This window comes from Streptomyces sp. NBC_01508 (genome assembly GCF_045040315.1).
In the GTDB taxonomy this organism is placed as follows: Bacteria; Actinomycetota; Actinomycetes; order Streptomycetales; family Streptomycetaceae; genus Streptomyces.
This window is the reverse complement of record NZ_CP109419.1, coordinates 112,646-227,988: the sequence shown is the minus strand read 5'-3', so window position 1 is coordinate 227,988 and position 115,343 is coordinate 112,646. Positions and strand designations below refer to the sequence as shown.

Here is a 115,343-nt window from a genome sequence, read left to right as displayed (position 1 = left end):
CGACATCGCTCCCACCGTCCTCGTGGGCAAGGAACTCGGCGACTGGCAGAGCCAGTTCTCCTTCCTCGCCGACGACGTGTTCGGAAAGGACGACGTCTACGACCGGCACCTGGCCGCCTACGACAAGCGGATCGCCGAGGTGAAGGAGGCGATCGAGCCGCCGCCCGGCCCCGTGTCCTTCCTCGCCCTCACCGGCGACGGCACCGCCTACGGCCTGGTGGAGAGCGTGGGCCTGCCCACCGAGTTGAAGAAGGTCGGCATCGAGCCGGCGCCGGTCTTCGCCGAGGGTGGTTTCAAGGCGTACGGGGGAGGCGGCGACATGTTCGAGCTGTCGACCGAGAAGGTGGGCCAGACGATCACCCAGCCGTCCGTGTTCGTCATGGGCTTCAACGCCGACACGACCGACGTCACCACGCTGAAGAAGAACCCCGTCTACGGCGCACTGCCCGCCTTCAAGACGAATCACGCCTACGACCTGCCGCACTGGGTGCTGCGCGGCGACTACGACGAGTCGATGGCCCTGCTCGACAACATCGAGAAGCGGTTCTCCTGATGGGCTCCCAGCGCGCGTACACGACGCACCCCCTGGTTCTGCGCCGGGTCACCGTGCGCCGTGTGTACGAGGTGACTCCCAGGATGCGGCGAGTGGTCCTCGGTGGCGATGGTCTCGCCGCGTTCACCCGTGACGGAACCGTCCATCCCGCCTTCGCCGCACCCGGGTTCGACGACCACATCAAGCTGATCCTGGCCGCGGACGGGAACATCCAGGCGGCGCTCCCCGCCCAGTTGCCGCACGGCATCGAGTGGACACCGGCCGAACACCGGCTGACCCGCGACTACACACCCCGGCGGGTGGACCTTCAGCGGGGGGAGCTCCACCTCGACTTCGTGGTGCACGGCGAAGGGCCCGCGGAGACCTGGTCCGCGTCGGCGCGGGAGGGCGACGAGCTGTGGTTCGTCGGGCCCAAGTCGTCGCTGCGGCTGCCGGAACAACTGGACTGGATCCTTCTCGTCGGGGACGAGACAGCACTGCCCGCGATCGGCCGCTTCCTCGACGAACGCCCACTCGACGCCACGGCGCATGTCCTGGTGACCGTTCCGGACGACTCGGCGCGCCAGGAACTGGCGCTGCGCGACGGCGACACGATTACCTGGGTGGTCGCGGAGCCGGGTGAGGCGGCTGCACTGGACGCCGCCGTCCGCGCGCTGCCGGTGCCGGCGGGTGAGGGATACGCCTGGGCGGCGGCGGAGAGCCGGGCGCTGCTCCCCGTACGCCGGTATCTCCAGCGTGAACGAAAGCTCCCGAAGGACCGCCTGAACATCACCGGCTACTGGCACCGTGAAGAGGCCACCGCCCCGGAAACGGAGGGCACCGCCGATGTCGGCGCAGTCGCGCGGAACCCCGCCGGCAGCCGGATCCCGTCGCCGCTGCCGTGGCTGGCGGCACGGGCCGCGTTGCAGCTCGGCGTTGTCGACACGGTGGCCGACACACCGGGAATTCCGGCCGGCGCACTCGCGACACGCCTGGGCGTGCCCGGACCGGGGATCGACGTACTGCTTCCGCTGCTCGCCGCGTACGACGTGGTCGTCAGCGCCGGCGACGGGACGGGGCTGCGCCTCGGCCCGGCGGGCGAGGAACTTCTCGACGATCACGAGCGTGAGGAGTACACCGGCCACGAGGCCGAACTGCTGCTCGCCCTGGCCCACTTCGCTCCCGCGCTCCGCGACGGTATGTCCCCCTGGCGGCTCGCTTCGGGCACCACCCTGCACCACACGGTGACCCACGACGCGGAACGCTACGGTGAACTGGTCGAGGAGTGCGAGCAGTTGGTCTTCCTGCTGCACGGTCTGACGGCCGACCGCCTCTGGGAGGACGTCGGGAGCTGTCTGCTGACCGGGCCGGGCAGCGCCTCGGTGGTCGCCGCTCTCGACGACGCGGGACGGCGCCCGCGACTGCGGATCGCGGAGGACGCCACACCGGTCACGGTTCTGCGCGGACATGTGCCGGCACCGGAACGTATCGACTGGACACCCGGCCCCGTCGATGTCGCCGTCGCCGCGAAGGCCCTCGCCCACCGCACCGATCAGGAGGCCACACTGCTCCTCACCCGGCTCGCCGGCTGGACCCGGACAGCGGTCCTCGTCGAGGCGTCCCGCCCTGACGGCCTGAGCCCGTACGCGGCCGAGTCGGCCCTGCACGCGTACGGCGCGACCGGCAGCCCGCTACGCGACGCCGCCGCCATCGCGGCCATCGCGAAGCGGTCGGGCTGGGACGTCGACCGGACCATCGCGCTCGGCTGGGGCGCGGAGGCCACCGTCCTGCGCCGGACCTGACGCACGCACCACCGGACCGGGTGTCGCGGGGCAGGTGGGACTTCTCCAACATGGCCTGGACCATGACGACGACGGGGAGGAAGAGGCCAGGTGCCGGGCGGGGATGCACCCTGCCCACCCGTGCTGGTTCTCCAGGCTTCAGCCTCAGGGCTTCTTGGCCGGCTCACATCGCCACTTGCGGTGTGCCGTCAGCAGGCACGCGCGCTGGTCGTGCTTGGCATCGCGCGGCACCACGCGCAGGGTGATCAGGTCGCGGACGTCGCGGCCCAGCCGTCGTGGTGCCCGTATTTCGCGCGGATGTCCTCGTCGGGATCCCCACGGAAGAACCCATGGAAATGCAGGTGTTTCGACTTCTGTTGGAGCCCCGGATTCGTGTTGACGCAAGCCGCGCCGTGCTCGTCCTTGATCTGCCACGCGACCTGCCGGACCACCGCCATGACGTGGGAGTAAGGGGGCTTTTCGACGCACGGCTCAGATGTGTGAGATCCAGGGCACCTGACCGGCATCCGCCCTGGTCAGGTGCCCCTTCTCGGCGCCTAGAAGAAGCCGAGCTTCTTCGGTGAGTACGACACGAGGAGATTCTTCGTCTGCTGGTAGTGGTCCAGCATCATGCGGTGGTTCTCGCGGCCGATGCCCGACTGCTTGTAGCCGCCGAAGGCGGCGTGCGCCGGGTAGGCGTGGTAGCAGTTCGTCCATACCCGGCCCGCCTGGATCGCGCGGCCCGCGCGGTACGCGGTGTTCATGTCGCGGGTCCAGACTCCCGCGCCGAGGCCGTACAGCGTGTCGTTCGCCGTCTTGATCGCGTCGTCGAAGTCGCTGAAGGACGTCACCGCGAGCACCGGGCCGAAGATCTCCTCCTGGAAGACCCGCATCCGGTTGTCGCCCTCGAAGATCGTGGGCTGGACGTAGTAACCCCCGGCCAGCTCGCCCTCGTACTCGATCCGCTGACCACCCGTCAGGATCTTCGCGCCCTCCTGCCGGCCGATGTCCAGATACGAAAGGATCTTCTGGAGCTGGTCGTTGGACGCCTGGGCGCCGATCATCGTGTCCGTGTCCAGCGGGTGACCCGGCACGATCGCCTCCGTACGGGCGATGCCCGCCTCCAGGAAGTCGCTGTAGTGCCCGCGCTGGATCAGCGCGCGTGACGGACACGTGCACACCTCGCCCTGGTTGAGGGCGAACATCGTGAAGCCCTCAAGTGCCTTGTCGCGGAAGTCGTCGTCCGAGGACGAGACGTCGTCGAAGAAGATGTTCGGGCTCTTGCCGCCCAGTTCCAGCGTGACGGGCTTGATGTTCTCGGAGGCGTACTGCATGATCAGCCGCCCCGTGGTGGTCTCGCCCGTGAACGCGACCTTCGCCACCCGCGCGCTGGAGGCGAGCGGTTTGCCGGCCTCGACGCCGAACCCGTTGACGATGTTGACGACACCCGGCGGCAGCAGATCGGCGACCAGGCTCATCCAGTAGTGGATCGACGCCGGGGTCTGTTCGGCCGGCTTGATGACGACCGCGTTGCCCGCCGCCAGCGCGGGCGCCAGCTTCCAAGTCGCCATCAGGATGGGGAAGTTCCACGGGATGATCTGCGCGACCACGCCGAGCGGTTCGTGGAAGTGGTACGCGACGGTGTCGTCGTCGAGCTCGCTCAGCGAGCCCTCCTGGGCCCGCAGCGCGCCCGCGAAGTAGCGGAAGTGGTCGATGGCGAGCGGGATGTCGGCGGCGAGTGTCTCGCGTACCGGCTTGCCGTTCTCCCAGCTCTCGGCGACGGCCAGCTCCTCCAGCCGCGCCTCCATGCGGTCGGCGATCTTGTTGAGGACGTCCGCCCGTGTCGCGGCCGACGTCCTGCCCCAGGCCGGAGCGGCGCCGTGGGCCGCGTCCAGCGCGCGTTCCACGTCGGCGGCGGTGCCTCGGGCGATCTCGGTGAAGGGGCGGCCGTTGACCGGGCTCGGGTTCTCGAAGTACTTGCCTTGGGCCGGCGGGACGTACTCGCCGCCGATCCAGTGGTCGTAACGGGACTCGTACGAGACGATCGCGCCGTCGGTGCCCGGCGCTGCGTATCGGGTCATCTCTGTGGCCTCCCGGTGCGGGTGCCGCCCGCCTTCGGACGGCGCTCACCGCGAGGCTAGGAGCGCGGACGTTGCGACCAGGTTGCGCGCCGGCGCCGGCCCAGGTTCAGCTCGCCCGGATCATGTCCGCGCACTTCTCGCCGATCATCATCGTCGTGATGCACGGATTGACGGCGGGCAGGAACGGCATCACGGACGCGTCCGCCACCCGCAGCCCCGTCACGCCCTTCACCCGCAACCACGGGTCGAGCGGCGAGTCGGCGTCGTCCACCGGCCCCATCCGCACCGTGCCCGCCGGGTGGTAGACGGTGTTGTGCGTCTCACGGATGTACTCCAGCAGCTCCTCGTCGGACCGCGCGTCCGGCCCCGGCGCCAGCTCCCGCCCACGCCACTGCTCCATCGGCTCCCGCGCGGCGATCTCCCGGGCGAGCCGCAGCCCGTACGTCATCACCCGGATGTCGTGCTCGTGGGTGAAGTAGCGCGGATCGACCTTCGGCTTGTCCCTGAAGTCGCGCGAACGCAGCCGGACCGTGCCGAGCGACCGGGCGCGGGTGACGTTCGGCGTCAGACAGAAGGCGTTGTCGGTGGTCGGGTAGCCGCGCCGGTAGGTGTTCAGGTCGAAGGGCACCGAGCCGTAGTGGAACATCAGGTCCGGCCGGTCCAGACCCGGTTCGGTGCCGGCGAAGATCCCGATCTCCCACCACTGTGTGGACCGGGTGACCATGGGTTGCTTCGCCTCCCACATGATCACGCCCTCCGGGTGGTCCTGCAGGTGGGAGCCGACGCCGGGGGAGTCGACCCGTACGTCGACACCGCTCTCCCGCAGATGGCCGGCCGGGCCGACGCCGGACAGCATGAGCAGCTTCGGCGAGTCGATCGACCCGCAGCTGACCACGACCTCGCGGCGCGCGGAGACGGTGCCGCTGTGCACGGTGTCCGGCTCCAGATACTCAACTCCCGTACAGCGAAGCCGATCGGCGGTGTCGTCGAACAGCAGCCGCTTCGCCTGGAGCCCGGTGCGCACCTCAAGATTGCGCCGCTTGCCGAGAATCGGATGCAGATACGACACCGAGGCGGACGAACGGGTGCCGTCCGGAAGGGAGTTGATCTGGAACCAGTGCGCTCCCCGCAGTACCGTCCGCCCGGTGTTGAACGGTGTGGTGGGGATCCCGGCCGCCGCGCACGCCTCCAACAGGGCGCTCCCGCAAGGGTCGTTCGGTGGGATCGTCATGATGTTCACCGGCCCCGAGCGGCCGTGGTGGTCGCCGGGCGCGTCGTTGGTCTCCAGTCGCCGGTAGAGCGGGAAGCAGTCGGCCGCGCTCCAGCCGGTGCAGCCGAGGGCGCCCCACTCGTCCAGATCCTCCGCCGGCGCCCAGAAGGCGATGCACGAGTTGTGCGAGGAGCAGCCGCCGAGAACCTTGGCACGGGCGTGCCGCATGAAGTCGTTGCCGTTCTCCTGCGGTTCGACCGGGTAGTCCCAGTCGTAACCGGACTCCAGCAGCGCCATCCACCGGTCGAGCTTGAGGATGTTCTCGTCGCCCACGTCCGAGGGGCCGGCTTCCAGTACGCAGACGGTGACGTCGGGGTCCTCGGTCAGGCGCGCGGCCACGACCGCGCCGGCGGTACCGCCGCCGACGACGACGTAGTCGAACTCGGCCGCGGGGCGTGCTGTGGACATCGCTTCTCCAGGTGCAGGGGGTGCGGGGGTGTGCGGGTGTGCGGGCGGTGCGGGCGGTGCGGGCGGTGCGGGCGGTGTACGGCGGTGGCTACTCGGCGGAGGTGTGGGGCGGTGGCTGAGCGGGTGACGTCGGATCGGCCACCTGAACCTGGTGTTCGGCGAGCACCCCCGTCTTGTGCCGCTGGACGAACCAGTAGTAGGCGAAGCCGCCGAACGCGACGATGCCGATGAACAGGAACGCGCCCCAGCGCAGATACCAGTGCTGCGGGCCGGTCGCGTTGTACACCTCGGCGCGCGGCCAGGCGAGGTTGAGCGACATCGCGGCGCCCCAGAGCACGGCGAGGATGTTGACGGGCAGCCCGAACCGGCCCAGCGTGAAGCTGCCCTGCGCCGGATGCCACTGACCGCGCAGCCGCTTGATCAGCATGGGCGCGGTGACCAGCAGATACGCCAGATAGATCATGATGATCGCGATGCTCGTGATCACTGAGAAGATCTGCGGCTGGTTGATGTTGATGACCAGGATGACGACCCCCACGACACCGATCAGCACGGCGGGCACGACCGGGGTGTGGAAACGCGGACTGACCCGGGCGAGCACCGAGCCCGCGGGCAGGTTGTTGTCCCGTGCCATCGCGAACATCAGCCGGATGCCCGCCGCCTGAACCGCCAGCACGCAGACGGTGATCGCGATGACCACGCACCACAGGAACACCTCGCCGATGGTCGACCCCAGCGTGTCCAGCAGGACGAACTGCAAGCCGTCCGTTCGCAGCCGTTTGTCGGCCAGGTCCGGCACCGCCAGCAGCGCGAACAGCAGGATCAGTCCGCCGATCAGGAAGGACGCGACGAGCGCGCGCAGGATCGCGCGTGGCGCGTTGCGGCGCGGGTTGTGCGACTCCTCGCCGAGCGACGACGCCGTGTCGAAGCCGTACATGACGTACGCGGAGGCCAGCGACGCGGTGAGGAACGCGCCGAAGTACCCGAGCGTCTGGCCGGTGCCATGGCCCTGGGTGTCGGTCAGTACGGTGCTGGGGCCGCGGGTGATGTGGGCCGCCAGGAAGATGATCAGCGCGACGGCGGCGATCAGCTCGATGAAGACACCGGCGGAGTTGATCCGCGCCATGAGCTTGACGCCGAAGGCGTTGACGGTGGTCGAGAAGAGGATGAGCACCGAGCCGAGGAGTACGGCGTTGGCCGCGGCGTCGTACTTGCCGCCGCCGTCACCGATGAACTGGAACCGGCTGTCGATCTGCGGCAGCGTGATCTGGTACGCCAGCGCCACGGCCGACAGCGTCACCATGGTGGCCGTCATCATCATCCAGCCGCCGAGCCAGCCGATGTGCGGACCGCCCATGTTCTTGGCCCAGTTGTAGATGGAGCCGGCGACCGGGTAGCGGGCGGCGAGCTCGCAGAAGCACAGGGCGACCATCAGCTGGCCGACGAAGACCATCGGCCAGGACCACCAGTAGGCCGGGCCGCCGAAGCTGACGCCGAAGTAGAAGAGCTGGAAGGTGCCGGTGAGGATCGAGATGTAGCTGATCCCGGCGGCGAAGGTGTGGAAGTTGCCGAGGGTCCGCTTGAGTTCGGGCCGGTAGCCGAGTGCGCCGAGCGCGTCGTCGTCGTCCTGGAGCTGGGTCCGCGAGAGTTCACCCGGTGGGTCGGACGGCGTATCCGGCGTGCCTGACCTACCTGGCTCGCTCACTCGAACCACCCCTGAGGACTCGGCGAGAGATTGCGCCACACGTGCTTGGCCTCCTGGTACTCACCCAGCCCGGCCGGCCCCAGCTCCCGCCCGAAGCCGGACTGCTTCATCCCGCCCCACTCGGCCTGCGGCACATACGGATGGAAGTCGTTGATCCACACGGTGCCCGCCCGCATCCGCGACGCCACCCGCTGCCCGCGCCCGGTGTCCTGCGACCAGACCGCCCCCGTCAGGCCGTACACGGTGTCGTTGGCGAGCGCGACCGCCTCGTCCTCGTCCCTGAACCGCTCGACGGTCAGAACGGGGCCGAACGATTCGTCACGCACCACCGACATCCCGGGGGAGCAGTCGTCCAGCACGGTCGGCGGGTAGAAGAAGCCGTTGCGCAGCTCGGGGTCGGTGGGGCGGTTGCCGCCGCAGCGCAGTACGGCGCCTTCGGCGAGACCCGCCGCCACATACGCCTCGACCTTGTCGCGGTGCGCCGCCGAGATCAGCGGCCCGGTGCGGGCGTGCTCGTCGAACGGGCCGCCCATCGGGATCGCCTTGGCCCGGCGTACCAGCTCGTCCACGAACGAGTCGTGCAGCTCGTCCTGGACCAGCAGCCGCGCGCCGGCCGAGCAGACCTGCCCGGAGTGCAGGAACACCGCCGTCAGCGCGTAGTCGACGGCGCTCTCGAAGTCGGCGTCCGCGAAGACGATGTTGGGATTCTTGCCGCCCAGCTCCAGGGCGACCTTCTTCACGGTCGGTGCGGCCGCCGCCATGACGCGGCGCCCCGTGACGAGACCGCCGGTGAAGGACACCATGTCGACGCGCGGATCCTCGCTGAGCGGCGCGCCCGCCGTGGGACCGGCGCCGAGGACGAGATTCGCCACGCCGTCGGGCAGCCCGGCCTCGGTCAGCAGCCGCATCAGCATGATCGCGGTGTGCGGGGTCAGTTCACTCGGCTTCAGTACGAAGGTGTTGCCGGCGCCGAGCGCGGGGGCCACCTTCCAGGCGGTCTGGAGCAGCGGATAGTTCCACGGGGTGATCAGCGCGCAGACGCCGACCGGTTCGTGCACGACGCGGCTGTCCACTCCGGGGTCGCCGGTGTGGACGACGCGGTCGGTGCCGCCCGAGGCGGTCAGATTGCCGAAGTAGCGGAAGCAGTTCGCGATGTCGTCCATGTCGTACTCGCTCTCGACGAGCCGCTTCCCCGTGTCCAGGGACTCGGCCCGCGCGAACGCGGCCTTGTCGCGCTCCAGCAGTTCGGCGACGCGCAGCAGCAGCCGGCCGCGTTCGGCGGCCGGCGTGCCGGGCCAGGGGCCGCGGTCGAACGCGGCACGGGCCGCCTCGATCGCGGCGGCGGCGTCCTTGGGACCCGCCTCGTCCACGCTCGCGACGAGTGTGCCGTCCGCCGGGCAGCGGATCTCGCGGACCTGACCGCCCGCGGCGGTCGTCCACTTGCCACCGATGAACAGCTCCGGCATGGCGGACTCCTCGGTTTCGGGTGAGTGGGCACCGCGCGAGTCGGCTGTGGTGCTCCATCAACAGAGAGTAGGGAGCCGGGGCCGGGTCCGCCTTCCGGGAGGGCTCAGCGGGGGTCCGTCCGGTGTCTGGTTTGTCCTTGAGCGGCGGCCGGGCTCATCCGTCGGCCGGACCCGTTCGCCGGACCGCCTCATTGGCTGGACCGACTCACTCCCTGCCAGGCGTCCAGCTCGTGCACGCGGGCGAGAGCGGAGGGACGCTGCCGCGTGGGCAGCGCGTCGGCCAGGGTGCGCCACACCGCGAGGTCGTCCTCCCCCCCAGGGGCTGTACGCCCAGTCGGCCAGCAGCCCCGGATCCCCGCGGGCGATCAGGGCCGCCCTGAGCTGATCGGCGAGTCTGCGCCGCAGCCGTACGACAGCGGGGGACAGGGAGGCGGGCAGCAGCGGGCCCGCGTACGCGCTCATGGCACCGGTGACCGCTCCGGAGGCCAGCCTCCGGGTGACGGTGCCGAAGTCCGTGTCGACGGCGGCCGTCAGCCGGTACGGGCGCGAACGCAGCAGATCGGGGCCGAGCAGCCCGCGCAGCCGGAACAGTTCCGCGCGCAGGGTGACGGGCGTGACGGACTCGTCCTCGTACAGCTCCAGCAGCAGTTCGTCGCCGCAGATGCCCTCCGGGCGGTTCGCGAGGACCGTCAGGATCTCGCTGTGGCGGCGGCTGAGCCGCGTCTTGCGGCCGTCCACGACGAGCAGCGCCTCGTCCCGTCCCAGAGCCGACAGCTGTACGGATCCGGGGGCCGGCGGTGGGGCCAGCAGAGCGAGCTGCGACTCGGCGGCCCTGGCGACGGCGCCCACGAACGCCAGGCTGTGCGGATGGGCCAGCCGGTCACCGCCGGTGATGTCCACGGCGCCGAGCAGCCGCCCGGTGCGCGGATCGTGGATGGGAGCGGCGGCGCAGGTCCAGGGGTGCACGGGCCGCAGGAAGTGCTCGGAGGCGAAAACCTGGACGGGCCGGTCGACGGCGATGGCCGTGCCCGGAGCGTTCGTTCCCGCCACGGCCTCGGCCCAGCGGGCGCCCGGCACGAAGTTCATCCCGCAGGCCTGTGCGCGGGTCGCGGCGTGCCCTTCGACCCACAGGAGCCGTCCGTGGGCGTCGCACACCGCGATCAGATGTTCGCCGTCCGACGCGTAAGCCCCCATCAGTTCGCGGCAGAGCGGCATCACGTGTGCCAGCGGGTGCGCGTCCCGGTAGGCGCCGAGATCGTCGTCGGACAGCTCGACGCTGGCCGTCCCTTCGGGACGGACGTGCGCGCGGGCCGAACGCTGCCACGAATCGGCCACCACGGGGCGTACGGGACGGTCCACCCGGCCGGCGGTCGCGAACGACTCGTACGCGCGGCGCAGCGCTCCGCGCCGCTCCGCCGGATCCGCTCCTTCTGCCAGGGCCACCCATGCGTCCGTCAACTCGGCCTCCCGGGGCCACTACTGCACCGGCCTCCTCCATGTTCGCCCCACGTACGCCACCGGGCAAGGCTCCCGCCCGGCTGCTCTCAGCCCGCGGGTGCGCGAGGCGCGGACCCATTTGCAGCCTCGCCGGCGTTTGAGGCGCGGGGTCCGGGGCGGAGCCCCGAAAAGCAGCCCGCCCGGCGTTTGAGGGCGCGGCCGAAGGCCGTACGGGGTCTGGGGCGCGCCCCGGTTGTGGGAAGGGGCGGGTGGGGGAACAGGCCCGCGCAGCACCTTGCCCCCACCTTTTCAAGAGCCACCACGGTCACCCACGCGGCCCCACGCTCCGGGCGGCCCGTCACCTCCGCCGTCAGCCCTCCGCCCCAACACCCGCCAGCGCCGACGCCGGATCGGCGGCCGGCGCCCCGGCCGGCGCCCAGCCGGCCCGCACCTTGCGATACGGCCACCAGCGGCCGTCACGGCCGTAGCGCAGCTGTGCGTCCGCTCCCACGACCGTCCACCGGCCGCCCGCACCCGCGCGCAGTCGCGGGCGTTCGCTGTCCTCCCAGGCCCCGGCCAGCTCCGCCGTCGCGCGTGCCAGCGCCTCGGGCTCCGGCTGCCACTCCTCCTCCAGTACGGCGAGAGCCGCCGCGCCGCCGTAGCGCCAGGCGTCGACCGCCAGGCCGAGTTCGGCTCGCCGGCGGCCCGTGCCCCCGGCGAGCCGCACCGCGATCAGCGGATCGCCCGACGAGGCCGCCAGCCGGACGGCGTCCTGACCGGGTGTCAACTCGGCTTCGAGCGGCTGTCGTTCGTGCCCGGAGGACAGCGCGTCGATCAGCAGCCGCAGCGCGCGCCTCGCCGCGTCGGCCGCCAGGAACTCCAGGGCGTCCGCGTCGATCCCCGGTGGTGGCTCCGCCTCCGTGTCGAGCGACGGCGGCAGGCCGGGCTCCTCCGGGACCGGTGGGGGAGGGGGCAGCGGCGGGAGGATGTCCCGCGCCGCGAACGCCTCGTCCGCGCGTATGCCCGCCGGCTCATCGGCAGACCCTCCGTCCGCGCCCGTGCCCTCACGCGTGCCCTCGGCCGGGTTCTGGCGCGTCCGCGCGGCGCGCGCCGAGCGCACGTGCAACTCGTCGAGGAGTTGCCGCTCGCCGCGACCCCGCATCAGTAGGAGGACGAAGGGATCCTCGTCCAACAGCCGCGCCACCTGGTAGCACAGCGCCGCCGTGTGCGGACACAGGTCCCAGGCGTCGCAGGCACACTCGGGCTCCAGATCGCCGATGCCCGGCAGCAGTTCGACCCCGGCGCCCGCCGCGTCCTCCACCAGATGCGGCGGCATGTCCCGGTCCAGCAGCGCGGCGATGTGCCCCGCCCGCTCGACCGCCATGTCCAGGAACCGGTCCCACTCCTCCGTACTGAGCTGCTGCAACAGCACGTCGCCGCGCTGTGCGGTGCCGTCGCTGTCCCGTACGACGGCCGTGATCCTCCCGGGCCGCACGGACACCGCGCCGACCGCGCCGTCGCGGGCCTGCTTGCGCCCCTTCTTGAGCTGTTGCGCGTCGAGCGCCGTGTCCTCAAGGGCCTTCAGCCACGCCTGTCCCCACCAGGTCCGCGCGAAGCTACGTCCCGGCGCAGGCGGGAGGGCGGCGAAGGTGCGCTCGTCCCCGTCCGTACCGTTGCCACCGCTTTCCCTGCCGCCGCTCTCCCTGCCACCGCCACCGCTGTCGACTCCGGTCATCGCGCACTCCCTCGCAGCTCGACCAGATCGGCCAGCTCGTCGTCGGTCAGTTCCGTCAGGGCAGCTTCGCCCCCGGCGCCGAGGACGGAGTCCGCCAGCCGCTGCTTGCGCGCCAGCATGTCGGCGATCCGGTCCTCGATCGTGCCCTCGGTGATCATCCGGTGGACCTGCACCGGCCGGTTCTGGCCGATGCGGTACGCGCGGTCCGTCGCCTGCGCCTCGACGGCCGGGTTCCACCAGCGGTCGAAGTGCACGACATGCTCGGCGCGGGTCAGATTGAGGCCCGTGCCCGCCGCCTTCAACGACAGCAGGAAGACGGGGACTTCGCCCTCCTGGAACCGCCGCACCATGACGTCGCGCTGCCGCACCGGTGTGCCGCCGTGCAGGAACTGCGTCGGGACACCGCGTGCGGCCAGATGCTGTTCGAGGAGCCGCGCCATCTGTACGTACTGCGTGAAGACGAGCACGCTCGCCCCCTCGGAGAGGATCGTGTCGAGCAGTTCGTCCAGCAGCTCCACCTTCCCCGAACGCCCCGCGACCCGAGGCGATTCGGCCTCCTTCAGGAACTGCGCCGGGTGGTTGCAGATCTGCTTGAGCGACGTCAGCAGCTTCATGACGAGACTGCGGCGCTCCATGCCGTCGGCCTGCGAGATGGCCGCGAGGGTTTCGCGCACCACGGCCTCGTAGAGGCCCGCCTGCTCGGTGGTGAGCGACACCGCCCGGTCGGTCTCCGTCTTCGGCGGCAGCTCGGGCGCGATGCCGGGATCCGATTTGCGGCGGCGCAGCAGGAACGGTCGTACGAGTGCGGACAGCCGCTCCGCCGCACCCGGGTCACCGCCCTCGACCGCCTGCGCGTAGCGCGTACGGAAGGTGGCGAGCCGGCCGAGCAGGCCCGGCGTCGTCCAGTCGAGGATCGCCCACAGCTCGGAGAGGTTGTTCTCCACCGGAGTGCCGGACAGGGCGACGCGCGCCTTGGCGCCGATGGTGCGCAGTTGGCCGGCGGTCGACGAGTACGGATTCTTCACGTGCTGCGCCTCGTCGGCGACGACCATGCCCCACTCGGCGCCGGCCAGTCTTGGTGCGTCCAGGCGCATCGTGCCGTACGTCGTGAGGACGAACTCGCCGTCCGCGAGGGCGTCCAGGCCGCGCGACGCGCCGTGGAAGCGGCGCACGGGAGTGCCGGGTGCGAACCGCTCGATCTCGCGCTGCCAGTTGCCCATCAGCGAGGTCGGGCAGACCACCAGGGTGGGGCCCGCCGCCGATTCGTCGGTCTGGCGGTGCAGATGGAGGGCGATGACCGTGATGGTCTTGCCGAGCCCCATGTCGTCGGCGAGACAGCCGCCGAGGCCGAGCGAGGTCATCCGGTGCAGCCAGTTGAGGCCCCGCAGCTGGTAGTCGCGCAGCGTCGCCGTGAGCGCCGCCGGCTGGCCGATCTCCTGGTCGGCCCTCTCCGTGCCCCCCGTGCCCCCCGTGCCCCCCGTGCCCTCCGGGTCGGCGAGGCGGTCGCGCAGCGCCGCGAGCCAGCCCGACGCCTGCACCTCGACCCGGCGGCCGTCCACCTCGGTGGATCCCGTGAGTACGGCTCCGAGCGCGTCGACCGGGGTGAGCTTGCGGTCCTGGCTCGCCCGGGCGCGCCTGGCCTCTTCGGGGTCGATGAGGACCCACTGGTCGCGCAGCCGTACGACGGGTCGGGTCGCCTCGGCGAGCCGGTCCAGTTCGGCGCGGGTCAGTTCCTGGCCGCCCAGCGCGAAGCGCCAGTTGAAGGCGAGCAGCGCGTCGGCGGACAGGAAGGACGGCAGGTCCGAACCACCCCTGTCCGAGGGCCCGCTCCCGCGCGTGTCGTCCTCGTCGTCGCGGGCTCCGCCCGGCGTGTCGTCGTGCCGGGTGTCGGGCGGGCCGATGACGGCGCGCGCCGTCAGTTTGCGCGCCAGCGCCTTCGGCCAGTGCACCTGGACACCGGTGGCGGCGAGCGCGCGGGAGGCTTCCCCGAGCAGTTCGGTGACCTCCTCGTCGGCGAGCTCGATGGCGTCGGGCACCGTGGCGGACAGGAGCGGTGTCAGCGGCGGCCAGGCGCGTGCGGCGCGCCTCAGGGCCAGCAGGGTGTCCATCCGGGCACGGGGGCCGAACGCCTCGCCCGAGGCGTCCGCGGCACCCGTACCGGCCCACACCGCGGCGGCGTCGGCGACGACCGTCGGATCGCTGACGCTGTGCATCTGCAGGACGGCGCGGAACGCGGCGGCGGATCCGAACGCGCCACTGTCGGGGGAGCCGCCGCCCGTGGTCTCGGCTTCCGCGGGCTCGCCTTCCGCCACGGCGGCCAGGCCGGGCAGTTCGATCCGGAGCGACAGCCGTACGCCCGCGTCGTGCCCGGCCGCCACGTCGGCGGCCCAGCCGCGCAGTTCGGGCAGCAGGCGCGGCTCCGGCGCGGCGAAGGCGGGTGATCCCGCCGCGATCGGCGCGGCGGGTGTGCGTACGAGACCGTCGGCGACCGCGTCGAGGAACTGCCGCAGCAGCCGTTCCGGTTCGGCGAGCAGGAGCGGGCCCGTCGTCTGGGCGTCGAGCGGTACGGCGTGTGCGGCGGGCGGCATCGAGGCGGCGAGCGCGCGGACGCGCTCCAGGTCGTCGGCGGCGACGGGCCCGGCCCGCCAGGCGTCATGGCCGGCCGTCGAGAGTCCGGGCAACAGCCTGCCGCGAGCGGCGAGTTGCAGGGCGAGCAGCGCGGCCGCGCCCCAGAACGCCGCCGCGGGCGAGGCGTGCGCCGACGCCCTCGCGCGGGTCAGCACGGGCAGCGCGTCCCGTACGGGCAGCAGCAGGGCCGGGACGGTACGCAGCCGCACGTCGTCGCCGACGAGGGTCAGGTCATCGACGGCACCCACGGAGTCCGTCGGGGCGGCGCCGTCCGGCTGCCAGAAGGCGATCAGACCGGCACGGGCCGGGTCTGCGGGCAGGAAGAGCGCGTGGCAGCGCGCGAGTTCGGCGATCTGGGTGGGCGTAGCCGCAGGGGGCCTGTGTACGGCGATGACACGTTCCTCAAGTTTGACTAGTGAAGGTGGGGCGGCCGAGGGTACCTCGCCCGGGACGCCCGTGGGCGGCGCCGGACGGTGACAAGAATCATGGGCCATGGAGGGGGTGGAGGCAGCACCACCTACGCGGTCGGGAATAACCCCCGGCACCTCGGGGTGTTGGCCGCATGGCCCTGAAGGGCCAACTCCGCGTACGTTTCATCCGGTCGGCGTGATCAAGCTCCAACAGCGCCACTCGAACGGCCTCACCGACCTGCCATTTCCCACCTAAACGATCTACACGATCGTCGGCCTACAGACCGGAGACCGACATGCCCCAGGCCCCCGCAGCAGTCGCGGAGACCACCAACCCCGGCCCCGCCGCCCGCACGGGCGGCAGCGACTTCGCGCCCCTTCTGCGGACGGTCAGGGAGCAGGGCCTCCTCGAACGGCGGACCGCCTGGTACGCCCGCGGTATCGCCGTCAATCTGCTCGGGCTGGCGGCGGTCGTGACCGGCATGGTGCTGATCGGAGCGTCCTGGTGGGCGCTGCTCCTGGCGCCGCCGCTGGCGCTCCTGTCGGCCCGGATGTCGTTCGTCGCGCACGACGCGGGACACGCCCAGATAAGCGCCACCCGCGGCCGGAACCGTCTCATCCAGCTCTTCCACGCCAATCTTCTGCTCGGAATGAGCCAGGACTGGTGGAACGACAAACACAACCGGCACCACGCCAACCCCAACCACCTGGAGAAGGACCCGGACGTCGGCGCCGACATCCTCGTCTTCGCGCAGCACCAGACAGAGGGCCGCAAGGGACTGCGCCGCTGGCTCACCCGCAACCAGGCCGCGATGTTCTTCCCGCTGACGACCCTGGAGGGCATCGCCCTCAAGGTCTACGGATTCCAGTGCGTCTTCTCCGGCAAGAGCAGCCGCCAGACCCCGCGTGAGCGCTTTCTCGAAGGCTCACTGCTCGTCGTCCACGTCGTCGCCTACCTCGCCCTGCTCTTCACGACCCTCAGCGTCGGCCAGGCCGTCGTCTTCCTGCTGATCCACCAGATGATGTACGGCCTCCACCTGGGCATGGCGTTCGCGCCGAACCACAAGGGCATGAAGATCCCCAGCGAGGAGGAGTTCGCGAGCTGGGGACATCTGCGCCGGCAGACCCTCACCTCCCGCAACATACGGGGCGGCTTCTTCACCGACTGGTTCCTCGGCGGCCTGAACTACCAGATCGAACACCACCTCTTCCCGAGCATGCCGCGTCCCCACCTGAAGCTCGCCCAGCCGCTGGTCCGCGCGCACTGCCGCGAGATGGACGTCGCCTACGCGGAGACGGGCCTGGTCGACTCGTACCGGCAGGCACTCGGACATCTGCACGAGGTCGGCGCGCCGCTGCGCGCGGCGGCCTGACCCGCACGACGGAACGCCGCTGACCGCAGCGCCGCGCACGCGGGCGCGGCATAGTGGAACTGGAGGACGCTCGCGGGCGTTCAATCAGCAGTGAGCGGCCTCGGCCGCGAAGGAGGCGTCGAAAATGTCGACTAGGGCAAAGATCGCTGTCGGGGGAGTGGCCGTCGGTCTTCTCCTGATTCCATTCATCGGATTCTGGATGTCGCTGCTGGTGGTGCTCGGCGTGCCCGCGGTGGCCTATCTGATGCTCGACCCGTCGCAGCGCCGTCGGCTCAAGCGCATCACCCGCAAGGAGATCGGCCGCTGACCACGCGCTGACCTGCGGAAAGGCCCCCGTACGGGTCCGGAACCACGACATGGCTCCGGACCCGTACGGGGGCTCGCGCGTGCGCGCACCGTCGCGTCGGTCAGGACGGGCGGACGGCGATCTTGTCGAGCGCTTCGAGGAGTCTGGGCAGCTCGGGCCCGCGGCCCACCGGCAGCACTTCGTTCGGCTCGTCGTCCAGCAGGATGTAGGCGATGTCGTCCGTCCTGGCGACGAGGGACCAGCCGGGGCCGTCGGCCCGCAGCATCCGCGCGCCGCCGGGCGCGAAGCCGGAGCGGACCCGGCCCGGCGCGGGCGGTGACTCCAGGTAGCCGTGCAGCTCCTTCAGTACGCGACGCACCCCGTCGTGGAGGACTTCCGGACCTCCGGAGCCCTTCTCCCTGTCCGCGGCGGCCTTGTCGTCGGCGCCGCCGTCCATGTCCGCGTGCGCGTCCGGGGCTGACTCCGTGCCCGCGTCCGCCCGCCGCTGCTCGTCCTCGGAGTCGAACTGTTCGCGCCACGCCTCCCACTGAAGCGCGATCTCGTCCGCGCCGAGGCGCCGCTGGGCCGGCCCCCAGGCCGTCGTGTCGGGCGGTGTGAGCGTCGGTCTCGATGCGTCGTCGTCCGCGCCCGGCTCCGGATCGGGATCGTGCGGCGCGGGGACCCCCGGTGCCGCGACCGCGAGGGCCAGCGGCCAGCCGGGAATCGCCGCGACCACCGTACGTTCGCCGGGGGACAGGTCGTACTCCATGCCGCAGTCCCAGGCGGCGATGGCGACGGCGACCAGCGACACATCGTCGACAGCCACCGTCCAGCGCGCGCCCGTGCCGTCCTGGCCGAGCACCAGCCCGTATCCGCGGTCGTACGGCTCCAGTTCGAGAGCCGCGCACGCCTCGGGGAAATCGTCGCCGAGCACGCTGGGGAACTGCGCCGGTGTCAGCAGTACGGCCGACAGCACGAACAGGGCGTCCTCGTCGGCGGATTCGTCCGTACCTGTCACGGCACCTCCCCATCCGATCGGTTGTCGGCGCACCTTAGCCAGTCGGCCGCCCGGCCGTCGAGAGGTCGGCAGCCGCCCACACGGCTCCGTACCCCGCCGTCAGGCGGCGGGCAGCCCGAGGAGGCTGCGAGCCACCGTCTGGGGCGACTCGTCCCGCTCGCGCGCCAGTGCGATCACGGCCCGGCACGCCAGCTCGCTGACCCCGAAGGACAGCGCTTCGGGGGAGACCCAGCCGGACGCCTCGTCCATCCGGTCCTGGTCGTCGTCGGCGGTCGCCGACACATAGGTGGCCGCCGCCTCGAACAGGTTGTGCTGCCGTGACCAGCTCCGGGGCGACGCGGCCGGCTCGGTGACCGGTGGGGCGTTCCGGTTCGATACGAACAACCGGCGCAGCTTGTCGAACATGGTCCGTCCACCTTCCGCACATCCCTCGGCCCCCGCCTCCTACGGACGTTCGATACCCGCTGACGCGACGGCGCACTCGGCACACGCCGGCCCCCGGTGATTCGGTGACTCAGCCCTCACGGACGGCGAGCGCGAGGAAACGGTCGTCCTCGTCCACGTACGAGTCCAGCCGCCAGCCCGCCCCCGCCAGCAGCGGACGCAACATCCCCTCGGCGCGGAGATCGTCCGGTGTGATCCGCCGGCCCTGCCGGGCGGCCAGCGCGGCCCGTCCGATGGGGTGGAAGAGCGCCAGCCGCCCACCGGGCCGTACCACCCTGGCCAGCTCCCGCAGATTCGTGGCGGGCTCCGGCAGATGCGCGATCAGTCCGGCGGCGAAGACCGCGTCGAGGCAGCGCGGGCGCAACGGCAGCCGCGCCACATCGGCGAGCACCAGGGCGCCGGCCGCGTCGCGACCGCTCCGCACGGCCGCCGCGAGCATCTCGGGGGTCAGATCGGCACCCAGCACCGTGCCCCGGGGCCCCACGGCGTCCCGGAGGGCGGTCAGCGCGCGCCCGGTGCCGCAGCCCGCGTCCAGGACGCTGTCGCCGGGGCGCAGCCCCATCCCCGCCGCCGCGGCCGCATAGGCCGGGCCGTCGTCGGGGAAGCGCGCGTCCCAGTCCGCTGCCCGGACGCCGAAGAATTCCTGCACATGCGTGTGGTCGTGGGCCATGGGGACATGATCCCCCGCCCCGTTCCGTACGCGCCGGCCCGTGGCATACGCACGCCACACGCACGCCATGCCGGGGTCACCCGCGGCCTCGGCGCCCGCGTTGCGGGTCCGCCCGTACCACGCGAGTGTCGGAGAGCCGAGTCAGAGCCTCAGGAGGACTGCCCCATGCCCATCGCCACGGTCGATCCCGCCACCGGCGAGACCCTGCAGACGTTCGACGCCCTGGGGTCCGACGAGATCGAGCTGCGACTGGCCGTGGCCGCCGCGGCCTTCGACCGGTACCGCACCACGGACTTCGACCACCGGGCCACCTTGTTGAATCGCGCCGCCGACCTCCTTGAGGAGGACCGCGACGAGATCGCCCGCACCATGACCACCGAGATGGGCAAGCCGATCGGCGCCGCACGCGCGGAGGCGGCGAAGTGTGCCAAGTCGATGCGCTGGTACGCGCGGCACGCGCGGGAACTGCTTGCCGACGAGCACCCGTCGGCCGCCGACGTCCAGGACTCGGGCGCCGCACGCGCCTATGTCCGCTACCGCCCGCTGGGCGTCGTGCTGGCGGTCATGCCGTGGAACTTTCCGCTCTGGCAGGTCGTACGGTTCGCGGCCCCCGCCCTCATGGCGGGCAACGTCGGGCTGCTCAAGCACGCGTCGAACGTCCCGCGGACCGCCCTGTATCTGGGCGACCTCTTCAGGAGGGCGGGCTTCCCCGAGGGCTGCTTCCAGACGCTGCTCGTGGGGTCCGGTGCGATCGAGGGCATCCTGCGCGACCCCCGGCTGGCCGCGGCGACCCTCACCGGCAGCGAGCCGGCCGGGCGCTCCGTCGCGGCGATCGCCGGTGACGAGGTGAAGCGGACCGTACTCGAACTCGGCGGCAGCGACCCCTACATCGTGATGCCGTCCGCGGACATCGACCGCGCCGCGCGGACCGCGGTGACCGCCCGTGTGCAGAACAACGGCCAGTCCTGCATCGCGGCCAAACGCTTTATCGTGCACGCGGACGTCTACGACGCGTTCGGTGAACGCTTCGTCGCCGGGATGCGGAAGTTGACCGTCGGCGATCCGATGGACGAGTCCACCGATGTCGGCCCGCTCGCCAGTGAACAGGGCCGCGCGGATCTGGAGGAGTTGGTCGACGACGCGGTCAACCGTGGCGCCACGGCCCGCTGCGGCGGGCGCCGCCCCGAAGGGCTGGACCGAGGCTGGTACTACGAACCCACCGTCCTTACGGATGTCTCCCCCGACATGCGCATCCACCACGAGGAGGCGTTCGGCCCGGTCGCCACCGTGTACCGCGTGGCAGATCTCGACGAGGCGGTGAGCGTCGCCAATGACACTCCGTTCGGTCTCAGCTCCAACGTGTGGACGCGGGACGAGGAGGAAGTGCGGCGCTTCGTGCGGGACCTCCAGGCCGGCGGCGTCTTCTTCAACGGCATGACCGCGTCCCACCCCGCGCTCCCCTTCGGCGGCGTCAAACGCTCCGGCTACGGACGGGAGTTGTCGGACCACGGGATCCGCGAATTCTGCAACATCACGACCGTCTGGCACGGCGCCGAACCGGACGGCAACGGCTGAGCGGGCGGGCCGTGCCCCCTCTTTGAGCGGGCGGGCCGTGCCCCCTTGAGGCGCGCCCGGCATCCGTCCGCCTAACGCCCCCTGTTTGCCAAGGGTGTTCAGGGGCACACACCGGTCGTGCTTCGGACAGGAGGCACGTCCGTGGAGCGGCGTACCGCTCCGGGCGCGCCCGGCGGCCGGCTGTGTGCTTCCCCGGTGACGACGGCCACTTCGAGCGAGGAGCTGAAGAGCATCATGACCCCTCGGGTCATGGCCTACCGGGTGAGGCACGAGGACTTCCCTGACAGCTCAGAGGACTTCGAGCGGGCCGTGAAACGCATGCGGCAGGTCTGATCACTGCTCAACCACCCTCCCTCGCAGAAGCGGCAGCAGAGGCGGGGACCGATGGGAAGTGCCTCAGAAAAAAGCTGTCGCTTGTCGAAGGGGCCACGGGAGTCCGTATCGTGCAGACCATCTCCCCTCTGGAACTTACATGTGCCGGGCGAATACCCTTGCGGCAGTCCCTTCCGGTAATCGACCGGTACGACCGCGCAAGCCCTGCCCAAGAGGGTGTCTCACGTGGTAGTTCGCTGATGCGGCATGATGCTGGACTGTGGGTGCTGATCTGTCGCGTCGGCTTGTGCCGGACGAACTGTGGGAGCTGACCGCTCCGTTGTCGCCGAAGTTCACGTCCCGTCCGCACGGCGGTGGTACTGCTCCGGTGGACGAGCGGGTGGTGTTCACGGCCATGGTGTACGTGCTGACGAGCGGGTGCGCGTGGCGGTATCCGCCGGACTCGTTCGGTGTCTCGCCGGCCACCGCGCACCGCCGGTTCACCGTGTGGACCGAGACCGGGCTGTGGTGTCGACCGCACCGGGCGGTGCTGGACGAACTCGGCGCCAGGGGTGAGCTGGACTGGTCGTCCGCGATCGTCGATGCCGCGTCGGCACGCGCGAAAGGGGGCTCGCTGACCGGGCCGAATCCGGTCGACAGCGGCAAGAAGGACAGCAAACCGCACGTGCTGTCCGAGGCCCACGGCATGCCGCCGGCCGTCGCGGTGTCCGGCGGCGCGAACGTACCCGACAGCCAGGCGTTCAAGCCGCTGATTCCCGGCATCCCCGCCGTTTGCTCCCGGCGCGGACCACGACGGAGGAAGCCGGTGAAGGTCCGCGCGGACAAGGCGTACTGCTCCGCGCCGCGGAGCCTCCGCTGGCTCCGCAGCCGGAACCTCGTCGCGCGGATCGCCCGTCCGGCATCGAGGCCGGCGAGAGCCTCGGCCCGCACCGCTGGAAGACCGAGCGGTCGACCGCCTGGCTCTTCGGCTACCGCCGCCTCACCGTCCGGTACGAACGAAAGGCAGCCACTTCCTCGCCTTCCTCGGCCTCGCCGCAGCCCTGACCTGCGACAAGAGACTCGCGAAACTCGCCACATGAGACATCCTCAAAACCGCTCAGAGAGCAGAAGGTCTGACGACATGACCGGAGCACCGCTGATCCAAACGCGCGACTTGTGTAAAGCCTACCGATCGGCAGTGGAAACGGTGTGGGCCGCGCGGGAGGTGAACTTCGCCGCCGGCGCGGGCGAGTTCGTCTGCGTGTATGGGGCGAGCGGCTCCGGGAAGTCGACCCTGCTGAACCTGCTGGCCGGCCTGGATGTCGCCGATACCGGTGACATCCAGGTCGCCGGTGTCGACGTCGGTGCGGCGGATGAGGCCCAGCGCGCTCGGCTGCGGTTGGATGCCGTCGGAGTGGTCTTCCAGCACCACCAGTTGGTGGAGGAGTTCACCGCCGCCGAGAACGTCGCGTTGCCGCTGGAGGCGCGCGGGGACACGTCCTCTGCTGCCCGCGCAGAGGCTGTCGCCCAATTGGCCCGCGTGGGCCTGGCCGGGCTGGAGGACCGACTTCCAGGTCAGCTGTCCGGCGGCCAGCGGCAACGGGTGGGTATTGCCCGCGCGCTGGCCGGTGACCGCGCCGTGCTACTGGCGGACGAGCCGACAGGAGCGCTGGATTCGGCCGCTACGAGGGAGATGTTCACACTGCTGCGGAAGTTGTGCGACGAGGGGGTGCTGGCAGTGGTCTGCTCCCATGATCCCCGCTGCCGGGAGTTCGCCGACTCGGTCTATGAGGTCGTCGACGGCCGCCTGGAACACCGCTGATGGCGCGACAGCCGAAGCAGGCCGACAAGGGCACATCGGTCCTGCCGCAACCACGGCTCGCGGCACGGCTGGCATGGCGGCTGGGCCGGCGCCAGGGCCAATGGATTGGTGCCTCTTCAACGGTGTTCGTGGCGGGTCTGTTCACGATGGCCATGTTCATCGCGATGTCGACGTTGTCGCTCTCAGGTGCTCAGGAGGCCGATCGCGACTTGGGCCGTTTCGACGCTCTCGCGAGCGCTGAGATGACGCTTCCCCCCGGCAGTAGGACGCCGGCCCCGACCATGGCCGGGGCGGCGCAGCAGGCCGGTGCGAACGAGTCCGCCGCCTTCCTCACCGCGCTCGACGTGCAGCTCGCCGTCACCCCGGCACGGAACGTGGCCCTGCTGGAGGGACAGTGGAAGCCCAACCCGTACCCAGATGTGTACGAGTTGACGGCTGGGCGCTGGCCGCAACAGCCGGGCGAGATCGTTGTGACCGACCCCGGGGACGTCAAAGCCGCGGCCGGCCAGACGCTCACCGTGCTCGGTGACGTTCGGCTGCGCGTGGTGGGCGTCGCGGACAACCACTACGCGAACACCTCGACTCTGCTCGCCGCGCCAGGCACGTGGAGCAGTCTGGACCCGAAAGTCGCTGAGGGCTACCCCTCCCTGGCCGCACAGCCGTACCTGCTGTGGACCGGGGGTCCAGAACAAGCCGTCATGGATGCGGTGGCAAAGACGCTCACGTCGTACAGCGATGGCTCCAGCTCACAGGAGGCCAAGGGCGGACCGGAACTTCTGCCTGGCCCGCCGACCCTGCGGGCACAGCTGGAGACCAAAGCAGCCGATTACTGGATCGAGAAGTCCCCCGCCGGATATGCCATCCCCGCCGTTCTGGTCCCCATGGGCGCCGTGCTGCTGATGTTCGGGCTCGTCGACCGACGCCTGCGGCGCACTACGGAGACCATGGTCTCCTTGGGGCTGCGACCCGCCACCACGGTAGCGGCCGTGAGCTTCGCCTGCGTGGCATGGTGCCTGGCGGCAGCTACCGTCGGTGCCGCCGCCGGAGTTGCCACCGGCTGGGCCCTACGACCTCTCCTGGCGTACCTGCAAGACCGGCCGGTGGGAGATGTCGAAGGAATGACAGACGCTGCTACGCAGCTCCTGGCTCTGGTCGCGGCAACCGGAGTGCTGACCGGCGCGGGGTTGCTCCTGGCCCGCCGGACCCGCAGTGAGCAGCCTCACCCCACCACCACGTCACCGGCACACCAGCCGCGGGCGAAGAATCTCCGCAAGAAGAGTGCCGCGACGGTTGTCCGCGGTGTCCGCGGTGTCCGCCGGCTGGCCGCGCTGGGCGTCTGGTGCGTCTGCGTGGTCTATACGGCGACACGCCTCGACTCCCCGTCCGAAGGCATGTTCCTGACCGCCCTGATCACGGCCGCGGTGGTGCTGACGTTGCCGGAGCTCTTCGGACTCGCGACCCATCTCCTCACGGAGCGTGACGCCCGCCGCAGGCTGGCCCGCCGTCAACTGCAGGCCGACCGACGGCGGGCACAGGCCGCCCTCGCCGTCCTTACCGTGATCATCGGCGCCAGCTTGGGCATGCTCGCCCTTCTCGACACCCTGATCCGCAGCAGCGAGAACACCGTGCAACCGGAGGTCCTGCCCGGCCAGGTACTACTGGCGCACCGGGCCGGCACCGCCTTCGCACCACCCGAGCGGATGCTCACCGTGCTCAAGGAGAGCAAAGTCCTCCAAGGCATACCCCAGGTGGAACTCCACCGCCTCTCGAAGGAGTCCGTGGACGAAACCGGCCCCGTCCCCAGCACAACTCGCCAAGGCAACGGCGGCGGCATCCTAGCCGTCGACTCACCCGACGACGTCCCCGTCCTGACCGGCCGCCCCCTTACCGCCGACCAGCGTGCGCTGCTCAACCGCGGCGGCCTCCTGGTCTGGGCGGACCGCGACAACGCCCCGCCCCCCGAAGGCCAGCCGACCCGACTTGTGGTGGCTGAGGACGACCGCGTCCTCAGTAAAACCCCTCCCCTGCCCTCCAAGCCACTTGAACTGGCACGCACGGGCTGGCGCGCCGGCACGGACGGGATCCTTCTCGTCGACACCGCCCGCCGCCTTGACCTCCCCATCGCCGTGCGGGGCCCGATCATGGTCGCCGACGCCGACGACGGCCGGGACGTGCGCGTGCGACAGATTCTCCAGGACCACGCGATCGACGCCCGCGCCGCCTACATCCATGTCGAGCCAGAACCACCGGTCCCGGACACAGCGCTCTACGTCTCCGCCGCGGCCCTGGCCCTGCTTGCGCTCACCACCGTCCTCACCGCGCTCCGCGGCCAGACCCGAGCACTGAAGACCTACATCGACAGCCTCATCGCGCTCGGCATCCCGCCATCCTGGGGCCGCCACATCATCCTCTGGCAGTACGCCCTGCTTCTGGGAACCGCCACTCTCCTCGGGCTCTTCATCGCCATCGTTCCGACCGTGGCTCTGGCCACCCGGGTCCCCGGCTTCCAGCTCAGCATTCCGTGGGGGCAGATGAGCCTGCTCCTCGCCACTCTCGCCCTGGCCTCCGCACTTGCCGCAACCCGATCGACGCTCGCTCTACGCCGGTAGGGGCAGCGTCGTCCATCATGGATCGTTCTCAGGGAGAGTGAAGCGACCACCGGCCCGGCGGACCCATGCGGTCACAGCAGCAGCCGGTGCCGCGCCGACGCGGGCCCGGGGCAGCTCGTCCCCCGCGGAACCGTCGTCCTGGTGCGGTGGCGCACCAGGACGATCCGCGCGAGCAGCCACTGCATAGCCACGCGATCGTGGGGGACAGGTCAGCCGTGATGCGGAGCCAGGGGGTGGCGGCACAGTGTCTGCTCGAACGCCAAGTTGGCCTGGGCCCGGATGACCATGGCGTTGTCGCAGAAGGCCAGGTACGGGGTGACGGCTCAGCCCGTGTCGTAGCGGAGCGGTCCGCCGAACAGCTCGCGTTCGCTGTCCGACACCAGGTTCTCGGCGGGCTTGGGACGCTTCAGTAATCTCATGCGGCGCCACCTCCGGCGTCAACTTGGCGCATCGGGAGCCTGATCGGGGACCTGGGGGCGATCGACGGTCTCTCGAACGCGCGGTGAACGTCCAAGGGCGGGGTGACGGGCTGCTTGATTCCTCCGGGGTGCGACGTCGACGGTCCGGCGTTGGATGAATGCCGCTGATCAAGCGGCCGTAACGGGGAGCATGGTGCGAATTCTCAAGGGGAGAGTCCGAGTTGACGGCTCGGATGGGCGGACGTCCGGGAAAGTGGCCGTAATCCTGTGTTCGCTTCACTCCCGCGTGGCAGGTGGCCCGAACGGGGGGTTGCGTTGCGGTGGTGAATTGACGGATGTGGTGGCTCGGCGCCAGAGGCCGCGTAGACGGAGCTGTCTGTCGCCGACAGCGGGTCAGCGCGTTGCGAAGGCATACGGCTGGGACTGGTGGAGATCGTTCCGGCTGACGGGAACGGCCGGTTCCGTGTGACGTCCCAGGGGCCTTGGACCGCTTGCCCGTGAGCAGCCGGTGCGCGAGGCTGACGAGCGACGGGGAGATACGGGGCACAGGGCGCGGTACCTGTCTGAACGGGGAGAGTGGTCACCAATGGCGCTGGAAGACGGACTTGACTGGCTTCTGGAAGATCTGACCGGTCGGGTCGAGCCCATACGTCACGCGCTCGTGCTGTCCAACGACGGGCTGGTGACCGGTGCGAGCTCCGGACTGGCGCGTGAGGACGCCGAGCATCTGGCGGCGGTCTCGTCCGGTCTGCACAGCCTCGCGCGGGGATCCGGTCGGCACTTCAACGCGGGCAAGGCGCGGCAGACCATGATCGAGTTCGATGACGCGCTGCTGTTCGTCACCGCCGCCGGGGACGGCAGTTGTCTGTGCGTGCTGAGTGACGCGGATGCCGACGCCGGTCAGATCGCCTACGAGATGACACTGATGGTGAACCGCGTCGGCGAGCATCTCGGTACCGCGGTGCGGCATTCGGGACACACGACGGTCACGGACGCCTGAGGGTCTCAGGGAAGTTATCCACAGGCCGAGCGGGATTTCTGACACGGAGATACGGTCGTCACCGAGAGTAGTAGTTCACTCACGGGGGAGACCGTCGATGTCCGTCATGGAAGTCTCGGGAACGCTAGCGGCCGGCCGGGCGGCCCAGGAACTACGCCTGAAGCGAGGTGAGTTCGAGCTGGCCACACAGATGGGGCATGTCCGCACCGTCGGTGGGTCCGTGAGCGGCCGCCGTAGGGTCGCGCGTGGGGAGGTCGAGCGGCTGCGCGGAGCGGCGGGCTTCCCCGACGCGCTGCGCGAGCGGGTGCGGACGGTGGGGACGGCCGAAGGGGCGGAGCTGATGGACATCAGCCCCGGCCGCTTCACCCGGCTCGCGCGTGCGGGGTATCTGGTGCCGGTGCGCTTCTATCTCAATCGCTATCGGGCGGTCGTCTGGCTCTATCTCGCCGAGGAGCTGCGGGCGTTCGCGAGCGGTGAACCGGGCCTGCTGGCGGGCCGGTTGCCGCGGCCGCGGGGGCGCTCGGAGCCACGGACACCGACCGGCCGCGCTGATTCCGGCTCCGGTTCCGGTCCCGACATGGGTGTGGCGACCGGTGCCGAGGCGGTCGGGGCAGCCGAGTCGAAGGTGGGGGCGGGGGAGGACTGCCGTCCGCGTAACTGGCGTGGCCGCCGTATCGGGCTTCTGCTGCACGAGAGCGACGACCGGTGGGAGCGTGCGGCGATCGTCGGTTCCGTACTGGACCCGGTCCAACTGGCCGAGCTGGTACCGGATCCGTACGAGCGTGCGTGTCTGAACCGGCTGCGGCCGGACCTGGCGCCGGGCAGTCCGGGATCGGAGGCGGGGCGCGAGGCCGTCCGGCGGTTGCTGACCGCCGACCATCCGGACGAGATCAACTGGCACCGGTCCAGCCTGGCCGCGCTGCTGGCCGACGCCCGGCGGGACCGACAGGCCCCACGCCCGAGCGGCACGGCTCACACGATGGTGCCGACGGCGGTGTCGGCACCCGAGCTGGTGCGCACACCGGGACCGGTGCGGGCGGCGTCGGCGGGGACACCTCAATCGGTACGGACATCTGAACCGGTCCCGCACGGTGGCGGGCGCGGGCATCCGCTGTTGACCCGGCTGAGGATCAGGAGAAGCCGTGGCCGGGAGGCCGCCGTGCCGCCCGGCGGCAGTGCCGGGCGATGAGGTCGCGCCCGGCCCGCCCGCCCGACCGGCCCGACCGGCCCGACCTGGTCAGGATGTGCCCTCGCCGGTGACCATGGTGAGTTCGGGGGAGAAGCTGCCCCACTCCCCGTCCGGGAGCTTCGCGCGGATCTTCACCTTGTACGTGACGCCGGGCTTCTTGCCCGCGAAGACGCTCTCGGTGGTCTTGCCCACGGGTGGCTTGTTGCCCCAGACCAGCGTGGTGGTCAGTTTCTCGTTGAGATGGATCTCGTACGAGGGCACCTCACCGTCGATCTTCGGGGGCAGCCACGACAGATCAAGGTAGTACGCACCGTCCTTGGCGCTCTTGTGCCGTGCGGCCTTGAAGCTGACCGGTGCCGTGTCGGGGTCGTCGCCGGGCCCCTTCGGGGTGCTGAGCTTCACCGGGTCGCTGGCCGGTGAGGTGTTGTCGGCGGCGTCGCGGGCCTGGAGGGTGAACGAGTAGGCGGTGCCGGGTCGCAGGCCCGTGACCTTGGCCGTGGTCTCGCCGCCGCTCACGCTGTGGATCTTCGAGCCGCCCTGGAGGATGTCGTAGGAGGTGATGCCCTGGCCCATGTCCGGTGCGCTCCAGGTGAGTTCGGCTCCCCGCGAGCCGTCGTGCCTGCCGCGCAACTTCGCGGGCTTCGCGGGAGCTTCCTTGTCCTCGGCGACCACCGCGGGCGTGGTGACCGGCTTCTTCGCGCTGTGCGGCGAGAGGTTCCCGGCCGCGTCCTTGGCCCGCACGGAGAACGAGTAGGCGGTGGACGGCTTCAGGCCCGTGACGTCGATCATCCGCTGTTCGGCGGGAACGTCCTTGACTTTGGCCTTCCCCCGGTACACCACATAGCCGCTGACCGCGACATTGTCCTTGGCCTCGTCCCACATGACATGTGCGGACAGCGCGCTGCCGGCCTGAACGCTGAGGCCGGTCGGTGCCGATGGAGCCTGTGAGTCCTTGCCGTCACCACCGCCGCAGGCGACGAGGATGAGAGCGGTAGCGGTAACGAGCGCGACCTGGGTGGGGGTCCGTCGCACGATCGTCTCCTCCGTCGGAAGCAAGGGGCAATGGTCTAGACATATATGACACAGTGTCGGGTTCACTTCAAGAGGGGGCGCCCGTCGGAATCCGAATTCAACGGAAGCCGAAGCCGACACTCCGCCGGGGGGATCTCTCCACCAGGAGCGGCGGACGCACCGACTCGGTCGTCATGCGATTTCTGATTGATGACAGGATGGGTCGCTGTGCAGACCAACACACTTGTCGTCCGTCGCGCGGCGCCCGCCGACGCGTCCGACATCTCCGGACTGTGGCTGAGATCGTTCGCGGCCGCCCTCCCGAGCGTCACCCGCCCCCACAGCGAGGAGCAGGTACACACCTGGATCCGTGACATCGTCCTGCCCACCCAGGAGACCTGGGTGGCGACCGTCGAGGAGACGGTCGTCGGCATGATGGTGATCGAGGGCGCGGACGTCGACCAGCTTTATCTCGACCCCGATCACCGGGGCTGCGGCATCGGTGCCCGCCTGCTCGACCTGGCGAAGCGGCGCAGGCCGGCCGGACTGTCCCTGTGGACGTTCCAGGTCAATGGGCCGGCGCGGCGTTTCTACGAGCGTCACGGCTTCGTCCCGGTGGAGAAGACGGACGGCCGGGGCAACGAGGAGAACGAGCCGGACGTCCGCTACAGCTGGCACCCCGAGCCGGGCGGCGGCGGTATCCCCGGTCCCTCCAAGGAGCCGGACCCGACGGCCCGCTGACAGCAGGCGCTACGGCTGCGCCCGCATGCCGAACAGGAACCGCGTCACGCGGGTGCGGCGCACCAGGATGTCGTAGGCCGCCACAGTGAGCACGAGTGAAGTCACCACGATCACGGTGTACTTGACCAGGATGGGCGCGTTCAGACCCACCACGCCGTAGGCGACCGCGACGACGATCGGCTGATGCAGGATGCAGAGCGGCAGCACGGCGGTGGCGAGGTGGCCGTACATCCGCCGACGTCTGCCGACCGACGTCCCCGGCGCACCTGGCGTCCCCGGCGTACCCGGCGTGTGCTGGGGGGCCCGGAGCCGCCGAGGACGCGGGGCGGCGTTCGCGGCGGCGGTCGAGAAGGCCGAGGATCGCGACCAGCCAGCACCACCCGGCGAGCCCGAACAGCGAGCGGGCCAGGATGAACAGCACCAGCCCGGCCACGGCGGCCGGCACCGTGTCACGCCGCGTCGCGATTCTGAACCGTTCGTCGGAGGCGAGCGCGTAGCCGCAGACGAAGAAGAGCAGATACGCCCAACGGCTCCAGCCGGCGAACGCCTCATCCATCCCCGGCAGCGCGCAGATCGCCGCGAACGGCACGGCCGCCGGCAGCGCCGCACCCCGACGTCGCACCGCTGACGCGAGCCCGCCACGGCCCCGACGCCTGCCGGCGTCGGGCAGTCGGCCGGCCAGCGGCGCCAGCAGAAGGGAGAAGGTCAACAGCAGCACCACGAACCACAGATGGCCCGTCTCGGAAATGCTCGCCCCGCACCACGAAGGGAAACTCGCCCCATTCCAGCCGTACATCGAGGAATCGGGGCAGGAAGCGCGGATACGACTCGTGGTAGCCGGGATCGGCGGCCCGCAGCCGCAGCGCGCAGCCACCGCGGCACGGGAATGATCGTGAGCGTCGCGAACACCAGGGGTACGCCGAGACGCAGCAGCCGCTCGACAGCGAACCCGGCCGCGCCCCGCTTGCGCACCGAGTGCCAGGAGCCCAGGCCGGAGATGAGGAGGAGAACGGGCATCGCCCAGACCACACCGAGACCGGCGAGGATCATCGTCGCGTCGACCGTCTCAGGATTCTTGACGTAGAAGTCGTCCCTGGTGTCGAACACCAACGCCGCGTGGAAGAACACCAATCCGACGACCACCAGGGCCCGGATGGCGTCCAGTTCGGTTCTTCGCCCCGGACGCGCGGCCGGTCCCGGTTCGCTCCGCTCCGCCCCGCTGTCATCGGTCCTCCGCCGCGTCCGCCCAGGTCGCCGTACGGCAGCGACCGGCAGTGGCCAGTCTCGTGGGTGCGGCACTCCGGCGCCACCCTTCGGAGAATCGGGCGACCGCCGCCATGCCTTCGCCGACCAGGGGCGAGATCGCGTCACATCCGTGGCGTGGCCGGGTCCGCACCGCCCACCGCCGGGGGCGGTTGTGTGACGCGAGGCCGCTCGGCCGTGAAGCGCGCGCCAGGCATGTCCTGCTCACCCGCACCGACCGGGGTGGATATCGGCCCGTCGGCGGGCGGACCGGCCGAAATTCGCCAGTTGGTCTAGACCTTGACAGGTAGTGAGGATTCCGGTTTGGTTCCCTCACCCCCATGGCGGCCGTCGTTGAGTGGCGGCCGCGCGAAGGAGTGAGTCGCTTGCGACAGCGAATCCTGGCACTGTTCACCGCGCTGGTCTCGGCCATGGCCCTCGCGGTATTCCTGCCCGCCTCGACCTCGGCCGCGGCCACCTCGGCCGTCGCCTGTACGACCGGCTGGAACGCGTCCACCGTCTACTGGGGCGGCAACACCGCGTCGTACAACGGCCGTAACTGGACGGCGAAGTGGTGGACCCAGAACGAGAGACCCGGTTCGGCCGACGTCTGGACCGACAACGGCGCCTGCGGCGGCGGTGGCCCGACCGACCCGAGTGGCTTCCTGGTCACCGAGGCGCAGTTCAACCAGATGTTCCCGAGCCGCAATTCCTTCTACACCTACAGCGGTCTCACCGCCGCGCTGAGTGCCTACCCGGGCTTCGCGAACACCGGCAGTGACACCGTCAAACGCCAGGAGGCCGCGGCCTTCCTCGCCAACGTCAGCCACGAGACCGGCGGCCTGGTCCACATCGTGGAGCAGAACACGGCCAACTACCCGCACTACTGCGACCCGTCACAGTCCTACGGCTGCCCGGCCGGTCAGGCCGCCTACTACGGCCGCGGTCCCATCCAGCTCAGCTGGAACTTCAACTACAAGGCCGCGGGCGACGCCCTCGGCATCGACCTGTTGAACAACCCCTGGCTCGTCCAGAACGACGCGTCCGTCGCCTGGAAGACCGGCCTGTGGTACTGGAACACCCAGAACGGCCCCGGCACCATGACCCCGCACAACGCCATGGTCAACCAGGCCGGCTTCGGTGAGACCATCCGCAGCATCAACGGGGCCCTTGAGTGCAACGGAGGCAACCCCGCACAGGTTCAGAGCCGGATCGCCAAGTACCAGAACTTCGTCCAGATCCTCGGCACCACCCCCGGCAACAACCTCAGCTGCTGAGCAGCCGCTGAGGAGCTGCTGAGTCCGGAACGTCACTACGACAATCGGACGTAGTTCAGAGAACTGTTCTGCGACCTCCTCGTTGACTGGTTCGGGGCAGAGGCATATCTGCCCCGAACCGGATCTGTGTCCGTACCCCGCCCCCTCCGTGCGGCGGGGTACGGCCGACGAGTGGAGGTTCGCCATGTCAGGCGGCACCCAGCTGGAAGCGCGGCCCGTGGAGGCGCCGCCCGCGGAGTCTGTGGCCCTCGCGCCACCCCAGTCGCACCAGCCCCATGAACCGCCCGCACCGCAGGCGCCCGCGTCATCGCCCGTATCACTGCCCGCGTCACCCTGCACGTCACCGACCCCGCCCCCGTCCAGCCGCTCCCGGCGTCTGTTTCTGCGCGCGGCATTCACCCTCGGGGTGATCGGCGGTACGGCGGCGGCCCTGCTGCCCGTCCTTCGGGCGGACCCCCGCAGGGCAGGCCCCCCGGCCGCCGAGGCGCCGGGTCCGCCGGCCGCGGAACTCTTCGACGAGATGTACGGCGGCCGGCACATCCAGGGGACGGCCTCCGGCGTGCGTATCGACGGCCGGTCCCTGCACATCATGCGGCGCGCCGACGGCAGCCACCTCAGCGTGGTCAACCACTACGAGTCGTTCCCGACGGCCCTCGCGACCGCCCGCGCGGCGGTCGACGATCTCGGCGGTGCGCAACTCTCGCCCGCCGGCCCGGCAATTCACTGACCGCAGGGAGGACCCTCCACGGTGCACATCAGAAAGAATCAGCGGAACCTCACCGGCGCGGAGAAGAAGCGCTTCGTCGCCACGGTTCTGGAGCTCAAGCGCCAGGGCGGCTACGACGGGTTCGTCCGCCAGCATGTCCAGTACTACCGGGCCGACGGCGACGACGGCCCGCGGCCTGCGCACATGGCACCGTCGTTCCTGCCGTGGCACCGTAAGTACCTGCTGGAGTTCGAGCGGGCGCTTCAGCGCATCGACCCCAAGGTGACGGTGCCCTACTGGGACTGGACGACCGACACCACGCCGGCCGCGTCGCTGTGGTCCGAGGACTTCCTCGGTGGCGACGGCCGTTCGTCCGACGGACAGGTGACGACCGGGGCGTTCGCCTACGCGGCGGGCAACTGGACCATCAACGACGGGGTGTTGGAGCGCAAGTATCTGGTACGCGCCTTCGGCCGCCCCACCTCCCCGATCGCACTGCCCACCAAGGACGAACTGGCGTGGGCGATGGACGAGTCGGTCTACGACGCCGCGCCCTGGGACTCGACGGCCGGGCGCGGTTTCCGCAATCGCCTCGAAGGCTGGACGGCGGGCAGCGACAGGACCCGGTGGCGCAATCACAACCGTGTCCACCGGTGGGTGGGCGGCCAGATGCTGGGGTCGACCGCGCCCCACGACCCGGTCTTCTGGCTCCACCATGCCTTTGTCGACCTTCTCTGGGACCGCTGGCAGCAGAAGCACCCGAAGGCGACCTATCAGCCGCAGCGGCTGGACGACGACGACCCGCAGCGTGGCCGGGCCATCAGCGTGGACGAGCCGATGCCGCCGTGGGGGACGAAGCCGTCGGAGATGCTCAGCCACCGCAGTCTGTACCGGTACGACACCTGAGCCGCCGTGTCGCGCGCTGCCCCTTCCGGCGTCGCGCGCACACCCGGCCCACGGACAACGGCCTCCCGCATCGCATGCGGGAGGCCGTTGCCTCATACCTCAATCACAGCCGCACGCCGGGAACGTGCGTCCCCTGGTGCCGGAGGCTCAGCGGCCGTAGCCGCCGCCGTGGTGACCGGCGTCGGCGTTGACGCAGGTGTTGCCGAACGCCGGGTTGAGCAGACCGATCACGTTGACGGTGTTGCCGCAGAGGTTGACCGGGACGTGCACGGGCACCTGGACCAGGTTGCCGGACAGGACGCCGGGCGAACCGACGGCCGCGCCTTCGGCACCGGCGTTGGCGGCGGCCATACCGGCACCGCCGGCCAGCACGGCGCCCGTGCCGACGAGAACAGCAGCTGCCTTGGCAATACGCGACATCAAGATTCTCCTTGAACGTTTCGAGCACAGCCGCACGATGTGCGGCCTTCACACACGTTCAACGCGCAAACTCACCCTCGGTAACGAATTTGAGTCAATCGGTGAGGAATCAGCATGCGACAAAGGGGTGCACAGGTGTTTACCCTCGGGGCGAACGTTTGTGCACCCCCTCCGTGACTGCGACGGTTCCGCGGAGGCCACCGCCCCGGAACAACCGCAGAACAACGGAGAGCAGATGTCCGCAGCAGCCATACCGGAGCCGGAGCCGGAGCCGGGACCGGCACCTGGACCGGCACCGGCACCTGGACCTGGACCAGGACCTGGACCTGAGTCCGTGGAAGGGCGGCGCCGCCGCTTCCTCGTCGCGGTGCTGGCCTTCTGCGGCGTCGTGGTCGCCGTGATGCAGACGCTGGTCGTCCCCCTGCTGCCGCACGTCCCCGCCCTCACGGGCAGCACACCCGCCGCGGCGAGCTGGCTCGTCACGATCACGCTGCTGACGGGCGCGGTCTTCACCCCCGTACTCGGCCGCGTCGGCGACATGTACGGCAAACGCAAGGTTCTCGTCGCCTCGCTCGGTGTGCTTGTCGCCGGTTCCGTCCTGTGCGCCGTCAGCTCCCACATCGGTGTGCTGATCGCCGGCCGGGCGCTCCAGGGCGCGGCGCTCGCCGTCGTACCGCTCGGCATCAGCATCATGCGCGACGAACTCCCGCCCGCACGGCTGCTGTCCTCCGTCGCCCTCATGAGCTCGACCCTCGGGATCGGCGCCGCCGTCGGACTGCCGGTCGCCGCCCTCGTCGTCCAGAACTTCGACTGGCACACCATGTTCTGGGCCTCCGCCGTGCTGGGAGTGGTCGACATCCTGCTCGTCCTGTGGTGCGTCCCGGAGTCGCCCCTGCGCTCGCGCGGCCGGTTCGACGTCATCGGCACCCTCGGCCTGTCCGCCACCCTCGTCTGCCTGCTCCTGGCCGTCACCCAGGGAGCGGACTGGGGCTGGACCTCGGTGCGCACCGTCGGCCTGCTCCTGGCCGCGCTCGCCGTCGGTCCGCTCTGGGGTGCGTACGAGCTGCGCACCACGTCCCCCATGGTCGACCTGCGGGTGTCCGCGCGCCCCGCCGTACTCCTGACGAACATCGCCGCCCTCCTCATCGGCTTCGCCTTCTACGCCAACTCCCTGGTCACCGCGCAGATGGTGCAGGAGCCCACGAGCACCGGCTACGGGCTCGGCGCCTCCATCGTCGTCGGCGGACTGTGCCTGCTCCCCGGTGGTCTCGCGATGGTGGCGCTGTCGCCCGTGTCGGCCAGGATCTCCGCGAAGTACGGCCCCAAGACGGCACTGGCGCTCGCCGCCGCCGTGATGGCCGTCGGGTACGTCGTGCGCTTCTTCACCAGCCACAGCCTGTGGCCGATCGTCGGCGGCGCGACCGTCGTCGCGGCGGGCACCGCCATCGCCTACTCCGCCCTGCCCGCGCTCGTCATGCGCGCGGTACCGGCGGGCGAGACCGGCGCGGCCAACGGCCTCAACACCCTGATGCGGTCCGTGGGACAGGCGTTCTGCAGCGCGGTGGTCGCCGCCGTACTCGCCAATATCACCTTCCAGGCCGGCGGCCGTACCGCGCCCACCCTCCACGCCTATCTGCTGGTCTTCCTCGTCGCCGCCGGCGCGGCCCTGCTCGCCCTGGCGGTCACCCTGTGCCTGCCGGGCCGCGCGGCGGCGGCCGAGCCGGGTACCGTCGGCAAGGAGCGGGAGCGGGAGCACACGGCAAGCCGTACGTTCGCCGAGGAGGGCGCGTGAGGACCGGACATGCGGCGGACGGGACGACGGACCCCGGCGGAACGAACGACCCCGGCGCGGGCGCGGACCCCGGTACCGGCCGTCTCGCGATTCTGCGTGCCGCGCGCCGCGCGTTCACCCAGCGCCCGTACGCCGAGGTGACCATGCGCGGCATCGCCGCCGACGCGGGTGTCAGCGCCTCGCTCATCGTCAAACGCTTCGGTACGAAGGAACGGCTCTTCAACACCGTCGCCGACTTCGGCCCGGCCGCGGACAAGCTCTTCGCCGTGCCGCCCGCCGACCTCGGCAGGCACCTTGTGCTGACCATGGTCCGGCTGCGGCGTGAGAACCACTCCGACCCCCTGCTGCGCGTCGTGTTCTCCCTCGGCAACATGGACGAGCGGACCCTCCTGCGAGAGCGCTTCCGCGAGCAGGTCACCGCCCGGCTGGCCGGTCTCATCGGCGGGCAGCGGCGTGAGCTGAGGGCGGAGCTGATCACCGGCCAGCTCCTCGGGCTGGGCGCCACCCTCAGCCTCCACCGCCCCGGCGCCGGCGAGGAGGCCACCCCCGAGCTGCTGGCGGACCTCTACGCGCCCGCCCTCCAGCGGCTGATCACCGGGCTTCCCGACGTCCCGGACCTGGAGCCCGGCGAAGCCGGTCACTGAGCCTTCGCGAGCGTCCGTGAGTGTTCCCGCGGCCCCGGCATGTCCCGTCCGCTTGCGGTCCGTGCCGGTACCGCGCACACAATTGACAGCAGAAGGAACACAACGAACCGACCCGCCGTGCCCGCGACTGGGAAGAGGGGCAGGCCCGTGAGTGTCGAACCGCCACCCGGCCTTCCCCTCCCCGAACGGCCCGAAGAGCCCCGGCGGTCCGACCCGCACCGGCCCGCCGGCCCCGGCCTCACCCTCGCGTACAACCGCATGGGCAGCTTCGACATCCACATCCCCAGCGAGTACATGCGTCTGGACCCCGCAGCCCTGGACGTGTTTGACCTGCGCCCCGACGAGTACGACGGCAACATGGCCGTCGCCAACCGCGTGCCGCCCGAAGAGCTGGGGCGGCTGGACACCCTGATCCGGCGGGCGCTGGAGAACGGCACCGACGTCTACGGGGCGTACTTCCGGATCCGCTGCCGCGACGGATCACGCCGCTGGCTGCACACCCAGGGCCATCTCGTACGCGACACGGAAGGCACCGCGTACCGGGTCATCGGTATCGTGCGCGACGCCACCCGGGAGCTGGACGACGCGGCGAAGCGCACCGAATTCGTCGAGACCCGGCGCCGCCTCACCGGCATGGTCCGCAGGATCACCACCCTGCTGGCCCGCGCGACCACCGTGGCGGAGGTCACCGACGCGCTCAAGGACGCCGAGGCGCTCAGCAGCCTAGGCGCGGTGAGCGTGATGCTCGGCGTCGTCGAGAACGGACGCGTCCACACCGTCACGGAGGGGCGGTTGGGGCTGTACGTCCCGGAGCTCCAGTACACGCGGATCGACGCGCGATTCCCGATGAGCGAGGTCGTCCGCACGCTACGGCCCCGCTACATCACCTCGCGTGAGGAGTTCCGGCGCCACTTCCCGCCGCTCTGGCACCACATCCAGCACCTCCCGGTGGCCTCGGGCGCCTATCTGCCCCTGATCGTCCAGGGCAGAACCATCGGCGCGCTCGGCATGCTCTACTCCCGGCACGGCGGCTTCACCGGCGAGGAGCGCAATCTGCTGGTCACCCTCAGCGGCAGCATCGCACAGAGCCTGCAACGCGCGATGTTCTTCGAGCAGGAGCACGATCTCGCCGAGAGCCTGCAACGGGCCATGCTGCCGCACCGCGTCCCCGACGTCCCCGGCGCCCGGATCGCCGTCCGCTACCGCGCGGCCAGGGCCGGACGGGACATCGGCGGCGACTGGTACGACGTGATCCCGCTGCCCGGCGGCCGGGTCGGCCTGATGATCGGCGACGTCCAGGGCCACGACACGGACGCCGCCGCGGTGATGGGGCAGCTGCGGATCGCGCTGTGGGCGTACGTCTCCGAGGGGCACCCGCCCGCGACGGCGATGGCCCGCGCGTCCACCTTCCTCCACGAGCTGGACACCGACCGCTTCGCCACCTGCACATACGCGGAAGTCGACCTGTCGACAGGAGCGCTCCAGATCGTCCGCGCCGGACATCTCGAACCGATGGTGCGGTGCGCCGACGGCTCGTGCGTCGTCGTCGACACGGAGGGCGGGCTGCCGCTCGGGATCGCGAACGGTGCCGACCGGCGCGGCGGCGCCGACTACCCGGTCACCCGGACGACCCTCGCGCCCGGCGAGACGTTCCTCATCCACACCGACGGACTGGTGGAGCGGCCGGGAGCCACGCTCGACGAAGGACTCGACCGGCTGGCACGAGCCGTGCGGGACGGACCCGGCGGCATCCAGGAGCTGGCGGACGGCCTCGGCGACACAGTGGGGGAGCGCGGCGGGGGCGGCGACGACATGGCGCTGCTGCTCATGCGCTGGGACCCCGCGCCGCACGACACGTGACCGCCCGCCGGCCGATCTGGGCTTCCCCCGACACTTTCTGACGCATCATCAGGTGATTCGGCGGGGGCGCCGTCACCGCGACGGGCGCCCCATGTCACCTCCACGTTGCCCCCTGTTCTCCCCGACGTGTCCCCGAACCTCTGGCGAACCGGAGCGCACCCAGCGATGCTGGGCGGCTGACAGCGCTTTCTATCCGCGCCAACCACCCGTACTACAGGAGAACTTGTGGGCCCAGGCATTGCCCGCCGATCCGTCGTGCTGCTCGCGGCGGTCACCGCACTGACAACGGGAGCCATCACCCCGTCCGTCGCCGACTCGACCCCGGACCCCCGTCCACGCAACGCCGCCGAGGTGTTGCGTCCCGTCGCGCCGCCACCGGCCAGCACACCGGCCGGAACCCCCAGATCCGTCGTGGACGGCGACGGCATCGAGACCGCGCGCAACTCCCGCCCCGTCGCGCCGGGCGTCAGCCTCACCTCGTACGACCGCCTCGAATCCGACAAATGGCTGCGCGTCGACGCGCTGTCGGTCGACCTCGACGGCGGCGTCCGGGCCGACTACCTCTCGTCGGGCACGGTCGCCGACCGCCGCAGCGTCTCCGAACTCGCCGCCGGGCACGACCCCGGCAAGGGCCGCCGCACCGTCGCCGCCATCAACGCCGACTTCTTCGACATCAACGAGACCGGCGCGCCGCAGGGAGCCGGCATCAAGGACGGCGCCCTCACCCAGTCGCCCGCCGCCGGCGCCAACCGGGCCGTCGGCATCGGCCCCGAGAACGCCGGGCGTGTCCTGGAGCTGTACTTCGACGGCACCCTGACACTGCCCACCGGACCGCACCCCCTCGCCGCGTACAACGCCGCGAACGTGCCGGCCGGCGGCATCGGCGCGTACACCGCCGCGTGGGGCCGGGCCAACCGCGCGCTCACCGTGGACACGGCGACACCCGTCGCCGAGGTGGCCGTACGGGACGGCAAGGTCGTCACCGTCGCCGACACACCCGGCACCGGTCCGATCGAGCCCGGCACCACCGTCCTGGTCGGGCGGGAGGCCGGCGCCGTACAGCTCAAGGCGCTGCGCCCCGGCGACCCGGTGGCCATGGAGTACAGCCCGCGCACCAACGGCGGACCCGTGCCGCGCACCGCCGTGGGCGGACGTGAGCTCCTGGTGGTCGACGGCGTGGCGCAGAACCACGAGGGCCAGGGCAACAACACCGCCGCGCCCCGCACCGCCGTCGGATTCACCAAGGACGGCAGCGAGATGCGGGTCATCACCGTCGACGGCCGGCAGGCCGACAGCGGCGGTGTCACCCTCACCGAGCTGGCCGTGATGATGAAGCGGGCCGGCGCGTACAGCGCGCTCAACCTCGACGGCGGAGGCTCGTCCACGCTCGTGGCCCGCGCACCCGGCAGCGACGCACTGAAGGTGGAGAACGCGCCGTCCGACGGCAGCGAACGCACCGTGCCCAACGGGCTCGCCCTCACCGCGCCCGACGGCAGCGGACGCCTCGACGGCTTCTGGGTCGACACCCGGACGCCCGCGTCGGCCGCGCCCGGGGACGACCCGGTCAAGGGCGGCCACCCCGAACGCGTCTTCCCCGGACTGACGCGCTCACTCACCGCGGCCGGTTACGACGAGACGTACGGCCCCGCGCAGGGCGACCCGCGCTGGCGCACCGAACGGTCGTCGGTCGGCCGGGTGAACGACGACGGGCTGTTCACCGCCCGTCGCAGCGGTACCACCGAGGTCCACGCGGAACGCGGACGGGCGGACGGGTCCGTCGAGTTGACGGTCCTCGACGACCTCGCGCGGATCCGGCCGACCACCACCCGCGTCTCTCTCGCCGACGGCGGGGCGACCGGCACGTTCGGCATCGTCGGTCTCGACGCGCACGGCGCCTCCGCGCCCGTGGAGCCGCGCGACGTGAAGCTGGAGTACGACCGCGCCCTGTTCACGATCGCCGACGACGGCAAGGGCGCCTTCACCGTCACCTCCCGGACCGGCGGTGGCGCCGGACGGATCACGGCCACCGTCGACGGCTTCAGCACCGCCCTCGCGGTGAGCGTCGGACTTGAGGAGCAGCCGGTCTCGGCCTTCGACGACGCCGCCAACTGGAAGTTCAGCCACGCCCGCGCCGCCGGTTCGGTCGCGGCCACACCCGAGGGGCAGACCGGCACCGGCCTGAAGCTCACCTACGACTTCGGCCTCTCGACGGCGACCCGCGCCGCGTACGCGAGCCCGCCGCAGCGGATCACCGTGCCCGGTCAGCCGCAGTCCTTCACGATGTGGATCAAGGGAGACGGGAAGGGCGCCTGGCCGACGCTGCATCTCAAGGACGCCGCCGGATCTGACCAGTTGCTCCGGGGGCCGTACATCACCTGGACCGGCTGGCGGCAGGTGACCTTCGCCGTGCCGCAGGGGGCCGCGATGCCGCTGTCCGTGTTCCGCTTCTATCTCGCGGAGACCGCGGCCGACAAGCGGTACACCGGCGAGATCGTGATCGACGGTCTGACGGCACAGGTGCCACCCACCGTCGACCTGCCCGAACAGCGGCCCGCGGCCGACCCGTTGATCGACCCGGCGGCCGAGACCGAGCGCCGGGACTGGCAGTTCGCCGTGATGTCCGACGCACAGTTCGTGGCCCGCGAGCCGGACAGCGCGATCGTGCGGCAGGCCCGCCGCACACTGCGCGAGATCAAGGCGGCGAAGCCCGACTTCCTCGTCGTCAACGGCGACCTGGTGGACGAGGGTTCGCCCGCCGACCTCGCCTTCGCCCGGACTGTGCTCACCGAGGAGCTGGGAGACGCGGTGCCCTGGTACTACGTGCCGGGCAACCACGAGGTGATGGGCGGCAAGATCGACAACTTCGTCGGTGAATTCGGCCCCGCGCGGCGGGTGTTCGACCACGGCGGCACACGCTTCGTCACGCTCGACACCTCCAGCCTCTCCCTGCGCGGCGGCGGCTTCGACCAGATCAAGGCCCTGCGCGCCCAGTTGGACGCGGCGGCCGACGACGCCGGAGTCAGCTCGGTGATGGTCATCGAGCATGTGCCGCCGCGCGACCCGACCGTGCAGAAGGGCAGCCAGCTCGGGGACCGCAAGGAGGCGGCGCTGCTGGAGAACTGGCTCGCCGAGTTCCGCCGTACGACCGGCAAGGGCGCCGGCTTCATCGGCAGCCACGTCGGGGTCTTCGACGCCTCGCGCGTCGACGGCGTCCCGTATCTGATCAACGGCAACTCCGGGAAGAACCCGGCTGCCCCGGCCGACGAGGGCGGGTTCACCGGCTGGTCGCTCGTCGGCGTCGACAAGGTGTCCAAGGGCGAACAGTCCGAGGCCCGGCGCGAGCCGTGGGAGGGCGGGCCCGACTGGGTCTCCGTACAGACGCGTGCGCACACCGACGCGCTGGCGCTCGACGCGCCCGCGACCCTGGAGCCAGGACACGAGGCGGCGGTCACCGCGACCGTCACCCAGGGGACCAGGGAGGTCCCGGTCGGCTTCCCGATGAGCGCGGACTGGACGGGCTCGGCGAACGTGCACATCGGTGACCCGGACGGGGCGAGCCGTCGCGACGTGGCGGCGTACGACCCGGCCACCGGGACGCTCACCGCGCTGCGGCGCGGGGCGGTCACGCTCGCGGTGACGGTCAACGGCGTGACGGAACGGGCGGAGATCCGGATCGCGACGGGGGCGACGGGGGCGGCGGAGCGGCCCGCCGCGTAACCGGGGCACTCCGGAGCCGGTGAGTCCTCGATCGCCGGACGGGCTGCTGCGCTCTGTCCTCAATCGCCGGACGGGCTTGAAGCCCGTCCGGCGATTGCGACAGGCCGGAGCCCGGTGTCACGCGGTCCCGAGTGTCGCGCCCACCGGCCGGCCCGGCTGGAGCGTGAGGCCCGTCTTCGGGGTGATCTCGCCCGGGTCCAGGTCGAGACGGAACCGCTGCGCCAGCGTGGCCAGGACCAGCACCGCCTCGACCGTCGCGAAGCGCGCGCCGAGACAGGCCCTGGCGCCGCCCCCGAACGGGAACCACGCGTGGTCCGGCACGGGCCGCGCCCCCTCGTCCCACCGCTCGGGCCGGAACGCGTCGGGCTCGGGGAACCACCGCTCGTCGCGCTGCGCGCTCCACTGGCTCGCCCAGAGCACCGTTCCCTCCGGAACCCGCCGCCCGCCCAGCGTGGAGCCGTCCTTCGCGATCACCGTCATCAGCCACACGGGAGGGTAGAGACGCAGCGTCTCCCTGATGATCTGCTCGGTCCAGCGAAGCTCCTTGAAGTCGTCGAACCCCGGCGTGCGGCCCTCCAGCACGGTGGCCAGCTCTCCGGCCAGACGCTCCCGCGCCTGCGCGTTGCGCGAGAGCAGGTACCAGGCCCAGGTCAGTGTCGTACCGGTCGTCTCGTGGCCCCCGATGTAGAGGGTGACGGCCTCGTCCCGGATCTCTTTGTCGGTCAGCCGGTCGCCCTGTTCGTCGCGGGCGGCGAGCAGTCTGCTGAGGAGGTCGTCGCGGTCCGCGCCGTCGCGGTGCCGCTCCTCGGTCACCCGGTTCACCTCGCTGTCGATGACCGCGACGGCCTTCTTGAGCCGTTGCCGCCCCGGCGTCGGGATCCACCGCGGCAGGAACAGCGTGAGACCCCGGAACTCGTCGCCGATGGCCGCCTGCGCGACATCCATGGCCGGGCCGATGGTGTCTTCGCGGCCCGCGGTGTCGGTGCCGAAGAGGGCGCGTACGGCGATGCGCTGCGTGAGGCCCAGCATCTCCCGCCGTACGTCGATGTGTTGGCCCGGCTGCCAGGTGTCGGCCAGCGCGGACGCGCAGTCGGTCATGGTGTCCGCGTAGGCCCGGACCTGGCGGGGGCGGACCACCGGCTGGACCAGCGCGCGCTTGCGCCGCCACGCGGCGCCCTCCGAGGTGACGACCCCCTCGCCGAGCACCAGTTTGAACGCCCAGCCCAGTTCGGGGTGGCGGTAGCCGGTCTCGACCTTGGTGAGCAGTTCCCCGATGTGCTCCGGCTGGGACAGGAACAGCGCGCGCTGCGGGCCGAGCCGCCAGGAGACGACGTCGCCGTGACCGCGCAGCCGGGCGAAGAAGCCGAGCGGGTCGCGGGAGAAGGCCGGGAGATTGCCGATCAGGGGCAGTTGCCGGGGGCCTGGCACCGGCGTGGCGGAGGGGCCCGGTGCGGGAGTGCCATGGCCGGTCGGGAAAGACGTACCCGTGGTCATCTGGAGTCCTTGGCGCTGGGGGCGGCGTACCGATGTTCCGTACGGTCATCAGCAAAGCCGCCGCGGGCGGCGGGCGCCAGACGACATTCGGCCGCCCGTGATCGCACGGACACGGTCCGCGCCGTCGGCATGGACGAGGGCGGTCGTTCCCCCCGCCGCCAATGGCGACAGGGGAACGACCGCCCTCGGACCGTCCTGCCGGACTCAGCTCACCGGCGTCGGTGAGGACGGCTTGTCGAACGGCTTGTCGGACGGCTGCTCGTACGGCGTGTCGCCGTCCACCGCCGCCTGCTTGGCCTCCTCGGCGAGCCGTTCCATGCCGCTGGTCGTCTTCAGCGGCTTCTCCTTGATGAACACCACGGCGACCAGCGCCAGCGCGGCGACCGGGGCGGCCACCAGGAACAGGTCCGCGGTCGCCAGACCGTACGCGTTCTCCACGATCTCCCGTACCGGCGCGGGGAGTTTGGTCATGTCCGGTACGGCGTGGCTCGATCCGCCGGACGCCCCGCCCTCCATGCCCGGGCTCTTGGCCAGCTCGGAAGCCACCCGGTTGGCGAGGATCGCGCCCAGGACGCTGGTGCCGATCGTGCCGCCCATGCTGCGGAAGAACGACAGTACGGAGGTGGCGGCGCCCAACTCGGCGGCGGGGACGTCGTTCTGGGCCGCGAGGACCAGGTTCTGCATCAGCAGGCCGACGCCGACGCCGAGAATGGCCATGTAGAGGCTGAGCAGTCCGAAGCCGGTGTCGGCGTCGATGGTCGACAGCATCGCCAGACCGGCGGTCATGATGATCGCGCCGGCGACGAGGTAGGCCTTCCACCTGCCGGTGGCGCTGATGAGCTGGCCCGCGACGGTGGACGACACGAGCAGACCCAGGATCATCGGCAGGCCCATCAGCCCCGCCACGGTGGGCGACTTGCCGAGCGCGATCTGGAAGTACTGCGAGAGGAAGACGGTGCCGCCGAACATCGCGACACCGACGAGCAGGCTCGCGATCGTGGTGAGCGTGACGGTGCGGTTGCGGAAGATGGTGAGCGGGATGACCGGTTCCGGTACCCGCGCCTCGACATAGACCGCGGCGACGAGCAGCAGCACACCGCCGCCGGTCAGCACACCGGTCTGCCAGGACGCCCAGTCGAACTGGTTGCCCGCCAGCGAGGTCCAGATGAGGATCGCGGAGACACCGGCGACGATCAGGAACGCGCCCAGGTAGTCGATCTTCACGTCCCTGCGGACGGTGGGCAGGTGCAGCGTGCGCTGGAGCAGCGCGATCGCGATCAGCGCGAAGGGCACACCGATGAAGAAGCACCAGCGCCAGCCCAGCCACGAGGTGTCGACCATGACACCACCGACCAGCGGTCCCGCGACGGTGCCGACGGCGAACACCGCGCCGAAGATGCCGGCGTACTTGCCCAGCCTGCGCGGCGGGATCACGGCCGCCATCACGACCTGCGCGAGCGCGGTCAGACCGCCGGCGCCGATGCCCTGCATCACGCGGCTGAAGATGAGCAGTTCGACGCCCTGCGAGAACCCGGCAAGCAGGGAGCCGACGATGAACATGCCGAGCGAGAGCTGGAGCAGCAGCTTCTTGTTGTAGAGGTCGGAGAGCTTGCCCCACAGGGGCACCGTCGCGGTCATCGCGAGCAGTTCGGAGGTGACGACCCAGGTGTACGCGGACTGGCTGGCGCCCAGGTCGGTGATGATGCGCGGCAGCGCGTTGGCCACCACGGTGCCCGCCAGGATGGCGACGAACATGCCGGCCATGAGCCCGGACATGGCCTGGAGTATCTGCCGGTTGGTCATGGAGGTGGGCGCCTGGTCGGGCGCCTCGATTGCGGTCAAGGTGGCCTTCTTATGATTCCGTGGAACGGCCGTCGGACGGACGGTCGTCGGTCTGTGCGGGCGGCTGACGCAGCCCGGCGGACAGGTGCGTGAAGACGTCCCGGAAGATGTCGGGGAACGCGATCGGCGGGGACTGGGAGTACCAGTGCTCGACGGAGACGCGTACGGCCGTGCCGGCGACGGCGGCGAGCAGCCGGGGGTACAGCCCGATGTCGGCACAGGCGTCGGTCCCGGGGGCATCGTCGGCACCGGGGCCGTCGACGGTGCGGGAGGCATCGTCGCCACCCGGGCCGCTCTTCGAACCGCCGCCGGGGTCGAGCCGGCGCGCGATCGTCCGTGCCAGGTCGAGTTCCTCGGCCATGTGCAGGCCGAGCCCCCGGGCCAGCAGATGCGGGGACTTCTGGAGGACCTTGGCGCGCAGGCTCCACACCTCGTGCCGTTGCTCGACATCGGCCAGCTCGCCGGCCATGGCCTCGCGTACCGCGTCGAGGGGGGACAGCTCGGCGGGGGCGTCGCGTACCGCGTGCCGGACCCGTTCCCCGATCCGCGTGTCCATCATGACGAACGCGTCGTCGTGGCTGTCGAAGTAGTTGAAGAACGTCCGGGAGGAGACACCGGCGGCTTTGCTGATGGCCTCGACGGTGACGTTCTCCGCGCCGTGCTCGGCCGCGAGCCGTACGGCCGCCTCGCTCAGCGCCGCCCGCGTGGCCTGTTTCTTGCGTTCCCGGAGACCTGCTCCGGCGCCCTTGGTCGTCACACTTTGCATGATATGCAAATGTGCAGTCTCTGCAAAATTAATCGGGACCGGGCCGCGCCGAACGACCCTCGGATCCGTATCCGCGCTGTTCAGAAACCGTTTGCGGACGATTGTCGGCGCAGTGTAAGCAGCACAATTCCCGCGCAGGCTACACTGACTGTCAGGAGGCCCCAGCCCCTGACTATCCCGCTGTCCCATTGAGTGTGGGCAGCAGCACTGGTCCTCAGGTGAGGATGTCAGCGGCATTCGCAGCGGCCATACCCAGTTGTCGCGTCGCCGGAGTGGACCACGTCCAACCGCACGCAGCGATCGAGCTGTGTGATGCAGTTGCCCACCCGTCCACGACCGGCAGCGCCGTCCCCCTTGGCTTGTGCCCTCACCAGCCACCCTGCCTGCCGAGCCGTCATACACCGGCACACGGTCGTGACACATTCGAAAGGCGTGGCCGTATGTCAGTCAACACCGTCCGTACCGTGGAGGATTCCGCGGTACCGGAACCGGGCGCCGATCTCGCGGGTGCGGCCGCGGAGCAGGCCCGCAAGGAGTCGGGCAGCGATTTCGCGCGCCTCTCCAAGAAGATCACCGCGGCCGGTCTGATGCGCCGTCGGCCCTGGTACTACGCCCTGCGCATGAGCATCGTCACCGGCCTCTTCGCCGCCGGCTGGGTCGCCTTCGCGCTCGTCGGCGACAGCTGGTGGACGCTCGCCGTCGCCGCCTTCCTCGCCGTGGTCTTCGGCCAAGTCGCGCTCGTCGCGCACGACGTGGGCCACCGTCAGGTCTTCCGGCTGCGCAAGGCCAGTGTGCGCGCCGGGAAGATCGCCGGAAACCTCGGCATCGGCATGGGCTACGGCTGGTGGCAGGACAAGCACTCCAGGCACCACGCCAACCCGAACCACGAGGAGCTGGACCCGGACGTCGTCCCCGACATCCTCGTGTGGACGCAGGGGCAGGCCAAGGCCGCCAGGGGACTTCCCCGACTCATCGGCCGCTCGCAGGCCTTCCTGTTCTTCCCGCTCCTCACCCTTGAGGGCTTCAATCTGCATGTCGCCGGTGTGCGCGCGCTGGCCAACCGCTCGCTGAAGCAGCGGACTTCGGAGGGCATCCTGCTCTTCACGCACTTCGCGCTCTACCTGGGCGCGCTGTTCGTGGTGCTGCCGCCCGGCAAGGCGATCGCGTTCCTCGCCGTCCACCAGTGCCTGTTCGGTCTCTACCTGGGCTCGATCTTCGCGCCCAACCACAAGGGAATGCCCACCCTGAGCGGCGACGACCGTCCGGACTTCCTGCGGCGTCAGGTGCTGACCTCGCGCAATGTGCGCGGCGGCTGGTTCACCGACATCGCGCTCGGCGGGCTCAACTACCAGATCGAGCACCACCTGTTCCCGAACATGCCGTCGCCGCAGCTGCGCGAGGCACAGCCGATCGTCCGGCAGCACTGCGAGGAGCTGGGTGTCAGCTATCTGGAGACCAGCCTGATCACCTCGTACAGCCAGGCGCTGCGGAGCCTGCACGACGCGGGTGCCCCGATCAGGGCGTCGGTGGCCGCGAAGGCGGACATCGAGACCGGCGTTGGTGCCGAGACCAAGGCCGACGTCAAGGTCGACGCCTAGGGCCTCTCGTTTGGATCTTGCCGGGCTCGCGGTCCCTGGCACCGCGCCTCGCCGCGTTGACGGCGGAAGGGAAGGCACGGCTCCCGCCATGCCTCCCTCCTCCGCCTCGCGATCCACGGCACCAGACCCCGCTCCCTCATCCGGCCTGATCCAAACGAAACACCCTAGGCCCTGGCCGACGGGTCCGAACCCGTCGTGTGATGAACGACGTTGGACCGTTCGCCGTGGACGAAGGCGCGTAGGCGGTACGACGCCCGCTTCTCCTCGGGCAGGGTGATCAGTCCGGACGCGTTGATGTCCGGATTCAGCAGTGCGACAGGCCGGCAGCCCTTGCTGCCGGCCTGTCGCACTTTCAGCAGGTGGCCGTCCTCGTCGGTCGGTTCCCGCTCCGAGGGCTCTCCCGGTGGCAGTGACACGTCGACTCGGCGGAGGAGCGCGGTCTGCCGTCAGGTGCTGTGCGGCAGATCCTGGACGGTGCGCAGCAGGCTCTCGGGGAGCGCCAGGTTCCAGGCGGTGACGACCGGGTTGCCGTGTTCGGTGCCGAGCCGGGACACCGTCCCCGTCTCCAGCTGGAACAGCGCGCCCTCGGCCGCGGTGAGCCCCAGATACCGGGAGGTGAGCACCCGCAGGAAGTGGGAGTGGGCGACGAGGGCGATGTCCTCGTCGCCGGCCCGCCCGGCGGCGGCGCGGACCTCGGCGAGCACCCGGTCGGCCCGGTCGCTGACGTCGGACGGGCTCTCGCCGGGGTTGTCGCCGGGGCCCGGTGTGGTGCCGTCCGTCCAGAGGTTCCAGTCCGGGCGCGTGCGGCGGATCTCCTCGGTGGTCACGCCCTCGTATCCGCCGTAGTCCCATTCGTGCAGGTCGGGATTGATACGGGTGGACCGCAGCCCGGCGAGTTCGGCGGTGCGGCGAGCCCGCGCCAGGGGGCTGACCAGGGTCAGGCTGATCCGGCGGTCGGCCAGCAGGGGGACCAGCGCGCGGGCCTGGTTCTCGCCGTGGGCGGTCAGCGGCAGATCCGTGTGGCTGGTGTGCTGTCCGGACAGCGACCACTCGGTCTCGCCGTGTCTGATGAGGATCAACTCGCCCATGGGTGCTATCCGTTCGTTCGTGCGGGGTTCGTGGCGCGTCCGTGCCGCGTCTGTGCCGCGTTCGTGCTGGGGGTCCGGCGTGCGGCGAAACCGCTCTCCCGCCGGTCCGGCTCCACGATCCCATCACGCGGGCCCCGTGCGCCCGGGGGCGCGCCCCGTGGCGGGGCTCACAGGCTCCCACCAGGCGTGAGGGAACGCGTCGCTGTGGTTGAGCGTTCATCCATATGTGGTCGCGGAGGGGAAAGTGACGACTCCGCGACCACGTTGAACGGCCCCGGCTGGTCCATCCCCCGAACCAGCCGGGGCTCCTCGCTGTCGGGGGGCGGCCCGCGTCCCGCTCAGACCCCGTCGCCCGGATTCCAGTCCAGCAGGCGTACCTTCGCCACCGTCCGTACATGGCGGCGCATCGCCGTCGCCGCCGCCTTGCCGCGCTGTGCCTCGATCGCTTCGAGGATCGCCCGGTGCTGGGTGAGGGAGCGCTGGGGGCGGCCCGGCTGGCGCAGCGACTCGTTGCGGCTCTCGGCGATCTGCTCGGCGATGGAGCGCATGAACTCGGCCAGCAGACCGCTGTGGGCCGCCGCCGTCACGGCGGCGTGGAAGAGCCGGTCGCCCTCCACGCCGGGACCGCCCGCCTCGATCTCGTCGGCCATATGACCGAGCGCGTCGCGCATCGCGGTCAGATCGTCCGTCGTGCGGCGCTCGGCGGCCAGTTCGGCGAGTTTGGTCTCCAGCGCCTCGCGCGCCTCCAGTACGTCGGGCAGCCGCCGTTTGCGTTCCACGAGCCGTTCGACCGGCTCGGCGTCGAGGCTGTCGCGTACGAGATAGGTGCCGCCGCCGTGCCGTACCTCGACGAGGCCTTGCACTTCGAGAACCACGATCGCCTGCTTCACGGACGCGCGGCTGACGCCGAGCCGCCCCGCGAGTTCGCGCTCGGGCGGCAGTCGGTCGCCGGCCCGCAGGCCGTCCTGCGCCACATGGTGGCGGAGCCTGTCGAGGACCTGTTCGTACAGTCGCGGCCGGGCCATCGGCCGCAGTGCGTCGGACATACGAACCCCCCATAACTGGTCGTTCGCAGCCTAACATTGGGCGAAAAAGTGGCTGAGCCAATTCCTGTCGAATCCCTTGACGCCCCGGTGGGCCGGTGTCCAAAGTGGTCCAGCCACTTGGCCAATACCGCTTGGCCAGTAATCAACGGCCCCAGGGACGGGAGCCCCCCGATGTCCGCCGAACTGATCTCGATCCTTGTACTTGTGGTCGTCTTCGTGATCGCCACGACCCGCTCTATCAACATGGGCGCGCTCGCCTTCGCCGCCGCCTTCGGAGTCGGCGAACTCGTCGCCGACCTGGACGCGGACGGTATCTTCGCCGGATTCCCCGGTGACCTGTTCGTGGTGCTCGTCGGTGTCACGTACCTCTTCGCCATCGCCCGCGCCAACGGCACCACGGACTGGCTGGTGCACGCCGCGATCCGGCTCGTACGTGGCCGGATAGCGCTGATCCCCTGGGTGATGTTCGCGATAACCGGGGCGCTGACCGCGATCGGTGCCGTCAGCCCGGCGGCCGTCGCGATCGTCGCGCCCATCGCGCTGAGCTTCGCCGCGCGCTACGGGATCAGCCCGCTGCTGATGGGCGCCCTGGTCGTGCACGGCGCCCAGGCCGGCGGCTTCTCGCCGATCAGCATCTACGGCTCGATCGTCAACGGCGTGGTGGAGCGCGAGAACCTGCCGGGGAACGAACTCGTCCTGTTCTTCGCCTCGCTCGTCGTCAACCTGATCATCGCGGCTGTGGTGTTCGTCCTGTTCGGCGGGCTCAAGCTGAGGGGCCGTGACCTCGGTACCGAAGGCGACGGCGACGGCAAGGACGGCAGCACCGCGGGCGACCTGGCGGCCGACGCCGCACGCCTCACTCCCGCCCGTACCGCCACGCTGACAGCCCTCGCGGCGCTCGTCGCCGCCGTACTCGTCTTCGACCTGGACGCCGGACTCTCCGCCATCACCCTCGCCGTCATCCTGAGCGCCTTCTGGCCCGACGCGAGCCGCAAGGCCGTCGGCGAGGTCGCCTGGCCGACCGTCCTGCTCATCTGCGGTGTCCTCACCTACGTCGGGGTCCTGGAGGAGATGGGCACCATCGACTACGCGGGCAACGCCGTCGGCGACATCGGCGTCCCGCTGCTCGCCGCCGTCCTGCTCTGCTACATCGCCGCCATCATCTCCGCCTTCGCGTCCTCCGTCGGCATCATGGGCGCGCTCATCCCGCTCGCCGTGCCGTTCCTCGCCCAGGGCGAGATCGGGGCGGTCGGCATGATCGCCGCGCTCGCCGTCTCGGCCACGGTCGTGGACGTCAGCCCCTTCTCCACCAACGGCGCCCTGGTGCTGGCCGCCGCACCCGACGTCGACCGGGAGCGTTTCTTCCGGCAGTTGATGGTGTACGGAGGCATCGTGGTGGCGGTGGTACCCGCGGCCGTCTGGCTCGTGCTCGTGGTGCCGGGCTTCGGATGATCCAGTCACCCGGACGACCGGTCAGAACTCGTCGACAGCAAGGAGAACGACGCGTGTCCCCTCTCTTCCCGGCCCTGGCGGCGGGTTCCGCCCGGCCCGCACTCCACTTCGGCGACCAAACCCTGAGCCACGCCGAACTGGCCGCCGCGGCGGGCGCCCTGGCCGCCCGGATCACCGGTGCGCCACGGGTCGCCGTCTGGGCCACACCCACCCTCGGTACGGCGGTGGGCGTGGTGGCCGCGCTGCTGGCGGCTGTGCCCGTGGTGCCGGTGAACCCCAAGACGGGCGAGCGGGAACTGACGCACATCGTGACGGACAGTTCGCCGGCCCTCGTCCTCGCCGAGCGCGGGGTCGAACTTCCCCCGGTCCTGGCCCGGTTGCCACGCCTGGACACCGACGTCACCGACCCGACCGACGTCACCGGTGCCACGGACGAGGCCGGCCACGGCGCGCCGCCCCCCGCCGAGCCGTCCCCGGAATCACCCGCGCTGATCGTCTACACCTCGGGCACCACCGGACCTCCCAAGGGCGTCGTCCTGCCCCGCCGCGCCGTCGCCGCCACGCTGGACGCGCTGGAGGACGCCTGGCAGTGGACCGAGGCCGACGTCCTCGTCCACGCGCTGCCGCTCTTCCACGTCCACGGTCTGATCCTGGGCATCCTCGGCCCGCTGCGCCGGGGCGGCTCGGTGCGCCATCTCGGCAGGTTCAGTACGGACGGTGTGGCGCGCGAGCTGTCCTCGGGAGCCACGATGCTCTTCGGCGTACCGACGATGTACCACCGCATCGCCGAGGCGCTCGCCGACGACCCCGCGCTCGCCAAGGCGCTGGCGGGCGCGCGCCTGCTGGTGTCGGGATCGGCCGCGCTGCCCGTCCACGACCACGAGCGCATCGCTGCGGCCACCGGACGCCGCGTCATCGAGCGCTACGGGATGACGGAGACCTTGATGAACACGAGTGTGCGCGCGGACGGCGAACCGCGCGCCGGCACCGTCGGCGTTCCGCTGGACGGGGTGGAGCTGCGGCTGGTCGACGAGGCGGGCGCCGCGATCACCGCGTACGACGGCGACACCGTCGGTGAGATCCAGGTGCGCGGCTCGAACCTCTTCAGCGAGTACCTGAACCGCCCCGACGCCACCGAGGCCGCCTTCGACGACGGCTGGTTCCGTACCGGCGACATGGCGATCCGCGACCCCGACGGCTATGTCCGTATCGTCGGCCGCAAGGCCACCGACCTGATCAAGAGCGGTGGTTACAAGATCGGCGCCGGGGAGATCGAGAACGTGCTGCTGGAGCATCCGGCGGTACGGGAGGCGGCCGTCACCGGGGAGCCCGACGAGGATCTGGGGGAGCGGATCGTCGCCTGGATCGTTCCCGTACGGGCCGACGCCCCGCCGTCCGCCGAGGAGTTGGCGGCGCACGTCGGGGCCCAGCTGGCCTCGCACAAGAGGCCGCGCGCCGTGCGCTATCTGGACGCGCTGCCCCGCAACGACATGGGCAAGATCATGAAGCGGGCGCTCCGTGGCTGAGCGGATGAGCGCACGACAGGCGGTCGCCTCCCTCACCGGAGCGACCGCGGAGGGTGCCCCCGCCGCCTTCACCGAACTGCCCACGCCGACGGACACCGCCGCCCCGGACGGCCCCCTCGCCTGGCAGGGGTACGACGAGTCCCGCGCCCGCGCGGCGACGCGCACCGGCGAGGACGAGTCGGTCATCTGCGGCACCGCACGCGTCGGCGGCACCGAAGCGGTCCTGATCTCCTTCGAGTTCGGCTTCCTCGGCGGATCGCTGGGGGAGCGGACCGGTGACCGGCTGGAGGCCGCGTACACCCACGCCCGCGAACGGCGGCTGCCCGTCGTCTCGTTGATCGCGACCGGCGGCAGCCGCATGCAGGAAGGCATGCTCGCGCTGCTCCAACTCCAGCGCGTGGCACGGCAGTCCGCCCTGAACCGGGCGGCCGGACTGCCCCAGATCGCGGTGCTGCGCGACCCGACGACGGGCGGCGGCTGGGCCACCCTCGGCGCGGGCGCCGATGTCATCCTGGCCCTGCCCGGCGCTCAGATCGGCTTCGCGGGCTCGCGGGTACGGCCGCCCGACGCCGACCCGTCCGCGTACACGGCCGAGGCGCAGCTGACGGCCGGTCATATCGACGCGGTGGTACGGCAGGAGGAGCTGCGGGAGACCGTCGGCCGCTGGCTGGCGCTGTTGACCGGTGGCGGTACCGGGGCCGCCACCCCGGACGGCGGCCCCGCCCCCCTGGCCGCCGCCGAGCCGCCCGCCGCACTCGGTCACGCCGCACCGCCCGCCACCGGCTGGGGCGCGGTGAGCCTGGCCCGCGACCCCCGACGCCCGCGCGCCGAGGCGTACTTGGCCGCGTACTTCACCGGCCGCGAGTCCATCAGTGGCGATCGCGCCGGCGGCACCGACCCCGGAACACTCTGCGGGTTCGGCGTACGCGAGGGCCGTACGGTCGCGTACGCCGCCCAGTGCGGCACCGCGACCCTCCCGGCCGGCTACCGCACCGCGGCCAGGCTGATCCGGCTCGCCGACCGGCTGGGGCTGCCCGTGCTCACGCTCGTCGACACCCCCGGCGCCGCCAACGACGCCGAGGCGGAACGGTCCGGAGCGGGGGGCGCGATCGCGGAGCTGTTCGCCGCCGTGGCCACCGCCCGCGTGCCCGTCACCAGCCTGCTGATCGGCGAAGGCGGTTCCGGCGGAGCGCTGGCGCTGGCGGCGCCGGGCAACACCTGGGCCACGCCGGACAGTTACTTCTCCGTCATCGCGCCCGAACAGGCGACGGCCATCCTCAAGCGGCCCCCCGAGGAGACCCGCGCCACGGCCGGTCAACTGAAGCTGCGCCCCCAGGACCTGCTGGCGCTGGGGGTGATCCGGGGAATCGTGCCACCTGCCGGGACGTGAGGTCCGCCGATTTCTCATGGGTCTCTCACCAGCTTTGTCGGACCATATGCCTATGGTGAGTCCGTGACGCAGACGACTCCGCCCGGTTGGTATCCGGACCCAGGACACGAAGGTGAAGGCCCGCCTCAGGAACGGTGGTGGGACGGATCGGCCTGGACCGACATGGTCCGTTCCGACTCGGCCGCGGCCTGGAGCGCGCCTGCCGGAACGGGCGCGCCCGGCGGCATGCCGCCCTATCCGGCGGCGCCGCCACCGAAAGTTGGCGGCCGCGGCCGGCGGATCGCCCTCGCCGCCACCGCGGCCGTGGTGGTGCTGGCCGTCGTCGGAGGCTTCCTCCTCCTCCGGGACGGCGGCGACAGCTCGGCGGACAAGGCGAGTTCGACTCCCTCGACCGGGCCCGGCAAGCCCGGTCAGGAACGACCGGCGCCGGGCGAATCGCAGTCGCCGGGCGGCCCCGACGCGCCCGACGGAGGCGGTGGTGACGGCGGCGAGGACGGTGCACCCCAGCAGGAGGTACCGACCGAGGACGGCTACGCCACCGACATGGCCAGCGGCATCAGCATCCCGGTACCGGATGGCTGGTCCGGCCAGTCGGGCCCGGTCGGCGCCGGAGTGAGCACCGGGGAGCACCCGTGCCCCGGAAGCCCGGACCAGTCCTGCGTACGCGGCGGGGTGAACTCCGTTCCGGCGATCGCACTGGAGATCAAGGCCACCACCGCCAAGGCGGCGGCGGAGGCGGACATCAAGAAGAACGCCGAGGAGTCCTACGGCGGCAAGAGCTACGGAGAGATCACCTCGCACGAGGAGTTGAAGTCCGAGGCGGTGACCGTCGCCGGCGAGAAGGGCTATGTCGTGCGGTGGAAGGTCGTCACCGGCAAGGGCGACGACGGGTACGTGCAGTCACTGGCCTTCCCGTCGCCCGCCCCCGGCGCGCAGGACATGCTGATCATCGTGCGCTCCGGATTCGACATCAACGACAAGGCACCCAAGCTGCCCGTGATGGACGAGATCACCGGCGGCATCAAGGTCGCGGCGGGCGGAGGCGGCGCCGGCGCGGGCCAGAAGGTCTGAGAACGGGCCGCCGCGCGCCCCTTGTGCGGTGGCGGCAGGGCAAGACGTGGGGAACGCCCCACGGCCGGTGGCCGGTCATCACGACCGGCCACCGGCCGTCGGCGTTCCCCACGTGTGCCGGTGGTCCTCAATCGCCGGACGGGCCGCATATGAAGCCCGTCCGGCGATTGAGGACGGACCGGCCATGGGACGGACCGGAGTCGGGACCGGTCCCTGGGACGTACACTGCACTCATGGGTAATACACACGCTGCGACGGAAGGCCTGCGACAGGCCTCGTGCGCGCTGTGCCACGCCCTGCACGGCCACGGCTAGCAACTTCGCCGCCGATTCCCGGCCTCCGACGCCCGGTGGAATTCCGCCCCGAGGCGTCCTCTTGTCGTCCGCACCTTCGTGCAGAGCCGCCCGCTCCACCTAGCGACACCCGCGCCCCACCCGCACTCCGCGCCCCACCCCGCGACGCTTCGGCGTGCCGTCGGCGCCTCCACGGTGACCGCCGCACGGCGGCCGAGCCGTACCTTCGAGAGGATCCCCTGTGAAGCTGAGCGACTTGCTCGTCGGGCACGACCACGAGATTCTGCAGGGCGATCCCGATACGGTCATCACCGCCGGAACGTGCTTCGACGCCCACCGGGTGTCACCCGGATCACTGTTCATCGCGGTCCCCGGCCACCGCGAGGGCGGCCCCGAATCCGTCGGACCCGCGCTCGCACGCGGCGCCGTCGCCGTGCTCGTGGACGAGGCGACGGCCGATCTGCCGGTCGCCGCCTGGGCGTCCGACCCGGCCGTCTGCGTCGTACGGGTGCCGGACACCCGGACCGCCGCCGCCGTCGTCGCCTCCCGCTACCACGGCGACCCCGGCCTCGCGATGGACATGGTCGCCATCACCGGGACCAACGGCAAGACCTCGGTGTCGTACATGGTCGAGTCCGTGCTGCGGATCGCCGAGCGGGCCGTGGTCGGTGTCATCGGCACGGCGGGCAGCCGCATCGGCGACGAACTGATCCCGATGCCCCGGTCGGTGCTCACCACCCCGGAGTCGCCCGACTTCCAGTACCTGCTCGGTGTCATGCGCGACCGGGACGTGAGCACGGTGGTCCTGGAGGCCACGTCCATGGGGCTGTTGACGCACCGGGTCGACCACTCGTACATCGACGTCGGCATCTTCACCAACCTCACGCAGGACCACCTGGACGACCACGGCACCATGGCGAACTACCGGGACGCCAAACTCCGGCTGTTCCAGGGGCTCTGCCGACGGGCCGTGGTGAACGTGGACGACCCGGTGGGCGCCGGGATCGGTGCGCTGATGCCCGGCGCGGTGACCACGTACGCGCTGGACACCGACGCAGACTACCGGGCGACCGACCTCACGATGGACGCCTTCGGTACGCGTTTCACGCTGCACCACGCGGGCCGCAAGTACCCGGCGGCGATTCCCGTACCCGGCCGGTTCTCCGTCGCCAACGCGCTCGCCACCGTCGCCGCCTGCCACCTCCTCGGGCACGACCTGGGCGGGCTGGTCACGGCGCTCGACCGGATGCCGCCGATCCCGGGACGCTTCGAGCGCTTCGAGACCCCGCGCGGCACGTCGGTCATCGTGGACTACGCGCACTCCCCGGACTCGCTCGACAAGGTGCTGAGCACCATCCGCGGCTTCGCCACCGGACGGGTCGTCACCGTGTTCGGCTGCGGCGGTGACCGCGACATCACCAAGCGCGCGGAGATGGGCGAGATCGCCGGCACCCACTCCGACCTGTGCGTGCTCACCTCCGACAACCCGCGCCACGAGGACCCCGAGGCGATCCTCGACCAGATCACACCCGGTCTGGTGGCCACCGGCACCCGCTTCGAGCGGTACGCCGACCGCCGCGCGGCCATCGAGTACGCGCTGTCGGCCGCGGGCGAGAACGACATCGTCCTGATCGCGGGGAAGGGCAGCGAGCCGTACCAGACCGTCGGCGACACGCTGATCCCGTTCAGCGACATGGCGGCGGTGCGCGAACTGGCCGCCGTACAGGGCTGATCGGCGTACCGGACCGATCGCCGGCGCCCGGGACGGGGCCGGGGGCCGGTGGGGCTCAGGGCAGCGGCTCGGCCATGGCGCTGAGATGGATGCCGACGAGCCGCCACCCGCCCCCGTCCCTGGCGAGGAACTGCGTCGCGCGGAAGCGCCCGTCGGCGTCCCGGCCGTCGACGATGCTCTGCTGGCGCTGGACACCGATGGCCACCGCCGCCTCGCCGTGCCTGCGCACCTCCACCTCCGTCCAGTCGAAGGAGTCGTGGATGAGGTCGCCCGAGGCGTAGCGCTCCAGCCACTGCTGCTTGTCGAGGATGAAGCCGCGCGGACCGACCCCGCGGAAGTCGTCCGCGAGCAGCCGGTCCAACGCGTCGACGTCACCGCCGAGTTCGGCCTTCTGCCACCGTCGGCCGAACTCGGCCAGGTCTCTGTCCATCGACTCTCCCCCCGTCCGCCACGTGCGATCCGTCCCCGCCCAGAATCCACCCGGCACGGCCGGCCGCGCATCCGCTCGCCGGATGGCCCGCGGATACCGCGGCTGGAGTACGGGAGGGCGATGACGGGAGAGCGACGGGGACGGCGGACGTGGACGCACGCTTATGCGGGTGAGCTTTTCGGCCATGTCCGGCAGGCCCGACCCGTACTTGACTCAAGGCATGACACCGAACACGCACACCACCGAGAACATGCCGGCGACGGCGAGGACGACCCTGGTCACCGGAGGTACGGGCAAGACCGGGCGGCGCGTCGCGGCGCGGCTCACGGAGCGCGGACTGCCGGTGCGTACCGCTTCGCGCGGCAGCGAGATCCCCTTCGTGTGGGAGGAGCCCGACACCTGGGACGCCGCACTGGGCGGGGTCGGAGCCGTCTATATCAGCTACTACCCGGACCTCGCCTTCCCCGGCGCCGCCGAGACCGTCGGCGCGTTCGCGGAACGCGCCGTCGCCATGGGCGTACGCCGGCTGGTGCTGCTCTCCGGGCGGGGCGAGGAAGGCGCCCTGATCTCCGAGGACAAGGTACGCGGCAGCGGCGCCGACGTGACCGTCGTCCGGGCCAGCTGGTTCAACCAGAACTTCGACGAGGGCTTCTTCCTGGAGTCCGTGCTCGCCGGAGAGCTGGCACTGCCGACCGGGGACGCGGTCGAGCCCTTCGTCGATGTCGACGACATCGCGGACGTCGCCGTCGCGGCGCTCACCGACGACCGTCACATCGGCGGGACGTACGAGCTGTCGGGACCCCGGCTGCTCGGCTTCGCGGAGATCGCCGCCGAGCTGTCCAGGGCCACCGGGCGGGAGATCACGTACGCACCGGTCACCCTTGAGGCATACCGGGACTTCCTCGCCTCGGTGGGTGCTCCCGCCGACTTCGCCGACCTGTTCGAACTGATCAACGACGGGCGCAACGCGCACCTCGTGCACGGTGTCGAGGAGGCCCTGGGCCGTAAGCCCAAGGACTTCACCGACTTCGTCGCGGACGCCGCGCGCACCGGCGTGTGGCGGGCCTGACCCCGGCACATCGATGATTCCCCGCGCCCGGTGCGGCGGGGTGCGGCACGCTGGGGGTATGGACGCGAGCGCAGATGAGGCATTCGACGACGCGGCGGCCCGGCGGCTGCTGGAGGTCGGGAAACGTGAGGAGGAGCTCCGCGAGGAGTTCCGGGTGGACGGCCCGGAGTGGGAGCGGATGTCCGTCTCCCACTACACGGCCTACGCCGCCATGATCCACGAGGAGGGCGGCTGGCGGCAGTTGTTCCCGGCCGTGCCCTTCGAGGAGGAGGCGCGGCTCGATCTCGGCGCCGTCCTGCGCGCACGGGGCGCGCACGCGGGGGAGTTCGCCGGCCGTTTCGGCCGGGCGGCCGACGCGGTGGAACGTGGTGAGGACCAGGTGATCATCGCGGAGGACGTGTTCCGGATGGTACGGGTCGAGCAGACGGTCGTCATGACGAGTCACGGGCCGCAGACCCCCCGGGCCGGCGACCGGGAGTTTCCCGACGAGCTGGACGAGCGGCCCGGGGCCGGTGACTGACCTCGGTGCGCGTGTGCGCCGTCCCGCCCCCTGAACGGGGGTGGGGCGGCGCACCGCACTGCTGACGTACCGTCAAGATCCGTGCCGGGGTGTCGGTTCGGACACCGTCGAGGTGAGATACGCGCTCCAGATCCGGGCGGCGGGGCTGTCCTCGATGCCCTTGAGCGTCACCTGCTTCCCCGTCTTGGAGCTCTCGCCGAAGAGCCCGATCGAGGTCACCAGACCCGGAGCGGCGCCGATGAACCACTCCGCCTTCCTGTCGTCGGTGTGGCCCGAGGCGTCCGTGCCGCCACTCGCGTCGGCCGCCTCCAGCAGCGGCGGAACGGCCATGCCGGGCCAACTCACGCCACCCGCGCGGGCCTTGCCCGCGAGCGACGCGTGGGCGTACTTCGCGGACGCACTGCCGACCACCCGGTCGCCGGTCGCGTCCGGCAGTTCGACGGTCCGGTCGCCGCGCCGCGCGGACTTCACGATCGACGGGGTGACCTTCCTGCCGTCGTTGGCCAGCGTGGCATGGACCCCGGCCATTTCCAGCGGACTCGCGCCCATCAGCCCGAGGGACATCGCCTGCGGAGCGGCGAAGCCGGCCGGATCCGCCGTCATCCCCAGCCTCTTCGCGGTCTTCCTGACGATGTCCGGACCCAGCGTCTTGTCGCGGCTCTCCTCGGCCTCGACCTGAGCGGCGAGAACCACGGGCGCGAAGGTCGGCCCCGCCTGGTAGTCGGCTCGTGTCGCGTTGTTCAGGTAGTGCTTGAAATAGTCCTCGCCGCCGTACATCGCCACGATGCGCCCGGACCTCGGATCCACGGACACGGCGCCGACCTGCCGGTCCGGATCCGGCTTCGGCGTCTTCGGCTCCTGCGGCTCCTGCGGCTCCTTCGACCGCAGGCCGGGACCCGGCGCGTCGAGCCCGGCGGCCACCGCCTCCCGCAGCGCCCGCTGCCTCTCCGGCTCGATGTTCAGCGTGATCCGCCAGCCGCCGCCCGCCAGTTCCTGCTCGCCGACACCCGCCGCGATCAGCTCACGCCGGGCGACGTCCACCAGATAGCCGGACTGCCCGGCCAGCTCCGCCGACGCCTTGGGCGGCACGGGCACCGGGAAACGCATCCGCCGACGTTCGTCCTTGTCGAGCCACCCCTCGCCGACCATGTTGTCCAGCACATAGCCCCAACGCGCCTTCGCGTTCTCCTTGTCGGCGGGCGAGGCGACGGCCCAGTCGTACTGGCTGGGGGCCTGGAGCAGCGCCGCGAGATACGCGCCCTCCTCGACGTCGAGGTCTTCGACCTCCTTGCCGTAGTAGGAACGCGCCGCCGCCTGCACGCCGTACGCGAGGCGGCCGTAATAGCTGCTGTTGAGATACCCGGCGAGTATGTCGTCCTTCGAGTTGTGCCGGTCCACCTTGAGGGAGATGAACAGCTCCTTCACCTTGCGGGTGACGGTCTGCTCCTGGCTGAGGTAGTAGTTCTTCACGTACTGCTGGGTGATGGTCGAACCGCCCTGCTTGCCGCCGCCGGTCACCGTGCTGAAGACACCGCGCGCCGTGCCGGACAGGGAGATGCCCGAGTCGCTGTAGAAGTCCTTGTTCTCGGCGGCGACGAAAGCCCGCCGTACGTCCTCGGGCACTCGGTCCAGCGGTACGGACTCACGGTTGACCTCGCCGGTACGGGCGAGTCTGGTGCCGTCGTCGAACAGATAGACGTTGCTCTGCGCCTTCACCTGCGCGTTGGGTCTCGGGATGTCGATGACCAGGTACAGCGTGGTGAACCCCGCGATGAGCAGGAGACACAGGGTGACGCAGGCGGCCAGAGCCTTGCGCCAGGTGAGGAGGCGACGGATACGCATACGCATGGCGCCATCCTCGGCGCCGAAGATCTTCGTCAAGGCGACGGTAGGTGTCGGCTGCCGCGCGGGGATGTATCAGCCGTGTATCGGTGGGCGGCAGGGGGCGCCGGGTTGGGCGGTTCGTCCTCAACTGCCCTACGGAATCAGGGTGTTGCCCTCAACCGTCGGACGCTCCCGGCGAGGCCGCGGACACGTCCCGAGGCAGCCGGAGCGTGGCGAGGGCGCCGCCGTCGGGCGCGTTGGCGAACGTCAGCGTGGCGCCGATGACCCCGGCCTGGCCCAGCGCGATGGTGAGGCCGAGCCCATGCCCCGTACCGCGCTCGCGCGCCCCCGTCCGGAAGCGCTGCGGGCCGTCGTCGAGCAGCGTCGCCGGGTAGCCGGGGCCGTGGTCGCGTACGGCCACGGTCCTGCCGTCGTCGGACACCGTGATCACGACGGGGCCTCGGCCGTGCCGGTGCGCGTTGACCACCAGGTTGGTGAGGATGCGCTCAAGCCGTCGCGAGTCCGTCCGCACCGTCGCCGCCCGCCCGTCCTGTTCCGCCGCGAGGATCTTCGCCTCCAGCCCGGCGCGCGCCACGACGTCCCGCACCAGCGGCGCCACGGGACACGGCGACAGATCCGCGTGCTCGGCCCCCGCGTCCAGCCTCGATATCTCCAGCAGCTCCTCGACCAGCGTGCTCAGCACCCGTACCCGGTCGCGCACATATCCGGCCGCCTCACCCTCCGGCAGCAGTTCGGCCGCCGTCACCAGCCCCATCAGGGGCGTACGCAGCTCGTGCGCCACATCGGCGGTGAAGCGCTGTTCGCCGAGGAGCCGCTTCTGGAGCGCGCCGGCCATCGAGTCCACGGCCGTCGAGATGTCGGCGATCTCGTCGCGCGGTCGCGGTCCCGCCGCGATCCGCGCGTCCAGATCCCCGGCGGCGATACGGCGCGCGGTGCCGGCCGCCGTACGCAGCCTGCGGCTCATCCGGCCGGCGGTCAGCACCCCCAGCGGCAGCACCACGGCCGTGGTGATCAGACCGGCCACGACGATGCTCGCGTCGAGCGCGCCGATGTCGCGCATCGTGGTGTTCAGGTCGACACGTACGGACAGCACCCGGCCGCCGGCGGGTCTGGCCGCCCACATCGCGGGCCCGGCGGACCCGCTGGTGAACTCGGTCCCCCGGCGCCCCCGCGCGGCCAACTCCCGCAGACCACGGGGCAGTCCCGGCGCGTCGAGGGCCGCCCCCGACCCCTGGACCTCGCCGGTGCGGGCGTAGGTCACCGCGGCCCGGTCGAGGGTGACGCGGGCGGCGTCACGCGCCTGCGACAGCTCACGGTCCCGCGAGAACTGGTGCACCAGCACGCCGACCGCCGCCGCGACCGCACAGGCGGCAGCCGCCACCAGAGCCGCGATCCGCCATCTCAGGGCCACCGTCAGCGCCGCAGCTTGTAGCCGAAGCCGCGGACCGTCTCGATCCGGTCGGCGCCTATCTTCGCCCGCAGGCGCTGCACATGGAGGTCGACGACCCGGGTGTCACCGTGCCAGGCGTGGTCCCACACCCGGCTGAGCAGGGTCCGGCGCTCCAGTACGACTCCGGGTGAACCCGCGAACTCCAGCAGCATCCGCAGCTCGGTGGGTGTCAGCGCGACGACCTGTCCGGCGCGCCGTACCTCCATGCCGCGGGTGTCGACCGTCAGATCACCGAAGGCCAGCACGCCGGTGGCCACCTGCCCGCCGTTGCCCGCGCCGCCGCCCCCGCCCGCGGCGGGCGGTGTGAACGACACCCGCCGCAGCAGTGACCGGATCCGGGCGACGAGCACCGCGCTCTCGCAGGGTTTGACCACGTAGTCGTCGGCCCCCGCCTCAAGACCGGCCACGACATCCAGCGCGTCACCGCGTGCGGACATCATCAGGATCGGCGCCAGGCTCAGCTCCCGGACCCGGCGGCACAGTCCGATGCCGTCGAGGTCGGGCAGCATGACGTCGAGCAGCAGCAGATCGGGGTCGGTCTCCCGGAACATCTCCAGACCCGTGAGCCCGTCGGCCGCCGTGGACACGGTGAAGCCGTACCGTTCGAGGAGCATCCGTACGGTGTTGCGGATCACCTCGTCGTCCTCGACCAGGAGCAGCCGCGCCTCGGCCGCCGTGGCGGGCGGGAACGGACGCGCCGACGACCTCATCACGGTGTCCGCTCCCCGGTGTCCGTGTCTGTGTCCGTGCCGGTGCCGGTGCCGGTGCGCGGTCGCGGAACGGCCGAGGCGTCCTGCGGCACCACCTTCTCGGGAGCCAGCGGGTCGGCCGCCCGCGGGCCGTCGTCGGAGCCCTTCCACGGATTCTCGACGGTCATCACCTCACCGTTCCACCGGTAGCGGGTGGTGACCCGGCCGGTCTGACCCGCCGACGTGATGATCAGGTCCGTGCCGAAGGTCTCGCCGGTGAGCCCGACGGGTCCGAAGTTGATCAGCACCGGGCGCACGGTCTCGCCCGAGGCCCGGTAGACCTGGATGAGCGTCAGCCCGGAGGCCGGTTCGTCCAGCGCCACCACCAGCTCGTCCTGCCCGTCGGAGGTCAGATCCTTGTAGACGGGGTCACGCAGCCCGCACTCGGCTCCGGGGCAGCTCCGCAGCGCGGCACGCACGAAGTCCGGAACGTTGGGGTCCGCCGTCAGCAACTGCCGTACGGAAAGCTTCCGGAGGCCGCCCGTCGGCACGGTGACGTCCTCGACGGGCAGATACCGTTCGAATTTCTCGGCTTCCCCGCTCGTCGGCGGCACCGGCGGCGCGTAGTCGGGCCACAGCGGCGCGGAGCTGACCGGCGGCGACAGCTCGGGTGCCGGGCCACCGTCCCGTGCCCCGGTCTCGGACGCGCAGCCCGTCATGGCCGCGAGGGCCGCCACGGCGGCCAGAGCGGCGAGGACGAGGGGCCGCCCGTGGTGCGAGGGGCCGAGGCGGGGGAAGCGGCGCATAGAGGGGTCAGCGTACCGGGGCGGGTACGGCGGGCTTCCCACGCGTCGCGTCAGGCGGCCAGTTCCACCGCCTCGACGGCCGGGGTGCGCAGGACCCGGCAGGCGGTGCCCACACTGGTGACGATCGTGGCGGCGGCGCCGATCCCCACGATGGCCAGCCAGATTCCCGGTCCCTGGCCGGGAAGGACGGCGTCGACGCGTACGACGCTGAACGCGGTGGTGCCGGCCAGGGCCGCGACCGTACCGAAGAAGACTCCGGTCACTGTCAGGACCACCGACTCGACGGCGACCATGCCGAGCACCTGGCCCGGGGTCGCCCCGGCGAGGCGCTGCTGCCCGAACTCCCGGCTGCGGTAGGTCGTCGCCGCGTACAGCGTGTTGATCAGCATGACGCAGGCGAAGGCCACGATGATCCCGACGATCACGAAGTTCAGCGTCTCAAGGCTCTTGTCGTCGACGGACCGGGTGATGCCCGAGGCGTCCAGTGCGTCGTTCTGGAGGGACTGCATGTAGAGCGTCACCGCGGCCATGCCGATGAAGAGGATCAACGGCATGAGGACGCCGGAGAGTTGGGCGGCGCGTTGGCGCATGTTGTGCACGGTCAGATAGCCGCTCGCGCCGGTGAGCGCCGTGATCGGTCGTGCCAGTCGGCCAAGCGGGAACTTCAGCAGGACCGGGGAGAAGACCGCGAATCCCACCGAGATCAGGATGGCGCCGTAGGCGGGGGCGGCCATCAGCGCGGTGTCCGTCTTGTCCAGCGCGAAGGTGGAGCAGACGGCGCCGACGCCCACGACGAGGGCGGCGAAGCCGGCGAAGTGCCGTGCCCGGCCGGCGGATTCGGGGCCGCCCGCCGCTTCCCTGGTGGCCCGGCGGACCGCGAGGAACGAGGCACCGATCGAGGCGATCAGACCGACGCCGAATCCGGCGGACAGGCCGATCGGGCCGAAGACGTACTCGACGCCTCCCGCCACCTGGTCGGTGTCCTGGAAGACGTTGAGCAGTTGTTCGCCGCCGATCGTCGCGGGCACGATCGCGAGCAGTGTGCCGATGACTCCGACCGCGGCGGCTTCGAAGACGACCATCCGCTTGATCTGGGCGGGAGTCGCCCCGGTCCGGCGCAACAGCGCGATCTCCTCGCCGCGTTGGCGGACGTTGACGGTGAGGGTGGAGGCGATGGCGAAGAACACGAGGAGCGTGCCGTAGCCGCCGACCACGCTCGCCGCGACGGTGAGGGTGTCCGAGCTGCGGGCGTCGACGTTCGCGCCGCCCGCCGTGTCGTGCATCGAGTTGAACGCCATGATGATCACCGACCCGAGGAAGGCCGAAACAAGCGTGGCGATCAGGCGCCCCGGACGCTGGGCGATGGAGCGCACGGCCAGTGCGAACATGAGCTACACCCCCGCCGTGGCGTCGTGGTTGACGGTGTCGCCGAGGTGGGCGAGGCGTTCGGCGACGGCGTCGACGGTGGGGTGGTCGAGGTGTCCGGCGAGGCGGCCGTCGGCGAGGAAGACCACGGAGTCGGCGTAGGAGGCGGCGACGGGGTCGTGGGTGACCATGACGACGGTGCGGCCGTGGACGCGTACGGTCTGCTGGAGCAGGCGCAGGACGTCGCGGGCGCTGCGGATGTCGAGGGCGCCGGTGGGTTCGTCGGCGAAGACGACGGCGGGTTCGGTGACCAGGGCGCGGGCGATCGCGACGCGCTGTTGCTGGCCGCCGGAGAGCTGGTCGGGCCGGTGGCCCAGGCGTTCGCCGAGACCGACCTGGGCCAGGATCCGGCGGGCGTGGTCCTTGTCGACGCGGCGGCCGGCGAGTTTCAGCGGCAGGACGGTGTTCTGCGCGACGGTCAGGGTCGGCAGGAGGTTGTACCGCTGGAAGACGAACCCGATCCGGCGCCGGCGGAACTTCGTCAGCGCCGCCTCGCTGCCCCCGGTCATCTCCTCACCGTCCACCACCACCCGCCCGCTGTCCGGGCGCTCCAGTCCGGCAGCGCACTGCAGCAGCGTCGACTTGCCCGAGCCGGAGGGTCCCATGACGGCGGTGAACGACCCGGCGGGAAGACTCAGCGACACACCGTCCAGCGCCGTCACCGCACTCTCGGCCACCCCGTAGACCCGGGTGACATCCACCAGCCGCAACGCCTCGGCGTCCCTGACCGGTCCGGCCGCGTTCTTACGACGCATCATCATCGTTCCTTCCCCTGAAGCACTCCCTGTGCCACGAGAACGACGCTACGGACGGCGCACTTCGATCACATTGGGCGTACAACCCGAGTCAGGGGTGTCGCTGAATACACCCCGCTCCGACCTCGACCGCCGCCGTAGGGTCGTCGGGAGGCAACCGGCTGCCCCCACGGAACGTCCTGACAAGCGGATGAGTGGTAGTTGACCGGCAGTTGACCGGCGACCGCGAGCGGCGCCGCGAGGGAGTGTGCACCTGTGCCTGGCTGGCTGTTCCCCCTCGCGTTCGCCGCGGTCGGCGCCGGGGTCTTCGGCATCGGAAGCGTCGGTCTCTGGAGATCCTTCGACCTGTGGCGCCACGGAGTCCGCGCCGCGGGTCAGGTGGTCCGGCTGGAGACGACCGCCGACGGCCAAGGACGCCGGATCCACCGCCCGGTGGTCGGCTGGGTCACCGGCGACGGCCGCCCCATGGAGGTGCAGTCGTCGTTCGGGCGGTCGTGGGTGGGCAGGTTCCGGCCGGGGACTCCGGTCCGGATCCGCTACGACCCCCGGAGCCCCGAGCGGATGCGGATCGAGGGCTACGGGCACGGGATACAGATGGTGTTCATGCTGGTCGGCATCGCGTTCATGGCGGGTGGGATATCCGTGGCCGTCCCACTGGCGGGGTGAGGAAGCCCCTGAACGCCCGACCGGCCATCAGCCGGCCGGGCGCGAGGTGCGCCAAGCGCCGTTCGCCGCCGCCGACTTCGCGAACGCGCGGAAGTCGCGGGGCTCCCGGCCGAGCGCGCGCCGCACGCCGTCGGAGACATGGCTGTCCAGCCCTCGCCGCAGCGGCGACAGCGACTCCGCGTAGTCCGCGGCCGCGGCGGCGGACAGCCCCTGCCCCCTCGATTCGGTGACGAACTCCTCGGGGGACAGCGGCACATAGCGGATCTCGCGGCCGGCCGCCCCGGAGATCTCGGCGAGCGCCTGGGCGATCGTCAGCGCACGAGGACCCGACAGTTCGTACGTCCGTCCGCCGTGGCCGCCCTCGGTGAGCGCCGCCACGCTCGCCTCCCCGGAGTACCCCGGCACGTCCACCCCGCGCCCCGACAGCAGCACGATCCTCCCGACGCCGCGCGCCACAGCCCGCTCCACGAAGGGCCGCGTCAGCGACTCCCCGTCGAACGGCACGACGTACACCGCCGTCACCCGTCCAGGGCGCCGTCCCATGTCGTCCGGTCGGGTCCCAGTCGCAGCGTGGCTCGCCGGTCCGCGACGCCACCCGTACGGCGACTCCGCGCTCGCGCAGCAGGGCCACCCCCCGGCCGCCGGTCGTACGCGTGCCGCCCCGCCCGCACCGACGGCGCGACCGTGCTGCTCAGCGGCGCCTACGAGAACGAGGGCGGCGTCGGCGAGCGGCTGCTGCGCGCGCTCCCGCCCGTCCTGGTCATCCCGGACGCCGACTGCCACTCGCCGATGCTCGCGCTCGTGGCCGCCGAGACCGCCCGCGACAGCCCCGGCCAACAGGCGGTCCTGGAACGGCTGTTGGACCTGCCGCTCATCTCCACGCTCCGGGGCTGGTCCGACCGGCCGGGGGCGCCCGCACCGCCCTGGTACCGGGCGGCGGAGGACCCGGTGGTCGGACACGCGCTGCGGCTGGTCCACGACCGTGCGGCCGAGCCGTGGACGGTGGCGAAGCTGGCGGCCGAGTCGGGGGTCTCGCGCGCCGCGCTGGCCCGGCGCTTCACGGCGCGTGTCGGTGAGCCGCCGATGAGCTAACTCGCCGGCCGGCGTATCTCCCTGGCCGCTGACCTGTTGCGTGGTACGGACGACACGGTCGGCGCCATCGCCCGGAGGGTCGGCTACGCCAACACCTTCGCGCTGAGCGTCGCCTTCAAGCGCCTGCGACAGATCACGCCGAGCGAGCACCGTGCCGCCGGGTCGCGTGCCCGAAGGGTGTCAGAGAGGCGTCCGTGGGGCGCCAGTAGCATGGAAGTTTGATCAACACTGTCGTCGTATCGACGAAAGGAAGGTGGTCGACCGTGCGCGTGCTCTGGTTGTACGCCCATCCCGATCCGCGCTCACTGAACGGCGCGCTGCGCGACGAGGGCGTCGCCGTGCTCCGTGAACACGGGCACGAGGTGGTCGAGTCGGACCTGTACGCGATGGAGTGGAACCCGGTGGTGGGTCACGGCGACTTCCACCACGACCCCGACGAGCGGCTCGATGTCCTCACCGAGTCCCAGTACGCCCTGGAGAACGGCACGCTCAGCGAGGACATCCGCGCGGAGCAGGAGAAGCTGCTGTGGGCCGACACCCTCGTCGTGCAGTTCCCGCTATGGTGGTTCGGCCCGCCGGCGATCCTCAAGGGCTGGTTCGACCGGCTGTTCATCCAGGGCTTCGCCCAGGGCGTGCTCGACCCCGAGACCGGCCGGGCGCAGCGTTACGGCAGCGGCGGACTGGTCGGCAGACGTGCCCTGGTGCTGACGACGGTCGGCGCCAACGCGGCGACGACCGGACCGCGCGGCATCCACGGTGACATCAACGAGGTGCTGTTCCCGCTGCTGCACGGCACGTTGTGGTATCCGGGCATGACCGTGGTGCCGCCGCTCGTCGTCAACGGGGCGGTCAAGCTGTCCGAGGCGGAGTACAAGACGGCCGTCGGGCAGCTGCGGGACCGGCTGCTGACGCTTCCGGAGACGGAGCCGATCCCGTACCGCGGCCAGAACGGCGGCGACTACGACGAGCAGCTGATCCTGCGCCCCGACCGGGCACCGGGCGAGGAAGGCATCCACATCCACTACGTCACGGGCGGCATGGACGAGCGGGGCGAGCGCACCGGCGGCGGCGAGGAAGCGGACAGGTGACGGCGGTGGGGGGGTGGGACCGCCGCGGTCCGGCGGTGCCACCCCCCACTCATGCCTCAACTCACGCCCCGCGAGCTGGGTCAGCAGCTGAGATTGCCACCCGTCTCCACGCCGAGGATTCCGGCGAACTGGGTGTACTTGTCGATGCGGCTCTGCACCTGGGCGGGGTTTCCGCCGTTGCATTCGATGCTGCCGTTGATGCTGCGGATCGTCTCACCGAATCCGGCGCCGTTCACCATCGCGTTGTGCGGCGTCATGGTGCCGGGACCGTTCTGGGTGTTCCAGTACCAGAGGCCGGTCTTCCACGCGACGGCGGAATCGTTCTGCACGAGGTCGGGATTGTTGAGCAGATCGATGCCCAACGCGTCTCCCGCCGCCTTGTAGTTGAAGTTCCAGCTCAGCTGGATCGGACCGCGGCCGTAGTACTTGTCATTGCCCGCCGGGCAGCCGTAAGGCTGTGAGGCGTCGCAGTAATGGGGGTAGTTGGCCGTGTTCTGCTCCACGATATGGACAAGTCCACCGGTCTCGTGACCCACGTTGGCCAGGAACGCGGCGGCCTCCTGCTTACGTACGGTGTCACTGCCCGTTCCGGTGAATCCCGGGTACGCGCTCAGCGCGGCGTTCAGCCCACCGTAGGTGTAGAAGGGATTCCTGTTCGGGAACATCTGGTTGAACTGCGACTCGCTGACGATGAATTCGGCGGCACCCTCCTCGGCGGCGGACGAGAGGGGGGCGAGCGACGTCAGGGAGAGAGCGGCGGCCGATGCTGTCGCGGCGAGCAGGCCGATAAGGCGCTTACGCAAGGGATTCACTCCTTGGACGGACCTCGGAACGCGCCCGCGGCCCGCGTGTGGGGGGTTGGTGGAACGGCGCCGGTGAGCCCCTTCGTACAGCTCAGGGGCTCACCGGCGCGAAGATTTTACACGGTCCGGCACAGGGAGGAGTACCGGTGGAACGCGTTCGATCGGTCAGCGCTTCTTCGGCGGAGGGATCGTGGTTACCGGCTCCGCGGGAGAATTCGTCAGCCGATGTTCACGTCGATGCACGCGTAGAACGCGTTCGCGGTGTCCGCGATGTTCCAGACCGCGAGAATCTCCTGCTTGCCCGAAATCCCGCCGAAGTTGACATTGTGGGTGACCGTCGAGCCGGGCTGCGCGCCGCCGTCGTTGAATTCCGCGACCTTCTGGCCGGCGACGAAGTACTGCCAGGTGCTGGTGGCGTGCCGCGCGGTGATCTTCCAGTTGAAACTCTGGCTGGAGCCGATCGGCGTCACCGCCCAGCCCTTGCTGTCGTCGTCCAGCTCGGAGAAACGGGAGTTCCCGCCGCTGCAACTGGTCAGTCCCTTGGGGCCTTCCACGCTGTGGGGCTCGTACTTGATTTCGCCGCAGCTCACGGTTCCGGAGGCACACTGGGCCTGCCGGCTCGGCGGGTCGGAGATATAGCCGTGGGCGCTCGCGGAACCCGCCGGGAGGCTGATCGCGACGATCGGCGCGATCACCGCACCGAGGGCGACGGCCATCTTCCTTTTCGAGTGCATGTGTTACTCCTTCACATCAGGTCTTCCCGGGCCGTACCGGTCCGTGGGGGGACATGGGTACGGCTCGGGCGGGCCTCTCAGGGGTGGGGCCAAGAGGCGCGAAGGGCGGTGGCGTGAAGCCCTGTTCGAAGGCACCGAACGGCAGTGCGTCCGGCAAAGGTCTCTACCACTTGGCCTAGACCATACAGGCCGTCGCGTTCACGTCAAGAGGACTGTGTGAACGATCGGTTGGCCCGGTGGTACGTCACCGTCCGGGCCGGTCGGCCGGGTGAGGGAGCGTCGCCACGCGACCGTCCCCCGCTCGTGGTCGGTGACAGACCGCGAACGGGGGACGGGGTGTGAGGTGCGGATTCTCAGGCGTCGTTGACGGCGCCCGCCGCCGGCGTCGACCGCCGCGGCGCCCGCCGTGCCGTGCGCCGTCCGGTCCTCTGACGGAGCATCAGGGCGGTGCCCGCGAGCATCAGGGCGACCGCGGCGCACCCCACCGCCACGAGACTCGCCCAGCCGAAGTCGGCGCCCAGACTGCTCCGGAGCAGATCGACGGTGCCCAGGCCCGACAGTGTGTGAGCCGCGATGATCCCGACGGCCGTGGCCGCGCTCGCCGCCCAGATCCGCGCCGTGTCGGCCACCGCCAGCCAGAGGCCGAACACCAGGCAGAGCAGGGTGACGGCGAGAGCGACGGCGTCCGCGTACCCGCCGGAGCGCATCACGGCGAAGTCCGTCGGCAGATGGATCACGCCGCACGCGAACAGCGCCGCGGCGGCGGGCCGGCGCAGCGGGGAGCGGAGAGGGGAGCGGAGGTTGGCCGACGCCGTACGGTCCCGGGACCCCGCGGCGGGCCGGCGGCCGGCGGCCGGGGCGAGACGCGGGACCTCGGGCGGCGGGCCGGCCGGGGCGCCGGTCCGCGGCGCGCCGTGGCCGGGCTCAGTGTCACGAGCGACGTGGCCGAAGTTACGGAGCTGGTCGGCGTGGCCGCCGCGGTTGACGTCCTCCGCGGGACCGGCGGGGGCGGCGGGGACGGCGGCGGTGGTGGGACCGGCGGGCGCGGCGGGGGCGGCGGCACCCGCGTACGCGGCGTGCGGCTCGGTGCGCGGGTCGGTCCGTGGGGCGTGCTCGTCCGGCCGCCCGAACAGCGTCGGCTCAGGCCTCCGTTCCGGCTTCGCGCGCTCCGGTGCCGGTCGTTCCGGTGCCGGTCGTTCCGGCGTCGCTTCCGGCGTTGGCTTCGCGCGCTCCGGGAGCCGGTGGGCGGTCGCGAACGCCGGCTCGTTCTCGTGGGTGCCGAGGTACGACACCAACTGCGCCACTTCCTCGATCGGCCTGCCGACGGCGGCGGCACGCAGCGTCGTGTCGGCCTCGTCGACGTCGTGCGGCGGCTCGTTCAGCATCGCGACGAGCTGCATGACCTCGTCGACGGGACGCGCCACGGCGGCGACCCGCAGGGCCTCGTCACCCGGGTTGGGCACCTCGCCGGTCCGCTTGAGCAGCATCACCAGCGCGGCCACCTCCTCCAGCGGCCGGTGCGTGGCGGCCGTGCAGAGCAGCGTGCGTATGGGCTCGTCACCGGACTCCGTGACCGGGTTCCGCGATCCGGTACGCCTCGCGGCCTCCGGGACGGGCGGGTCGTCGAAGTGGTAGTGGTCGTCGTTGGCGGGGGTCGTGGGGTCGAGCGGCATGGCGCGGCTCCCTTGGGTCGAACTTCACGGGTGGGCACACACCGTGTTGGTCACGGTGCGTGATCAGCACGCACGCGTTGCTACAACAAACCCACACCTCTCGGCGCTGCGCCATCCGGGACGGAGATATGTGCGGCATAAGGGGGGCCTCCCGGTTTCACGCGCGCCGGGCGCGGGCTGCGCGCGTTCGATGTCGTCCCGACCCTTGACATCCCTGGCGTCAAACCGCTTCAGTACTGCCATTGCCTGTGAGCTAAACCGGTTTAGCCAATCGATGTCGCAGCCGCTCGCGCTACCGCGTCGCTGCCGGATGTCGTACTCGTCGTCACAACGAAGTGAGGGAGGGGTTCCATGGACCGGCGTCCGACCATCGCCGACGTGGCCAAACGGGCCGGGGTGTCGCGCAGTTCGGTCTCCTTCGCCCTGAACGACCGGCCCGGACTGGCCGAGGAGACCAAGCGGCGCATTCTGGTGGCGGCCGAGGAACTGGGCTGGCGGCCCAGCCGGCCGGCCCAGGCGCTGTCCCGCGGGGTGGCCGGGGCGGTGGGACTCGTACTGGCCAGGGACACCGACGCGATCGGCGCCGATCCGTTCTTCCCCGCCTTCATCGCCGGCATCGAATCCGTGCTCGCCCGGCGCGGCGACGCCCTCGTCCTGCATGTCACCGAGCCCGCCGACGAGGACGCCACCTACCGCCGGCTCGCCGCCGACCGCCGGGTCGACGGTGTCCTGCTCACCGACCTGCGCGTGGACGACCCCCGGCCCGCGCTGACCACCGAGATCGGTCTGCCCGCCGTCGTGGTGGGCGACCCCGGCGGGGCGGGCGGCCTGTGCGCCGTCGGGCTCGACGACCGGCCCGCCTTCGCCGCCGCCGTACGGGAGTTGGCCGCCCTGGGCCACCGCCGTATCGCGCATGTCGCCGGACCGCAGGAGTTCCGGCACGCCCGGCGCCGCCGGGAGTCGTGGGAGCTGGCCATGCGGGAGGCGGGACTGCCCGAAGGACCCGTCCTGCCCGGCGGCTTCACCGCCGCCGGCGGCGCCCGCGCCACCCGCGAACTGCTCGCGCTCGCCCCCGACCGTCGCCCCACCGCCGTGATCTACGCGAACGACCTGTCCGCGACCGCCGGTCTCGCCGTCGCCCAGCGGCTCGGTCTCACCGTCCCCGGCGAGCTGTCGGTCGTCGGCTACGACGACACCCCGCTCGCCGAATACACCCACCCGCCGCTCGCCTCCGCGCGGGCCGACGCCCTCGGCTGGGGGGCCGCCGCGGTCCGCGCGCTGGACGAGGTCATCGCGAAGGGACGGGCCGACGACGTCGCGCTGCCCCCGGCGGAGCTGGTACGGCGCGGCTCCATGGGGCCCGCGCCACGCGGCGACGACACCGGCGCAGACACCGACACGGCCCCGCCGGCCCGGAGAGACACGACCGCGACAGACGTACGGAGCGAGACACCATGCTGAGCACATCCCGTACGAAGACCGCGGCCGTCCTGCTCGCGCTCGCCCTGACCGCCGCCGCGTGCTCGCGCTCCGGACCCGACAGCGCCGCCGCCGCCGAATCGCGCGGACCCATCAACGTATGGCTCTCCAACAACGCCCAGGAAGTCGTCTGGGGCGAGAAGATGATCGCGAGCTGGAACAAGGCGCACCCCGACCAGCGCGTGACGTCCCAGCAGATACCCGCAGGCAAGACCTCCGAGGAGGCGCTGAGCGCGTCCATCATCGCGGGCAACAGCGCCTGTCTGGTCTTCAACACCTCGCCCGCCTCCGTACCGCAGTTCCAGAAGCAGGCCGGGCTCGTCCCGCTGGACGACTTCCCCGACGGCGCGACGTACATCGAGTCCCGCACCGGCCCCCGCGCCGAGCAGTACCGCTTCGAGGACGGCTCCTACTACCAACTGCCCTGGAAGAGCAATCCGGTGATGATCCTCTACAACAAGGACATCTTCCGGAAGGCCGGACTCGATCCCGAGAACCCGAAGCTCGCGACGTACGACGAGTTCCTCGCCAGCTCACGGAAGATCGTCGGCAGCGGCGCGGCCGACGCGGCGATCTGGCCGGCGCCGACCTCCGAGTTCTTCCAGTCCTGGTTCGACTTCTATCCGGCGTTCATCGCGGAGAGCGGCGGCACGTCGCTCGTCGAGAACGGCGAGCCGCGGTTCGACAGCCCCGCCGGCAAGCGCGTCTTCGACTTCTGGCGGACCATCTACCGGGAGGGACTCGCCCCGAACGAGACCTTCCCCGGCGACGCGCTCGGCGGCGGCAAGACCGCCATGTCGACCGTCGGACCGTGGGCCGTCGCGGCGTACAAGGACAGCGTCGACTGGGGCGTCGTCCCCATCCCGACCTCCGACGGACGCCCCGCCTCGGAGATCTCCACCTTCAGCGACCAGAAGTCCGTCGCGATGTTCAGCGCCTGCGAGAACCGCGCGACCGCCTGGGACCTGATGAAGTTCGCGACATCGCGGGAGCAGGACGGCGCCTTCCTCGCCGACACCGGCCAGATGCCGATGCGCCCCGACCTCCTGCGTACGTACGCCGACTGGTTCGCCGAGAACCCCGACTACAGGGAGTTCGCCGACCAGGCCGACCGGACCGTCGAGGTGCCCGCCGTCGCCGGCTCCATCGATGTCTGGCAGGCGCTGCGGGACGGCTGGACCCGCTCGGTCGTCTTCGGCCGCGAACCGACCGGCGAGGAGCTGCCCCGGCTCTCGCGGGACATCACATCCCTCCTCGACGAGTACTGAGGACTGAGGCCCGTATGAGCACCACCGGCATCCCCGCCCCGAAGAGCGCCGCCCCAACCCGCCTGCGCCCGCGCCTGCCTCGTGTCGGCGCCCTCTTCGTCTCGCCGTACGTCCTGTTCGTCACCGCCGTGTTCGCCGTTCCCCTCGGCTACACGATCTGGATCTCCTTCCACCGCTTCTACTTCACCGCCCCCGGCACCGACATCGACACCCCCTGGGTCGGACTGCGCAACTACCAGGACGTGTTCAGCGATCCGGTCGTCCAGCGGTCCTTCCTCAACATCGCGATCTTCCTTGTGATCAATGTGCCGCTGACGGTGGTGCTCGCGCTGGTCCTGGCGAGCGCGCTCAACGCCAAGCTGCCCTTCCGGTCCTTCTTCCGGGCCGCCTACTACCTGCCGTACGTCACGGCGAGCGTGGCGCTGGTCGCCGTCTGGCAGTACATCTTCGGCGCCGACGGACTGCTCAACACCGTGCTCGGCGACCTCGCCCCCGATCCGTCCTGGCTGGTCAACTCCACCCTCGCGATGCCGGTGATCGCCGTCTTCGTCACCTGGAAACAGCTCGGCTTCTTCGTGATGCTCTACCTCGCCGCGCTCCAGAGCGTCCCCAAGGAGCTGTACGAATCGGCGTCCATCGACGGCGCGGGCCGTGTCCGCTCCTTCCTGTCGGTGACCGTGCCCGGCGTACGCCACGCCACCACCCTCGTCACGCTGTTCGCCATCATCACCGGCGCCAACCTCTTCAGCGAGCCCTATCTGCTCACCGGCGGTGGCGGACCCGACCACGCCTCGTCGTCACCCGTGCTCGTCATGTACCAGAAGGGCATCGAGCAGGCCCACCCCGACTTCGCGGCGGCGCTCGGCGTCGTGCTCGTCGTCTTCGTGGTCGTACTCGCCCTCATCGCCCGCAAGTTCACCGAGAAGGGAGCCGAGTGATGAGCGCCGACACGGCCACCCCCGCCACCGCCCCCGCCCTCGCCGGACCTCCGGGGAGCCCGCGCCCCCACCGGGGTGCGGTGCGCCGCGCCATGGTCGGCGGCGGCCGTCCGCTGCGCCTCGCCGTACTCACCCTCGGCGCGGTCGCCTTCCTCTTCCCCTTCTACTACATGGTCGTCGGCTCGCTGGGCAAGGTCACCAGCGGCGACCTCGACGGCGCGGTCCCACGCCCCGGCAACACGACCACCGGCAACTACGAGAGCATCAACGGCGCCATCTCACTGGGCCGTTCACTCGTCAACTCCGGCGTCTTCACCATGGGTGTGCTGCTGTGCACGATGGTCTTCGGCGTACTCGCCGGCTACGCCCTTGCCCGGCTCCAGTTCCGCGGGCGCGGCACGCTCTTCGCCGTCCTGCTCCTCATCCAGACCGTCCCCTTCCAACTGCTGATGCTGCCCCTGTACGTCCTGGTCGTACGGGACTACGGGCTCGGCGACAGCTACCTCGGGATGATCCTGCCGTTCGCGATCAACTCGACCGCCGTCTTCCTCTTCCGCCAGTTCTTCCTCCAGGTCCCCGCCACCTTCTTCGAGGCGGCCCGCATCGACGGGGCGAGCGAACTGCGCGTCCTGTGGCAGATCGCCATCCCGATGGTCAGGCCCGCGCTGCTCAGCGGCGCCCTGCTGACCTTCATCGGACCGTGGAACGAATTCCTCTGGCCGTTCCTGGTCACCAAGAACGCGGACATGCAGCCGCTCGCCGTGTCCCTCGCCGGGTTCATGAGCAACCTCCAGGGCACCGTCGCCAACCCGACCGGCGCCCTCATGGCGGGCGCCTGCGTCCTCGCCGTACCCGCCGTGGTCCTCTTCCTGCTCTTCCAGCGCCACTTCACCCAGACCGACATCGACTCCGGAACAAAGGGCTGACCCACCGTGCACCACAGCGCCACGTCCCCCCGCACCCCCAGCTCCACCATCCCCTACCGCCTCGTGCGGCAGGGCGTGGTGATGTCGCCCCTCCCCGGCGAGGCGAACGAGGCCGAGGGAGTTCTCAACCCCGCCTCCGGCCGCACCCCCGACGGCACGCTCCATCTGCTGCCCCGCCTCGTGTCCGAAGGCAACGTCTCGCGTGTCGGCCTCGCCGAGGTCGTCCTCACCGACGGCGTCCCGACGGGCGTCGAACGGCGCGGCGTCGTCCTCGCCCCCGACGCCGGCTGGGAGCGCGGCAAGAACAACGCGGGCGTCGAGGACCCCCGCGTCACCTGGATCCCGGCCCTGTCCCTGCACGTCATGTCGTACGTGGCCTACGGCCCGCTCGGCCCGAAGCCCGCACTCGCCGTCTCCGACGACCTCACGCACTGGCGGCGGCTCGGCCCGGTCCAGTTCGGCTACCAGCCGGACCTGGACACCGACCTCAACCTCTTCCCCAACAAGGACGTCGTGCACTTCCCGGAGCCGGTCCCCGGGCCGGACGGCGAGATGGCGTACGCGATGCTGCACCGCCCGATGTGGGACCTCGGGTGGTTCCGCCCCGGCGAGGGCGTCCACCTGCCGGCCGGGCTGAGTGACGAACGGCCCGGCATCTGGATCAGTTACGTGCCCGCCGCCGAGGTGGAGCGGGACATCACCGCCCTGACCCGGCCGCGCGACCACCGGCTGGTGGCCCTGTCCGCACACCCGTGGGAGAGCCTGAAGATCGGCGCGGGACCCGCCCCGATCCGTGTCGACGAGGGCTGGCTGCTCATCCACCACGGTGTCTCCGGCACCATCGAGGACCCCTTCGCCCAGAACCAGAAGGTCAGTTACGCGGCCGGCGCGATGATCCTCGACCCCGCCGATCCGGCCGTGGTGCTGGCCCGCTCGGCTGAGCCACTGATGGCGCCCGAGACGGCGGAGGAGCGCTCGGGCACCGTACCGAACGTCGTGTTCCCCACCGCGATCGAGGAGATCGACGGCGTGCGCCACGTCTTCTACGGGATGGCCGACGCGCACATCGGTGTCGCCCGCCTGGAGCGCGTCGGATGACCTCGGCGGGCCGGGGCGTGCGTGGTCCGTGGTGGCGTGACGCCGTCTGTTACGAGATCCATCCCCGCGCCTTCGCGGACTCCGACGGCGACGGCATCGGCGACCTGCCGGGCGCCACCGCCCGGCTGCCGTACCTGCGCGATCTCGGGGTGGACGCCGTATGGCTCACGCCGTTCTACCCCTCCCCGCTCGCCGACGCGGGCTACGACATCGCCGACCACACCGCCGTCGCGCCCGATGTCGGCACCCTCGGCGACTTCGACACCTTCGCGGAGCGGGCGCACACCCTGGGGCTGAAGGTGCTGGTCGACCTGGTCCCCAACCACACCTCCGACGCGCACCCCTGGTTCCGCGAGGCCCTGGCGGCGCCCGGCGGAAGCACGGCCAGGGAACGCTATCTGTTCCGGCCGGGCCGTGGCGTACGGGGCGAGGAGCCGCCCAACGACTGGCGGTCCGCGTTCGGCGGCGCCGCGTGGACACCCGTGGGCGACGGCGAGTGGTATCTGCATCTCCACGCGCCCGAGCAGCCCGACCTCAACTGGTACCGCCCCGACGTGGTGGCCGACTTCGAGCGGATCCTGCGGTTCTGGCTGGATCACGGCGTCGACGGCTTCCGTGTCGACGTCGCGCACGCGCTGTACAAGGACCCGGCCCTGCCGGACGCCGGACCCGGCCAGCACGAGGACCCGGCGCGCAACCATCTGCTGCCCTACTACGACCGCGAGGAGCTGCACCCCCTCTACCGGAGCTGGCACACCCTGCTCGCCGAGCACCCCGCCGGGCCGCCGGGCTCCGCGCCGCCGGGGGAGCGGCTGCTCGTCGCCGAGGCCGCCGTCTTCGACCCCGCCCGCCTCGCGCGCTACGTACGCCCCGGTGAGATGGGCCAGAGCTTCAACTTCGCCTTCTTGGAGTGCCCGTGGGAGCCGGCGGCGATACGCGCCGTCGTGACGGAGTCCGTCGACGCCATGACAGCCGTGGGCGCCCCCGTGACCTGGGTGCTCTCCAGCCATGACGCGGTCCGGCCGGTCACGCGGTACGGGGGCGGACCGGTCGGCGTACGGCGGGCGCGGGCCGCCGCGCTGCTCATGCTCGCCCTGCCCGGTACGGCGTACGTCTACCAGGGTGAGGAACTGGGCCTGCCACAGGTGGAGTTGGCCGACGACCGGCTGCGCGACCCGGTGTGGCGCAGATCGGGAGGCACCGAGCGGGGGAGGGACGGCTGCCGTGTGCCGCTGCCCTGGGAGGGCGGGCGAGCGCCGTACGGATTCTCCTCGGCCGCCCCGGCCGACTGCTGGTTTCCGCAGCCGCAGGGGTGGGCCGCTCTGACGGCGGACGCCGAACGCGCCGACCCCGGCTCGATGCTGGAGCTGTACCGCGCGGCGCTGCGGCTGCGGCGGTCCGGCTCCGCTCGGGCGGTGGCGGACGGCGCCGCGCTGCGGCTGCTGTCACCGCCGGACGCGGCGCACCTCGCGTTCGACCGCGGGGACGGGCTGCTGTGCGCCGTCAACTTCGGTGCCCGGCCGCTCGCGCTTCCCGAGAGTTTCGACGGCACGGAAGTGGTGCTGGCGAGCGGGCCGTTGACGGACGAGGGGCGGCTGCCGACGGACACCGCCGTATGGCTGCGACAGGTGGTGCGCTCAGTAGGCTGAGACCGAGGCGAACAGCGCCTCGACCTCGGCGACCGAACCGGCCAGCTCTCCGGGGTCGGTGCTCAGCCCCGCCGTGATCATGTCGAGGTCGCGCAGCCCCGCCCGCCGCAGCAGCGTCTTCTCGTTCGTCACCCACTCGCCGCGCGCCGCCAGTACCGCGTGTGCCGTCTGCGTCGCGGCGATGGCGAGATTTCCGACGACCTCGGTGAGCCGGCCGTGCGGGACATGGTTGGTCTTCGTGTAGCCGAGCGTCATGCGCGCGTTGCCGAGCCACAGTTCGGGCGCGCTCTCGCGCAGCGCCGCCGGATACTCGGGGCGGGGCAGTTCACCCCGTAGCACCTGGTTGATGCCCAGCTCCGCGACGACCAGATAGCTGGGGATGCCCGCGAGGTGGAACATCAGCGGCTCCAGGTGGAACCGGCCCTTCTCCGCCTCGGCGAGTTCGTGCTCGACCACGGCGAGATCGCGGTAGTGCACATCGACCGCGCGCCCTTCGATCGTCAGCCACGCGCCGCCGTTGAAGACCCCGCCGCCCCAGCCGCCGATCTCGGAGGCCTCGCCGGGCCAGCCGACGGCCCGCAGATCGGCCGGGTCGAACGCCTCGTCGCCCCCCGTTTCGTAGTAGACGGCCAAGTCCCAGTCACTGTCGGGCCGTTCGGTGCCCTGGGCGCGTGAGCCACCGAGCGTCACGGCCTTGACGGCGGGCAGCGCGGCGAGTCGATCGGCGGTGCGATCGAGAAACTCACGGTTGTCGTCGCCGGCGGTGTCACTGACTGCGTTCATGAGGCGGGGAACCTGTCCGTCGTGCGTGAGGTGGAAGAGATCAAGCACTATAGTACGTACGGGCGTTCGGAGTGGAATCGGCCGGAATGGGCCCGAACGGGAAGAGCCGTGCGACCCACCGATCCGCGCGCTTCGCCCAGCCCGCCGAAACTCCCCGCCCCCGCCTCCGTACGTGTGTTTCCGCGTGTGCGGGACAGCGTGGTCAACAGCCCGCGGGAGAGCGGTCCGTCGATGATCGAGGTCCGGCCCCGGGCTCTCAGCGGGGCCCCATCGGGGAAGGATCACCATGAGCGACTCAACCGGCGCCACGGAAGCCAACGGGAAGGAAGCCGACGCTACGGATTCCAACGCGCCGAAAGGGAATGCCGCGTACGGCAAGAAAGCCTTCAAGCGCTCCAGAAGTCACTTCGCCGACCGCATCACCGCCGACGCCCGGGACGGCTGGCCGGTCGAGGCGGACCGCTACCGGCTGGTGGTGAGCCGCGCCTGCCCGTGGGCGAGCCGCGCGCTCGTCTCGCGGCGACTGCTCGGCCTTGAGGACGCGCTCTCGCTCGCCGTCACCGACCCGATCCAGGACGACCGCAGCTGGCGCTTCACCCTGGACCCCGACGGCCGCGATCCCGTGCTGGGCATCCGCTACCTCAGCGAGGCGTACGACGCACGCGAGAGGGGCTACCCCGGCGGTGTCAGCGTCCCGGCGATCGTGGACGTACCGAGCGGGAAGCTCGTCACCAACGACTACCAGCAGCTCACGCTCGACCTCGCGACCGAGTGGACGGCGCTGCACCGCCCCGGAGCGCCCGACCTGTACCCGGAGCCGTTGCGCGACGAGATCGACGAGGTGATGGAGGGCATCTACCAGGACGTCAACAACGGGGTGTACCGGGCCGGTTTCGCGGCGGGGCAGAGTGAGTACGAGCGCGCGTACCGTGATGTGTTCCGCCGTCTTGAGCTGGTGTCGGAGCGGCTGGCCGGTCAGCGGTATCTGGTGGGGGACACCATCACCGAGGCCGACATCCGGCTGTTCACCACGCTGGTGCGCTTCGACGCCGTCTACCACGGGCACTTCAAGTGCAACCGCTTCAAGGTGGCCGAGGACCCGGTGCTCCACGCGTACGCCAAGGATCTCTACCAGACGCCCGGCTTCGGCGACACGGTCGACTTCGACCACATCAAGCGGCACTACTACATGGTGCACACCGGCGTGAATCCCACCCGCATCGTCCCTCTGGGACCCGATCTCGCGGGCTGGCTGACCCCTCACCACCGCGAGGAACTGGGGGGTCGCCCCTTCGGCGACGGGACTTCGCCCGGCCCGGTGCGGGCGGGCGAGGAGGTACCGGCGGCGGGACGCCCCTGACGGCGGTCGGCTCCTGACGGATACGCCGCCGGCCCCGGCGCGCCACCCCTCGTGGGCGCGCCGGGGCCGGCGGCGTACCGCCGGTCGGGCCGCCATTGCCGGGACGCATCGCCCGGACAGCGTGCGCCGACCGGGATCAGGCGGGACTACTCGTCCTCCTGCGACGCGATGAAGGCGGCCACTGCCTCGGAGATGAACGTCTCGGCGGCCGACTTGTCGAGACCGAGCCCGCTGAGCACCCCCTTGCCGTCCTCCCACTCCAGCAGGGCGAGCAGGATGTGCTCGGTCCCGACGTAGTTGTGTCCCATACGCAGGGCCTCGCGGAAGGTGAGTTCCAGCGCCTTCTTCGCGCCCGCGTCGTACGGGATGAGTTCGGGCACACTCGCGACGGCCGGCGGCAGGACCGCCTCGATCGCCTCGCGCAGGGCCTGTGGGGTCACGCCCTGCGCGAATACGGCACGCGCGCCGATGCCCTTGGGCTCGCTCAGGAGACCGAGCGCGAGGTGTTCCGGCCGGGTCAGGTCGTTGCCCGCCGCGCGGGACTCCTCCTGGGCGGCCATCACGACCAGCCTGGCCCGGTCGGTGAAGCGGCTGAACCCCTGGCTGGGGTCGAGGTCCGTTCCCGCGCCGGGGGTCTTCGCGACGAACCGCTTCTGGGCGGCCTGCCGGGTGACCCCCATGCTGCGGCCGATGTCCGTCCAGGAGGCGCCGGAGCGTCGTGCCTGGTCGACGAAGTGACCGATCAGGTGATCGGCCACGTCGCCGAGGTGGTCCGCGGCGATGACCGCGTCGGAAAGCTGGACGAGAGCGTCGGTGTGAACCTTCTTGATGGCCTCGATCAGATCGTCGAGCCGGATGGGGTGCGTCATACGTCAACCTTGGGTTGACACCCCGATGAGTGTCAACCCAACGTTGACGGCTATGCGGACCTGGAGAGCGCTGTGCGCCGCGTCCGCAGGTGCGCGCAGGTGCGCGCGCCGTGCGAGCGCCCGGACCGTTTCACGGACTCCGCGCCCTGTCTGTCACCCGCCCGCGGCCCCCTCGCCGGTGAGATCCGCGACCGCCGCACGGGACACCTCCCTCGGGTCACGGGCGCGGCCCGCCTCGTACTCCTCGGCAAACGCGTCCGGACCCAGCCCGGCCGTCGCCGCGGCCCGCGCCCGCTCCACCTCGGCCTGCTCGGTGGCGGGCAGCTTCGCCCGGATCGCGGCCCGTGCCGCTGCGGCCGTGCCCAGGTGCCGCGCGGCCTCACGGGTCCGGCCGGCCGCCGCCAGGGTCGCCGACAGCCCCTCCAGCGCGCGGGCCAGGGAGCGCAGCGATCCGGTCTCCAGGGCGGCGCTCAGCCCGCCGGCGTGCTCGGTCAGCGCCGTCGGGATGTCCCCCCGCTGCTCGGCGACGCAGCCGAGTTCGGTGAAGACCAGCGCCAGATCCACGGTGCCGGACACTTCACTCGCACGCTCCAGCCAGCGCCGCAGATGGCCGTCGGCGGCCTCCAGCCGCCCCTCGCGGCGGGCGGCCAGCCCCGAGCCGAGTTCGGCGTAGCGTTCCCCGAAGCCGTAACCGATCCCGGCGGCCAGTCGCGCCGCCTGCTCGTGCAGCCGCCGGGCACGCCCGAAGTCGCCGTCCGCCATCGCGCACCAGGCCAGGCTGGACAGCCAGTAGGAGACCTCCGGCCACAGATCGAGACCGCGTGCGATGCCCAGTGCCTCCGCGCCGATCCGCGACGCCTCCCCGACGTCGCCGGTGATCTCCGCGTGCCGGCTCAGCACCCCCATGGCCTGGAGCTGGCCCCAGCTGTCCCCGATGTCGCGGAAGAGCCGCAGCGCGTGCCTGCCGTCGGTCTCGTGCCGGGGCGAGCTGCCACCGCTCTGCTCCAGCCAGGCCCGCTGGGACAGCGCCACGGCGGTGCCCCAGGCGTCACCCTGTTCCCGGAAGTCGGCCACCGCCTGATCGAGCAGGGCCTTCCCCCGTGCCTGGTGCCGGTGCTCGATCAGCGCGGGACCCAGGAACCAGCAGGCCCGAGCCCGCGCGTTGAGGTCCCGTACGCCCTCGAAGTGCGCCAGCGCCGCTTCCGCGCGGGCCACCGGGTCCACCGCCCGCGGGTCCATGTTCTCCAGGCCCGCGTGCCACGCGGCGGCGGGCGCCCGCAGGTCCCGGCTGCCGCCCGGCATCGCCAGCGCCTCGCCGAGCAGCCGCTTCGCCTCGCCCAGCCGACCGCGTACCCAGCGGTACCAGAACGGGGCCGAGGCCAGGACCAGCGCCGTGTCGGTGTCACCACGGCGTACGGCGGTGGCGGAGGCGGCGCGCAGATTGGCCTCCTCGTGATCCATGAGGCCCAGCCAGCGGTGCTGCGCCGCGCCGCGCAGCATCGGATCGGCGCGCTGGGCGAAGGACGCGTAGTACCGCATGTGCCGAGTCCGGGCATCCCCGGCATCCCCGGACTCCTCCAGCCGCTCGGCGGCGTAGGCGGCGATCGACTCCAGGAGCCGGTAGCGGAGTCCCTGAGGGGTCTCCTGCACCTGCACCAGGGACCGGTCTACCAGGCGTGAGAGCGCGTCGAGCACGTCGCCGGGGCGACCCTCCTCTTCCGCGGCCACCGCCCGCGCGGCCTCCAGGGTGCACCCGTCGGCGTGCGCGGCCAGGTGGCACAGGACCCGGCGCTCGGGCTCCGTCAGCAGGTCCCAGCTCCAGTCGATCACCGTGCGCAGGGTCTGCTGGCGGCGCGGCAGCGCTCGGTGGCCGCCCTCCAGCAGCCGGAAACGGTCGTCCAGGTGCGCCGACAGCTCACCGAGCCCCAGGGCGCGCACCCGGTGGGCGGCCAGCTCCAGTGCGAGCGGCAGCCCGTCGAGCCGGTGGCAGACCGAGGCCGTCAGGGCCAGCGCCGCCGCGTCCAGCCGCAGCCGCGGCGCGGCGGCCCGCGCCCGCTCGGCGAACAGGCGGACGGCGGCGGGCGCGGTGTCGAGGTCCACGGGGGGCCGTCCGCCGCCGGTCTCCAGCGGGGAGACCACATACAGGTGTTCCCCCTCCACCCGCAGCGGCTCCCGGCTCGTCGCCAGGCAGCGCACGCCCGGGGCGTCCCGCAGCAGCTCGTGGACCAGCCCGGCGACGGACTCGACGGCGTGCTCGCAGTTGTCCAGCACCAGCAGCACACGCAACCGGCGTAGCCGGTCGGCCAGTTGCCCGGCAGGGGTGCGGCGGCCGGACTCCGCTGCGCGCCCGTGGTGTATCTCCAGTCCGGCGGCCACGGTCTCCGCCACCCGTTCCACCGTGGCCTGCGCGCGGGACAGCGAGCCCAGCTCCACCAGCCGGACCCCGTCCGGGAACTCCTCGGCGAGACCGCCGGCGGCCTCCAGCGCGAGCCGCGTCTTGCCGACGCCGCCCGGCCCCGTCAGACACACCAGCCGTGCCCGGCGCAGCAGTTGCCGCACCTCCTCGATCTCGCGGTCCCGGCCCACCGTCGTGTTGACCGGCGCGGGCAGGTTCGAGCGCGGGCGCAGCGCCGCCTTTCGCCGGGCCGGGACCCGGGGCGCCGCGAGCCCGGGGGAGTGCCGCAGGATGTCCCGGTGCAGCCCGGCGATCTCGGGTCCGGGGTCGGCCCCCAGCTCCTCGGCGAGCCGGCGCCGCAGCTCCTCGTACGCGGCCAGCGCCTCGGCCTGCCGGCCCGCCCCGTACAGCGCGCGCAGGTACGCCGCCAGCAGCCGCTCCCGCAGCGGGTGTTCGCGCACCGTGCCCCGCAGCTCGTCCGCGAGCGGACCGTGCCCGCCCAGCTGGAGCAGGTACTCGGCGCGCTCCTCCACGACGGTAAGCCGCTCCTCGGTCAGCCGGACCGCCACGGGGGCGGCGAAGGGGACGTCCGCGAAGTCCGCCAGCGCCGGTCCCCGCCACAGCTGAAGGGCCTCGGTGAACAGTGCGACCGCCGCCCCGGTCCCGTCGGCGGCGCGGGCGCGGGCCGTGAGCGCACGGAAGCACAGCACGTCCAACTCCTCGGCGGCGACCGGGAGACGGTAGCCGCCGCCGACGCTCACCACCCGGTCGCGCCCGCCGTCCCCGGCGGCGGCGAGAGCGGTGCGCAGTTGGGAGATCTTCGCCCGCAGCACACGTACGGGGGCGACCGGACGGCGACTGCCCCACACGTCCTCCACCAGCGCTTCGCTGCTCGCCGTGCGGCCTTCCCGGGCCAGCAGGGCGGCCAGCAGGGCGCGCACCCGCGCCTCCGGGACGCGGACCGCCTCGCCGCGCTCGCCCCACACCTCCAGGGTGCCGAGTAGCCCGAATCGCATGCCGTCACGGTACAGCCGCGCTCCCCGCCGGACCTGCCCGGACCTGCCCGGACAGGCCCTGGCGGCCCGTCGCCGGAGTCCTTCCGGAACCTTTCCGGAGTCCGTCGCCGCGATGGTCGTCGGCGTAGGGGGCGCTCGCGGTGCCGCGACCGCCCACGGCCTTCAAACGCAGGGAGACATGCCGTGACGTCCGCGACGGACACCGCGCCCGCACCCCGTGCCGGACGGCGGGAATGGCTCGGCCTCGCCGTCCTTGTCCTGCCCACGCTGCTGCTGGCGATCGATCTCACCGTGCTCCACCTGGCCCTGCCGCATCTGGCCGCCGACCTGCGGCCCAGCGCCGCCCAGCAGTTGTGGATCCTTGACGTCTACGGATTCATGGTCGCCGGGTTCCTGGTCACCATGGGCACGCTCGGGGACCGCGTCGGACGGCGCAGGCTGCTACTGATCGGCGCGGTGTGTTTCGGCGTGGCCTCCGTGCTCGCCGCCTACTCCACCGGGCCCGGGACGCTCATCGTGACGCGAGCGGTGCTCGGCGTCGCCGGGGCGACTCTGATGCCCTCGACCCTCTCCCTGATCCGGCACATGTTCCCGCACGACGGGCAGCGCCGGACGGCCATCGCGGTGTGGACGGCGGCGTTGATGGGCGGGGTCGCCCTCGGGCCCGTGCTGGGAGGGATGATCCTTCAGTGGTTCTGGTGGGGCGCGGTGTTCCTGATGGGCGTGCCGATCATGCTGGTGCTGCTCGTGGCCGGCCCGCTGCTGCTGCCCGAGTCCCGCGCCCCGCACGCCGGAAGGCTGGACGCGCTGAGCGTCGTACTCTCCCTGCCCGCGGTACTCGCCGTCGTGTACGCCCTCAAGGCAGCCGCCTCCGACGGCTGGGGTCCGACGCCGGGCCTGGTGCTGGCGGGCGGCGCGGGCCTCGGCTGGCTCTTCGTCCGTCGGCAGCGGACCCTGACAGACCCACTCGTGGACCCGGCGCTCTTCCGGCAGCGCGTCTTCACCGTCGGGCTGGGCAGTCAGTTGCTCGGGACGATCTGTCTGAGCGCGTTCATGCTGCTGTTCGCCCAGTACCTCCAACTGGTGCGGGGCTTCGGCCCCGTCGAGTCCGGCGTGTGGATGATGCCCTACGCCCTGGCGACCGTGGCCGGCCTGCTCTGCACCCCGGCGGTGGCCGCACGGCTGGGCGATGCGCGTGCCATCGCCGGCGGCCTGCTCCTGGCGGCACTGGGATTCACACTGCTGGCCCTGACACCGATCGACGCCGCGCCGGCATGGGGCGTCGTCTCGGCCGTCCTCATCGGCCTGGGGGCCGCTCCGCTCATGGTGCTGATCACCGCCCTCGTCATCGCCCAGGCGCCCCCGGAGAAGAGCGGATCCGCCGCGTCGCTCGCGGAGACCGGGCAGGAACTGGGTGCCGCGCTGGGCATCGCCACCCTGGGCACCGTCAGTACGGCCGTCTACCGGCACGCCATCGACGGCGGCCTGCCACCCGGAGTCCCGGCGCGGGCGGCCGAAGAGGCGGAGACGAGCCTCGCCTCCGCCGCCTCGGCAGCGGAGGGGCTGCCGGCCGGAACGGCGGACGCGCTGATGGACGCCGCCCGGGACGCCTTCGGCACCGGCATCTCCCTGGTCGCCGCCGTGGCCGCGGCCCTGCTGCTCGTACTCGCCTGCGCCACGGCCTACTTCCTGCGTACCGGTGACCGCTCGCACCACCCGCGTACCGCCGAGGACATCGGCCACCGCGCCCGGCCCGGCGGCCCCACCACCTGAACACCCCCGCCGGCAGCGGCGGTACGGACGCACGACAACGAAAGAAGGATGTGACCGCGGTGTCCATCAACGAACCCCTCCGCGTGGCCCTGATCGTGGGGAGCACCCGCACCGACCGCTTCGGCCCGACGCCCGCGCACTGGATCGCCGAACGGGCCCGCGAGCACGGCGGCATCGACGTCGACTACATCGACCTGCTGGAAGCACGGCTCCCGGAGACTCTCCCGGGAGACGACGAGAAGGCACCGAGGCCCGGCCCCGTCGTGGCCCTCGGCGTCCGGCTGGCGGCGGCCGACGCGTTCATCGTCGTCACCCCCGTCTACAACCGGGGCTACCCGGCCTCCCTGAAGACGGCCATCGACTGGTTCTTCGACGAATGGAGCGCCAAGCCGGTCGGCTTCGTCTCGTACGGCGGGGTGGGCGGAGGTCTGCACGCGGTGGAGCAACTGCGCCAGGTCTTCAACGAGGTGCACGCCGCCACGATCCGCCACACCATCGGCTTCGCCAACTTCTGGGAGCGGTTCGACGACCGGGGCGAACCCGTGGAGAGGGCCGAGACCCACACCGCGGCCCAGCGTTTCCTCGACCAACTCCTCTGGTGGGGGGAGGCGTTGCGGGAGGCCAGGGGACGGCGTCCGTACAAGACCTGATGCCGATCGCCTACGGCACATCGGCCCACGCCGGGGAGCCGGGGCGGTGGGCGATCAGCGGCGGCAGCGCGCCGGTCCCGGTCCCGGTCCCGGCGCCGGGACCGGGACCGGCTATCGGGTGGCGCCGTCGTCCGGTTCCCCGGCGAGCTCGCGGGCGGCGGCGACCTCGTCCGCGTCCCAGCCCCAGTGCCCGACGCCGGACTCCCGGGCCTGCTCGTCGATCCACCGGTTGTGCGCCTCCCAGGCCGCCTGCTTGCTGGTGCCCAGGGCCGCGCCGATCTGCGACCACGAGGCGCCGCCCCGGCGGGCGGACCGTACGGAGAGCTGCCGCCCGTAGCCCGCCTTGCGGGCGATCACCTCGCCGAGCGCGAGCAGTTCCAGTGACTCGCCGCGCGTGAGCGCGTCCGCGTCGGGGAGGTCGGCCAAGCCGCCCCGGTCGGCTTCGTCCTCGTCGGCGGGGGACGCCAGGGCGTCTCGGGTGCGGAGCGCGTCGTAGCGTGCGACGGCGCCGGGCAGGGTGAAGCGGCGTTCCAGTTCGTCAGGTGTGGACATGACCCCACCTTCTCGTCAGGCAGGCTTGACGTCAAGCCTGCCTGACGAATCGCCGCAGGGCCGCACATGTCAGCCGTCCAGCACGGTCAGATCGAGTCGGTCCAGCCGCTCGGGGTCGTGGAAGGCGGCGATGGAGGCGATCCTGCCCCGCGTGATCGTGAACGCCAGGATCGAGATCGGCCGCCCGTCCGCCATCCCGACAAAACCCGCCGCGCCGTTGACGAGCACCGGCCGTGCCGTCGCGCCGAACCGGGAAGCGAAGATCGCCCCGCCCGCGACGGCCGCCGCACCGCGCACCAGCGCGCTCGGACGCAGCGCGCCGCCGTCCGAACGCAGCACGATCTCCGGGTCGAGCAGTGCGACCAGCGCGTCGAAGTCGCCGTCACGCGCCGCCGCGAGGAACGCGTCCACGACTTCCCGCTGCTTGCCGACATCGGGATCGGGGGCCGGAGCCGCCCCCCGCACCCGCCGCCGGGCCCGGCTGGCGAGCTGCCGCGCGCCGGCCGGCGTGCGCCCCACGACCGGGGCGATCTCGTCGAAGGGCACGGCGAACAGGTCGTGCAGGACGAAGGCCAGCCGCTCCGCGGGAGCCAGCGCTTCGAGTACGACGAGCAGCGCCAGGCCCACCGAGTCCGCCAGCAGCGCCTCGTGCTCCGGGTCGACACCGTCCGCACCGCTGATGATCGGGTCGGGCAGCCGTACGCGCTCCTCCAACGGGTCCTCACGCCGCGAGGCCCGCGAGCGCAGCATGTCCAGACAGACGCGGCCCACGACCGTCGTCAGCCAGCCGGCCAGATTCTCGACCTCGCTCGTGTCGGAGCGGTCGAGCTTGAGCCAGGCCTCCTGGACCGCGTCGTCCGCCTCGCTCAGCGAACCGAGCATCCGGTAGGCCACCGCCCGCAGATGCGTGCGGTGCGCCTCGAAGCGCCGCGCCAGGAATTCGTCCTCGTTCATCGCCGTACCTCTCGACCCGTTCCGTCGGTGTGTTCCTTCCGTGATGACGGATGGGACTCCACCGATGTGACGAGAAGTGGCCGAGCGCCGATACCGGTTCACGGGCCGTTCGCCGGGCGCAGTCGCGCGAGCCAGGGACGCGTGCCGTACGCGAGGGAGATCGCGTCCGCGAGCCACTGCCGCCGGTCGTCGGTGAGGAGCGGCAGGACGGCGGCGAAGTCCTCCTCGTCCTGGGGGCGCGGCTCCTTCGCCTTGTAGAAGAGCTGTACCTCCGGTGCCAGATACGGCGCCCCCTCGGCGGACGTCGCGCCCAGGCCGCCGACGGGTCGGCGTACGCGGGGGTCGCGGCGCGACGTCCACTGCCGGCCGTGCGACTCGTCGAGCATGACCTGGATCCGCCACGGCGTGCCGGGGCCGGGGCGGCACCAGATGTCGTGAACGCCGGGCGGCAGGATCTCACCGGCCGCCCACGGGCGCAGCGTGCCCGGCGGATCCGCCGCCCACCACTCCCAGCCGGCCAACGCCCGCTGCGCGGCGAGCTGGTCGCGGCGCAGCAGCAGGACGTCGATGTCGCCGTGGCTCCGGAAGGCGTGGCCCACGGCGAACTCGATCGCGTAACCGCCCGCGATCCACCACGGGCACCGCAGGCCGGAGAACAGGCGTACCACCTCGGCCGGGGGCGCGGGTTCCCACCTCCCGAGCGGTGCGTCCGGATCGCGGCCCGACGCCGCCACCGACCCAGGCCCCTCGCCGGCAGCCGTCATGCCGGCCGGCCCTTCGGACCGGGCTTGCCGGGCGGCAGGCCCATCGCGTCGGCGAGGGCGTCGATCTCCGACGTGAGCAGGGTGCTCCCACGGTGGCCCATGCCGCCGAACTGCCCCTGGATCTCCAGGCTGACCACCCCGTGCATCCGCGACCAGACGGTGACCGCGCCCGCGAGGGCCGGGCCGGGATCCGCGTCGGGTGCGTACTCCCGTACCCAGTCGGCCACCGCCGGTGTGCTCTCGGCCCAGGCCCGCAGCTCGGCCTCCAGGGCGCCGGCCGCCGGCCGGGCCGAACCCCGCGCCAGCACCCCGAGGAACGGGCCGAGGACGGCCCGCGCGCTGTCGACCGTCTCGATCGGCGCCTGGTAGCCGGGCGACGGCGCGCCCGCCAGCAGCTGGTACAGATGCGGGACGTCGACGGCCCACTTCCGGTACACGGCGGCCAGTGCGTGCAGCCGCTCCCGGGCCGGCCTCTCGGCGGTGCGGGCGGCCTCGGCCCGTACCGCGACGGCGATGCTCTCGTAGCCTTCCATGATCAGCTCGGTGAGCAGGGCGTCCCGGCCGGCGAAGTACTTGTAGAGGGCCGGTCCGGTGACCCCCAGCTCCCTGGCGATCGCGTTGAGGCTGAGCGACGCGGGGCCGCCGTCGCCGATCTGCCGCAACGCGGCCTGCTTGATCTCCGCGCGTACGTGGTCGCGGTAGCGCTGCCGAGGAGTGTCCTTGCCGACCGGCACGGGCGCAGCCTTTCGTTACTTACAAGGTCTCGCTTTTCATGGCGACTGTAGCTTTCGTGAGTCGGGGCAGGCAAACAAGTCGGGTGACGCCGGCCGTGGTCAGGGCGAGAGCCATCAGCGCCGCACTCACCCATACCGGTGACCGGAAGCCGAATCCCGCGTCGATGGTGAGCCCGCCGAGCCACGGGCCGGCCGCGGCGCCGATGTTGAAGGCGGCCGTCGCGAAGGAACCGGCCAAGGTCGGTGCTCCGGGGGCCAGTTGAAACACCTGGGAGATCATCGCCGACCCGGTGCCGAACGCGAGCATCCCCTGGACGAAGACGAGCGCGATCGTGGCCACCGGGCTCACCGCGCTCAGCGCCAGCGCCACCCAGCCGAGCGCGAGGGACGCCATGCCGGCCACGACGAGCGTGCTCCGCCGCGCGTCGGCGACGCGGCCCGAAAGAGTGACACCGACCAGCGACCCCACCCCGAACAGGGCCAGCAGGGCGGGCACCCACCCGGTGCCGAGCCCGGTGACACGGGTGGCCAGCGGTTCGAGGTAGGAGAAGGCGCAGAACGTCGCGCCCTGGACGAGGGCCATCGCCAGCAGGGTGAGCAGCACGCGTCGGGCCGTGAGGGAGCGCAACTCCTCGCGCACGGTGGGTGTTTCGGAAGCACCGGCCGCGGACGCCTCGGTGTCGGACGCGCCGGTCTCGTCAGCGCCGGTCTCGTATGCGGCGGCCTGGTACGCGCCGGCCTGGTACGCGCCGGTCTCGGCCGAGACCGGCGCCGGGGTGCCGGGTCGCTCGTCCGGTACCGATGTCACGATCGCCACGAGGGCCGGCAACGACACGACGGCCACCGCCCAGAACGCGGCCCGCCAGCCCAACTGCTCGCCCAGCAGCGCCCCGGCGGGCACGCCCACCACACAGGCGACGGTCACGCCGCCGACCACGACGGACGTGGCGCGCGCCCGCGCCGCCGGTTCGACCATCGCGATCGCGGCGACCAGGGCGACCGCCCAGAATCCCGCGTTCGCCAGCGCCCCGACGACCCGGGTCGCGAGCAGCACCTCGTAGCTCGGGGTCACGGCGCCCACGACGTGCGCGGCCATGAAGGCGGTGAGGAAGATCAACAGCGCGCGGCGACGAGGCCACTTACGGCTGAAGAGCGCCATCAGCGGCGCGCCGATCACCATTCCCACGGCGAACGCCGAGGTCAGGAGCCCGGCGGCGGGGATGGTCACGTGCAGATCCGCGGCGATGCCCGAGACGAGCCCGGACAGCATGAATTCGGAGGTGCCCTGGGCGAAGACGGCCAGCCCGAGCACGTAGACAGCGAATGGCATGAAGGAACCCCAAGGAAGGCGAAGGGAGTTGACGGAGAGGACCAGGGGGAGGTGGGCCGCGCCCGTACGCCGTGACGGTTCGTCACGGCGCGGGGCGACGCGGCAGAGATCCGCCAACCGTCAGTCCCGTCCGGGGAGTTCACGGACGGCCGACCGGATCGGACGGATCAGGAGACGCGGAAACGCGGGACGCGGAGCGTGCCGGCGTTCAGGAGCGGCCCACACGACGGTGGACCGGCGGCAACAGCCTTGACCGGGCGTTCGCCCACGACCTGTGCGGTCGTACGGCGTCAGCTCGACAGCGGATCAGCCACCGGTGACCGGTGGCCGGCGTCTGTCGGACTCGGGGCTGCTCATGATCGACAAACTACCAGCCCCGTCCCGTGCTCTCCACCCGTTTATCGATGTGCGGGTACGCCGCCGGACGACTACCTTCACCGGCATGGAAGAGCGACCCACCGGTATCCAGGACTCCGACGTGCGGCACGCGCTGCATGGATGGGGGATCGACCCCGTCAGCTGGGAGTACGCCCCCGTCGGCTTCGGCGACTACCACTGGACCGCCACCGACACGCGCGACCGCCGGTGGTTCGTGACCGTGGCCGACCTCACGCAGAAGAGCTGGTACGGGGACGGGACACCGGCCGCCTTCCGCGGTCTGCGCGACGCCATGGACACCGCCGTGGCCCTGCGTGACGCGGACGCGCAGCCGCACGGCCTGGACTTCGTCGTCGCGCCGGTCCGCACCGCCGCCGGCGAGACGGTACGCGCGCTGGGAACCAGGTACGCGGTCAGCGTGTTCCCGCTCGTGCCGGGCACGGCGGGCCACTTCGGTGAAACCCTCACCGCGCACGACCGCGGCGTGGTCGTCGACCTGCTCACCAGGCTCCACCGGACGGCACCCCCGGCCTCGGCCCGCCCCCTGCCGCCGGAATTCGCGACGCGCCCCCAACTGGACAGTGCGCTGAAGGAGTTGGCCGACCCCTGGGACGGCTTCGGACCGTACGCCGAGCCGGCGAGACAACTGCTCGCGGACCACGCCGCCGCCCTGCGCCGTCGGCTCGACGAATTCGACCGGCGGGCAGGGGAGTTGAGGGACAAGGGCGCCCCGCTCGTCGTCACCCACGGCGAACCGCACCCCGGCAATCTGCTGCGGGCGGGGGAGCGGCTGCTGCTGCTCGACTGGGACACCGTGGGCCTCGCGGTGCCCGAGCGCGACCTCTGGCTGGTCGCGGACGGCCCGGACGACCTCGTGCGGTACGAGGAGACGGCCGGCCGGAAGCCGGACGCTTCGGCCCTGGCGCTCTACCGTCTGCGCTGGGCACTCAACGACGTCGCCGAATTCCTCGAACTGCTGCGCGCACCACACGACCGGACCCCGGACGCCCGGCAGTCGTGGGACGCGCTCGCCGACACGGTGACGACCCTCGCCGCAGAGGCCGTCTGAGCCAGACCGAGGGCGGTGCGGTACGCGATCGTCGCGTCATCCGCCGCCGCCAGGAGGGTCATGACCCCGGGCCGGCCGGTGAGTTGGAACCGGCCCACGAGGCGACCGGCCCCATCGCTGAGCAGGACCGCGCCGGTCAGCTCGGAGACCGGACAGCTTCCGGTGCTGCCGGCACCGTCGATCAGCACCGCCCCGGTCGGTGCGGCGCCGGTGAAGTCCTCGTATACGGCCGGTCCGCTCCGCCGCGACGCTCGTCGTCGCGACTCGCGTGCCCTGCCTCGAATTCCATTGGTGGAGCGGCCGAGGCCCTGCCTAGTATCGACCGAATGACGCCCGGAGACGACGTATTCGACGTATTCGACAGCGCGCTCCGGCGCTCCGACATCCGCCGGCTGTCCGGACTGCTGGACCCGGCGGTCTGCCCGCCGGACGTCTTCGAGCGGCTTCTCGGACATCAGGACCCACACGTACGGTCGTTGGGGCTGGCGCTCCTCGGTGAGCGGGTCATGGGCGTTGGTGCTTCCACCGATGCGCGCGCACGGCTCGCCCCGCTGCTGCCCACCGCGATGGCGGCGGCCGAGCCCCCGGCCCGGGCGGCGGAGGACTCGCTCGTGCTGGCGGGGCTGTACGCGCGGCTCGGACCGTACGCGCCGACGCCCTACGCCCTGGCCGACCGGACCCCCGCGTGGCGTACGGACGGGCTCCCCGCACGCGTACGGATCGCCTGGCTGCGCGCCGAGATCGCCAACGATCCGACGGCCGTCCGCCGGGTGCCGGCGAGCGAACCCCTCTACCAGGCCGTCCGGGCGACAGCCATCGCCGACGCCCGTCGGCCGCGACAACTGGTGGCGGAGCTGTTGGACAGCGGCGACCAGGTGCTGGCGGGCGAATCGTTGAGGCTGGCCCGGGAAGGGCTGCACACCGGCGTACTGTCCGTCGCGCTGGTCCGCGCCCACCTGTCGCGGCTGCTCGACCTGAACGCCTTCGGGGCCCGGACCGTCGTCGCCGCGCTGGCCGAACTCTCCGAGCCCTGGGCGTCGTTGGAGCCCCTGCCGCTCGGCCCCCTCTCCGCGCTCCTGCCCGCCGCCGAGGTGGCCGAAGCCGCGCTCACCGCGCTCGCCCGGCACGGCCACAGCGGCGTACTGCGACAGGTCATCGACGACCCGCACCGGCCGCCCCGGCTGCGACGCCGCGCCCTGGAACTGCTCGGCACACTCGCCACCCGCGACGACATCCGCGAACTGACGGCCGTCGCCACGCGCGACCCGCTGCTGTTCGGCGAGCCGGCCGTGACCTGCCTGCGCGGGCTCCACCGGCGCGGCCACTTCGTCACCGGGTCCGACGTCCCCGCCGTCGTCGCACTCGCGCTGGCCGACCACGCCATCGCGCCGCGCGAGATCGCGACGATCCTGTTCACCTGCCGGCAGGACATGTTCCGCCTGCTGACCGATGCCCCGGCCGATGATCCGAGCTGGCCGCGCAGGCTCGCCCTGCTGGTCGAGCTGGCCGGACAAGGCGCGGGCGGCCCCGGGGGTGGCGCCGGCGCGGCGAACGGCGGGGGCGAACTCCCGGTCGGCGACGCCATCACCCTTACACTCGCGGCGACTTCGACCCCTCGGCCGTTTCTCGACGCGCTGCGCACGCTGCGCCACACGGCCGCGGAAGAGACCGTACTGGCACGCCTGGCGACCGAGCCCGAGACCGCGCTGCACACCCTGGAGGCCATCGGGGGACGGCGAACCGCGGCGGCGTTGCGGGACGGGCTCGGCCTTGCCGCGGCGGACGGCGAGAGTGTCGTCGCACCGCACCTGCGCGCCGTCCGGCACCGGGCGCTTGAGCTGCTCTGGCAGCTCACCGAGGACGCGGCCGAGCGTCGCGCCCTCCTCGTACGTCTCGATCCCGCCGAGCTGCCCGCACGGATAGCCGCCGACCTCGGCGGACCCGACGAGGACGAACTGGCCCTGCTCGGCGCTCGCGTGAACCGGGACGAACCGGTGGCCGCGCTGTGCGGACTGGCCGCTTACGGCGGCGCGGGCACGCTCCCGGTCATCGCCGACCTCCTGCTCTGTGTCGTCACCGAACTCGCCCTGGCCGAGCGGATGTTCACCGACCAGGCGCAGCCCCGGCAGTCGGCCGGACCGGCCACCGGTGAGCGCCCGACCGGAGTGCCCGTGGTGCCCGGAGAAGTACTCGAAGCCGTACGCGGCCCCGGCCGTGGGCTCCACGCACGGCGCAGGATCCGGCCGTCCTGCCTGCTCGACACCGCCGATGCCGAGGCGGCGGGCAACGCACTCGCCGCCACCATGGTCCTCGGCCTGCTCGACCGCCCGGGGACGACGGACGCCGAACGGGTGATCCTCCTCGAACTGCTCACCCGGATCCCGTCCCCGCACATCCGGCCGCGCGTGCACCGGCTGCTCCGACACCGCAACCCCCACCTGCGCAAACACGTGATCGCGCTGCTCGCGCGGGACTCCGACGGCGCCGACGCGCAGGCACTCTCGGCGAGCCTCGTCACCCTGACGGCCGCCGACGACATCCAGACCGTACGGCAGGCGCTCCTCGCCCTCGGTCACGCGCGGGCGCGCTGGGCGGCGGGCGCGATCGCCGCCTGCCTCGACCACCCGAACATGAACATCAAGAAGACCGCGGCCGGGGTGCTCGTCCAGGCGGGCACCCCGGCCGCGGTGCCCCAGCTCCTCAACTGGCTCGGCCGACACGACAATCCGGGGCTCAGGGCCGCGCTCGTCGACGCCCTGCGCGCCATCCTCGGCGGCGCCTACGAGGCGACGGTGCGCGCCGCCGTCGACCGTACGGAGGAACCACGCGCCCGCCGGCTGCTCGGCGGATGTCTCCCCGAGCGCCCGTCGGACGGCGCGGCGCCGGCCGACCTCGCCGCCCCTTCAGACCTCCCCGGCCTCTCCGGCATCGACGCGCTGGAGTCCGGCGGCTGGCGGCCCGCGATCGCGCTGCGGATCGCCGGGCGCGAGGAGCTGCCCGCGCGCCACTCGCTGCGCGGGCTGCGGCCGACGCTCGCGGACTGGCTCGAACTGGCCGAGTCGGCACCGGACGTGGCGCCGGGCCGCCGGTTGTCCGACACACGGACGCGGTTGGCGCGGGTGGCGGTGCGGCTGTGCCCCGGTCCGCTGTCCGACGCCGAGAGACGGACCTACGCGCGACACACCCGGCTCCTGCTCATGTGCCTGACGGACGCGGCGACTTCGGGTGAGGACGGGCGGGACATCGTCTCCGTGCTCGAAGAGCTGGCACCCACACTGCCGACGATTCACCAGCGCGCCGTGGCCGACGCCGTACGGGCGCTGCCCGGCACCCCACCCGCCCCGACACTGACCCTGCTGCGCCGCTGCGGCGCGGTCCTCACACGCGCCGACCTCGACCGGGCGCTCGCCGCGGCGGCCACCGCGCGGGCCGAAGCGGCCGTGCTGCGCGCGGCGTTCGCGATCCCGGACGCGCCGCCCTCCACCGACCCGGGGGTGGCCCGGCGGTCGGCCCGACCGGCCGCCCCCACCGGCGTGTCGGCCGCGGTCGGCCAGCCCAACTCCCGTTCGCGGCTTGCCGCGTTGGCCGGCGCGTACATCGCCGCCGACCCCGCCACCCGGTCCGTTCTCCTCGACCGGATGACGGCGCTCCAGCCCTTGGACGCGCCGCCCTGGACGCTCCGGGAGACCGCCGCCGACGTCTCGACCGCACGGACGGCGGACCGGAAGGTACGCGCGGACGACCTGGATCAGCCGCGTTCGGCGGCCCTGCGCACACGGCTGCTGGACATGCTCGCCGCACCCGACCCGAACCGGCGCCGTACCGCCGCCGTCACGCTGCTCAAGTGGCCCGATCCCGAAGTCCGTTCGGCCGTGCTGCACGCGTATCTCGACGGCCGCGTCGACGTCGACGTCCCCGTCGACGCCCGATCGGCCGGCGTGCTCGCCGCACTGGCCGATCCGGAGCCGGGGGGTGCCCGGATCCGGTACGAACGGCGGGCCCGCGTGGCCGCGGAGCTCGACCCGTCCGCGCTGGAACCGCTCGTACCCCAACTCCTGGAGTGGTGGCAGCGGGCTCCGGAAGAGGTCCTTCCCGCCCTGCGCGCCGTACCGGCGGACACGCTCGCCGTGATCCTCGGCGACCGTATCGCCGCTGGCGCGTGGGGATTCCTCGACCTGCTCGCCGGCCGTACGCTGCTGCGCACCCCCGCGCTCACGGACCTCTGCCGCCGGCTGCGGGCCGAGGGCCGGGAGAGCGACGCCGACAGTCTCCTCCTGGTCGACGGACCGCTGCGCGACCCGGCCGCCGAGCGCCAAGTCGACCAGGAGAAGGCGCGGTTGACCGAGCCCGCAGGAGACCCCGGCGGCCCGTCCCGGCAGGAACTGCTGCGGCTGGCCCGTACCGGCAGCCCCGAACAGATCCGCCTGGCGCTCACCCGGCTCACCGAGGAGCACCCCGCCCGGAACGCGTCACCCGAACGCGCCCGCGCGACGGCATCGGCGCCCGAGGACCCCGAACTGCACCCGCTCATAGGTGAGTTGCTGCACCATCCCCGGCCCGGCGTCCGCCTCCACGCCCACCGGACCTCCCGGGCGCTGTTCGACCCGGCGACATACCTGCACCACACGTCGACACTGCTCGGCGACGCACAGCCGGACGTGGTGCGTTCGGCCGTCCGCACCCTCACCCACGCGGGGTGGGAGCCCGCCGTCCCCGCGATCGTCGGCCTGCTCGACCACCCCCACCCGGCCGTTCGCGGCGCGGCACTGGACGGTCTCCTGCGCCTGGACCGACGCGCGGTACCCCCGCTCCGGCACGCGGCCGACCACGCACGACCCGACAAGCGGTCCGTCTACACCGCTGTACTCGACCGGATCACGGCCGCCGGGGAACAGGAGCGAACCCCACGATCGTCCCGGTGAACGGCCCTTTCGACGGTCGGCGCCGGGAGTCGGCCGACTCCCGGCGCCTCGCCCCGTAGGGGTGCGCGTATCGCCTCTACCGCTCCCGGACGGCGTAGGTCACATGCGTCACCCTCGGGGAGGGCTCCGAGCGGACCTGCTCCAGGGCCACGCGGCCGGCGTCCACGCCCTCGAAGAGGCGGATTCCGGAGCCGAACAGGACGGGTGAGAGCGCGATCGAGAACTCGTCGATCAGGCCGGCGTTCACGTACTCCACGATCGTCGCGCCGCCGCCCGAGACGCGGACGTCCCGGTCGCCCGCGGCCTCGCGGGCCTGGGCGAGGGCGGACTCGATGCCGTCGTTGACGAAGTGGAACGTGGTCCCGCCCGGCCGCTCCCAGGGGTCACGCTTCTCGTGCGTCACGACGAAGACCGGCGTGTGGAACGGCGCCTCCTCCGGCCACATCCGCTCGCCGGCGTCGAACATGCGCTTGCCCATCACGCCCGCGCCGGTGCGCTCGAACGTCTCCCGCACGATGTCGTTGTCGCGCCCCTCCTCGCCGCCCCCGCCGAGCTTCAGGCTCTCCCGGAAGTACCGCTGCGGGAAGACCCACCGCTGGAGTTCCATCCACTGCTGCTTCATCAAGTCCTCGGCGGACTCGGGCGCGATGAACCCGTCCAGCGACATCGACACGCTGAAGAACACTTTCCCGGCCATCAGCCCTCAACTCCCTTGCGAACGATCTCGGTGACGTATGCGGCCAGGTTGCCCAGGGTCTGCTCGCCGGCCTCGATTGCGTGGTACTTCTCGACCGCCTCGTCGCGCAGCTCCTTGGTGGGGAACACCGTGTGCATCTTGATCCGGGTCGCCGTGCCCTCGGGCTCGAACGTCAGGACCGACTCGAAGGCGTTCGGGTCACCGCGGGTCTCGCCGTGGAGCATCGCGATCCGTTCCGGCGGGGCGAGCTCGGTCCAGGTGATCGACTCCTGGTAGTCCGTCCCGTCCGGTCCGTGCATCACGAAGTCCCACTCCCCGCCGACGCGGAACTCGAACGCCCGCGTGGTGGTGGTGAACCCTTCCGGTCCCCACCATCGCGACAGGTGCCGCACCTCGGTGAACGCCTCGAACGTCAGCTCCCGTGGGGCGTCGATGATCCGGGAGATGACGATCTCGCGGTCGGCTCTCGCCGGCTGCCCCGGCGTTCCTCGTTCTGTCGTGCTCATCAGCTACTCCGCTTTCCTTGTCTGCTTCAGGTCCCGCACGTAGACGTCCAGTCGGTCGAAGCTCTCGTTCCAGAACTGCTCGAAACCGCCGGCCCACTCGTGGACGGGCCTCAGCCCGCCCGCGTCAAGGCCGTACAGGCGCTGCTTGCCCGCCTTGCGGTCGCGCACCAGTCCGACCTCCCGGAGCACCCGCAGGTGTTTGGACGCCCCAGGCTGGGTCATCCCCAACTCCTGGGCCAACTCGGTCACCGACCGCTCACCCGCCCGCAGCAGTGCCAGGATCTCCCGGCGCTGCGGCTCGGCGATCGCGTTGAAGACGTCCGACGTCGTCGCTGCTCGTGCCATGGATCAATCGTATGCCGATATGGGCATACGTCAAGTTGAAAGAAATCGGGCGACGTCTTCGCCGGTGCCGGGTGAGATCCGGGCCTTGCTTGACAGTGCATCGCAATGGGATAACACTCCAGTTATAGCTTCTAACGTAAGTGTGGGTAATTTGAGAGGTTGAGTGCCATGAACGAACTGCGGCAGACCGGCGACCGGGCAGTGATGACCGAGGTCGTCCTCCCCGGCGTTGTCGAACCGGCCGGACTTCAGGTGCGGCGGCGGCCCGTGCCCGCCCCGGGGCCCGGACAGGTTCTCCTGGTGATGGAGGCCTCCGGTGTCTCCTTCGCCGAACAGCAGATGCGGCGCGGGAAATACTTCGACCAGCCGCCCTTCCCCTTCACTCCCGGTTACGACGTGGTGGGCACCGTCGCGTCGGTCGGGCCCGGCGGGGACGCCGCACTTCTCGGCCGGCGGTTCGCCGTGCTGACCAAGACCGGCGGCTGGGCCAGCCACCTGCTCGTACCTGCGGTCGATCTGGTCGAGGTGCCCGCGGGTGTCGACCCGGCAGAGGCCGAGACCCTGGTGGTGAACGGCATCACCGCGATGCGGATGCTGCACCGCGTCGCCCGTGTACGGGCGGGCCGGACCGTACTCGTACTCGGAGCGAACGGCGGCGTCGGCTCCACCCTCGTCCAGCTCGCCCGCCACGCGGGCGCCCGCGTCATCGGGACGGCCTCCCTCCGGCACCAGGCGGCCGTCCGGGAACTGGGCGCCGACCCCATCGACTACCGCACGCCCGACCTCACCGCGGCGGTCCGGAAGATCGCCCCGGAGGGGGTGGACGCGGTCTTCGACCACATCGGCGGCGAGGGGATCGTCGCGTCGTTCCGGCTCCTCGCTCCCGGCGGCACCCTTGTCTCGTACGGCACGGCCTCGACCCGCGACGTGGCGGGCTCGTCCAAGTGGCCCGTTCTGAAGCTCATCGGCCGGCTCCAGCTCTGGAACGCGCTGCCCAACGGCAGGAGCGCCCACTTCTTCAACATCTGGGCCGGGAAACGGCGCGCCGACGCCTTCCGGGACCGGCTGCGGGCCGATCTCACCGAGGTGCTGACCCTGCTCGCCGACGGGGCGATCACGTCGCGGGTGGCGGCACGCGTACCGCTGTCGCGGGCGGCCGACGCGATGACCCTGGCCGAGTCCGGCACGGTGACGGGGAAGGTCGTCCTGGTCCCGGACGCCGCGCGGGACGGGAGCGGCGACAACGGCGACAACGGTGACCACTCGGCGTAACCGACCCTCACCCGGCGGCAGTTCAGGCCAGGAACGCCGCCGTGGCCGCCACGAACCGGTCGGCGTCGTCGCGCCACGGGAAGTGCCCCGCGCCGGGCTGGACGACGAGTTCGGCGTTCGGGAACAACCCGGCGAACTCGGTCACGATCGTCGGTGGGGCCGGGATCGACCTCGCCCGCGAGCAGCAGCACCGGCCGCTCGAACCGGCCGAGCGACGCACGCGTGAACTGCGGATCGAAGGCGCCGTCCCCGGCGAACACGGCCGCGGCCTCGTCGTTGCGCTGCTCCTCCCCGGTGGCCTGGTAGGCCCGCGCCTCCTCGTCCCAGCGGCCGTACGAGAACGGCGTGATCGCCTGCCAGGTGCCGGCCGTGGCGCGGCCCTCGGTGATCGCCTCCAGCGCCGCGTACGCCGCCGGGAACCACGGCTCGTCGTGGCGCGGCCGTACGGTCGCGCGCCGCACCTCGCCGGAGACCGGGATGCCGACCGCCCACACGCTCGGCGTGATCAGCGCGAGCCTGCCGACGCGTTCCGGATGGCGGCCCACGTACAGCGCCGCCAGATTCACCCCGCCGGAGTGACCGAGCAGGTCGATCCGGTCGAGACCGAGATGCGCGCGCAGCGCGTCCACATCGGCGACGAGCCGGTCGCACCGGTAGGAGCCGGTGTCCCGAGGAGCCTGTGACCCGCCAGTGCCGCGAGGATCCAGCATGATCAGCTGCCGGTGCGCGGAGAGACCCCCCAACTCGCCGAGATATGCGGAGGATTGCATGGGTCCGCCGGGCAGACAGACCAGGGGAGGGCCGCTCGCGCCGAGTGCGTGATAGGCGATCCGCGTGCCGTCGGGGGCGGAGTAGGTAGGCATGCCGTGGACCTTGTCGGCGGCCCGGAACGGCGGCAACCGGGTTTCCCTCCGCCCGCCCGCCCGGCCGGCACCGCGCCCGTCACGCCGAGTCCCGTACCACCAACGTCGTCGGCAGCAGGAGCTGTTGGCGGGCGGTCGTGGGCTCCGCGATCTCCTCCAGCAGCAGCCGCGTGATCGAGCGGCCGATCGCCTCGATGGGCTGCCGCACGCTGGTCAGCGCCGGTGTCGTGTGCCGGGCGATGACCGAGTCGTCGAAGCCGATCACCGCCACGTCGTCGGGCACCCGCCGCCCCCGCTCGCGCAGTTCGGTCAGCGCGCCCGCCGCCATGACGTCCGACGCGGCGAACACGGAGTCGATCCCGGGGGCGCGGTCGAGCAGGTCGCGCATCGCCGTACGCCCGCCCTCCTCGGTGAAGTCCGAGACGGCGACGAGGCGTTCGTCCCGCGCCGTCCCGCGCCGCTCGGCCAGGGCCTCACGCCAGCCCCGGAGCCTGCTGTTGCCGACGTCCATGTCGAGCGGTCCGGTAATCGTCGCGATGGTGGTGCGTCCGCCGTCGAGCAGGTGCCGTACGGCCGTCGCGGCGCCACCGACGTTGTCGGAGCGGACATGGCTCAGCGACTCCTCGGGCGAGCGGCGGCCCGCCAGGACGGTCGGCATGCGCATCTCTTCGAGCAGGCCCGGCAGCGGGTCGTCGTCGTGGATCGACACCAGCAGCACACCATCCACCCGGCGCGCCGCCGCGAAGCGCGTCAGCCGGTCCAGCTCGCGCCGGTCGCGCACCAGGATGAGCAGCAACTGCATCTCGGTCTCGGCCAGTTCCGTACTCACACCGCGGATCACGGCGGAGAAGTACGGCTCCGCCGCCAGCCGGCTCTCCGACTCGGGGATCACCAGGGCGACGCAGTCGGTCCTGCTCGTGACGAGGCTGCGCGCCGCCGGGTTGGGTATGTAGTTCAGCTCCGTGATGGCCGTCTCGACCGCGGCACGGGCCTTCGCACTGACGCCGGGCGCACCGTTGACGACCCGCGAGACCGTCCCGCGGCCCACCCCCGCCAGCTCGGCGACGGCTTCAAGAGTTGGCCGCTGACCTTGGTGTTTACGGCTGTTCATCGCTGCTCCTCGACTCCGCCCCGCAGGGCCGCCCTGTTCCCGCCTGCGCAGGGCACTTGACCCGCGACGTACCGCTGCGCCCCGGCTGTTGCCGGACATCTCCCGGCAACGGAAATGCCTTCAACTCTTGACACGGTGCGACGTTCTCCGCAGAGTCTTCCACAACCGACTGGGAGCGCTCCCATTCTCCCGTTCGCCGGATGCCGGACCCGTGTCCGGTGTGTTCAGTGAGTCACTTTCGGCGCGTCGAGCGCCCCGCAAGGAGGAAGCACATGGGCACCGCCCGTCATCGCTTCGGATCGACCCTCTCCGCTCTCCCGTCCCGCTTCCCGAACCGCTTCCGGGGACGTTTCCCGACCCTCGCCGCGGTCACGGCGGCCGGTCTGTCCCTCGTACTCGTCGCCGGGTGCGGAGGCGGCGGTGACACGGACAAGGCGAAGACGAAGGACGGCAAGACCGTCATCAGCATGGGGCTGTACGGCGTCATGGGGTTCAAGGAGTCGGGGCTCCTCGACCGGTACATGGAGGACAACCCCGACATCGTCATCGAGGCCGACGTGTCCGGCGACGAGCAGACGTACTACACGGCGCTCCAGACCCATCTGGCCGCCGGCAGCGGCCTCAAGGACATCCAGGGCATAGAGATAGGCCGGGCCAAGGAGTTGGTCGACACCCGGGCGGACAAGTTCGCCGACTTGTCCAAGACACCGGGCCTCGACCACTTCCTGCCGTGGAAGTCGAGCCAGGTCACCACCGGCGACGGCAAGCTGCTGGGGCTGGGCACGGACATCGGCCCGATGGCGGTCTGCTACCGCAAGGACCTGTTCGAGCAGGCAGGTCTGCCGACCGAGCGCGCCGAGGTCGAGAAGCTGTGGGCGGGCGACTGGTCCAAGTACGTCGACGTCGGCCGGGACTTCAAGGAAGGCAGCAAGAAGGACAAGGTCGCCTTCATGGACAGTTCGAGCGGCCTGTTCAACGCGATGATCTACGGCGATGACAAGCAGTTCTACGACAAGGACGGCGAACTCATCTACAACGACAACCCCGTGGTCGAGGACGCCTGGAAGCTGGCCGCCGACTCCGCCGAGTCCGGACTGACCGCCAAGCTGCGGCAGTTCCAGCCCGGCTGGGACCCGGGTCTGGCCAACGGCACGTTCGCCACGGCGGTCTGTCCCGCGTGGATGCTCGCGCACATCAGCGAGAAGGCGGGACCGGCGAACAAGGGCAAGTGGGACATCGCCAGGGCGCCCAAGGGGGCCAACTGGGGCGGCTCGTTCCTCGGGGTGATGGAGAAGAGCCCGGTGAAGAAGGAGGCCACCGACCTCGTCGCGTGGCTGACCGCGCCCGAGCAGCAGGCGGTCATCTTCGAGAAGCTCGGCAACTTCCCCTCCTCCAGGACGGCGCTGGACGTACCCGAAGTGGCCAACGGCAAGTCCGCGTACTTCAGCGACGCGCCGATCGGCCAGATCTTCGGTGACGCGGCGAAGGAGATCCCGGACGAGCAGGTACTCGGGCGCAAGGACGGCACGATCAAGGACACGTTCTCGGCGGGCCTCCAGCTGATCGAGGGGCAGGGCAAGAGCCCGGACGAGGCGTGGAAGACGACGGACGAGCGCATCAAGAAGCTCACGCGCTGAACCGGCGAGGCGGTTCCGGCGGCCGGTGCCACCTGACCGGCCCGGCCGCCGGGCCACCCCACCGCCCACCGCGCCGCCACCGCCCCGACCCACCACCGCCCTGGACCCCACGGACCCCACGGACCCCACGGACCTCAAGGAAGGACGCCCGCGTGGCCACCTCCACCCCGGCAGCCCGCACCGACGGGCAGCCGCCCCCGAACCCGGACGGCTCCGCCGGGAAGGACGGCGCCGGCCGCGACGCGGCCACGGGCCAGTCGCGACGCACCCTTCTGCACCGGCTGGACGTACGAGCGGTGCCGTACACCTTCATCGCCCCGTTCTTCCTCATCTTCGGAGCCTTCGGCCTCTACCCGCTGATCTACACCTTCTGGATCTCGCTGCACCGCGTCGAGCTGTCCACCATGGACATGATGGAGTGGCGGGGACTCGCCAACTTCACCGAACTCATCGACGACGACCGGTTCTGGAACGCGCTCACCAACACCTTCACCATCGGTGTCATCTCCACGGTCCCGCAACTGCTGATGGCGCTCGTCCTCGCCCATCTCCTCAACTACCGGCTCCGTGGCTCGACGTTCTTCCGGGTCGCCGTCCTCACCCCGTACGCCACCTCCATCGCCGCCGCCGCACTCGTCTTCACCATGCTCTTCGAGCGCGACTTCGGCATGATCAACTGGGGCCTGAGCTTCTTCGGGATCGAGAACGTCGACTGGGAGAACCAGAAATGGCCCGCCCAGTTCGCCATCTCCGCCATCGTCATCTGGCGCTGGACCGGCTACAACGCCCTGCTCTATCTCGCCGCGATGCAGGCGATACCGAGGGACCTCTACGAGGCGGCGGCCATCGACGGGGCGTCCCGCTGGCAGCAGTTCCGCAAAGTCACCGTCCCCGGCATCAGCGCCACGATCGTCTTCACCATCGTGCTGTCCACGATCGGCGCGACCCAGCTCTTCGGCGAGCCGCTGATCTTCGGCCAGGGACCCAACGGCATCAGCGGGGGCGCCGACAACCAGTACCAGACGCTGGGACTGCTCCTCTACGAAGAGGGCTGGAAGAACTACCAGATGGGGCGGGCCGCGACGATCGCCTGGGCCATGTTCCTGATCCTGATCCTCGTCTTCGTCCTCCAGCGCCTCGCCTCCCGCGTCAAGGCGGGCCGGCCGGCCCGGGCGGCCACGGCCGCCAAGAAGGCCAAGTCCACGCCGTCCGCCACGTCCTGACCAGGGAGCAGCAGCCGCATGACCATCGACACCGCACCCGTCCGGGCGGGCGCACGCGACCGGGCACCCAAGTCCCCCGCCCCCGCCGGGAGCCGCCGGATCCGCCGCGCGCTGCGCCCCGGCGCCGGCCGCCAACACCACGCCGGACCACTGGCCTACCTCCTGCTCGGCATCGCCGCGCTCGTCTCCCTGTTTCCGCTGTACTGGACGGTGGTGGCCGCCTCCACCGACAACACCCGCGTCTCGCAGAGCCCGCCGCCCTTCCTGCCGGGACCCAACCTGCTCAAGAACCTCGGGATCGCCTGGCAGGACGCCGCGATGGGCAAGGCGATGCTCAACAGCCTGATCGTCGCCGGGGTCATCGCGCTGTCGACGGTCTTCTTCGCCACCCTGGCCGGCTTCGCCTTCGCCAAGCTGCGCTTCAGGGGGCGGAACCTTCTCCTGCTGCTGGTCATCGGGACGATGATGGTGCCGCCGCAGCTCGGCGTCGTACCACTGTTCATGATGATGGCCGACCTCGGCTGGGGGCAGACGCTCCCGTCGGTCATCTTCCCGACGCTGGTCAGCGCCGTCGGGGTGTTCTTCATGCGGCAGTACCTCAAGGAGGCGCTGCCCGACGAGCTCATCGAGGCGGGGCGCCTGGACGGCGCGCACTCGCTCCGGATCTTCTGGAGCATCGTGCTGCCGATCGCCCGGCCGCCCATGGCCGTCCTGTTCATGATCACGTTCGTGCACGCGTGGAACGACTTCTTCTGGCCGTTCATCGCCCTCGACATGACCAACCCCACGGTCCCCGTCGCACTCACCCAACTCAGCGCGGGCTATGTGCGCGACCAGTCCGTGATCATGGCGGGCGCGCTGCTCGGAACCCTGCCGCTGCTGGCGATGTTCGTCGTCTTCGGCCGCCAGATAGTCGGCGGGATCATGCAGGGAGCGGTCAAGGGCTGACGCCTGCCCCGCACCCCTGCCTCGCGCCCTACGGGCCCCGCCCTCCTCGCCCACGTACAGCGGCGCGGCTCAACACACCGCACACGGCACACAGTTCAACTCCTGAAAGGGACCCTCGTGGCCACATCCCCCTCCGTACGAGTCTTTCCGCCCGAGTTCATCTGGGGCACCGCGACAGCCGCCTACCAGATCGAAGGCGCCGCACGGGAAGCCGGCCGCACCCCCTCCATCTGGGACGTCTACTCCCGTACCCCCGGCAAGGTCCGCAACGGCGACACCGGTGACATCGCCGCCGACCACTACCACCGCTGGCGCGAGGACACCGCTCTCATGTCCGACCTCGGCGTGGGCGCCTACCGCTTCTCGGTCTCCTGGCCGCGCGTACGGCCCACCGGCAGCGGCCCCGCCTCCCAAGAAGGACTCGACTTCTACCGCCGCCTCACCGACGACCTGCTCACCAAGGGCATCGAACCGGTCATCACCCTCTACCACTGGGACCTTCCGCAGCATCTGGAGGAGGCGGGCGGCTGGCCCGAACGCCGCACGGCCGAGCGGTTCGCCGAGTACGCGGCCCTCGTCGCCGACGCGCTCGGCGACCGCGTGAAGACCTGGACCACACTCAACGAACCCTGGTGCAGCGCGTTCCTGGGCTACGGCTCCGGGGTCCACGCCCCCGGCCGCACCAGCCCCGTCGACGCTCTGCGCGCCGCCCACCACCTCAACCTCGGCCACGGACTCGCCGCACAGGCCCTGCGCGACCGGCTCCCGGCGGACGCGCGGCTGTCCGTCACCCTCAACCTCCACCACGTACGGCCCCTGACCGACAGCGCGGCGGATCTCGACGCGGCCCGCCGGATCGACGGGCTCGCCAACCGGATCTTCACCGGACCGATGCTGGACGGCGCGTATCCCGAGGACGTCGTGGCGGACACCTCGGCGCTCACCGACTGGTCCTTCGTCCAGGACGGCGACACCACGCTCATCAACCGGCCGCTGGACTTCCTCGGCGTCAACTACTACTCACCGACGCTCGTCTCCCACCACGAGGGAGAGCCCGCCCACCGCTCGGACGGCCACGGCGCGAGCGACCACAGCCCGTGGCCGGCCGCCGACGACGTCGCCTTCCACCAGACGCCCGGCCCCCGCACCGCCATGGGCTGGACGATCGACCCGGACGGTCTGTACGAGCTGCTGATGCGGGTACGCCGGGACCACCCGGACCTGCCGGTCATGATCACCGAGAACGGCGCGGCGTTCGACGACTACGCCAACCCCGACGGCGAGGTCCACGACCCGGAGCGGATCGACTATCTGCGCGACCACCTCGCCGCCGTACACAGCGCCATCGAGTCGGGAGCCGACGTGCGCGGCTACTTCCTGTGGTCGCTGCTCGACAACTACGAGTGGGGCCACGGCTACAGCAGGCGCTTCGGCGCGGTGTACGTCGACTACGCCACCCAGCGGCGCATCCCCAAGGCCAGCGCCCACTGGTACGCCAAACTCACCCGCAGCGGCAGTCTGGCCACCGTCACCCCGGGGGACGGGGCCGGGGACGAGCCGGGAACGGGGCCGCGGTGACCGGCGCGCGATAGAACCCGCCACGCGCGCTACGATCCGTTTCATGTACCGGATCGTCATGGCCCAGCCGCACCACACCGCCTCCGTCGACCAGGGCTGACGCGCGAAGGAGCGAGTGCCGGATGCCCAAGAAGCCCGACCCCGTCGACGCCCTTCTCAAGCCGGGGCCGCGCCGTACACAGCTGCCCGAACCGGCGGAACGGGCACGGCTGCGCGGCGACTACGGCCTCACCCGGGCCGAGGTCGCCGCGGCGCTCGACGTCACCCGTACGACGGTCGCGGCGTGGGAGGCGGGCCGCAGCGAACCGCAGGGCGCCACGCGCGCCGCGTACGCGAAGCTCCTGGAGGGCATCGCGGCGCAACTGGCGCCCGCGGTGCCGGACGCGGACCCGATCCCCGCCCAGGCCCCGGAGCCCGCACCGGCCCCGGCCCCGGCCCCGGCCCCGGCTCCTGCACCGGCCCCACCCGCCCCGGCTCCGGAGCCCGCACCGAAGAAGAGCGCGCCCCGGCGGCACACCACCCCCGCACCCGAACTCGCCGCCCCCGACAGTCAGTTCGCCAACGGCCCCGTCGCCGTACTCGACGGCGACGGAAACGCCTACTGCGTCGGCGGCCTCGTCCTGCGATGCCCGGCCCAGGACATCCCCGCGCTCGTCGAGTGGGCACTCACCGACGCCCGCCTCGGCGCGCCCCGCCTCGACCGCAACGGCAGGGACTCCGACCCGCTGATCGTCCTCACCGAGTCCGCCGCGCTGCGCCTCGGACTGCCCTCCGTACTGGAAGACCGGCGCGGTCTGCGGCTGCCCGACGACCACAAGGTCAACAAGCTGATCGCCCGCGCGAAGTGGACGTTGACGAAGCGAGGCTTCGGCCCGTGGGCCCGGATCTACCGACCGGCCCGCGACGGACGCCGCCAGTGCGTGCAGTTGGCCGTGCTCCCGTGGGACGCGCTCGACCCGCGCGGCTGGCCGGGCGCGGCGACCCTGCCGCCCGCCGAACTGGCCCACGTGCTCGGCACGTACGCCGCACGCGTCATCACCCCGTGCGGCTCCACCGCCGTCTCCGGCCTGGAACTGATGACCGCCCTGCGCCCGCCGACCCGCGCGGTGAAGGACCCGGCGACCGGCACCTGGGCATCGGGCCCGGTGCCCGGCTCCCTCACCCGGGCCGTCGACCCAGCGCCGCCCGAGGCACCGGACGAGCACCCCGTGGTGGCCCCGCTGTATCCGCGCGGTCACCGCCGCACCCCCGCCGAGGCGATCGACGAGGAGGCCCACGACTGGATCCGCGATCCGCAACTGCTCACCGACGCCGAGTGCGCCAGGAAGTACGCGGTCGGCATCGACGTGAACACCGCCTTCCTCGCCGCGGCGAACCGCCTGCCCGTCGGCCTCGGCGAGCCCGTCCATCTCACGGCGCCCGACTTCGACAAGGCGCTGCCGGGCAGTTGGCTGATCGACCTGTCGGGCATCGAGATGGACCCCCGTCTGCCCTCCCCGTTCACTCCGCGCGGCAGCCGCCCCACCGGGCCGGCCTGGTATGCCACGCCGACGGTCGCCTACGCGCACGAACTGGTCACCACGTACGGACTGCCCGTCACCCTGCGCCCCGTCGAAGCGTGGGTGCGCCCGGAGAACGGCCCGTATCTGGACTTCTGGTACAAGCGCCTCGCCGGCGCCTACAAGACGACGATGGCCGAACTGGGCGTCACCGCCGACCTGGACGAGCACGCCTTCCTCGCCGCGATGGCCGACCACAAGCGGTCCGACCCCGGCGGGGCCGCCGTCCTCTCCGCGATCAAGTCGACGGTCAAGGGCGGTATCGGCAAGCTCCGCGAGCGACCGCAGGGCATCGCCTACCGGCCCGGTGAGCGCTGGCCCGCCCTCAAACGGCCCACCTGGCGGCCCGACATCCGCGCCGCCGTCATCGCCGCCGCGCGCACCAACATGCATCGCAAACTCCTCAAGACAGCCGTCGCCACCCAGTCCGCGCCGCCGCCCGCCGGCCGTCTGCACTTCGACGACGACGCGCTCCTGCCGATCGCGGTGCTCTCCGACGGCGTCGTCTTCCTCTCCGACAGCCCGAGCCCGCTCGACCTCCTGCCGCACACTCCCGACGGCAGACCGGCCCCCGGCACCTTCCGGCTCGGCGTCAGCCCCGGCATGGTCAAGCACGAAGGCACCAAACCGCTGCTCTGGGCGGCCCAGTTGCTGGACGAGGGCCTCAACCCGGCCCGGCACATCAAGGACGGCGTCGATGCCGTCACCGAGGGTGAGTGAGAGCCGTGGGCATCATCGGCGACAGCATCACCAAAGCCGCGGAGAACACCGCGACCCGCCCGATCCCGAAGTCCGCGGGCGCGCGGATGCGGTTCCTCGTGAAGAAGGAGAAGGGCTCGACCCGCGTGGTCGCGCGCCGGCTCGGCTGCTCGCAGCGCACCGTCGAGCGCTATCTCAAGGGCGACCTCAAGCGTCCCCGGGCCGCGCTCGCCGAACGGCTGGCGGCGGCGGTACGGAAGGACTGGCAGCCCCGCGTCCGTAAGGAGGCGATGACGAAAGCCGCCACGAGTACGGGCATCGTGGTCGAGACGCGCGCCCGCTTCGGCTTCACGGCGGCGGTCGGCTCCACCGACGACCCCCGGATGCGGCGCGTCACCGAACTGCTCCCTCCCCAGTTCGCGGCCCGCCTGCTGGCCGCGCACGGAACGGGCGCGAACGAGGCCGAGTTGCGCGGCATCGTCGCCGAAGGGCTCCAGGAGCAGTACTTCAAGGACCACGGCCGCCGCGCGACCGACCTCCAGGTCGACTTCACCGACCTGGACTATGTCGAGATGGGCCTCTGAGCGCTTCAGCCGGCCGCGCCCACAGTCGGAGCTCAGGCCCGGCATATGCTTGCCTCATGGTGCAGAGCAAGGCGGCAGATGTCGACGGCTATCTCGCCGAAGTCCCCGAGGAACAGCAGGACGCCCTGGCCGAAGTGCGCCGGCTGTGTCGGGCGGAGTTGAAGGGGTTCACCGAGGTGATGGCGTACGGCATGCCCGTCTACCGGCGTGACGGCACGGCCGAGATCGCCTTCGCCGGCCAGAAGCGGTACATCTCCCTCTACCTCATGCGCACCGATGTCCGCGAAGCGTTCGAGAACCGGCTGGCCGGGCAGGACATGGGCAAGGGCTGCCTGCGGTTCCGCGAGCCCGAGGCCATCGACTTCAACCTCGTACGGGACCTCCTGCGGGCTACCGCCACCCGGTCAGGCCCGATCTGTTGAGCATCCGCAGATCGAAGATCGGGCAACAACCGCCGCGAGCGGGCGAGTTCGGCGGTGCCGCGCACGCCGCGCACGCCGCGCACGACACACCGGCCGCTCGGACCGGCCGGGACCGCGCCGTATGACCGCGAACCGGCCGGGCGCCCGTGACCTGCCCTTCGACGCGGTGCTGTGCGACATCGACGGCGTCATCCGCTTCTTCGACATGTCCGAGGTGACCCGCCTTGAGCGGGCGGCGGGACTGCCGGAGGGCACCACGGCCGCCATCGGATTCGCGCCGGAGAACGACCTGCCGTTGCTGCTCGGGAGGATCACCCGCGACGAGTGGGCCGAATCGATCGTCCGGGACCTCGTGCCGCATGTGCCGCGGCACGAGGCCGAGGCCCTGGCGCGGGCCTTCACCCTGGCCGACTTCTGGATGGACGAGACGGTCGTGGCGCTGCTTCGGCGCGTCCGGGAACACTGTCCGCTGGTGCTCGTCACCAACGCGACGCACTGGCTCGACGAGGATCTGGACCGGCTCGGGCTGACCGACCTCGCGCACAGTGTCGTCAACAGCTCCCGCGTGGGCGTGGCCAAGCCGGACCACCGTATCTACGAGATCGCGGCCGAGCGCGCCGGCGTGTCCATGGACCGCTGCCTGTTCGTGGACGACCGGCAGGAGAACGTGGACGCGGCCGGCGCGCTCGGCATGACCGGGGTGCTGCACCGCGAGGCCGCCTCCCTTCGGGAGGCTCTGCTCCCGATCATCGGCCGGGCCGACTCGAGCCCGCCCCGCGGCTGAGGGCGGCCCGGCGGCCGACGCGGCCCGTCACACGGCGCGGCGCCGGATCTTCAGCGCGTTGTCCGTACGCGTGCCCGGCTGCCCGTCGGGCCGGGTCTGGATCCGCTCGTGCTCGTCGCTGAGCAGCACTTCCCACTCCCCGTCCGGCAGTTCGAGCGAGTCGAGAACCTCGGCCGGTGTGGGGAGTGACACATCGGTCTCGGGGCCGGGCTCCCAGGACGGGAGTCCGGCGTGCCCCACGATCAGAAGCACTCCGCCGGGCGCGACGGCCGCCGCGGCGGCCCGCAGGATCTGTTCGCGCGGCATGTTGTCCGGTGAGTGCAGGAACTGTGCCGAGACCAGATCGAAGGTCCCGGCGGGGAAGGAGATCCCCAGGTCGTGCCGCTGCCAGTCGATACGGTCGGCGACGCCCGCGTCCGCCGCGGCGGCGTGCCGCCGGGCCTTGGCGAGGGCGACCCCGGAGATGTCACTGGCGGTGACCCGCCACCCCTGGCCGGCCAGCCAGATCGCGTCGGCCCCTTCGCCGCACCCCAGGTCCAGCGCCGAGCCAGGCGTCAGATCGGCGACCTCCCGGACGAGAACCGTGTTCGGGTCACCGCTCCAGATCCGGTCGCTCTCACCGTAACGAGAGTCCCAGAACTCCTCGTTGGCAGGGCTGTCCGTGCTGTTGTCCGCCGCGGTGTGACCGTGGGTCATTGATGTGTCTCCTTCGTCGATTCGATCCTGTGCGCTGCCACTGCTGTCATTGCCGCCGGTCACGGTTGGCTTCGACCGCCTTGCCGTGCCTCCACCGCCCGCCGCGTGTCCTCGGCGATCAGATCCGCGTTGGCCGCGGCACCCGCGCGCAGCCCCGCCGCCGCGGAGTTGAGCACGAAAGCCGTCGGATCGGCCACGTTGCCCGCCGCCCACACGCCGGGCACGGACGTCGCGCCGGCCGGATCGGTGGGGAGATGAGTGCCGACCACCTGACCGGCCATCTCCCGGTCGACCGCAGCCAGCCCCAGGTCCGTGAGAACGCCCCCACGCGCGACGAACAGCGGCGCGACCACCACCGCTCGGACACCGATCACCCGGCCGCCGGCCAGCGTGACGCCGCTGAGCCGGTCGTCGGTCACCTCCAGCGCCACGACCTCCCCGTCCACGACGGCGATGCCACGCGCGGCGAGCTGCTCGTACTGCTCGTCGCCGAACTCGGGCGCCGTATGCCGGAACAGCGTCACGTCACCGCTCCACTGCCGCCACATCAGGGCCTGGTGCACCGCGAGCGGCCCCGTCGCCAGGATGCCGATGGGCGCGTCACGTACCTCCCACCCGTGGCAGTACGGGCAGTGCAACACCTCGCGCCCCCACCGCTCGGCGACTCCCGGAACCGGCGGCGG

General features: G+C 71.5%; 95 protein-coding genes and 3 pseudogenes (2 of these 98 running past the window's edge). 51 read left to right on the top strand and 47 right to left on the bottom strand.

Annotation, left to right across the window (positions count from 1 at the left end):
- On the top strand, nucleotides 1-553 hold the 3' portion of the coding sequence (locus tag OG700_RS01060) for an ABC transporter substrate-binding protein (protein WP_405607419.1). Its footprint begins 437 nt before the window's first position; the window shows 553 of its 990 coding nt (coding positions 438-990); its start codon lies off the left edge, out of view; its stop codon occupies nucleotides 551-553.
- Nucleotides 553-2,334 carry a siderophore-interacting protein gene (locus OG700_RS01055; protein ID WP_405607416.1) on the top strand — a complete coding sequence of 594 codons (1,782 nt, stop codon included), beginning with the start codon at nucleotides 553-555 and terminating at the stop codon, nucleotides 2,332-2,334. The genes OG700_RS01060 and OG700_RS01055 overlap by 1 nt, the downstream gene beginning before the upstream one ends.
- 245 nt (nucleotides 2,335-2,579) lie before the next feature.
- On the opposite strand, the gene OG700_RS01050 is transcribed toward OG700_RS01055, so the two are convergent.
- The 8 genes and pseudogenes from OG700_RS01050 to OG700_RS01015 form a co-directional block, all read right to left on the bottom strand.
- On the bottom strand, nucleotides 2,580-2,771 hold the full coding sequence (locus OG700_RS01050) for a hypothetical protein (protein WP_405607413.1): 192 nt from the start codon (nucleotides 2,769-2,771) through the stop codon (nucleotides 2,580-2,582).
- Between the two features lie 99 nt (nucleotides 2,772-2,870).
- The gene (locus tag OG700_RS01045) at nucleotides 2,871-4,394 is read right to left on the bottom strand and encodes an aldehyde dehydrogenase family protein (RefSeq protein WP_405607410.1); all 1,524 of its coding nucleotides are present in this window, start codon (nucleotides 4,392-4,394) and stop codon (nucleotides 2,871-2,873) included.
- Between the two features lie 106 nt (nucleotides 4,395-4,500).
- Nucleotides 4,501-6,072: a GMC family oxidoreductase gene (locus tag OG700_RS01040; protein ID WP_405607407.1), complete on the bottom strand. Its 1,572-nt coding sequence runs from the start codon at nucleotides 6,070-6,072 to the stop codon at nucleotides 4,501-4,503.
- Nucleotides 6,073-6,160: 88 nt separating this feature from the next.
- Nucleotides 6,161-7,777, bottom strand: coding sequence for an APC family permease (locus tag OG700_RS01035; RefSeq protein ID WP_405607404.1), 1,617 nt, complete (start codon nucleotides 7,775-7,777; stop codon nucleotides 6,161-6,163).
- A complete protein-coding gene (locus tag OG700_RS01030; RefSeq protein WP_405607401.1) occupies nucleotides 7,774-9,243 on the bottom strand; it encodes an aldehyde dehydrogenase family protein in 1,470 nt (489 codons plus the stop codon). The genes OG700_RS01035 and OG700_RS01030 overlap by 4 nt, the downstream gene beginning before the upstream one ends.
- A gap of 188 nt (nucleotides 9,244-9,431) precedes the next feature.
- Nucleotides 9,432-10,701: pseudogene (locus OG700_RS01025) on the bottom strand (GAF domain-containing protein).
- 349 nt (nucleotides 10,702-11,050) lie between these two features.
- On the bottom strand, nucleotides 11,051-12,415 hold the full coding sequence (locus OG700_RS01020) for an SWF or SNF family helicase (RefSeq protein ID WP_405607398.1): 1,365 nt from the start codon (nucleotides 12,413-12,415) through the stop codon (nucleotides 11,051-11,053).
- Complete coding sequence (locus OG700_RS01015; protein WP_405607395.1) at nucleotides 12,412-15,537, bottom strand: DEAD/DEAH box helicase; 3,126 nt, start codon at nucleotides 15,535-15,537, stop codon at nucleotides 12,412-12,414. The genes OG700_RS01020 and OG700_RS01015 overlap by 4 nt, the downstream gene beginning before the upstream one ends.
- Before the next feature lie 212 nt (nucleotides 15,538-15,749).
- Here OG700_RS01015 and OG700_RS01010 point away from each other — a divergent pair, with 212 nt between their 5' ends.
- Entirely contained in the window at nucleotides 15,750-16,826 is a 1,077-nt protein-coding gene (locus OG700_RS01010) for a fatty acid desaturase family protein (protein WP_405607392.1), read from the top strand.
- Between the two features lie 124 nt (nucleotides 16,827-16,950).
- A complete protein-coding gene (locus OG700_RS01005) occupies nucleotides 16,951-17,133 on the top strand; it encodes a hypothetical protein (protein WP_031228443.1) in 183 nt (60 codons plus the stop codon).
- Between the two features lie 100 nt (nucleotides 17,134-17,233).
- On the opposite strand, the gene OG700_RS01000 is transcribed toward OG700_RS01005, so the two are convergent.
- The 3 genes from OG700_RS01000 to OG700_RS00990 all read right to left on the bottom strand — a co-directional run bounded on the left by OG700_RS01000 (nucleotide 17,234) and on the right by OG700_RS00990 (nucleotide 19,244).
- Complete coding sequence (locus OG700_RS01000) at nucleotides 17,234-18,130, bottom strand: hypothetical protein (protein ID WP_405607389.1); 897 nt, start codon at nucleotides 18,128-18,130, stop codon at nucleotides 17,234-17,236.
- A gap of 99 nt (nucleotides 18,131-18,229) precedes the next feature.
- Nucleotides 18,230-18,535 (bottom strand): hypothetical protein, encoded by a 306-nt coding sequence (locus OG700_RS00995; RefSeq protein ID WP_405607386.1) that lies wholly within the window; start codon nucleotides 18,533-18,535, stop codon nucleotides 18,230-18,232.
- A gap of 109 nt (nucleotides 18,536-18,644) precedes the next feature.
- Nucleotides 18,645-19,244: a class I SAM-dependent methyltransferase gene (locus OG700_RS00990; protein WP_405607383.1), complete on the bottom strand. Its 600-nt coding sequence runs from the start codon at nucleotides 19,242-19,244 to the stop codon at nucleotides 18,645-18,647.
- A 165-nt stretch (nucleotides 19,245-19,409) separates the two neighbouring features.
- On the opposite strand from OG700_RS00990, the gene OG700_RS00985 reads away from it, so the two are divergent.
- From OG700_RS00985 to OG700_RS00955, 7 genes and pseudogenes are all read left to right on the top strand, one after another.
- Entirely contained in the window at nucleotides 19,410-20,819 is a 1,410-nt protein-coding gene (locus tag OG700_RS00985; RefSeq protein ID WP_405607380.1) for an NADP-dependent succinic semialdehyde dehydrogenase, read from the top strand.
- Nucleotides 20,820-20,960: 141 nt separating this feature from the next.
- Complete coding sequence (locus OG700_RS00980) at nucleotides 20,961-21,152, top strand: hypothetical protein (RefSeq protein WP_405607377.1); 192 nt, start codon at nucleotides 20,961-20,963, stop codon at nucleotides 21,150-21,152.
- A 259-nt stretch (nucleotides 21,153-21,411) separates the two neighbouring features.
- A pseudogene (locus OG700_RS00975) lies at nucleotides 21,412-22,231 on the top strand (IS5 family transposase).
- On the top strand, nucleotides 22,228-22,953 hold the full coding sequence (locus OG700_RS00970) for an ABC transporter ATP-binding protein (RefSeq protein ID WP_405607374.1): 726 nt from the start codon (nucleotides 22,228-22,230) through the stop codon (nucleotides 22,951-22,953). The pseudogene OG700_RS00975 and the gene OG700_RS00970 overlap by 4 nt, the downstream one beginning before the upstream one ends.
- Nucleotides 22,953-25,562 carry a hypothetical protein gene (locus OG700_RS00965; protein ID WP_405607371.1) on the top strand — a complete coding sequence of 870 codons (2,610 nt, stop codon included), beginning with the start codon at nucleotides 22,953-22,955 and terminating at the stop codon, nucleotides 25,560-25,562. The genes OG700_RS00970 and OG700_RS00965 overlap by 1 nt, the downstream gene beginning before the upstream one ends.
- 1,005 nt (nucleotides 25,563-26,567) lie before the next feature.
- Nucleotides 26,568-26,981: a roadblock/LC7 domain-containing protein gene (locus tag OG700_RS00960; protein ID WP_405607368.1), complete on the top strand. Its 414-nt coding sequence runs from the start codon at nucleotides 26,568-26,570 to the stop codon at nucleotides 26,979-26,981.
- 97 nt (nucleotides 26,982-27,078) lie between these two features.
- Nucleotides 27,079-28,170, top strand: coding sequence for a DUF6397 family protein (locus OG700_RS00955; protein WP_405607365.1), 1,092 nt, complete (start codon nucleotides 27,079-27,081; stop codon nucleotides 28,168-28,170).
- Nucleotides 28,171-28,218: 48 nt separating this feature from the next.
- Here OG700_RS00955 and OG700_RS00950 read toward each other — a convergent pair whose 3' ends face one another.
- Entirely contained in the window at nucleotides 28,219-29,202 is a 984-nt protein-coding gene (locus tag OG700_RS00950; RefSeq protein ID WP_405607362.1) for a fibronectin type III domain-containing protein, read from the bottom strand.
- Between the two features lie 207 nt (nucleotides 29,203-29,409).
- Here OG700_RS00950 and OG700_RS00945 point away from each other — a divergent pair, with 207 nt between their 5' ends.
- Nucleotides 29,410-29,922 (top strand): GNAT family N-acetyltransferase, encoded by a 513-nt coding sequence (locus OG700_RS00945; protein WP_405607359.1) that lies wholly within the window; start codon nucleotides 29,410-29,412, stop codon nucleotides 29,920-29,922.
- Between the two features lie 9 nt (nucleotides 29,923-29,931).
- On the opposite strand, the gene OG700_RS00940 is transcribed toward OG700_RS00945, so the two are convergent.
- A complete protein-coding gene (locus tag OG700_RS00940; protein WP_405607356.1) occupies nucleotides 29,932-30,153 on the bottom strand; it encodes a hypothetical protein in 222 nt (73 codons plus the stop codon).
- 474 nt (nucleotides 30,154-30,627) lie between these two features.
- Nucleotides 30,628-31,029, bottom strand: coding sequence for a hypothetical protein (locus tag OG700_RS00935; protein ID WP_405621360.1), 402 nt, complete (start codon nucleotides 31,027-31,029; stop codon nucleotides 30,628-30,630).
- A gap of 566 nt (nucleotides 31,030-31,595) precedes the next feature.
- Between OG700_RS00935 and OG700_RS00930 the strand changes: the two genes are divergently transcribed.
- From OG700_RS00930 to OG700_RS00920, 3 genes are all read left to right on the top strand, one after another.
- Nucleotides 31,596-32,441 carry a glycoside hydrolase family 19 protein gene (locus OG700_RS00930; protein ID WP_405621358.1) on the top strand — a complete coding sequence of 282 codons (846 nt, stop codon included), beginning with the start codon at nucleotides 31,596-31,598 and terminating at the stop codon, nucleotides 32,439-32,441.
- A 184-nt stretch (nucleotides 32,442-32,625) separates the two neighbouring features.
- Complete coding sequence (locus OG700_RS00925) at nucleotides 32,626-33,168, top strand: tyrosinase family oxidase copper chaperone (protein ID WP_405607353.1); 543 nt, start codon at nucleotides 32,626-32,628, stop codon at nucleotides 33,166-33,168.
- A gap of 21 nt (nucleotides 33,169-33,189) precedes the next feature.
- On the top strand, nucleotides 33,190-34,053 hold the full coding sequence (locus OG700_RS00920; RefSeq protein ID WP_405607350.1) for a tyrosinase family protein: 864 nt from the start codon (nucleotides 33,190-33,192) through the stop codon (nucleotides 34,051-34,053).
- A 147-nt stretch (nucleotides 34,054-34,200) separates the two neighbouring features.
- Here OG700_RS00920 and OG700_RS00915 read toward each other — a convergent pair whose 3' ends face one another.
- Nucleotides 34,201-34,473, bottom strand: coding sequence for a chaplin (locus tag OG700_RS00915; protein WP_405607347.1), 273 nt, complete (start codon nucleotides 34,471-34,473; stop codon nucleotides 34,201-34,203).
- A gap of 235 nt (nucleotides 34,474-34,708) precedes the next feature.
- Here OG700_RS00915 and OG700_RS00910 point away from each other — a divergent pair, with 235 nt between their 5' ends.
- From OG700_RS00910 to OG700_RS00895, 4 genes are all read left to right on the top strand, one after another.
- Nucleotides 34,709-36,265 (top strand): MFS transporter, encoded by a 1,557-nt coding sequence (locus tag OG700_RS00910; RefSeq protein WP_405607344.1) that lies wholly within the window; start codon nucleotides 34,709-34,711, stop codon nucleotides 36,263-36,265.
- Nucleotides 36,262-36,909 (top strand): TetR family transcriptional regulator, encoded by a 648-nt coding sequence (locus OG700_RS00905; RefSeq protein ID WP_405607341.1) that lies wholly within the window; start codon nucleotides 36,262-36,264, stop codon nucleotides 36,907-36,909. Before OG700_RS00910 ends, OG700_RS00905 begins: the two co-directional genes overlap by 4 nt.
- Nucleotides 36,910-37,056: 147 nt before the next feature.
- On the top strand, nucleotides 37,057-38,769 hold the full coding sequence (locus tag OG700_RS00900) for a SpoIIE family protein phosphatase (protein ID WP_405607338.1): 1,713 nt from the start codon (nucleotides 37,057-37,059) through the stop codon (nucleotides 38,767-38,769).
- Nucleotides 38,770-38,994: 225 nt separating this feature from the next.
- A complete protein-coding gene (locus OG700_RS00895) occupies nucleotides 38,995-42,486 on the top strand; it encodes a phosphodiester glycosidase family protein (protein WP_405607335.1) in 3,492 nt (1,163 codons plus the stop codon).
- A 117-nt stretch (nucleotides 42,487-42,603) separates the two neighbouring features.
- Here OG700_RS00895 and OG700_RS00890 read toward each other — a convergent pair whose 3' ends face one another.
- From OG700_RS00890 to OG700_RS00880, 3 genes are all read right to left on the bottom strand, one after another.
- The gene (locus OG700_RS00890; RefSeq protein ID WP_405607332.1) at nucleotides 42,604-43,980 is read right to left on the bottom strand and encodes a cytochrome P450; all 1,377 of its coding nucleotides are present in this window, start codon (nucleotides 43,978-43,980) and stop codon (nucleotides 42,604-42,606) included.
- Between the two features lie 204 nt (nucleotides 43,981-44,184).
- Nucleotides 44,185-45,783 carry an MDR family MFS transporter gene (locus OG700_RS00885; RefSeq protein WP_405621356.1) on the bottom strand — a complete coding sequence of 533 codons (1,599 nt, stop codon included), beginning with the start codon at nucleotides 45,781-45,783 and terminating at the stop codon, nucleotides 44,185-44,187.
- A 49-nt stretch (nucleotides 45,784-45,832) separates the two neighbouring features.
- The gene (locus OG700_RS00880) at nucleotides 45,833-46,588 is read right to left on the bottom strand and encodes a TetR/AcrR family transcriptional regulator (RefSeq protein WP_405607329.1); all 756 of its coding nucleotides are present in this window, start codon (nucleotides 46,586-46,588) and stop codon (nucleotides 45,833-45,835) included.
- Between the two features lie 440 nt (nucleotides 46,589-47,028).
- Between OG700_RS00880 and OG700_RS00875 the strand changes: the two genes are divergently transcribed.
- Entirely contained in the window at nucleotides 47,029-48,186 is a 1,158-nt protein-coding gene (locus OG700_RS00875; protein WP_405607326.1) for a fatty acid desaturase family protein, read from the top strand.
- A 164-nt stretch (nucleotides 48,187-48,350) separates the two neighbouring features.
- Here the strand turns inward: OG700_RS00875 and OG700_RS00870 are convergent, their stop codons facing one another.
- The 3 genes from OG700_RS00870 to OG700_RS00860 all read right to left on the bottom strand — a co-directional run bounded on the left by OG700_RS00870 (nucleotide 48,351) and on the right by OG700_RS00860 (nucleotide 50,320).
- The gene (locus tag OG700_RS00870; protein ID WP_405607323.1) at nucleotides 48,351-48,602 is read right to left on the bottom strand and encodes a hypothetical protein; all 252 of its coding nucleotides are present in this window, start codon (nucleotides 48,600-48,602) and stop codon (nucleotides 48,351-48,353) included.
- A 30-nt stretch (nucleotides 48,603-48,632) separates the two neighbouring features.
- A complete protein-coding gene (locus OG700_RS00865; protein ID WP_405607320.1) occupies nucleotides 48,633-49,274 on the bottom strand; it encodes a histidine phosphatase family protein in 642 nt (213 codons plus the stop codon).
- 338 nt (nucleotides 49,275-49,612) lie between these two features.
- Entirely contained in the window at nucleotides 49,613-50,320 is a 708-nt protein-coding gene (locus OG700_RS00860; protein WP_405607317.1) for a FadR/GntR family transcriptional regulator, read from the bottom strand.
- A gap of 171 nt (nucleotides 50,321-50,491) precedes the next feature.
- On the opposite strand from OG700_RS00860, the gene OG700_RS00855 reads away from it, so the two are divergent.
- The 5 genes from OG700_RS00855 to OG700_RS00835 all read left to right on the top strand — a co-directional run bounded on the left by OG700_RS00855 (nucleotide 50,492) and on the right by OG700_RS00835 (nucleotide 57,784).
- Nucleotides 50,492-51,772, top strand: a complete 1,281-nt coding sequence (locus OG700_RS00855) for an SLC13 family permease (RefSeq protein WP_405607314.1) — start codon at nucleotides 50,492-50,494, stop codon at nucleotides 51,770-51,772.
- A gap of 53 nt (nucleotides 51,773-51,825) precedes the next feature.
- Nucleotides 51,826-53,298, top strand: coding sequence for an acyl-CoA synthetase (locus OG700_RS00850; protein WP_405607311.1), 1,473 nt, complete (start codon nucleotides 51,826-51,828; stop codon nucleotides 53,296-53,298).
- Between the two features lie 4 nt (nucleotides 53,299-53,302).
- On the top strand, nucleotides 53,303-54,688 hold the full coding sequence (locus OG700_RS00845; protein ID WP_405607308.1) for a carboxyl transferase domain-containing protein: 1,386 nt from the start codon (nucleotides 53,303-53,305) through the stop codon (nucleotides 54,686-54,688).
- A 63-nt stretch (nucleotides 54,689-54,751) separates the two neighbouring features.
- A complete protein-coding gene (locus OG700_RS00840) occupies nucleotides 54,752-55,759 on the top strand; it encodes a DUF2510 domain-containing protein (RefSeq protein WP_405607305.1) in 1,008 nt (335 codons plus the stop codon).
- 534 nt (nucleotides 55,760-56,293) lie between these two features.
- Nucleotides 56,294-57,784, top strand: coding sequence for a UDP-N-acetylmuramoyl-L-alanyl-D-glutamate--2,6-diaminopimelate ligase (locus tag OG700_RS00835; protein WP_405607302.1), 1,491 nt, complete (start codon nucleotides 56,294-56,296; stop codon nucleotides 57,782-57,784).
- Nucleotides 57,785-57,839: 55 nt separating this feature from the next.
- On the opposite strand, the gene OG700_RS00830 is transcribed toward OG700_RS00835, so the two are convergent.
- On the bottom strand, nucleotides 57,840-58,214 hold the full coding sequence (locus tag OG700_RS00830) for a nuclear transport factor 2 family protein (RefSeq protein WP_405607299.1): 375 nt from the start codon (nucleotides 58,212-58,214) through the stop codon (nucleotides 57,840-57,842).
- A gap of 220 nt (nucleotides 58,215-58,434) precedes the next feature.
- On the opposite strand from OG700_RS00830, the gene OG700_RS00825 reads away from it, so the two are divergent.
- Nucleotides 58,435-59,283 (top strand): NmrA family NAD(P)-binding protein, encoded by an 849-nt coding sequence (locus OG700_RS00825; protein WP_405607297.1) that lies wholly within the window; start codon nucleotides 58,435-58,437, stop codon nucleotides 59,281-59,283.
- A gap of 58 nt (nucleotides 59,284-59,341) precedes the next feature.
- Nucleotides 59,342-59,803 carry a DUF5954 family protein gene (locus tag OG700_RS00820; RefSeq protein WP_405607294.1) on the top strand — a complete coding sequence of 154 codons (462 nt, stop codon included), beginning with the start codon at nucleotides 59,342-59,344 and terminating at the stop codon, nucleotides 59,801-59,803.
- A 72-nt stretch (nucleotides 59,804-59,875) separates the two neighbouring features.
- On the opposite strand, the gene OG700_RS00815 is transcribed toward OG700_RS00820, so the two are convergent.
- From OG700_RS00815 to OG700_RS00790, 6 genes are all read right to left on the bottom strand, one after another.
- Nucleotides 59,876-61,651 (bottom strand): transglycosylase domain-containing protein, encoded by a 1,776-nt coding sequence (locus OG700_RS00815; protein WP_405607291.1) that lies wholly within the window; start codon nucleotides 61,649-61,651, stop codon nucleotides 59,876-59,878.
- A gap of 151 nt (nucleotides 61,652-61,802) precedes the next feature.
- Nucleotides 61,803-63,059: a sensor histidine kinase gene (locus OG700_RS00810; protein WP_405607288.1), complete on the bottom strand. Its 1,257-nt coding sequence runs from the start codon at nucleotides 63,057-63,059 to the stop codon at nucleotides 61,803-61,805.
- Between the two features lie 2 nt (nucleotides 63,060-63,061).
- The gene (cseB, locus tag OG700_RS00805) at nucleotides 63,062-63,808 is read right to left on the bottom strand and encodes a two-component system response regulator CseB (RefSeq protein WP_405621354.1); all 747 of its coding nucleotides are present in this window, start codon (nucleotides 63,806-63,808) and stop codon (nucleotides 63,062-63,064) included.
- Complete coding sequence (locus OG700_RS00800) at nucleotides 63,808-64,593, bottom strand: hypothetical protein (RefSeq protein ID WP_405607285.1); 786 nt, start codon at nucleotides 64,591-64,593, stop codon at nucleotides 63,808-63,810. Before OG700_RS00800 ends, cseB begins: the two co-directional genes overlap by 1 nt.
- Before the next feature lie 50 nt (nucleotides 64,594-64,643).
- Complete coding sequence (locus OG700_RS00795; protein ID WP_405607282.1) at nucleotides 64,644-65,981, bottom strand: FtsX-like permease family protein; 1,338 nt, start codon at nucleotides 65,979-65,981, stop codon at nucleotides 64,644-64,646.
- Between the two features lie 3 nt (nucleotides 65,982-65,984).
- Nucleotides 65,985-66,779, bottom strand: a complete 795-nt coding sequence (locus tag OG700_RS00790) for an ABC transporter ATP-binding protein (RefSeq protein ID WP_405607279.1) — start codon at nucleotides 66,777-66,779, stop codon at nucleotides 65,985-65,987.
- Between the two features lie 249 nt (nucleotides 66,780-67,028).
- Between OG700_RS00790 and OG700_RS00785 the strand changes: the two genes are divergently transcribed.
- Entirely contained in the window at nucleotides 67,029-67,439 is a 411-nt protein-coding gene (locus OG700_RS00785) for a DUF3592 domain-containing protein (protein ID WP_405607276.1), read from the top strand.
- Nucleotides 67,440-67,466: 27 nt separating this feature from the next.
- Here OG700_RS00785 and OG700_RS00780 read toward each other — a convergent pair whose 3' ends face one another.
- Nucleotides 67,467-67,961: a hypothetical protein gene (locus OG700_RS00780; protein WP_405607273.1), complete on the bottom strand. Its 495-nt coding sequence runs from the start codon at nucleotides 67,959-67,961 to the stop codon at nucleotides 67,467-67,469.
- Between the two features lie 48 nt (nucleotides 67,962-68,009).
- On the opposite strand from OG700_RS00780, the gene OG700_RS00775 reads away from it, so the two are divergent.
- From OG700_RS00775 to OG700_RS00765, 3 genes are read left to right on the top strand one after another with little or no spacing between them, the layout of a single operon-like run.
- On the top strand, nucleotides 68,010-68,531 hold the full coding sequence (locus OG700_RS00775) for a cupin domain-containing protein (RefSeq protein ID WP_405607263.1): 522 nt from the start codon (nucleotides 68,010-68,012) through the stop codon (nucleotides 68,529-68,531).
- A gap of 36 nt (nucleotides 68,532-68,567) precedes the next feature.
- Nucleotides 68,568-68,753: a hypothetical protein gene (locus tag OG700_RS00770; protein WP_405607255.1), complete on the top strand. Its 186-nt coding sequence runs from the start codon at nucleotides 68,568-68,570 to the stop codon at nucleotides 68,751-68,753.
- A 41-nt stretch (nucleotides 68,754-68,794) separates the two neighbouring features.
- On the top strand, nucleotides 68,795-69,619 hold the full coding sequence (locus OG700_RS00765) for an NAD(P)H-dependent oxidoreductase (protein ID WP_405607252.1): 825 nt from the start codon (nucleotides 68,795-68,797) through the stop codon (nucleotides 69,617-69,619).
- Between the two features lie 80 nt (nucleotides 69,620-69,699).
- On the opposite strand, the gene OG700_RS00760 is transcribed toward OG700_RS00765, so the two are convergent.
- The 3 genes from OG700_RS00760 to OG700_RS00750 all read right to left on the bottom strand — a co-directional run bounded on the left by OG700_RS00760 (nucleotide 69,700) and on the right by OG700_RS00750 (nucleotide 72,829).
- A complete protein-coding gene (locus tag OG700_RS00760; RefSeq protein ID WP_405607249.1) occupies nucleotides 69,700-70,422 on the bottom strand; it encodes a chitinase in 723 nt (240 codons plus the stop codon).
- A 218-nt stretch (nucleotides 70,423-70,640) separates the two neighbouring features.
- Nucleotides 70,641-71,156 carry a lytic polysaccharide monooxygenase auxiliary activity family 9 protein gene (locus tag OG700_RS00755; protein WP_405607246.1) on the bottom strand — a complete coding sequence of 172 codons (516 nt, stop codon included), beginning with the start codon at nucleotides 71,154-71,156 and terminating at the stop codon, nucleotides 70,641-70,643.
- A 353-nt stretch (nucleotides 71,157-71,509) separates the two neighbouring features.
- Entirely contained in the window at nucleotides 71,510-72,829 is a 1,320-nt protein-coding gene (locus OG700_RS00750) for a hypothetical protein (RefSeq protein ID WP_405607243.1), read from the bottom strand.
- A gap of 351 nt (nucleotides 72,830-73,180) precedes the next feature.
- On the opposite strand from OG700_RS00750, the gene OG700_RS00745 reads away from it, so the two are divergent.
- From OG700_RS00745 to OG700_RS00720, 6 genes are all read left to right on the top strand, one after another.
- On the top strand, nucleotides 73,181-74,290 hold the full coding sequence (locus tag OG700_RS00745) for a LacI family DNA-binding transcriptional regulator (RefSeq protein WP_405607240.1): 1,110 nt from the start codon (nucleotides 73,181-73,183) through the stop codon (nucleotides 74,288-74,290).
- Complete coding sequence (locus OG700_RS00740) at nucleotides 74,284-75,576, top strand: ABC transporter substrate-binding protein (protein WP_405607237.1); 1,293 nt, start codon at nucleotides 74,284-74,286, stop codon at nucleotides 75,574-75,576. Before OG700_RS00745 ends, OG700_RS00740 begins: the two co-directional genes overlap by 7 nt.
- Nucleotides 75,577-75,590: 14 nt before the next feature.
- Nucleotides 75,591-76,514, top strand: a complete 924-nt coding sequence (locus OG700_RS00735; RefSeq protein WP_405607234.1) for a carbohydrate ABC transporter permease — start codon at nucleotides 75,591-75,593, stop codon at nucleotides 76,512-76,514.
- 92 nt (nucleotides 76,515-76,606) lie between these two features.
- Entirely contained in the window at nucleotides 76,607-77,440 is an 834-nt protein-coding gene (locus tag OG700_RS00730; protein WP_405621352.1) for a carbohydrate ABC transporter permease, read from the top strand.
- An 81-nt stretch (nucleotides 77,441-77,521) separates the two neighbouring features.
- Nucleotides 77,522-78,538: a glycosidase gene (locus tag OG700_RS00725; protein ID WP_405621350.1), complete on the top strand. Its 1,017-nt coding sequence runs from the start codon at nucleotides 77,522-77,524 to the stop codon at nucleotides 78,536-78,538.
- A complete protein-coding gene (locus OG700_RS00720) occupies nucleotides 78,535-80,187 on the top strand; it encodes a glycoside hydrolase family 13 protein (RefSeq protein WP_405607231.1) in 1,653 nt (550 codons plus the stop codon). The genes OG700_RS00725 and OG700_RS00720 overlap by 4 nt, the downstream gene beginning before the upstream one ends.
- On the opposite strand, the gene OG700_RS00715 is transcribed toward OG700_RS00720, so the two are convergent.
- Nucleotides 80,176-80,970 carry a nucleotidyltransferase domain-containing protein gene (locus OG700_RS00715; protein WP_405607228.1) on the bottom strand — a complete coding sequence of 265 codons (795 nt, stop codon included), beginning with the start codon at nucleotides 80,968-80,970 and terminating at the stop codon, nucleotides 80,176-80,178. The genes OG700_RS00720 and OG700_RS00715 overlap by 12 nt on opposite strands.
- Nucleotides 80,971-81,256: 286 nt before the next feature.
- On the opposite strand from OG700_RS00715, the gene OG700_RS00710 reads away from it, so the two are divergent.
- The gene (locus OG700_RS00710) at nucleotides 81,257-82,330 is read left to right on the top strand and encodes a glutathione S-transferase family protein (protein ID WP_405607226.1); all 1,074 of its coding nucleotides are present in this window, start codon (nucleotides 81,257-81,259) and stop codon (nucleotides 82,328-82,330) included.
- A gap of 146 nt (nucleotides 82,331-82,476) precedes the next feature.
- Here the strand turns inward: OG700_RS00710 and OG700_RS00705 are convergent, their stop codons facing one another.
- Complete coding sequence (locus tag OG700_RS00705; protein ID WP_405607223.1) at nucleotides 82,477-83,199, bottom strand: Clp protease N-terminal domain-containing protein; 723 nt, start codon at nucleotides 83,197-83,199, stop codon at nucleotides 82,477-82,479.
- 153 nt (nucleotides 83,200-83,352) lie between these two features.
- On the bottom strand, nucleotides 83,353-86,610 hold the full coding sequence (locus OG700_RS00700; RefSeq protein ID WP_405607220.1) for a BTAD domain-containing putative transcriptional regulator: 3,258 nt from the start codon (nucleotides 86,608-86,610) through the stop codon (nucleotides 83,353-83,355).
- A gap of 183 nt (nucleotides 86,611-86,793) precedes the next feature.
- Between OG700_RS00700 and OG700_RS00695 the strand changes: the two genes are divergently transcribed.
- Together OG700_RS00695 and OG700_RS00690 are read left to right on the top strand one after the other, a co-directional pair.
- Nucleotides 86,794-88,383, top strand: a complete 1,590-nt coding sequence (locus OG700_RS00695; protein WP_405607217.1) for an MFS transporter — start codon at nucleotides 86,794-86,796, stop codon at nucleotides 88,381-88,383.
- 59 nt (nucleotides 88,384-88,442) lie between these two features.
- The gene (locus OG700_RS00690) at nucleotides 88,443-89,033 is read left to right on the top strand and encodes an NADPH-dependent FMN reductase (protein ID WP_405607214.1); all 591 of its coding nucleotides are present in this window, start codon (nucleotides 88,443-88,445) and stop codon (nucleotides 89,031-89,033) included.
- Nucleotides 89,034-89,144: 111 nt separating this feature from the next.
- Here OG700_RS00690 and OG700_RS00685 read toward each other — a convergent pair whose 3' ends face one another.
- The 5 genes from OG700_RS00685 to OG700_RS00665 all read right to left on the bottom strand — a co-directional run bounded on the left by OG700_RS00685 (nucleotide 89,145) and on the right by OG700_RS00665 (nucleotide 93,367).
- Nucleotides 89,145-89,585: a hypothetical protein gene (locus OG700_RS00685; RefSeq protein ID WP_405607211.1), complete on the bottom strand. Its 441-nt coding sequence runs from the start codon at nucleotides 89,583-89,585 to the stop codon at nucleotides 89,145-89,147.
- Nucleotides 89,586-89,654: 69 nt separating this feature from the next.
- The gene (locus OG700_RS00680) at nucleotides 89,655-90,539 is read right to left on the bottom strand and encodes a sigma-70 family RNA polymerase sigma factor (RefSeq protein WP_405607208.1); all 885 of its coding nucleotides are present in this window, start codon (nucleotides 90,537-90,539) and stop codon (nucleotides 89,655-89,657) included.
- Nucleotides 90,540-90,637: 98 nt separating this feature from the next.
- The gene (locus OG700_RS00675; protein ID WP_405607205.1) at nucleotides 90,638-91,303 is read right to left on the bottom strand and encodes a nucleotidyltransferase domain-containing protein; all 666 of its coding nucleotides are present in this window, start codon (nucleotides 91,301-91,303) and stop codon (nucleotides 90,638-90,640) included.
- Nucleotides 91,300-92,037, bottom strand: coding sequence for a TetR/AcrR family transcriptional regulator (locus OG700_RS00670; protein ID WP_405607202.1), 738 nt, complete (start codon nucleotides 92,035-92,037; stop codon nucleotides 91,300-91,302). The genes OG700_RS00675 and OG700_RS00670 overlap by 4 nt, the downstream gene beginning before the upstream one ends.
- A gap of 19 nt (nucleotides 92,038-92,056) precedes the next feature.
- Nucleotides 92,057-93,367 carry an MFS transporter gene (locus OG700_RS00665; RefSeq protein WP_405607199.1) on the bottom strand — a complete coding sequence of 437 codons (1,311 nt, stop codon included), beginning with the start codon at nucleotides 93,365-93,367 and terminating at the stop codon, nucleotides 92,057-92,059.
- A gap of 442 nt (nucleotides 93,368-93,809) precedes the next feature.
- Here OG700_RS00665 and OG700_RS00660 point away from each other — a divergent pair, with 442 nt between their 5' ends.
- Both OG700_RS00660 and OG700_RS00655 read left to right on the top strand, forming a co-directional pair.
- Complete coding sequence (locus OG700_RS00660) at nucleotides 93,810-94,814, top strand: phosphotransferase (RefSeq protein WP_405607196.1); 1,005 nt, start codon at nucleotides 93,810-93,812, stop codon at nucleotides 94,812-94,814.
- 326 nt (nucleotides 94,815-95,140) lie between these two features.
- On the top strand, nucleotides 95,141-99,736 hold the full coding sequence (locus OG700_RS00655) for a HEAT repeat domain-containing protein (protein ID WP_405607193.1): 4,596 nt from the start codon (nucleotides 95,141-95,143) through the stop codon (nucleotides 99,734-99,736).
- Between the two features lie 76 nt (nucleotides 99,737-99,812).
- Here the strand turns inward: OG700_RS00655 and OG700_RS00650 are convergent, their stop codons facing one another.
- From OG700_RS00650 to OG700_RS00640, 3 genes are read right to left on the bottom strand one after another with little or no spacing between them, the layout of a single operon-like run.
- Nucleotides 99,813-100,433, bottom strand: coding sequence for a dihydrofolate reductase family protein (locus OG700_RS00650; RefSeq protein WP_405607190.1), 621 nt, complete (start codon nucleotides 100,431-100,433; stop codon nucleotides 99,813-99,815).
- Nucleotides 100,433-100,939, bottom strand: coding sequence for an SRPBCC family protein (locus OG700_RS00645; protein ID WP_405607187.1), 507 nt, complete (start codon nucleotides 100,937-100,939; stop codon nucleotides 100,433-100,435). The genes OG700_RS00650 and OG700_RS00645 overlap by 1 nt, the downstream gene beginning before the upstream one ends.
- 3 nt (nucleotides 100,940-100,942) lie before the next feature.
- Nucleotides 100,943-101,284 carry an ArsR/SmtB family transcription factor gene (locus tag OG700_RS00640; protein ID WP_405607184.1) on the bottom strand — a complete coding sequence of 114 codons (342 nt, stop codon included), beginning with the start codon at nucleotides 101,282-101,284 and terminating at the stop codon, nucleotides 100,943-100,945.
- A gap of 168 nt (nucleotides 101,285-101,452) precedes the next feature.
- Between OG700_RS00640 and OG700_RS00635 the strand changes: the two genes are divergently transcribed.
- The gene (locus OG700_RS00635) at nucleotides 101,453-102,556 is read left to right on the top strand and encodes a medium chain dehydrogenase/reductase family protein (RefSeq protein ID WP_405607181.1); all 1,104 of its coding nucleotides are present in this window, start codon (nucleotides 101,453-101,455) and stop codon (nucleotides 102,554-102,556) included.
- Nucleotides 102,557-102,578: 22 nt separating this feature from the next.
- Here OG700_RS00635 and OG700_RS00630 read toward each other — a convergent pair.
- A pseudogene (locus OG700_RS00630) lies at nucleotides 102,579-103,419 on the bottom strand (alpha/beta fold hydrolase).
- Nucleotides 103,420-103,498: 79 nt separating this feature from the next.
- Entirely contained in the window at nucleotides 103,499-104,530 is a 1,032-nt protein-coding gene (locus tag OG700_RS00625; protein WP_405607178.1) for a LacI family DNA-binding transcriptional regulator, read from the bottom strand.
- 272 nt (nucleotides 104,531-104,802) lie between these two features.
- On the opposite strand from OG700_RS00625, the gene OG700_RS00620 reads away from it, so the two are divergent.
- From OG700_RS00620 to OG700_RS00585, 8 genes are all read left to right on the top strand, one after another.
- On the top strand, nucleotides 104,803-106,167 hold the full coding sequence (locus OG700_RS00620) for an ABC transporter substrate-binding protein (protein WP_405607175.1): 1,365 nt from the start codon (nucleotides 104,803-104,805) through the stop codon (nucleotides 106,165-106,167).
- 152 nt (nucleotides 106,168-106,319) lie between these two features.
- Nucleotides 106,320-107,390: a carbohydrate ABC transporter permease gene (locus OG700_RS00615; RefSeq protein ID WP_405607172.1), complete on the top strand. Its 1,071-nt coding sequence runs from the start codon at nucleotides 106,320-106,322 to the stop codon at nucleotides 107,388-107,390.
- Nucleotides 107,391-107,408: 18 nt separating this feature from the next.
- Nucleotides 107,409-108,338 carry a carbohydrate ABC transporter permease gene (locus OG700_RS00610; protein ID WP_405607169.1) on the top strand — a complete coding sequence of 310 codons (930 nt, stop codon included), beginning with the start codon at nucleotides 107,409-107,411 and terminating at the stop codon, nucleotides 108,336-108,338.
- Nucleotides 108,339-108,455: 117 nt separating this feature from the next.
- Nucleotides 108,456-109,916: a GH1 family beta-glucosidase gene (locus tag OG700_RS00605; RefSeq protein WP_405607166.1), complete on the top strand. Its 1,461-nt coding sequence runs from the start codon at nucleotides 108,456-108,458 to the stop codon at nucleotides 109,914-109,916.
- Nucleotides 109,917-110,038: 122 nt separating this feature from the next.
- Complete coding sequence (tap, locus tag OG700_RS00600; protein ID WP_405607163.1) at nucleotides 110,039-112,195, top strand: telomere-associated protein Tap; 2,157 nt, start codon at nucleotides 110,039-110,041, stop codon at nucleotides 112,193-112,195.
- A 5-nt stretch (nucleotides 112,196-112,200) separates the two neighbouring features.
- Nucleotides 112,201-112,758: a telomere-protecting terminal protein Tpg gene (gene tpg / locus OG700_RS00595; RefSeq protein WP_405621348.1), complete on the top strand. Its 558-nt coding sequence runs from the start codon at nucleotides 112,201-112,203 to the stop codon at nucleotides 112,756-112,758.
- Between the two features lie 56 nt (nucleotides 112,759-112,814).
- Nucleotides 112,815-113,180 carry an iron chaperone gene (locus OG700_RS00590; RefSeq protein ID WP_405607160.1) on the top strand — a complete coding sequence of 122 codons (366 nt, stop codon included), beginning with the start codon at nucleotides 112,815-112,817 and terminating at the stop codon, nucleotides 113,178-113,180.
- A 121-nt stretch (nucleotides 113,181-113,301) separates the two neighbouring features.
- A complete protein-coding gene (locus OG700_RS00585) occupies nucleotides 113,302-113,964 on the top strand; it encodes an HAD-IA family hydrolase (RefSeq protein ID WP_405607157.1) in 663 nt (220 codons plus the stop codon).
- Nucleotides 113,965-113,991: 27 nt separating this feature from the next.
- Here the strand turns inward: OG700_RS00585 and OG700_RS00580 are convergent, their stop codons facing one another.
- Both OG700_RS00580 and OG700_RS00575 read right to left on the bottom strand, forming a co-directional pair.
- Entirely contained in the window at nucleotides 113,992-114,660 is a 669-nt protein-coding gene (locus OG700_RS00580; protein WP_405607154.1) for a class I SAM-dependent methyltransferase, read from the bottom strand.
- Between the two features lie 59 nt (nucleotides 114,661-114,719).
- Nucleotides 114,720-115,343, bottom strand: the 3' portion of a protein-coding gene (locus tag OG700_RS00575) for an NAD(P)/FAD-dependent oxidoreductase (protein ID WP_405607151.1). It continues 363 nt past the right edge of the window; only the last 624 of its 987 coding nucleotides appear in the window; its start codon lies off the right edge, out of view; the stop codon is at nucleotides 114,720-114,722.

Bases quoted from the DNA above. Each gene is read 5' to 3' on its own strand.
- OG700_RS01055 (WP_405607416.1), top strand. From the start codon at position 553: ATGGGCTCCCAGCGCGCGTACACGACGCACCCCCTGGTTCTGCGCCGG.
- OG700_RS01050 (WP_405607413.1), bottom strand. From the start codon at position 2,771: ATGGCGGTGGTCCGGCAGGTCGCGTGGCAGATCAAGGACGAGCACGGC.
- OG700_RS01045 (WP_405607410.1), bottom strand. From the start codon at position 4,394: ATGACCCGATACGCAGCGCCGGGCACCGACGGCGCGATCGTCTCGTAC.
- OG700_RS01040 (WP_405607407.1), bottom strand. From the start codon at position 6,072: ATGTCCACAGCACGCCCCGCGGCCGAGTTCGACTACGTCGTCGTCGGC.
- OG700_RS01030 (WP_405607401.1), bottom strand. From the start codon at position 9,243: ATGCCGGAGCTGTTCATCGGTGGCAAGTGGACGACCGCCGCGGGCGGT.
- OG700_RS01020 (WP_405607398.1), bottom strand. From the start codon at position 12,415: ATGACCGGAGTCGACAGCGGTGGCGGTGGCAGGGAGAGCGGCGGCAGG.
- OG700_RS01015 (WP_405607395.1), bottom strand. From the start codon at position 15,537: ATGGCCCATGATTCTTGTCACCGTCCGGCGCCGCCCACGGGCGTCCCG.
- OG700_RS01010 (WP_405607392.1), top strand. From the start codon at position 15,750: ATGCCCCAGGCCCCCGCAGCAGTCGCGGAGACCACCAACCCCGGCCCC.
- OG700_RS01005 (WP_031228443.1), top strand. From the start codon at position 16,951: ATGTCGACTAGGGCAAAGATCGCTGTCGGGGGAGTGGCCGTCGGTCTT.
- OG700_RS00995 (WP_405607386.1), bottom strand. From the start codon at position 18,535: ATGTTCGACAAGCTGCGCCGGTTGTTCGTATCGAACCGGAACGCCCCA.
- OG700_RS00990 (WP_405607383.1), bottom strand. From the start codon at position 19,244: ATGGCCCACGACCACACGCATGTGCAGGAATTCTTCGGCGTCCGGGCA.
- OG700_RS00985 (WP_405607380.1), top strand. From the start codon at position 19,410: ATGCCCATCGCCACGGTCGATCCCGCCACCGGCGAGACCCTGCAGACG.
- OG700_RS00970 (WP_405607374.1), top strand. From the start codon at position 22,228: ATGAGACATCCTCAAAACCGCTCAGAGAGCAGAAGGTCTGACGACATG.
- OG700_RS00965 (WP_405607371.1), top strand. From the start codon at position 22,953: ATGGCGCGACAGCCGAAGCAGGCCGACAAGGGCACATCGGTCCTGCCG.
- OG700_RS00960 (WP_405607368.1), top strand. From the start codon at position 26,568: ATGGCGCTGGAAGACGGACTTGACTGGCTTCTGGAAGATCTGACCGGT.
- OG700_RS00955 (WP_405607365.1), top strand. From the start codon at position 27,079: ATGTCCGTCATGGAAGTCTCGGGAACGCTAGCGGCCGGCCGGGCGGCC.
- OG700_RS00940 (WP_405607356.1), bottom strand. From the start codon at position 30,153: ATGTACGGCCACCTCGCCACCGCCGTGCTGCCGCTCTGCATCCTGCAT.
- OG700_RS00930 (WP_405621358.1), top strand. From the start codon at position 31,596: ATGGCCCTCGCGGTATTCCTGCCCGCCTCGACCTCGGCCGCGGCCACC.
- OG700_RS00925 (WP_405607353.1), top strand. From the start codon at position 32,626: ATGTCAGGCGGCACCCAGCTGGAAGCGCGGCCCGTGGAGGCGCCGCCC.
- OG700_RS00915 (WP_405607347.1), bottom strand. From the start codon at position 34,473: ATGTCGCGTATTGCCAAGGCAGCTGCTGTTCTCGTCGGCACGGGCGCC.
- OG700_RS00910 (WP_405607344.1), top strand. From the start codon at position 34,709: ATGTCCGCAGCAGCCATACCGGAGCCGGAGCCGGAGCCGGGACCGGCA.
- OG700_RS00890 (WP_405607332.1), bottom strand. From the start codon at position 43,980: ATGACCACGGGTACGTCTTTCCCGACCGGCCATGGCACTCCCGCACCG.
- OG700_RS00885 (WP_405621356.1), bottom strand. From the start codon at position 45,783: ATGACCAACCGGCAGATACTCCAGGCCATGTCCGGGCTCATGGCCGGC.
- OG700_RS00880 (WP_405607329.1), bottom strand. From the start codon at position 46,588: ATGCAAAGTGTGACGACCAAGGGCGCCGGAGCAGGTCTCCGGGAACGC.
- OG700_RS00875 (WP_405607326.1), top strand. From the start codon at position 47,029: ATGTCAGTCAACACCGTCCGTACCGTGGAGGATTCCGCGGTACCGGAA.
- OG700_RS00865 (WP_405607320.1), bottom strand. From the start codon at position 49,274: ATGGGCGAGTTGATCCTCATCAGACACGGCGAGACCGAGTGGTCGCTG.
- OG700_RS00860 (WP_405607317.1), bottom strand. From the start codon at position 50,320: ATGTCCGACGCACTGCGGCCGATGGCCCGGCCGCGACTGTACGAACAG.
- OG700_RS00855 (WP_405607314.1), top strand. From the start codon at position 50,492: ATGTCCGCCGAACTGATCTCGATCCTTGTACTTGTGGTCGTCTTCGTG.
- OG700_RS00845 (WP_405607308.1), top strand. From the start codon at position 53,303: ATGAGCGCACGACAGGCGGTCGCCTCCCTCACCGGAGCGACCGCGGAG.
- OG700_RS00830 (WP_405607299.1), bottom strand. From the start codon at position 58,214: ATGGACAGAGACCTGGCCGAGTTCGGCCGACGGTGGCAGAAGGCCGAA.
- OG700_RS00825 (WP_405607297.1), top strand. From the start codon at position 58,435: ATGACACCGAACACGCACACCACCGAGAACATGCCGGCGACGGCGAGG.
- OG700_RS00820 (WP_405607294.1), top strand. From the start codon at position 59,342: ATGGACGCGAGCGCAGATGAGGCATTCGACGACGCGGCGGCCCGGCGG.
- OG700_RS00815 (WP_405607291.1), bottom strand. From the start codon at position 61,651: ATGCGTATGCGTATCCGTCGCCTCCTCACCTGGCGCAAGGCTCTGGCC.
- cseB (WP_405621354.1), bottom strand. From the start codon at position 63,808: ATGAGGTCGTCGGCGCGTCCGTTCCCGCCCGCCACGGCGGCCGAGGCG.
- OG700_RS00800 (WP_405607285.1), bottom strand. From the start codon at position 64,593: ATGCGCCGCTTCCCCCGCCTCGGCCCCTCGCACCACGGGCGGCCCCTC.
- OG700_RS00795 (WP_405607282.1), bottom strand. From the start codon at position 65,981: ATGTTCGCACTGGCCGTGCGCTCCATCGCCCAGCGTCCGGGGCGCCTG.
- OG700_RS00790 (WP_405607279.1), bottom strand. From the start codon at position 66,779: ATGATGATGCGTCGTAAGAACGCGGCCGGACCGGTCAGGGACGCCGAG.
- OG700_RS00755 (WP_405607246.1), bottom strand. From the start codon at position 71,156: ATGCACTCGAAAAGGAAGATGGCCGTCGCCCTCGGTGCGGTGATCGCG.
- OG700_RS00750 (WP_405607243.1), bottom strand. From the start codon at position 72,829: ATGCCGCTCGACCCCACGACCCCCGCCAACGACGACCACTACCACTTC.
- OG700_RS00745 (WP_405607240.1), top strand. From the start codon at position 73,181: ATGGACCGGCGTCCGACCATCGCCGACGTGGCCAAACGGGCCGGGGTG.
- OG700_RS00740 (WP_405607237.1), top strand. From the start codon at position 74,284: ATGCTGAGCACATCCCGTACGAAGACCGCGGCCGTCCTGCTCGCGCTC.
- OG700_RS00735 (WP_405607234.1), top strand. From the start codon at position 75,591: ATGAGCACCACCGGCATCCCCGCCCCGAAGAGCGCCGCCCCAACCCGC.
- OG700_RS00730 (WP_405621352.1), top strand. From the start codon at position 76,607: ATGGTCGGCGGCGGCCGTCCGCTGCGCCTCGCCGTACTCACCCTCGGC.
- OG700_RS00725 (WP_405621350.1), top strand. From the start codon at position 77,522: ATGTCGCCCCTCCCCGGCGAGGCGAACGAGGCCGAGGGAGTTCTCAAC.
- OG700_RS00720 (WP_405607231.1), top strand. From the start codon at position 78,535: ATGACCTCGGCGGGCCGGGGCGTGCGTGGTCCGTGGTGGCGTGACGCC.
- OG700_RS00715 (WP_405607228.1), bottom strand. From the start codon at position 80,970: ATGAACGCAGTCAGTGACACCGCCGGCGACGACAACCGTGAGTTTCTC.
- OG700_RS00710 (WP_405607226.1), top strand. From the start codon at position 81,257: ATGAGCGACTCAACCGGCGCCACGGAAGCCAACGGGAAGGAAGCCGAC.
- OG700_RS00705 (WP_405607223.1), bottom strand. From the start codon at position 83,199: ATGACGCACCCCATCCGGCTCGACGATCTGATCGAGGCCATCAAGAAG.
- OG700_RS00700 (WP_405607220.1), bottom strand. From the start codon at position 86,610: ATGCGATTCGGGCTACTCGGCACCCTGGAGGTGTGGGGCGAGCGCGGC.
- OG700_RS00685 (WP_405607211.1), bottom strand. From the start codon at position 89,585: ATGTCCACACCTGACGAACTGGAACGCCGCTTCACCCTGCCCGGCGCC.
- OG700_RS00680 (WP_405607208.1), bottom strand. From the start codon at position 90,539: ATGAACGAGGACGAATTCCTGGCGCGGCGCTTCGAGGCGCACCGCACG.
- OG700_RS00675 (WP_405607205.1), bottom strand. From the start codon at position 91,303: ATGACGGCTGCCGGCGAGGGGCCTGGGTCGGTGGCGGCGTCGGGCCGC.
- OG700_RS00665 (WP_405607199.1), bottom strand. From the start codon at position 93,367: ATGCCATTCGCTGTCTACGTGCTCGGGCTGGCCGTCTTCGCCCAGGGC.
- OG700_RS00660 (WP_405607196.1), top strand. From the start codon at position 93,810: ATGGAAGAGCGACCCACCGGTATCCAGGACTCCGACGTGCGGCACGCG.
- OG700_RS00655 (WP_405607193.1), top strand. From the start codon at position 95,141: ATGACGCCCGGAGACGACGTATTCGACGTATTCGACAGCGCGCTCCGG.
- OG700_RS00650 (WP_405607190.1), bottom strand. From the start codon at position 100,433: ATGGCCGGGAAAGTGTTCTTCAGCGTGTCGATGTCGCTGGACGGGTTC.
- OG700_RS00645 (WP_405607187.1), bottom strand. From the start codon at position 100,939: ATGAGCACGACAGAACGAGGAACGCCGGGGCAGCCGGCGAGAGCCGAC.
- OG700_RS00640 (WP_405607184.1), bottom strand. From the start codon at position 101,284: ATGGCACGAGCAGCGACGACGTCGGACGTCTTCAACGCGATCGCCGAG.
- OG700_RS00635 (WP_405607181.1), top strand. From the start codon at position 101,453: ATGAACGAACTGCGGCAGACCGGCGACCGGGCAGTGATGACCGAGGTC.
- OG700_RS00625 (WP_405607178.1), bottom strand. From the start codon at position 104,530: ATGAACAGCCGTAAACACCAAGGTCAGCGGCCAACTCTTGAAGCCGTC.
- OG700_RS00620 (WP_405607175.1), top strand. From the start codon at position 104,803: ATGGGCACCGCCCGTCATCGCTTCGGATCGACCCTCTCCGCTCTCCCG.
- OG700_RS00610 (WP_405607169.1), top strand. From the start codon at position 107,409: ATGACCATCGACACCGCACCCGTCCGGGCGGGCGCACGCGACCGGGCA.
- tap (WP_405607163.1), top strand. From the start codon at position 110,039: ATGCCCAAGAAGCCCGACCCCGTCGACGCCCTTCTCAAGCCGGGGCCG.
- OG700_RS00590 (WP_405607160.1), top strand. From the start codon at position 112,815: ATGGTGCAGAGCAAGGCGGCAGATGTCGACGGCTATCTCGCCGAAGTC.
- OG700_RS00585 (WP_405607157.1), top strand. From the start codon at position 113,302: ATGACCGCGAACCGGCCGGGCGCCCGTGACCTGCCCTTCGACGCGGTG.
- OG700_RS00580 (WP_405607154.1), bottom strand. From the start codon at position 114,660: ATGACCCACGGTCACACCGCGGCGGACAACAGCACGGACAGCCCTGCC.